This is a genomic window from Vampirovibrio chlorellavorus, from assembly GCF_003149375.1.
Classification (GTDB): Bacteria; Cyanobacteriota; Vampirovibrionia; order Vampirovibrionales; family Vampirovibrionaceae; genus Vampirovibrio; species Vampirovibrio chlorellavorus_B.
The window spans coordinates 57,672-173,014 of sequence record NZ_QFWH01000006.1; the positions used below are offsets into that span (position 1 = coordinate 57,672).

Consider the following 115,343-nt stretch of genomic DNA (forward strand, 5'->3'; position numbering starts at 1 on the left):
GAAAAGGATGGGACTGCGATGATGAAAAGTCACTGGGCTGTGTATGTCGTGGTTTGGGCGGTGCTGATGACTGCCGCCCCTCTGGGTTGGGCTGAGTCGGGGCTGCGTGAGACGATGGGCAGGAATCGGATGGAAACCCGGGTGGGAAACCGTGAAGCCCTTAGAGCCACCCAAAGGGACGCTCATCTCCATCGCCGGCAAACCCGTCAGGTCAACCGCAAACTGATAAAGAACACGCTGGAAGCTAACCGCAGCCCGGACTTATCCCGAACTGAAAAACGGGCTAATATGGAAGCCGCCAGAAAAGAGGCTCAGGCCAACCGACTGGGCACTTTGGCTGAAAATAAAACCCAGCTGGAAAGCACCCGCCAAACCAACAAAGCCAACAGGGAGTCCACTCGCTCGGAGAATAAGGCTTTGCTTCAGTCGGCCAGGAAAAACCGGAAAAAAGCAGAGTAAACCAACCACAACGGTCATCACTCCGGCAGGCTTGGTCATTCGTTTGGCCGAGCCTGCCTTGTGTGTCTGACCACGCCGCTCTCGGACGAAATGCCGTTCCCAGCGGAAAGTTGCCTGCTTTCTTCCTGCAAGCTCAGCATGCGATTTTGTTGTGCGCTTTGAAGAGAGATACGCTTTAAAGTTTTAATGTTGTTTTTATATTTTAAATATGGAATAATACAGGCATTCGAATGCTAAAGCGTGGAAAGTGAGTGAATGAAGTTCTGGACGGCCTACTTCGGGCTCTGCCTGTCGTCCCTGATTGTCTTGGGTGGCTTTGGTCTGCGAACGGCAGCATTGGCCCAGCAGGGAACATCCTATATGACCCAAGCCTCCACCGGGCAGGAGTATGACCTGCACTTTGGGGAAAGCTGGCAATCGGTGCGCACTTTTCGGTTGCTGGCCCCCCTGGAAACCCCATTGAAAGTGTACGTGGAGACCCGCCCCCGCAAGCTCTCCCTGTATCAGGCGGATTTCAAGGATTACATTGAAGACAGCCTGCAACTGTGGCAGAAGGCCCTGCAGGGCCGCATGCAGTACCAGTACACCTCCAACCGGGCCGAGGCTGACATCACCATCGATTGGGTGGGGGCCTTCAGTGAGGACAGCATCGCGGGACTGACCACTTACCGGGTGGGACACGCAGATATAGAAATCAGGACGGTGGGCATCCCCCCCGCCGATATCAAGGGCAACATTCTGCACGAGATAGGCCATGCCCTTGGCATTTCCGGGCACAGCGACAACCCGGCGGATATGATGGTGGGCGTTCGCAAGTGGCACCGCGAAGGGAGTCACTATCAACCGAAGCTGTCCAGTCGCGATGTTCGGGCCATCCAGCGCCTCTACAGCCTTCAGTGGAAAAAAGGCGAGGACTTATATGCCGCTTCCGCACAGGCCAGCGATCCCATTATGGGTGAGACCCTGGCCAGACGCCCACCACTGGACAAGCCACTGGTTACCGAAAAGTAATCTTACCCTTCAGCATATTCATGCCGCAGCGGAACTCCATCTGGCCGGGGTTTTGCGGTTTGATTTCCACAATCTGGCTTTCCCGGGAGGGAAGGGGTAATTTGACCCGCTCTGCCGGAATTTCCAGAACCTCGCCACAACTGTGCTGGCCAGGCTCTTCGTCCCGGTAAAATTCGATTTTAAGGGGCTGGCCCGCCTTGGCTTCAATGTGGCTGGGTTGATAGCCGTTGCTGACCACCACGCGAACCTGTTGAACCCCATCGGCTTGCTGGGTCGCCTTGACGGGTTTGGAAGCACAGCCAATCAGCAGGGCGGGGCCGCCCAGTCCCAGGCATAGCGACACCATCAGGGGGAACAAGCGACTTCCGCGTAGCTGAAGTAACTGTTTTTTCGCGTTCGGGCGTTTGGCGTTCATCGCTCGATCCTCTTTACCGTTTTGCAGTACAGGCACATATAGTTGGGCTGTCCCCAGGAGTCTTCACCCTGATAGCTCATGGCCTCTCCGCAGCGGCAAAAGACCCCTTCCCGGACTTCTTCCAGCGTACTGCCCTTGCATTGGGCATTCATGCACTTGTAGCGGTCATCCACCATCAGGGTGCGACCATTGCAAACCGGACAACGCTGCATAGGAGTCTCCTTTTACTGCTGTGTGACCTGAGAATTCGGGACAGAGGCACGGGCCTGAAAAAAGAAAGGCTTTCCCCAAAACGGGAAAATACCGGAATGGCCTCGGGCTGACTAGTCAGAGCCTGCCTGGGCGTCTATTTTGCTGGCCCCCATGATGTTGCCCATCAGCAAATTGACAGCCACCCGATCACCGGGTTGAGGGTCGGCGTAAAACGCCTCCGGATTCACCCGCAGCGTTTGCACCCGAGACTCCCCCGCCACGTGATAGGCAATGTCAAAATATCGGCTCTCGTGAATGCTAACGGCCTGAACGTCCACCAGGACAATTTCCAGATTCTGCTGTAAACCGGGCATGCTGAACAAACTCTCCAGAAGGGCTGCTTTTCAAGGCTCTATTTCGGAATTGCCTGAAATGTACCTGAAACGATTCAGCCGGGGCATGGTATGGACACTCTTTTCAACATACTACGCCCAAGGCTTTTTCTCAAGAATGGCGCAAACCGGGAAAGCGGAGTAGACTTATCGATTAATTAAACCGCTCTGCCCCCGCAAAACCAAAGGAGTGTCTGCCCATGTCGCCCAGCGCTAATCTGGAAGCCCTGATCCACCAAATGCCCAAGGCGGAATTGCATCTGCACATTGAAGGTTCTCTGGAGCCGGAGCTGATGTTCGCCATTGCCCAGCGCAACCGGATTCCCCTGCGCTTTTCCACCGTGGACGCCGTGCGGGAGGCCTATAACTTCCACAATCTGCAATCCTTTCTGGACATTTACTACGAGGGCGCTCAGGTATTGCTGCATGAGCGGGATTTTTACGATTTAACCCGGGCCTATCTGGATAAAATGGCCCAACAGAACGTTCGTCACGTGGAGATCTTCTTCGATCCGCAAACCCACACCGATCGGGGGGTGCCTTTTGAGACGGTCATTCGCGGAATCCACCGGGCCCTGAACGATGCCCAGAGCGCCTATGGCATCAGTTTCCGATTGATCCTGTGCTTCCTGCGCCACCTGAGCGAGGCGGCCGCCATGCAAACGCTGGAGCAGGCCCTGCCCTTCAAGCAGTGGATTCATGCCGTGGGACTGGATTCCTCCGAGTTGGGCCATCCCCCGGAAAAGTTCAAGACGGTTTTTGATCGGGCCCGCAACGAGGGCTTGCTGACTGTGGCCCACGCCGGTGAGGAAGGGCCGCCGGAGTACATCTGGCAAGCGCTGGATTTGCTGAAGGTCAGTCGCATTGATCATGGGGTGCGCTGTCTGGAAGATCCTCAACTGGTGGCGCGTTTGCGTGAGGAGCGCATGCCCCTGACCGTTTGCCCCTTGTCCAATATCAAGTTGTGCGTTTTCCCGGAAATGAGCCAGCACAACCTGAAAACCCTGCTGGAGCAAGGCTTGTGCGTTACCGTCAATTCCGATGATCCGGCCTATTTCGGGGGCTACCTCACGGAAAACTATCTGGCCGTCCAGCAGGCCCTTAATTTGTCGCTGGCCCAGATGATTCAGCTGGCCAAAAACAGTTTTGAGGCGAGTTTCTTGCCTATGGATGTCAAACAGGCCCACATTCGGGAACTGGACGCCCTGTTGCAGGATAGTTTGAGCAAGGCGGTCTGAGTAGGGTCGTCTGAATAAGCGAGTCTGAGCAAGTTTTGATTTCATTTTAGGTGAGGCTGCCCTCCCAACCCGCTTGTAACTGTTTGAGTAAAGCGAGTTCAAAAAGAATGCCTAGCACATTGGCCCTAAGCGTTCTCTATTTATTTGTTGGAGCTGCACGCAGTTTTATAAACGGGTTGGGAGGTTAGCTTCACTGGATTTCAAGGGTGGCTGGATACCGCTCCCTTGGCGTAGGCCTGCTTTTTGCCGGGCAATTTGTCTCGCAGGGCCTGCCACTCCACGGACAGGACACCGCCGGAAAGATGGTACTGATGTTCCAGACTTTCCAGAGCCTCCAGGCAGGAATAATCAAAATAGTTCAACTCATCAATGTAAATGGTCAATTTTCGACCTTGAGGCTGTTGCTCCAGTATGGTCACCAGCTTGGGCAGGCTCAGGAAGGTGGCGCTTCCTTTCAGGTACACATTCACACTGCCGTCGGCGTTCTCCACGGATTTCCCGGTCAGATCCGACAAGGTGTAAAGCAGCTTGAGAATGGCCACCAGAGAGCCCGCGATGACCCCTTCCAGCAGATTGGTGCCCACCACCATCACCAGGGTGACCGCGTAAATGAGAACTTCTGTTTTGCCAATGCCCCACAGCCGACGAATGGCGCTGATGCTGACCAGCCGGAGGCCGGTGTAAACCAGAATGGCGGCCAGGCTGGCGGTCGGAATTAATTGCAGCAGATGGGGGAAAAAGCTGACCAGGCCCAGTAGCCAGACGCCGTGCAAAATGGCGGACAAGCGGGTTTGGGCGCCAGCATGCACGTTGGCGGAACTGCGCACGATGACCCCGGTCATGGGCAAGGCTCCCACCAGGCCACACAGGGTATTGCCCACCCCCTGGGCTATCATTTCCTTATCGTAATGGGCCCGGGGACCGTCCTGCATGTGATCCACGGCGGTCACGCTGAGCATGGTCTCGGCGCTGGCCACAATGGCGATGGTCAGCACCCACACCCACACTTGCGGGTCTGTCAGCAGAGCGACACTGTGAAGGGTGGGCAGGGTAAGGGCGCTCAGAATACTGCCCGGCAGCTCCACATAGCGAATGGGTAAATTCACCCACTGGGCGATGACCACACCCGCCATGACCGCCATCAGGCTGGCCGGGATCAATTTTACCTTGGCGGGCAGTAGATTCCACAGGGTAATGACCGCAAAAGAAATGAACCCAATCAGGGCCGCCCAGTGGTGGGTGGCGTTTTCCTGAGGAAACAGTCCTTTGGTTACGGTTTGTGGAATGGACAAAATGTTGGTTAGCCCGTTGCTTTCTGGTGTTACGTCCAGCATGACGTGAATCTGGCTGCCCACGATTAAGACCCCGATGCCAGCCAGCATGCCCTGAATGACCGCAGGCGATATGGCTCGAAACCATTGACCCAATTTCAGGAATCCGGCCAGTGATTGCAAAAGCCCTGCCAGTATGAGGATCAGGCCCAGCCCCTGCATTTGATAGTCGGTGATAATTTCGGCCACCAGGGCCACCAGTCCAGCCGCCGGGCCACTGACTTGCAGGGGAGAACCGGCCAGCCAGCCCACCACGATCCCCCCGATGATACCGGTAATCAGCCCGGTCATGGGTGGGGCGCCCGAGGCAATGGCAATCCCCAGACACAAGGGCAGGGCCACCAAAAACACCACAACCGAGGCCAGAAGATCTTTAGGCCAGGTGGAAGACAAGTAGGGTGAGCCGGACAGTTTTTTGAGTACAATGCTCACTTTGACCCCTTCTTCTTTTAAAACGCTGTTCCGGGATGTTTTTTAAAAAAAGTATAACATTTTCTGATTTTTGAAAGTTTCAACTGGGCCGTGATTTTGCTATGATGCCGCCATGGGCATTCTTGATAATCCAACCACTGCTTTTCTATCCCAGCGGGATTTATACTTGCGCATTCGGCGGCAATTGCCCATTCTGGACAATTTAGCGGTGGCCCCCACTGCGGATGGGGAGGTTTCCGGCAACTTTGAAAAAGCCGTTCCCACCAAGACCGGCGATGCCCTGACCGATGATGTGCGCCTGCTGGGCGCTTTGCTGGGTCTGATTATTTGCGAGCATGAGGGCGAGGATTTTTACCGTTTCATTGAAACCCTGCGCCAGTCCTCCAAGGAGGCCCGCCGTCAGTCCGGTCAAATCGGGGTAGAGCGCATTCACCGAATTATTGAGGACGAGTTGCTGGGCAAGGACGATCTTTCCCAGCGGGCCCAGTTGCACAAGGCGGTGGCTGCTTTTCGACTCTTCCTGCTGCTGGCCGGTATCGCCGAGGAATACCACCAGAGCGAAAAGTTTAATACGGCCAATCAGGAGCCCTCTCAGGGCATTCTGGCTGCTATTCGTAAGGCCAAAGACGCCCAGCTGCCTTTATCTCACCTGCAAGACACCATAGCCAGGCTGGACGCCCGTCTGGTGATCACGGCCCATCCCACTAAAATTCTGCGACAAACCATCCTGCATCACCAGAAGGATATTTTCTACATTTTGCAGGCCATGCACGCCCCCAGTGTTTCCCCGTTTCAGCAGCAACAGCTCCTGATGCAGCTCAGTGAAAAAATAGAGGTCTTGTGGGCTACCCAGTTCAGCCGCTGGACCAAGCCGGAGCCTAGCGAGGAAATCAGCCGGGTGCTGAGCTACTTGACCCATACCTTATATAAGACCTTGCCCAGTGTGCATCAGAAACTGCATCAGGCCATCCACTTCTACTATCCGGAATCCGACAGTCTTTCCGCCGAACCGGTGATGACACTGGGCAGCTGGGTGGGTGGGGACATGGACGGAAATCCCTTTGTGAATCCGGAGGTGTTTTCAGACGCCTTATTACGCCAGCATCGGGCCATATTGGGCCGTTACGTGGATGACTTGAGAGGCACCCTGAATCAGATCAGCCACGCCTGGCACCGGGTGGGCGTCAATGAGGCCTTGAGAACCTCTATTTTGAATGATCTGGAGGGGCTGCGGCTGGCCCGGCTGGAAGTGCGCAATTACCCCGAGCAAATGGAGCGGGAACCCTACCGGCTGAAGCTGAATTTAATGGCCCTGCGTCTGGAGCGCACCCTGAACCGCAACGTGTTCTTGTCCTCGGATCAGGATTTGAGCGCGCCATTTATTTATCCCAGCAGTCAGGCCCTGCTGGCCGATTTTGATCTGGTGTGCCAAAGTCTGACCGAAAAGGGCTATCACCGCTCGGTGCAGGTGCGACTGGATAAACTGCGCCAGACCGTGCGCATTTTTGGTTTCCACTTTGCCTCGATTGATTTGCGGGAAGAGAGCAGCCATATCAACCGCACGGCCCAGGCCATCCTGACCGCGGCCAGAGTCGATCCGGCGCTTCCTATGGAAACCGCTTTGACCGCAGAAATTCTCTCCCCCAAAGTGGTGAATACCCAGCACTGGGAAAGCGAGGCCCTTCCTTATTCCCCTCAGGAGCGCCAGTACATCCAGCGCCTGCTGGGCATGCTGAATACCGCCAATAAGGCCCGTCGCTTTATCAGCCCCAACGCCTGCCAGAATCTGGTGCTGACCATGGCCTCTTCCCCGCTGGACTTGTATTCGGCCCTGCTGGTGATGAAAACCCAGGGCTTGTTCTACCCGGTGCTAACGGCTCCCGGTGAGGCGGAGCGCTACGAAAGCCATATGGACATTGTGCCCTTGTTTGAGACCATTCCCGACTTGCAGAACGCCGTGGGCATTATGCGGGCGGTGTTCGCCAATCCCGCTTACCGGGCGCATCTGGCCTGCCGGGGCAATCGGCAGATGATCATGGTTGGGTACTCCGACAGCAACAAGGACGGCGGATACTTCACCAGCAACTGGAGTATCTACAAGGCCCAGCAAGCCCTGTGGGCCGTGGCCGAAGAGGCCGGGGTGGAATTGCGATTTTTCCATGGCCGGGGCGGTAATCTGGGCCGGGGCGGCGGACCTGCCCAGCGGGCCATTCAGGCCTTGCCGCCTCACACGGTGCGCTACGGGCAGGATCTGACCGAGCAGGGCGAAGTACTGTCCCGGTTTTACAACGTGCCGGAAACCGCCCAGGCCCGCTGCGAAAGTTTGCTGAACGCCATTATCCAGAAAAATATCGACACTGAGGACAGGGCTGCGGCAGGGAACGCCAGTACTCAGGCGTCCCGCTGGGAAGCTCTGGCTGAGCAGTTATCGGGTTACGCGCGCAGTAAGTACAACAGTCTGGTTCACGAAAATCCCCATTTTATTGAATACTTTGAGCAGGTGACCCCCAAGGAAGTGGAGCTGGTTAAAATCGGTTCCCGGCCCAGTCACCGGCGCAATATACAGAGTGTCAGCGATTTACGGGCCATTCCCTGGGTGTTCCGCTGGTTCCAGTCCCGACAGATTATTCCGGGCTGGTATGGTCTGGGTACGGCATTGTCCCGCTTTGTGGCCGAGAACCCCGCCGAAAATACCGCCGTGCTGCAACAAACCTATCAGCAGTGGCATTTCCTGAAAAGTATTCTGGAAAACAGTGAAATCATTCTGCGGCAAACCGATCTCAGCATTGCCCGCTATTATTGCAGTCTGGCTCAGGATCAACCCAACACGCTAGCCATACTGGCGGATATTGAAGCCGAATACGACCTTACCCTGCGCATGATTCGGGAAATTAGCGGGCGACCCCTCTTGAGTGAGCCGGAATCCCAGTTTTTGAAGCGTTCCATCGAGCTGAAAGAACCGTATCTGGATCCGCTGAATTACATTCAGGTGCGCTTGTTGTCCAAGTATCGCCAATTGGGTGTGGATGAGCCCAATAGCCCCATGCTGGAAGCCTATCACCGGGTGATTGTTTCCAGCATTGAAGGCGTGGCCACCGGCCTGGGCACCAGCGGATAATCTGTCTATGGTGGTGTTGGGGTACTTGAGGCTGTATTCTTTCCCGCAAGGATAGTCTGGCTTCCTGTGGTTTTAGGCGTGGAAAACTTGCTTCTTGCATACGGAACAATCATATTCTCAGGGCGTTCAAAAAGGCCTAGAATAAAAGCTGAGGCCGATTAAAAAATCCCCGAGAGCGAGTTTGAGCATGGCAAGTTTCAGCGTGGAAAATTTGGACGGTGCGGCCAGTTTTCCCAACCCCGGCAGTACGCCTTTAGTGATCCTGTCCGAAGGTTGCTTTGGGCAATCTCAGTCCAAGCTGGCCTTGGGCGTTATTCGCTACGGACAATGGCCCATTACTTCGGTCCTCGATAGCACTCAGGCCGGTCACACCGTGCGAGACATCACCCGCCTGCCCTGCGACGCCCCCATTGTGGCCACCCTGGAGGAGGCGCTGGCCCTTGGCCCCAAAGCCCTGTTGATTGGCACGGCCCCACCGGGCGGGCAACTGCCCCCGGCCTGGAAAGCGATTTTAAAAGCAGCCATTGAAAACGGCTTACACATTATTAATGGCTTGCATTTTTTCCTGAAAGAAGAGCCCGATCTGGTGAGTCTGGCCCAGCAGCATGGCATTACGCTGTGGGATGTGCGGGACCCGGCGGCTTATGGTCGGCATCGCTTTCAGGAGATCAACCACCAGCACCCTCGGCCGGAGCATTTAAAAGTAATCACCATGGTGGGCGCCGATTGCGCCGTGGGTAAAATGCACACCGCCCTCGAATTGTGCCATCAGGCCCGTCAGCAGGGGGCCTCCAGTGGATTTGTGGCCACTGGGCAAACCGGCATCCTCATTGCCGGACGCGGGGTCCCGCTGGATCGGGTCATTGGGGATTTTATGGCCGGTGGCATAGAACGCTGTATTCAGGATGAAATTGCCAGCCTGACCCCCACCGGCAAGCAAAACTCTTCGCATTACCTGTTTGTGGAAGGGCAAGGCTCTTTGCTGCATCCGGCCTATTCCGGGGTGACCCTGTCCCTGCTGCATGGGTCTAATCCGGATGCCATGATTTTATGTACGCAGGCTGGACAAACCCACATTCGCAACTACCCGCAGGTGGCTATGCCCCCGGCCCGGGAACTGATTCAGCTCTATGAAACAGCGGCAAGCTGGGTGCGTCCCGCTGGACAGCCCAAAGCCCGGGTGGCAGGCATTGCCGTGAATACTTCCGCCCTGTCTGAGGAGGAAGCCGAGCGTCATCTGCATCAACTTCGACTGGAAACGGGCCTACCGGCCACCGACCCGGTGCGCTACGGCGTACAACACCTGTTGGAGGCGCTGGCCGTGATTCCGGTACAAAACACCGCCGATTCGCTGGCCTGACCCATTCACTTTTCTGATCTGGCACACAACCACAAGGATGTAATCTCGTGCAAATTCACTATCAAAGGCTCACCCTGCCCTATGAGTTTACCTTTACCATTTCCCGGCAATCCAACGCCGAAAGCACCACGGTGATTGTGACGCTCCATGCCGACCACGAGGGGAAAACCTATCAGGGGCAGGGGGAAGCGGTTCCTTCCAGCTTCTACGGGGAAGATGCCGAGTCCGTGTGCCGCTTTTATGACCAGCTGAATGGCGACGGTGTTTTGAGCGATTTAAGCCCGTTTGAAATTCAAAAACTACAGGCCCGCTTTGAGAAAATTCCCGGGAATTTAGCCGCCAAATCGGCCATTGATCAGGCTTTTTACGATCTGCAAGGCAAAATTCTAAACCTGCCGGTGTGGAAGCTGTGGGGACTGGATGCGACCCAAGCTCCCAAAAGCTCCTACACCATTGGCATTGCCGATCTGGATACCGTCAAACGGAAAACCGAAATCGCCCTGTCCCGGGGCTACGATGTGTTAAAGGTCAAGCTGGGTTCGCCTCAGGATGCCCCGCTGTTTGAGGCCATTCGGGCCCTGGCCCCCCATCCTCAGGTCACGTTGCGGGTGGATGCCAACGCCGCCTGGGAGGTCCAGGATTTTCTCAACATCGCCCCCCTGCTGAGTGAAAACCATGTGGAGTTTGTAGAAGAGCCCCTCAAGCTGACCTGCACCGATGCGGATTATGAGCGCCTGAAGGCGGAAAGCCCCTTGCCCCTGATGGCCGATGAAAGCTGCCACACTCTGAAAGATATTCCCCGCTGCGCCCGGTATTTTCATGCCATTAACTTAAAGCACACCAAAACCGGGGGACTGACGGAGGCCCTGCGCATGATCCATGCGGCCCGGGCCCACAATTTGCGCATTATGCTGGGCGGCTTCGGGGAAAGTTCCCTGTCGGTGACTGCCTTTGCCCAACTCAGCCCCTTGGTGGATTACTGCGATTTGGACGGGGCCCTGCTGATGGGCGAAGATCCCTATGAAGGGATTGTGTTTGAAGGCAGCCGGTTTTACCTGCCCCATCGCCCCGGGCTGGGCGTGATTCCCCGCATTCCGGTGACCGGCTGATGTGGCCGATTGTGTTGCTGACCCTGTCCAACGTGTTTATGACCTTTGCCTGGTACGGACACCTCAAGTTTCGTAGTTCGCCCCTGTGGATCGTCATTCTGGTGAGCTGGGGCATCGCCTTTTTTGAGTATTGCCTGCAAGTGCCCGCCAACCGCATGGGGTACGGGCAGTTCAGCGGGGCCCAGTTGAAAGTGATGCAGGAAGTGATCACGCTGGTGGTGTTCGCCCTGTTTTCGGTGTTTTACCTGAAGGAAGCCTTCAAGTGGAACTACGTGGTGGGCTTTGTCCTGATTGTGCTGGCCGTGTTCGTGGTATTTCGGGAATAATTCCGCAGTAAGCGGCAATAAGCATTGACAAAGCTGCCTGAGGGCAATAAAAAAGCCCTTCCATCAGAAGGGCTACGAGTGGTAAAGCGTGGAAAGTACGTTTGAGCTATCGGTTTAATTAATGGTGATATCAACATCATAATGAGGACCCCGGGGATGCGAATATCACCCGGGCGGCTAGAGATACCACCCCACCTGGCTAGGGCGATTTTTTTAAAAAGAAAAACCCTTTACAGAAGACCTGCAAAGGGTACGAGTGGTAAAGCGTGGAAAGTACGTTTGAGCTATAGGGTTTAAACTTGTTTCAATAAATATATATTATGTTTTTTTAACCATTTGTTATATTGCCCGTGTGTGTACATTTTTTGCTTCAGTCCGGTTAGCCACACGGGCAGTCCCGACTGCTCCGGGTAGTAACTGATCGGGAAGGGGCGTTCCTCGGGACGCCGGCCCTATCCGCTTGTCCGGTGTGTTTGCGCTACACTGTTGACCTACAGTGTTGCAGTCTGCTAATCGTTGGCTTATAAGGATTCATCGGTATGTTTACGGTTCGCGTTCCCGCCACCATCGCCAATTTGGGGCCGGGCTTTGACAGTTTTGGCATGGCTGTTTCCCTGTACAATGGCTTCGAGTTTCAGCAAGCCCAGCGGGATGGGCTGACCTTTTCTCCGGATGGGGCCGCCGATGTGTCCGCCTTGCAGCGGGCCAGCGATTCGGCTGCTGGGGCGGTGGGTCAAAACCTGCTGTTTGTGGCCATGGATCGGCTGTTTGAAAAAGCGGGGCAATCCCGTCCCCCATTGCAGGTGCGGATTACTGCCGATATCCCGGTGGCCCGTGGCTTGGGGAGTAGTTCCACGGCGGTGGTGGCCGGACTCATCGCTGCCAATCACCTGTTGAATCAACGCTTTGAAATGCCCGAGCTGCTGGCTGTGGCCGTGTCCCTTGAAGGGCATCCCGATAACGTGGCCCCGGCCCTGCTGGGTGGGGTGGTACTGTATGATGAACGGCCCTATCCCCTGCCTTGGCCCTTGGAGTGGCGGGTGCTGACCGTCAGCCCCGATTATGAGGTTCTCACCGAGGAAGCCCGTCGCATTTTACCGTCTTCCGTGGCCATGGCGGATGCCATTTTCAACTTGCGCAAGGCCAGTACGCTGACCTATGCCCTGTTGCGGGAAGACCCCGATGCCTTCCGGGCCAGTTTGCAAGACCGCTTGCACCAGCCCTATCGTCGGCAGTTAATCGCCGAGTACGATGCCATTGAGCGTTTGGTGATGGCCGATGGGGCCTTGGGGATGATTATCAGTGGTTCTGGGTCGACCATGGCCATTTTTTACCCCACCGTCATCCACGCGTTTCTGCTGGAGAAGCTGCAAGGGCTGATTCAGGCTGAAGGTTGGTCGATGACGATCAACGATTTGACCGTGGACACCGAAGGCGCCCAGTTGATGGCTCCGGCTCTCTAGATTTCGCCGAAATTAATTTGAGGTGAGGGGGGCTTTTCCATTCCTTTTTGTAAGACGGCGTGCGCAGCGCAAGCCGATAGGAAGCGCTTGGGGCCATCGTGCCCAGCTTTCTTTGGGGACGCCGGGGCGTGAGAGGGATTCTCTGGGTTTTAGAGTCCGAAGAAGGCGGCCACTTGCTCGGAATCGGCAGGCAGTTGGGCCCGTTGGGGGTGGCCGTACTCAATGGCCGAGTCGGGGTCTTTCAGGCCGTTGCCGGTCAACACGCATACAATGGTGCTGTGGGCCTGCACTTGGGATAACGTTGCGGCCTTTAACAAGCCGGCCACGCTGGCCGCGCTGGAAGGTTCGCACAGAACGCCTTCCCGGCTGGCCAAAAACTGGTAAGCGGCCACAATTTGCGGATCGCTCACAGAATCAATGCGCCCCCCGGAGTCATCCCGGGCCGCTTCGGCCAGTTGCCAGCTGGCCGGGTTGCCAATGCGGATGGCGGTGGCCAGTGTTTCCGGTTTTTCGATTTTATGACCCAGCACAATGGGGGCAGCTCCGGCCGCCTGATACCCGCACATGCGGGGGCGCTTGGAGGAAAGGCCCTTATCAGCGTATTCCTTAAAGCCCATCCAGTAGGCGGAAATATTTCCGGCGTTGCCCACCGGGATGTACAAATCGTCGGGCGCGTCGCCCAGCGTGTCGCATAACTCAAAAGCGCCCGATTTTTGGCCTTGCAACCGGTAGGGGTTGATGGAGTTTACCACGCACACTTTGCCGGTTTCGCCCAGAGCCCGCACGATGTCCAGGGCCTGATCGAAGTTGCCGTCAATTTCCACAATGGCCGCCCCGTACATAATGGCCTGAGACAACTTGCCCAAAGCCACTTTGCCACCGGGCAGGATGATCAGGGTTTTCAGTCCTGCCCGAGCCCCGTAGGCAGCCGCGGCAGCGCTGGTATTGCCGGTGCTGGCGCAGATGATGTGAGTATGGCCATCGGCCACCGCCTGGGATACGGCATAGGTCATGCCCCGGTCCTTAAAGCTGCCGGTGGGATTCAGTCCTTCAAACTTTAAAAAAACCTGCACGCCCGGCTGACCGGATAAACGACTCACTTCCGCCGAGAGTTTGGGGGCGGGAATGAGCGGGGTGTTGCCTTCGTTCAGGCTGATGATGGGAAAATCGGCGGGGAAATCGTAAAAATTTCGGTAACGCTCTAATATGCCAGCCATTACAGAACCCTCAACAGGCAGCCGATATCCCGGGTGCTTTCCTGCGCCCGAATGGCGGAAAGGGCCTGATTCATCTGATCTTCCCGCACGGCTTGGGTGAGCAGCACAATGGATGCCGTCCCATCGGGATTGATACCCTTTTGCATGACCGATTCCAGAGAAACCCCGGCGTCGCCGCAGGCATTGCCCAAATGCCCGATGACTTTGGGCTTGTCCTTGGTGTTCAGGCGCAGATAGTACTTGTTCACCGTTTCTCCCACCGGTTGCAGCTGGGCCGGAATGGCCGGATCGATGACCATGGAGGGAATGGGCTCATTGCCTTTCAGCAAGCCGGTGGCAATGGCCAGAATATCGGCGGCCACGGCGCTGGCCGTGGGCATTTCTCCGGCGCCCCGACCGTAAAACATCACATCGCCCACGGCATCCCCTTTCACGAAGATGGCGTTGAACTCATTTTGCACGTTGGACAGGGGGTGATGGTTGGGAATGAGCATGGGGTGAACCCGAATGTCCAGACGGCCATCGTCGGTCATCTTGGCCAGACCAATCAGCTTGATGACATAGCCCAGTTCTCGGGCGTTTTCAATGTCTTCGGCGGTAATGTGGGTAATGCCCTCCCGATGGATGGCCAGTGGGTCCACCACTTGCTTGAAGGCAATGAGAGACAGCACCGAAATTTTGTAGCCCACATCAAAGCCTTCCACGTCATTGGTGGGGTCGGCTTCGGCAAAGCCTTTGGCCTGGGCTTCTTGCAGGGCCTGCTCAAAACTCCAGCCCTGCTGGGTCATTTTGGTCAGGATGTAGTTGGTGGTGCCATTCAAAATACCGGCGATTTCCTGGATGCGGTTGGCCCCCAGTGAGAGCTTCAGGGGCATGATGATGGGAATACCACCGGCCACGGCCCCTTCAAACAAAAGGCGCACGTTGTGCTGGCGGGCCAGCTCAAACAGTTCGGGGCCGTGCTTGGCGATGAGTTCCTTGTTGGCGGTGACCACGTGCTTGCCATTTCGGATGGCCGCCGTTACCAGATCCCTGGCCAATTCCGCCCCGCCCATCAGTTCCACAATGACCTGCGTTTCCGGATCATTGACCACCGCATGGGGGTCTTGAGACAAGAGATCCAAATCCAGATCATCAATGGTGCGGGTCTTGCTGGCGTCTTTCACCGCAATCTTCTGGAAAAAAATCTCGGGCTGATCCCGAAAAATTTTGAATACGCCTGAACCCACAGTACCGAGGCCAATCATGCCAATCACCACTTTGGGGGAAACGCTGGAGGAGAGGGGCAGGCCGCTTGCGTTCGGCACGGCTTGACTGGACGAGGGGGACATGGGTGGAAACTCCTTTGGGTAGAATCAACGGCAAAGCGAGAGGGCAAAGCGCGAATAAAAAAAGAGTGAATCATAAAACGAAAACGCCATTATCCTAGCACAAGGGCCGTGCCTGATCAGCACGACCCCCGGTATTTGGAAACAAACACACCCTTGCCACCGAAACCATCCCCATTGGCCGCTCCCCGCCGGAGTTCCTTTCCCGCTTTATTTCAGCAGAGACTGGGCCTGATAGCCTACCATCTGCACCAGATCGTGCAGGATGGCCGGGGTGGACCGGTTGCGATAGTTAATGGCGAATGAAGCATACGAAAGCGATTGCTTCGGTTTGGGCGGCGCTTTGGCCGCTACCCGCAAGTAGGGGTTTCCAGGAGCCTGATTTTGCCGTCCTCTCTGTTGAGTTTGTTGTTGCATCCGTCCACATCCTTCCCACAGCATCACACACGCAATGTACCCTGATGACTTCAATGAAATGGTCTTGGGGTTTGGTCCAGCCGTGCTTTTGAATCTCGTCTACGCCCTCAGCGAACGTTGAGATTCGACGCGATGGCTCGCATTGCTCTCACACACGGTATTCCTACCCAAGTACAGCCTACTTTTTAATAAAAACAATCAATCGCTCAAAATTGCCTGCCCGAGATCACTGCCCCGGATCAACTGTCCGCTATTGAAATGACCCAGCGCATTTTCAAGGGGAGGGCTTTCCGCTAAACTGACAACTATGTTAAGTTCCACTGAATTGGTTTACCTTGCCGCCCCTTTTGACACCCCCGAGCAACGCGCTTTTAATCAGCGGGTGGCAAAGCTGGTGCGCTCCTACAACTACCCGCTGTTCATGCCGGAGCAAATTCGTCCGGAGTTGGCTGAAAACGGGGCTCTGGAGCATTGGCAACCGGCGGCTGATCTGGTTTTGACCGGTAACGCCGCCGAAGATCTGGACATTTTGTACACGGAAGCCTGTCTGGACGCCATTAACCGGGCCAACCTGATGATTGCCATATACTACGGCGAGGAATTTGACCCCCTAACCGCCTTCGAGGTGGGCTACGCTCTGGGCCGTCGGGTGAACGTGGTGGCCGTGCAAAACATTCTGGTCCCGGAACTGGCCCGTTGCGGCACGCTGAATCGGCTGAGTTCCCCGCAGTTTTGTTCCCGCATTGTGGTGGCTCCGCACGATGACGAGCGCTTCCCGGATCGCCTGATCCCCATCCTGAATCGCTTTTTCACCCCGCACAAGCTGTAGGTTTAATATTGAGTGGCGTCATCTTTTGACGTGGGATTTGCCATTCTCACTTTGTTTGCAAAAATGCCTCTTATGACAACATTATTCTGGATTCCCGCCTCCGCGGGAATGACAGGTTGAAGCGGGAATAGTAAATTGCGGGATGATCCCGATAAGTTCAAATCAGCCGCTTGCCTAAAGCCCCAGTTGCCGGGCGATAAGCCAATCTCGCACCCGATCGGGAAGCATGCTCAGCAGTCGGCGAATTTGAACCGACAAGCCCAGCGGGTACCGTGTTTTGGCCCGAGGGGCGCTGAGGGCGTGATAGACCGCTTGGGCCACCACGTCGGCTTCGATGCTGTGGGCAGCCGCCTTTTGGGAGGCGGCTTTCACGTGGTCCATGACCTGCCCGTATAACTTGGTATAGTCGGGCGGGTAATGGCTTTCTGCGGTTTTGGCGGTTTGCAGCGATTTGGCCCAGATGGGGGTGTGGATGTTGCCGGGTTCAATCAGGGCTACCTGAATTCCCCAGGGTTTGAGTTCGACACGCAAGGCGTCTGAAAGGGCAGCCAGTCCCAACTTGGAGACCGAGTAGGGGCATAGAAAGGGCAGGGTCATAATCCCCGCCACGGAACCGATATTGACGATCCGCCCCTGACTTTGACGAAGCAACGGCAAACATTGCCGGGTTAAGGTCACCGGGCCGATTAAATTGACGTCCAGTTGGTGCCGCCAATCCGCTAGAGACACAAATTCCAGCGGGCCGCTGATAACCACCCCGGCGTTGTTCACCAGCCCGTTCAGACCAGCGCCGTTTAATGCTTCAGTGATGACGTTGACGGCCTTCTCAATACTGCTTTGGCTGGTTAATTCCAGCGGCACCGGGGTGATGCCCGGGTGCCTCGTTGCCAGTTTGTCGGCGTCCGGGGGGTGACGGTACCCCGCAAAGACCCGGTAGCCTTTTTCGGCCAGAAAGGCGGCGCAACGCAGGCCAATGCCGCTGCTGGCCCCGCTGATCAGTACCGAGGGTGTTGGGGCTTGCTCAGGCGGGGCGGACTGCGATAAGGACATGGGGCGGAGTTACTCCGGTTTGCGCTTGGCCATAGGGCTCCAGCCATTTCAGGGTCTTTCTGGAGGGTCGTGCTGGCACACGGATTATAGCGGTATTTTAAGCGAATTGGCTAATTTAGATGGCAACGTCTTTATGCTTAACTAACGCATACTGTCATTCGGGCGTTTTGTCTTTTTACAGACAACTTCCGCTGGCTTTAGGCCAATTGTATTTAAGCCATGCACGATCAATCAGATTCGGGATTTGAATTTTACTCAGAATCAGCTGGCCGCCCGGTTGAGCCGGATGGTGCTATTTCCCTGAAGGAGGACGTTTCCGCCTTGCGGCGTCAGGCGGAGCTTCAGGGGCGATTTCAGGCGGTTTATAGCCGCTTAAGTAGTGAAGTGGCACAAGCGTTGCCACTGGCCGTGCTGTTGGAGCAGGTAACGCACGATGTGTGCTGGGCCCTGAGCCTGCCGTGCGCGCGCATTCTGGAACTGGCCGACCAGCAGGGCTGGATCTTGCGGGCCAATCAGGGGTGGAACCATCATCCAGTGGATGAACTGCTTCCCTCCGGTTTTGGCCGATGGGCCAGTTATGCCATGTCGACACGCCCTGAGCAGCCTGTGGTTTTTCCGGAAGTTTTAAATGCGGAGCCCCCCGATTTTGGCCAGCCCGATTACCAGGACTTTGCCTGTGGTGTGGCGGTGCGGATAGCAGGGCCGGGCCGGGGCTTTGGCGTTCTGGAAGTGGCGGGCCATGAACCCCGGGTGTTCGATGGTGTTGAATTGGCCTGTTTGCAGACCCTTGGCAATTGGCTGGGCATTTTAATTGAACGAAAAACCCTGGCCACCGAGATGCTGGAGGTGGACGATCGGATGCGGCTGATGATGACGGCCAGCCGAGACGGGATTTGGGAATGGGATCTGCGAACCAGTGAAGTCTATTGGAACGATCGTCTGTATGACATGCTGGGTTTGGAAAAACAGCAAAAGGCCTTGCGCCTTGAGGATGTGGAGTCGTTGTATCATCCGGATGACGTGGCTTTTTTACGCGCCTTTGCCCAGGTGAGCCTGAGTGAGCAAAAGTTGTATGAGTTTGAAATGCGGATGCGGCACGCTAGTGGCGCTTACCGTCTGTTGTATGTCCGGGCCAGCGTGATTCCCAGACGGGATGGCGGCCTGCCCCGAGTGGTGGGTCTGGTTTCCGATATCACGGAATTAAAGGACGTGCGCCAGCAGGTGGTGGAAAGCGAGTCCCGTTTCGAGATTCTGGCCAACGCCACGCCTGCGTTCATTGTGCTGACCGATACCCATGGCAACGCCGTCTATTACAACCGCACCTGTCAGGAGTTCGCCAACGAGTCCAATCAGGAACTGGTGGAAAAGGGCTGGATGCGGTTTGTTTATCCTTCGGAGCTACCAACCGTCAAGGAAATTTACAGCGCCGCCATTCCCAGACAACAGCCGTTTACCTTCGAGTATCGGGCGGTTCGTCCCGATGGCGCCGTTCGTTTTCTCCGAAACAACGGGGTTCCCCGGTTTCAGCCGGATGGTCAGTTTGTGGGGTATATTTTACTGGCCATTGACGCCACCGAGGAGCGTCAATCCAGCTTGCGCATGCAGCGGGTGATGGACGCCAATTTAATTGGCATCCTTTACACGGAAATGGACGGCACCGTGGTGGATTTTAACCAGGCTTTCGAGCAGATGACCGGCTTTACTCGGGATGATCTTGCCAAAGGGTTGAATATGTGGCGTATCACACCGCCGGAGTACATTGATTTCAGCCATGATATGGTGACGGCGTTAAAGGCCACCGGGATATACCGGGCATTCGAGAAGCAGTATTTGCGTAAAGACGGCAGCCGGATGGATGCGCTGGTCACGGTGGCCACGCTGGGGGAGGGGGATAACGCTTCGGCTGTGGTGCTGATTATGGATATTTCTCAGCAAAAGCAGGCCCAGCGGGATTTGCAAAAGAATCTGGAACGGGAACGGCTGAACCGTAACATTCTGGAACTGGCGTCTCAGGCCCGGGATGTACATTGGGTCATCGATCAGGCCATCCGTTTGGTGGGGCAGCAAATGCAGGCCGATCGGGCCCTGATGGTTTACTACAAGCCTCATCCGGAAGGGGCTGGCACGGCGATGGAGGTGTCCTATCAGTATCGAACGTCGGATGATGTTGTGCCTTTCCTGGCTTCGGATTTTTCATCGGCATTGGCGGAATTGACCCGGCTTTATCTCACGGATTGTCTGAAAGCGCTTCCCACCCCCATTACCTCGGTAGACGGGTTCCTGGACTGCATCGCCCAGTGTTTGAAAGATGCCCCGGTCCCCGGGGAGCAGACCCAGGCCGCCTTGTCCGAGTTGAAATCGCTGTTGCTGGAACGGTATCACATTCGATCCTATTTTCGGTTGCCGGTGCGTTATTTGGGCAAGGTGTACGGCGCTTTGAACGTCCAGCATTGCTCCAGTGACCATTTCTGGTCAGAAGACGATCTGGCCGCCCTGCACGATGTGGCCAATTATCTGGGTCTGGTGTTTTACCAGCTGGACTTGCACCAGCAAGAGCAGAAAGTGCTGGAGGAGCTGGAAAAAAGCTACAAGCTCATACACATTATCAGCGACGCCCAAAGCCAGTTTATCGGGGCGCAGGATAACCGTCAGGTCTTTAAAAACCTGCTGAACCGATTGCTGGAGTATACCAACAGTGAGTATGGGTTTATCGGGGAGGTGTTTACGGACAGTGAGGGGCAGCCCTACCTGAAAACCGATTTCTTGACCGATATTTCCTGGAACGAGGAAACCAACCGTCTCTATCAGCAAAGTCTGGAGAACGGCATGGAATTCCATAACCTCAGGACCCTGTTTGGTGCGGTTATGGTGACTGGGCAAGTGGTGATTGCCAACGATCCCGCCCACGATGCTCGGCGAGGGGGCTTGCCTCACGGACACCCCCCCTTGAACGCATTTATGGGGCTGCCCATTTACAAGGGAGAGCAGTTGATTGGCATGGTGGGTCTGGCCAATCGCCCGCAGGGATACGCGGCGGATTTGGCCGATAACCTGGAACCCTACCTGGCGGCTTGCGCCAATCTGATTCTGGCGGTTCGCAGTGAAGCCCTGCGGGATCGCTTGACCCGGGAACTGAAATTGAGCGAGCAGGCCCTGAAAAATTACTCGGCCCGACTGGAATTTAGCAACAAGGAGCTGGAGCAGTTCGCCACGGTGGCCTCTCACGATTTGCAGGCCCCGTTGCGCAAGGTCATGCTCTTTGGGGATTATCTAAAACAGTCTCTGGCCGATCGGCTGGATGAGGAAAGCCTCGATTACCTGAATCGCATGCAGCGGGCCAGCGCCAAAATGCAAACCCTGATCAATGACTTGCTGGCCTTGTCCCGCATCAGTCGCAAGGGAAAGCCCTTTGTGCCGGTGAATTTAAAGCAGGTGGCTGAAGAGGTGGTTTCCGATCTGGAAGGGCTGATTCGGGAAAGCGACGGGAAAGTGATGCTGGGGCCAATGATGACCATTGACGCCGACGGGGTGCAGATGCAGCAGATTCTACAAAACCTGATGGGGAACGCGCTTAAGTTTCATCGACCGGGAGTGCCGCCGGTAATCGAGGTGTCCGCCGTGCCCATTAACGATCAGTTCTGTGAGATTCGGGTGCAGGATAACGGGATTGGCTTTGAGGAAAAGTATCTGGACCGTATTTTTACCCTGTTTGAGCGTTTGCACGGTGATCAGGATTATGGGGGCGGCTCCGGCCTGGGGTTGGCCATTGTCAAAAAAATCGTGGATCGCCACCATGGCCAGGTGACGGCGCACAGTCAGGTGGGCGTTGGCACCACGTTTATTGTGACTTTACCCATTCATCAAGATTAGGTCATCAAAATTAGGGCACCCAAATCAGGCGCTGCACAGCATCTGGCGATACGCGTGTTTCAGTGAAAGTCTGAAAGACGCAGGGGGGAGCCCCTTTATTTTGGGAGGGCCCGCACGTAGGGGTTGTGGCGCATTTCATCGCCCAGCACGGTGGAGGGGCCATGGCCGGTGATGACCTTGGCGCTTTCGTTCAGGGTGTACAGTTGCGACTGGATGGAACGCTCAATGGTGGGGTAATCGCCGCCCCATAAATCGGTTCGCCCAATGGCCCCTTTAAACAGGGTGTCCCCGGCAATCAGCAGGTTGTTGTCCTCAAACCAGAAACTCATGGAGCCGGGGGTGTGTCCCGGGGTGAACAGGGCTTGCCCGGTGACGCTGCCCGCCTGTAAGGGCTCCTCATGCTCCAGCCAGTGCTGCGGCTCGGGAACCGGTTCAAAGGGAACGCCAAAGCGGCTGCACTGCATTTCCAGATGTTGCCACAGGGGCTTGTCTGCCTGGTGCAGGCAAAGCGGGGCGCCGGTTTGCTCATGGATTTGCCCGGCGGCCAAAAAGTGATCGAAGTGGGCGTGGGTGTGGATAATGCGGGTCACCCGCAAGCTGGCCTCGTTTAAAACGCTCATAATGCGTTCCGGGCTGCCGCCTGGGTCCACTACAATGGCCTCCCCACTGACTGGATCGCCAATAATGGTACAGTTGCATTGCAAGGGGCCAACCGGAAAGGTTTTGATAAAGGCGGCGGGCGTGGCGCTGGGGGTCATGATCCTGAAGTTCCTTGGCTTACTAGGGATTACTGGGGAGGGGTTCTGGGGGGACTGGGTATCAGCTTGCCCTGACTTTTTCCTGAGATTGCTATTCAGTGGGATTGCTATTCAGGATAATGAAGGCTGATGCTTTTGGCAAATCGGATGTTCAGGAGTCGGGGCCTTGAAATGTGCGGTTCAGTCCGTATAGTGTTACTTGTCTGATAGGTTGAATGATGGGTAAGTCAAGTCAGGTTCGGGAATCTGGCGGGCGCGTTTTTTTATCGGAGTAGCCGAAATCAGGGGGCGCTACGGGGCTCGGAATGGCTTACAATAGAGGTACATCCAATGGATGCTTTGCTGAATGAGTGCGGGTTTAAGCGCAGCAGGCATTTTTGAATCGTTTCAGGAACCAGCCGCCTTTTGAGTTTGGGCGGACGTTATAGATTAAGGAGGCAGCATGGCCCTTACCGTAGACGTCAGTGAGGACAAATGGGGTTTAACCGAGCAACAACGCATGATTCGCGATATGGTTCGGGACTATGCCGTCAGCAGCGTGGAGCCACGTGCCGCAGAAATTGACAGGAACTGCCGGTTCCCGGTGGAAACTTTTCAGGAAATGGCTGAAATGGGTCTGCTGGGCCTGCCGGTGGAGGAGCAGTACGGCGGGGCCGGGGCGGATTATCTCAGTTACGCCATTGCCGTGGAAGAGCTGGCCCGGGTCTGTGCTTCCACAGCCTTGGGGGTGGCGGCGCATACCTCTCTGGTGGTGATGCCCATTTACCTGTTTGGGAATGAGGCCCAGAAGCACAAGTATTTACCCGATTTATGCTCGGGGAAGCGGCTGGGCGCTTACGGCCTGACCGAGCCCAACGCCGGGTCGGACTCCGGGGGAACGGAAACCACCGCCGTAAAGCAGGGCGATCATTATGTGCTAAACGGCACCAAAATTTTTATTACCAACGCCAACTACGCGGAAACCTTCATTGCCACCGCCGTGACTGAAAAAGGGGTTGGCACCAAAGGCATTAGCGCCTTTATCTTCGAGAAGGACACACCGGGATTTTCGCTGGGGGCCAAGGACGAGAAGCTGGGCATGCGGGGTTCCGACTGGGGGACGCTGCAATTTGATAACGCCCGGATTCCGGCGGAAAACTTGCTGGGCGAAGAGGGCAAAGGCTTCAAGTACTTTATGCAAACCCTGGACAATGGACGCATTTCCATTGGGGCCCTGGCCGTGGGCATTGCTCAAGGGGCGTTGGACAAAGCCCTGCGGTACGCCAGGGAACGCAAGCAATTTGGCAAGGCCATCGCCGAGTTTCAGGCCATACAGTTTATGCTGGCCAATATGGCCGTGGAAATTGAGGCGGCCCGCTTGCTGGTTTACAACGCCGGGCGCCTGAAACTGGCCGGATTACCCTTCACCAAGGAGGCCAGTATGGCCAAGCTGTACGCTTCCGAGGTGGCTTCCCGGGCGGCCAACGCGGCCATTCAGATTCACGGCGGCTATGGCTACACCAAGGACTTCCCTGTGGAGCGCTACTTGCGGGATGCCAAGCTGTGCGAAATCGGGGAGGGTACTTCCGAAATTCAGCGCATTGTGATTGCTCGCAACATCCTGAACGGCTAATCCAAAGAAGGACTGTGTCTGTTCCCTGAAAGTTTTGCAGGCAGATAGCGTGTTTTTATTTTCTTTTCCGTGTTCCGGTTGTAACTGCATCGAGGATCAAGGCTTGGTTCGCTTCTGTGTTTTAGAGGATCGGTTAGTCGCTGCTACCGGACTCTTATCGCCAACACCGGCCACGGAACCGGCAATGCCGTTATTGGGATAGGGATTCAGGCCTGTGGCATTGATGCCAAGATTACTCCCGGGCGCTGTGACAGGGGGACTGGCGGGCGGCTTGGGAATGCCCGGCGATGAAGGAGATGAGGAACGATTCCCCAAATTGCCGCTGACTTTGCCAATTTTGTTAGTGATAGACTGGAACTGCCCACTGAGTTGAGAGCCCAGGCTTTGCAGGGCGGCAAGACACACACAGACCACGCAGGCCAGTATCAGGCCATATTCGGTGAGGCTGACTCCGGATTTTGCGACAGAGCGTGACATGTGGGTTTCCTGCTTGTTTGGCTGGATGGGGGAGGACTCCGGGGAAGAGTATTGGATGACGATTCATTTGGGGAGGTTCATTTGAAGGGGCCGTACTTTGCTGTGTAAAGCCTTTAAGGCGGGACTTATGGAGAAGAACCGTTACTGGTTCCCGTTGGAGGCTTGCCATTTTTAATTTTTAGGGGGCCGGTCACGCCGCCAGCAGGGTTATTCTTGTCAGTACCGGCCACGGAACCGGCAATGCCGTTATTGGGATAGGGACTCAGGGCTTCGGCATTGATGCCAAGATTACCCCCGGGCGCTGTGACAGGGGGACTGGCGGGCGGATTGGGAATGCTTGGCGATGAAGGATTTCCCAAATTGCCGCTGACTTTCCCAATTTTGTCAGTGATAGACTGGAACTGCCCACTGAGTTGAGAGCCCAGGCTTTGCAGGGCGGCAAGACACACACAGACCACGCAGGCCAGTATCAGGCCATATTCGGTTAGACTGACACCAGGGTGTGCGGAGCGTTTTGGCATGAGTGGGCCTTTTGGTTGACCGTTTGGGTACTTACGGTGGTAAAGGTTTTGAGAAGGTGCGGTGTTTTCTCGGGTTGGTGCGGGTCTTGGGGAAGACCCGATCTGGGTTGACTAACCCTCGGGTGGTTGTCCTCCGGGGGCTGGGTCGGCAAAGCTGCCGCCTTGACCAGCTTCTTGGGGGGGCACTTCTCCAAAGTCTGAGTCATCTGCGATCTGGGTCTCTCGGAAGTCCGCTGTCGAGACGGGTACATTCAATTTTCCGGGGTTGGCGTTGTTCGGGGACGATGGGGTTGTGGGCGGGCGTGGACGGTCATCACTGACTACCTGGCCGTTGCCCACGGTACCCGCAACGATCGTAGTCGGTTGTCCATCGATTATGCCTATGGTTGTCGGCGGATCGGTCAATAGGGACGGAGAGGTCACAGCTGCAGGGGCGTTGCTGTCTGGCTGTCCACCGCCTTCCGCGGCCGATGAAGCGCTCCCGGCTTTGCCCAGAGGGGCCAGTAAACTCATGGTTCCCATGCTGTCCACCTTCTTGAGATTGCCACTCATGGCAGAGCCTAGCGACTGGATGCCATAGATGGAGACCCCGGCCACCAGGGTCAGCAGGATAGCGTATTCGGCGATGGTGCTGCCCTGTTGGGCGCTGGCATTTGACATCAGGCAATCCTTTTAGGGTTAGACTTGGGTCACACGGGCTGTTGACGGACTTGAACGGGTGGAGGTGCCATCTATTCTGGCGTTGAGTCCGGGGAGATCTTGGGTAGGCCTGAATCGGCGAATAACGCCATAAGTGGGCCTTTCCGTTTTCGACAAAAGGAAAGTTGGTCTTCTCCTCTGGGAATCGACGAATCCCGGGAGAACTGAAGGGTTTGTTGCGAAATGTGATGCTTTTTACTGGAGCGGGGGGCCCTGTTTTTTGGCGAGAAACATTTTTTTAAGGGCTGGATCGACCTTGATGTTCTGGGTGGCCAGATGAAATTTCCCCATGTGGCTTAAAATATCGTGCTGGCTTTGCAACACGGCAGGATTTTCCGGTGGGGGCGGGGGAATGAAATCGATTTTTTTACCATCCGCCTCGCTACGCCCTTCCAGATGATCCAGCACCTGATGCAGGGTAAAGGGTTCTTTTAGCTTGAATTTGCGACCCACAGCCAGGTAATCGAAAGCCGGGGGCAGTTTATACAGGGTCTTCAGGGTGTCAATGTCCCGCTGGGAAATATTAACCACCCCGTATTGATGCGGCACGTACATAATGTCATCGCCTGCGTCGCTGTGGCCAATGAGCCCCAGGGCGTGGGCAATTTCGTGCAGAATGGTGTGCTTGACCTCGTCCATGTCATTGTATTGGCCGTGTACCAGCCCGTCGGAGATGCCGATTTTAATTTCCGCCGAATAAAGCAGGGATTGCTGGTTGACCAGATATTGGCAATGCCCCAGGGACTTGCGATCCACCCGTCGCCAGCTCACATCAATCTGCGAACCATCCAGCTGGGCCACCTGCTGAAAGCGCACTCTCCCCTCTGAGACTTTACTCCACAGCTCAAAGGCGTCGAAAACCATTTGGTTGTAGGCGTAGGACTCGTTTTGCTTGGATTTTTCGTACCAGCGGAAAGGGGCCACATACACTTTCAGGGGCATGGCCGAATCCGGCCAACGCACCGTTAAGCCATCCTTCAGGCACTGATCCAGATACGTTCTTTCCATATACCCATTATAGGGCTGCGGGGTCTGGCTTGGTAGCCTTTTGCCACAGTTTTTGGAATTCTGGAAAATTCTGTCTAAAGTGGCATACCAGCCAATCGCCTTATGCCAGCCTCTGGCCCTTTCCCGGAAGATCCGGCAAAATAAAGTAATGAAAGTTTATTGCCTGATTCGATCCCAGACCTTGCCCATTCCCGTGGATGTGGCCTGGGCCTTTTTCGCCAATCCGTCCAGCGTGGGGCAAATCACCCCGGACTGGGTTCACTTGCGAGATGAGAGCTATGAGTTGCCCCGAACAATTTATCCCGGCCTGCTCAGGCTCTATCAGCTTCAGCCGTTTGGTTTGCTGAAGTTCCGGTGGCTGTCTGAAATTACGCACGTTGAAACGATGGCTTACTTTGTGGAATCGCAAAAGCTGGGGCCGTTCGCCTTTTGGCAGCACAAGCACTTTATAGAGGCTGTTCCCCAAGGCGTGGAAATCCGGGAGGTGATTCACTACGCCCTGCCCGGGGGGCTGGGTGCTGGCTTGCTGGCCTTGTTGGTGCGCTCTCAACTGGAGCGCCTGTGGGATTACCGAGAACAGATGCTGGACGAGTTTTTTGGCTAGTGTCTGGACTATCAGCTTTTTTAACACTGTTCTAGTGACAAGCGCAACCTCGTTTGGAAGTGCTATCCGGATGGAGCCGCCTTGGAAGCGTACCGAGTTTGTTGTTTGACCTTTGGCGCGGTCTTGTTTACCCAAAAGCCGAGCATTCGCTCTCGGCTCTTGGGTTGGTTTAAAGTTTGATCGCTATAAAGACCATTTTAAGGGAGGGTTTAGTCTTCATCCGGTTCAGGTTGTGCTTCAGAATCAGGTTTTGCTTCAGAATCAGGTTTTGGGAGATCCTCCGCTGATGATTCACTGGAAGAAGCCTCGGTTTCTGGAGATAGAAACTTTGCAAATTCCTTCTCGTCGACATAGCCATCATCAACGCCCAATACATCGATTTGTTCGAATTGATCGGCAAAGGCCTGGCCATCCTTAAAGCGGTTCTTGATTTCTTGTGGAATTTGGTCACCGGCTTGAGCCAACAGTGCATCGTATGCTTCTTGGGATTCGGCTTTGTTCACCTTTCCATCCTTGGTCCCTGAGAGCATATTTTCCAGTCGACCAATAAAACCAGCACTACCGTTTTTGACTCTTTGAATCTGATTATTGAGAATCCCAATATTGATATTGTTGGGCATTACCATATGATAATTCTCTCCTATATTGCGCAATGTAATGGTTATAAAGTTATAAAATAATAAAAACAGTTATATGTGAAACATTGCCAATGTTTACAAGGGAAGGACAAGGGGGAGATGTTATATAATTTGGATTGGTAATGGATAAGGCGTTTTCAAATCATTAAGCATGAGCTAAAATAAAACAATTATTGATACACGGTGCTTTGACGAGCGCAAGTATTTAATGGCGACCGCGAATTGTATCAGTTTTATTGAATTGAATTCTGCTATCCGTTTTGGCGAGGTGTTGAGCAAATGGTTGTTGACATCAATGATTTGGCGTTCAACAGTAACATCTTCGGTTCTGATGACCTTTTAGAGGCAAAGCGGCTTTTTGAGTGGGCGCTCTCGTACGAGCGCAAAGGTCTGGCCCCGGCTGCTGACGCCTTGCGGGATGAAGGTCGCAAGGCCTACGAACGGTATCTGGAAAGGCACCCGGAATAAGGAACCCCGGAATTGGGAATCAAGAGGCCCCGCCGATGTAGGTGCCGATCTTTTCCCCTTGCAAAATCTGGCTGATGGCCCCTTGCTGGTTGAAGTCAAAAACCAGAATGGGCAACCGGGTTTCCTTGCACAAGGTCACTGCGGTCTGGTCCATGACCTTCAGGTCTTTCATCAGCACGTCATCATAGGTTAGGGTGTCAAATTTAATGGCATCCGGGTTGGTTTTGGGGTCTTTATCGTAAACGCCGTCCACCCCGTTTTTAGCCATCATAATCACATCCGCGCCAATTTCGGCGGCCCGCAGGGCGGAAGTGGTATCGGTGGAGAAGAACGGGTTGCCGGTACCGCCCGCAAAAATGACCACGCGGCCTTTTTCCAGGTGACGAACGGCTTTGAGGCGAATGTAAGGCTCCGCGATGCGATCCATGCCGATAGCGCTCATGACCCGAACCTGCATGCCCTTGGATTTCACCGTTTCCTGCAAGATCAGCGAGTTCATAATCGTGGCCAGCATGCCCACGTAGTCGGCTGCGGCCCGGTCCATGCCCAGCTTGGTGGAGTTTTGCACGCCCCGGAAAATATTACCGCCGCCCACCACCACGGCCACATCACACCCGAGGGACGCCGCTTCCACGATCTCGTCCGCCACCAGGCTGATGACTTCCGGCTTAATGCCAAAGCCCTGATCGCCCATCAGCGCTTCGCCACTGATTTTTAAGAGAATACGCTTGTATTTGATGCTGTGGGCGGGTGGGGTTGGTTGGGTCATGGTCAAGGTCTCAATATCGGTCAGGGTCATGGGCTGTCACACTCGTTGGTCTTAAAGTTACAAAAAAATGAAGCTTATTTTCTGAAAAAAACCCCTCCCTGGAATGGGAGGGGTTTTTTAAAAGGAGCTTTACACGCGGGCGGCGGCTGCCACTTCCTCGGCAAAGTTGGTTTCTTTTTTCTCAATGCCTTCGCCCAGCGCATAGCGGGTAAAGCGAACCACCGAGACTTCCGGATCGCCCAGCTCAGTGGCGCGGGCCTTGATCACATCATCCACGGACTGGGAAGGATCCTTGACGAACGGTTGTTCAATCAGGCAGCGTTGACCCAGAATTTTGGAAACACGGCCTTCCACAATCTTGCGGCGGATCTCTTCGGGTTTGTTGGCCAAGTCTTCCTTGCCCATTTCCACCCGGGTTTCTTCCTCCACCACAGCCGGATCAATGTCGGCACGGGTCACAAACTCCGGTGCGGCGCTGGCGATTTGCATGGCCACATCTTTCAGCAGTTGCTTGAAGGCTTCATTTCCGGCGGTTTCCGGCTTGCTGGCCTGAATTTCTACCAGAACACCCACCCGACCACCGGTGTGAATATAGGAGTGAACGGCCCCGTGGCCTTCGCGCTGGTAACGCACAAAGCGACGAATGCTCAGGTTTTCCCGAATGGCGGCGATTTTCTCGGTTACGTACTGTTGTACGGTGCTGCCAGCCAGGGCTTTGCTGGGTTGGGTCAACAGGGCTTCCACCGATGCGGGGGCCTCTTCCAGCACTTGCTGGTTGACTTCCCCGACCATGGCCAAAAAGGCTTCACCCTTGGCCACAAAATCGGTCTCACAGTTGACTTCAACCATGGCGCCGGCTTTTCCGTCCGCGGAGATCAAAGAAGCCACTTGGCCTTCAGCGGCGGTACGGCCACTTTTCTTTTCAGCGGTGGCAATACCCTTTTGCCGCAGGAGTTCCGCGGCCTTGTCCATATCGCCGCCTGCTTCCACCAGCGCCTTTTTGGCATCCATCATGCCGGCTCCGGTTTTTTCACGCAGTTCTTTTACTTGCGATGCTGTAATTTCCATTTGGGATTGATTCCTTTTTTAAAATCAATATTTAAAATCAATGTTTAAATGAATGATTTGAATATGACGGTGGTTGCCTCAGACGCCATCAAGCGCCGAGCCTGCCTTAACCTTCCTGGTTTGCGGCAGCGACCACTTCACGTTCTTCGGCCTTCACGGTATCAGCAGACTGTTCACCAGACATTTCCTCAACGCTGACCGCAGTACCGGCCTGACCGCTGCGCATTCTGTTCACGTGATCTTCACGGCTGGCGTTGCCTTCGATGATGGCATCGGCCATCTTCTTGCAGATCAGGCGGATGGAGCGGGTGGCGTCATCGTTGCTGGGAATCACGTATTTAATATTGTCGGGGCTGCAGTTGGTGTCCACCATGCTGACAATGGGGATGCCGATTTTGGTGGCTTCCTGCACAGCAATGGACTCACGGCGCTGATCAACCACGAACAGAACGTCGGGCATGCCACGCATTTCTTTAATACCGCCCAAGGAGCGTTCCAGTTTGCTGAGCTGACGGGTCAGTACAGCCACTTCTTTTTTGCCAAGGCGCTCGAAGTGACCGTTATCCCGCATTTCTTCCAGTTCACGCAACTTGTTGATTCGGGTGCGGATGGTTTCAAAGTTGGTCAAGGTACCGCCCAACCAGCGTTTGTTGATAAAGTAGGCGCCGCAACGGGTGGATTCTTCTTCCACGATGTCGGAAGCCTGACGCTTGGTGCCCACGAACACGATTTTCTTGCCCTGGGCGGCGGATTTCTTCATGAACTCATAGGCCTGATCCAGAAGTTGGCTGGTTTTGGTTAAATCGATGATGTAAATACCGTTGCGCTCGCCCCAGATGTAGGGTTTCATTTTGGGGTTCCAGCGGTGAACCTGGTGGCCGAAGTGGACGCCGGCTTCCAGCAACTCTTGTAGGGATGCGACTGGCATATGTAGTTCTTTCTCCTTTAATAATGGTTTCACGTGGGTGATACAGACAATACCAAACTAAGCGGCAATATTTGCAGCGCTCTGCTCTCTTCAGTGAATAAAAAATCAGTGAGGGACGAGTTTGCAAAAGATGCTCAAATAATCTTACACACTGAAACATTTTCTACAAGCAACGGGTTCCACAAACAACAGGGAACGGTGCCGGTAGTGCCGAGTGTGTCCGACGTCACTCTATCTTACAGAAGCCTGCGGCTTGCCTTCAACCTTTAATTATTGGTGGCTTGCACAGCTTTCTTGCCGCGTCCGCTTTTTTTATCGGTCACCATGGCGTCGGTCAGGGCGATTTTGGCCAGCGGCTCCCGGCTATACTGCTTAAAGAAGACCAGTTTGTGGGCGGTCTTGATGTTGTCCACATTGAAAGTAATGTTGCTGGTGACATGCGTATTGGGCGTGATTTTACTGAACCACATGCCGGTATCGCCAAACGGGGAGGGGTAGAACAGGTTGCCGTATTCGTCCTCCAGCCCGATTTCAAAGGTGGAGAAGGTGTTTTCGGTGTGATTGGTCACATCCAGGGTCAAATTGATCTCGGTGGGCTCCCCAAAGGGGTCCTTGTCAAAGCGAAGGCCCAGCACTTTGACTTTCAGGCCTTCCAGGGCGTAGTTTTCAGCGGAGGCGTCCGGCATATTCATGGTGGGCAAGTGTAAATCTTCGGCCAGCTTCACCCGGATTTCAGCACCGGGCTGAATCATGGCGCTTTTGCCTTTGGTCAGCATGGCGGCAGTCAACCCGATGGTGCCACCGACAGCAGCACCCCCGGCCAGGGCATAGCCATTGGAGGCCGCCACGGCCGCCAGACCGCCGTATTTGAGTACCATGACCGCACCGGCAATGCCCCCTACGGCGGTAAAGCCGGAGGCCCGACCTACCACCTTGGCGGCGGCCTTTAATTTGGGGTCTCGGGTGGTGTTTTTGCCCTCAATGGAAATCTCCCGGCCATCCGGGGTAATCATGTAATCAAACTTGGTGCTGATGTAGCCGTTGCGGCCCGCCCGCTTGGGGCCTTCCATTTCTTCAACCAGCCCATGCACGATGGTGCCCTTGGGAATGACCACCTTGCCGTCCACGGTGTAGTCCTTGCTGACTTTCCCGAAAAACTCGTCCCCTTCCACGCTGACCCCGGTGGTCACGGCGGTGGAAATCACCATATCCAGCGTGCTGCCGAGAGGGATGTCCTTGATGTCGTCTTCATTTACGGTGGGGGTGTTGTTTCGCTTGTTGGTCTGAATGACATTTCCCTTCAGTACGGTGGAACCGGCCTGCTGGGCGAAGGACAGTCCAGTCACCGGCGTCTGTCCAAGCAGCAGGGTACCCAGCAGCAGGCTTGCGGCGATTTGCTTGATTGCAGGACAGGGCTGATGATGATGGGTCATTCGACTAAACTCCGAATTTCAGGCTGGTGCAATATAGATGAGGAAAATGCAATCCGGTTCCTTTTTTCGTCATTCGCACCGCTGGGTTTTAGCGATAAAAATCATAAAACCAAACGCTCTTTTCAGTTTACCTGACCGCAAGGGCCTCGGCTATCCCCTGAATGCCTGAGGCGTAGTGTTTACGCTTGAGCTTGCAAGAAATGCCCGAGGGTCTGTTGGGGCTTAGAGGGGCTGTACACCCCTTCTCAGGGAGGGACGCCTTGCAAGTGGCGGTTTGATTCTGGATTGCTTGTGTAAAAAACTTTACCAATGCCTTTTTGTCGTAGATGATTTTTCTGGTAAGATGCGATGGCTTTGTGTGGCAAGTACCCTTGAGATGTGTCCTTTTATGAACGGGGCTGACAGGATGAGTGGTACAGATCTGGCTGAACGCAAGGCACCGCGTGGCATTGAACGTGAATGAAGGATGACCATCCCCTTATGCAACTTTTTGTGGATACCGCTGATCTGAAAGAAATTCGGGAAGCCGCCTCATTGGGCGTCATTTCCGGGGTGACCACCAACCCTAGCCTGCTGGCCAAAAATGGCAGCGGCGATGTCAAAAGCGTCATCCGGGAAATTTGCGAGCTGGTGCCGGATGGCCCGGTGAGCATGGAAGTGATCGGGGAGTCCGCTGAGCAGATGATTAAAGAGGGCAAGGAGTTTGCCACCTGGGCTTCCAATGTCTATGTAAAGGTTCCCTTTTGCGTGGAAGGCATGAAGGCCGTGAAGTGGTTCTCCCAGGAAGGCATTCACACCAACGTGACCCTGGTGTTTTCCACCAATCAGGTGTTATTGGCGGCCAATGCCGGCGCCACCCTGATCAGCACCTTCGTGGGCCGTCTGGATGACATTGGCTTTGATGGCACCCAAATCATTGCGGAATCGGTGGATCTGATGCGCCAGCACGGGTTTTCCAGCAAGATATTGGCGGCCAGCATTCGTCACCCATTGCATGTGACTCAGGCTGCCGCCGCCGGTGCCGATATCGCCACCATCCCCTTTAAAGTGATCAAGCAAATGTATGAACACCCGCTGACCGAGAAGGGCATGAGCCTGTTCAAGGCGGATTGGGAAAAGTTGAACGCGAAATTGGCTGTTTAATGGCTGACTAGAAGGTTTAGATGGGAACTGCGTAAGCGGTTCCTGGATGATTTCCCCGGATTGGCGGGAATGTTTTTATCGAAGGAGCGTATACGTCAGAGAGTTCGAGATCAGTTGCAGACGGTTAGCCGGTTAAGGCGAAGTTCAAGCTGTCAAGTCATCCAAAACTGAATAGATACATACACTTTGGGTGAGTACAAAGTTATGTAAAATTGCGTTTAATTTTGTTACAGGATAAACGCAAAAAATCCTCTATCCGTATAATGGAGATGAGAGGAATGTACTGGTATGTTTAAAGTAGTCATCATCCATTAACCGCTGCCATTCCTGTTTTACGTAAGAAAGTACTGCAACCTCTGTTCCTTCTATAACAATAGGTGTGTGTCGGATGGAAACAACGACCCAAGAACTATTGGTGACGGAAAATTTGCGCGTCACCCACAAAATTGGCCTTTTAAACAAGTACGTGCAAAAGGCCAAAAAAGTGGCCATCAACGCCATTGATCCCATTTATGCCGACAACAACGAAATCCGGGGTTTTAATGTCCGCCTGGAAGGCCCACCCCGGCACATGAGCTACCTGAACCGCCTGTTGTCGGACGCCAACCTGAAGGTTAGCTGAGCCCGCGACTGCCGGGTAAGCGGCTGTCAGCGACCAGCGGGTGATTCCGGCTTGGCCTGCCATTGTTCCTGTGGCGGCTCTGAGGGGGATTCCCACTATCGGTTTATTTTATAATGAGAGCAAGCTACCGATTGAAGGCCTCTCATGCATATCCCGTCTGGCGTTGAGTCCCTGGACATACTGAAAACGCAACACGCACGTCTGGGCGTTGAGGTTGTCGCGGAGACCAAACCCGCTTTGCCGGTGACGGCCCCCTTGTCAGAGGTACTGCGATGTCTGGCGGTCAGTGGTTTTGTGGTGCTGCTGGGTGCCAGGCGTCAGGTGGTGGGGGGTATCGCCAGCGGGCAAATTCTGGATGCGCAAAGTTTACCGAAAGATTGGCTGAGTCAGGCCTACCGACAGGAGCCGGAGGCTTTTGCGGTTTCTTGCCTGCTACTCGACGCCAGCATTGGGGGGGTGGCCGACTTGATAGAACAGACCGGGTTGCCGTTTGTTCCGCTTGTAGACGCCAAAGGTCGTTACACGGGTCAGTGCGCCAGTGCCGATCGGCTGTCCCGACTGGCCCGTAAGACCTTGCGACCCGCTCGGGTGGGGGGACTGGCCACCCCGTTGGGGGTGTACATGACCAGTGGCTATTACAACGTGGGGGCTGGTTGGCCCGGGTTGTTGGCCACAGGGGCTTTGTTCGGGGGGCTGGCCCGCCTGATGGACGGGGTGGGCCTGATTGTCTACAGCGCCCTTGTGGCCCTGTTCCCTCAAGTGTTGGGGTTGCCCGGTCAGGAGCAGGCCCTGTTGCAAATGGGATTGTTGCTGACCACCTTGCTGGTTCTACTGCGGTTAAGCCCGTTGGCCGGTTTGCATGCCGCCGAGCATATGACCATCAACGCTTTGGAGCGTGATTTATCCCTGACCGATGCGGTGGTTCGCCAGCAGCCCCGGGAGCATCGCCGTTGCGGAACGAATTTGTTGATGCTGCTGGGGGGGATGCAATTGCTGGGTCTGGCTGTTTACATGGGAGCGACCCGGCTGAACCCGGTGGGGCTGCTTTTGTATACGGCACTCTGGGCTTGGCTGGTGTTTTCCTATTGGCGTCCGGCGGGCTTGTGGTTGCAACGGCACTTTACCACCAAACCGCCCAGTGAGGCCCAGTTGCGCAGCGGCTTGAAGGCCGGGCAGGAATTGCTGACCCGGTTTTCCGAACGACCCCATGGGGACCCGGGCTTCTGGCGACGGTTGTGGGGGGCGGGCTTTTTCCAGATGTTGATGGCCTTTGTCGTGGCCTTTTGGTTGGTGGATTTCTTGATGGGCCAGTGGCGCTGGTTTTAGGAAGAGGAACCCTGATATCATCCGCCTTTTGGCCTTGCCTGCATTGGATGGGCAGGGCGCACGGAATTTAAAGGGGATTTCAGCGCTTGAATTTGGTAGAATAAATCCAGTCCGTCAATCCTGCCTGCCTGATTTCCGGAGCGTTCTGAGGCAGGGATTGCCTCCTGAGGCCTTGTGTTTCCCCGCGGCTCAGGAGTGACGGGACTCCGGCTTGAATATCCGGCGTGAATAAAGGTTCTGATTTGAAAAGAAGAGGCCCCCGCAGTCCATGTACGAATTAATGGCTATTCCGGATCTGTCCAAGATCGGCTCCATCCTGACCATGTTGATTTTCATCAGCGTGCTGATCATCGCCCATGAGATGGGGCATTTTTTCGTGGCCCGCAAGTGCGGCATCAAGGTGGAACGCTTCGGGTTCGGCTTGCCCTTTGGGCCCACCCTGTGGTCTAAAAAAATCGGAGAGGTTGAGTACTGTATTCACGCCTGCCTGTTTGGCGGCTATGTCTCTTTTCCCGATGATGACCCGGAGAATCCGTTGCCTCCCGACTCTCCCCAGCGTTTTGAGAACCAACCCCTGCTGTCCCGCTTTGCGGTGATGGTGGCCGGTGTGACGGTGAACGCCATTTTGGGCTGGGCGCTGATGTTTTTTGTGTTTATGAACTGGGGCTATCCCAGCGGGGAAGCCGAGCGTAAAGTGATGGTGGCTGGGGTGACCAGCGAAAGCGCTCCGGCGGCCCAGGCCGGTTTTCGCAAGGGCGATGAGCTGAAAAAGATTCAGGATGCGCCCATTCAGGGTAAAGACTATCGCGCCATGACCTACAATGTGCAAGCCATGTTCAAAAAACAGGCCAGTCAAACCATCCCGGTGGAGGTGCTGCGGAATGGCCAGCCGGTGGTTTTGTCCGTGACTCCCAGCGCCAAGGGCACCATTGGCATTCAGTTGGCCGCGGTGCAGCGTTACGATGCCATTCACAACCCGGTCGATGGCGCCATTCGGACCACGGGTTTTCTGGGTAATGTCATTGGTAAGCAGTTTGAGGCCTTTGGCAAGTTGTTTACCGGCCAAATGCCGTTAAAAGAACTGGCGGGTCCCATCCGCATCGTGAAAGAAGGCGCCAGCATGATTGATCAGAACGGGGTGCAAACCGGCCTGATGCTGACCGCCATTATCAGCACCATTTTGGCGGTGATGAACCTGTTGCCGATTCCGGCGTTGGATGGCGGGCACATCTTTTTCCTGCTGATTGAGGCCCTGAAGGGCTCTCCGGTCAAACAGGAACTGCGGGAGCGGTTTACCCAGGCTGGCTTTATGGGCTTGCTGGCCCTTATTGTGTTTATTTTGGGGAATGATATTTACAATACATTCATCAATCCAAATACATAATGAACCCAGCACCGGCCCTGCCGAACACAGGCCTGTCAAATTCCGACTCGGGCTCAGGACTCCTTCACCCAGAGGATATGACAAGTGTAATATTTACAGGCTGAGCAGCTCCGAGATACAATAGGGGCTGTGGGATGCCATCAAGATATAGGGGACACCAGATTGTACACCGTTGATACCGCTTTAGAGTCGTTGCGAAAATACGATATACAAGAGGGTGATCTGTTGACCTGGGAACGGGAACTGAGTCTTGAAATTCCGGTGGATGAGTACGGTCGCAAGCAGTACAGTCCCCATCACGTCAACCTGTTCAAGAACATCAAAAAGCACATTGCCCTGGGTAGAACCATTGAAGAGATTCGGCAGCTGATTAGCCTGCCCCCGCTGGAAAATTCCAGGCCCCGGGCGGTGCGCCCCACGGCTGCAGGACAAACGGGATCGCAAGCCACGCTGCCCGCCGGTGCTTCACCGCCTGAATCCGCTGCGACCAGCAGTAACCCTGTGACCTCCGCGGCCAAGGTGATTCAGAAATCGCCATACGCCGCCGTGCCCAAGCGACCCAATGTCGGGGGAGCCTCCGCCGCCGGGGGGGCTGCCAACGTGGTTAATCTGGTTCACAAGCTGAACAAGGAAAAAGACCAGCTCTACAAAAAGCTGCTGGAAACCGAGAAGCTCAATTCGCACCTGTACAGCGCCAACAGCCTGTTCCACAAGAAAGTGCGGGATTTGACCCTGCAAATTCAGAAGCAGCGTGAGAACTTTAACGAGAACGAGAAATTCAAGTTACTGGATGATAAAGCCCGCCTGCAGAAGCAGTTGATTGACGCTGAAAAGCTCAGCCAGTACAAGCAGGAAGAGATTTTGCGCCAGAAAATGCGCAACGATGATTTGCAGTTGCAAATCCGGCAGCGGGACGAAAAAATTCAGGCCATGCAGACGGCCTTTGATGCCGATAAATTTTGCGGGGACTGGATGGAATCCGGTACGCTGGCGGAAGTGGTTTACGATAATTTTGGCATCAACATCGAGCCGGAACGGGTGCGTCTGTTCCGCATTTCCGAGCGACCTTCCCGGATTTATGGCCCCATGGCGGTGATCAACACCAGCTACCAGTACGAAACCAACAATTTGTGGAAGCGGGAAGAGACCCTGATGGTTTCCTACATGGATGAGCAGACCCTGGAAGGGGAGCTGGTGGCCGAATACATTCTGGACGGGGTGCCGGTGGCCAAGGCCCTGTACCGGGTGACTTGCCGACGCAGCCAGTAGGGCGGCACGCCGGGACAGGCCTTCAGGCAATCCGAAAATTGGATTGGCAAGGTTGCCCGCAGGATTTACAGGGCCGCCAGCCTGATTTTTACCACGGAGCCGCCGGGGGTGGTCGTTCCGCCATTGTTGCTGTTACCGGTGGTGCAGCCGGTTTTGCAGGTGTACCGGTCAAAACGACCTTCGATGTAACGGCTGGCGGCGGACCCATTGGCTTTGTATCCGGTGATTTTAAAGCCCACAAATCCACTGACATTCACGGACGTGTTGGAGCCGCCCCCCGACCAGCTGTCATACAGTGGCAAGGGAAAAAGGGTGCCGTTGCTGATGAGTTTGTCCAATTCGTTGCTGGCACTGGAAATAAAGTTACCGGGGCTGCTGCTGTAGCACTCGCCCACGTTGACGCTTCCTGGAAAGCCAGTGGCTAGCCAGTCCCGAATGGTGCTGCTGCCGACGGCATCCGGGCTACAGTTACGCAGGTCGGCAAAGCCCCAGTTCCCGGAGCCCATGGCGGGACATCCCGCCTGATTTTGCACGCCATCCACTTCCACGTGATCCCCGTAAATGCGCACCACGTTATTGCTGGGGATGCCATCCTGCATGGCCCGGTTGAATTGTGCCTCGCACACGTACATGGGGCGTAATCCGCCATTGGTGATGCCGTTGACGGTTTGGTCAATGAGGGCCACCGAACTGGCTTCGGTGTCCATGTGGTTGACCCCGAACATGTTGGCGAAAAAGGTGGGCAGCGGATCGTTCACGCTTCCCTGTCGGCGTTTTACGGTGACCCGAACCGCGTTGTATCCGCCGGTGGCACTGTAGTCAGGATTGGTGCTGGGCGTGCCAAAGGTGGCAGCCTTGTACTGCTTGCTAACCGGATCGATGAAGCCAAAGGCCACGTCCTCGCTGGCTAGTGTCAGGGCCGCGTTGTTGGCCTGAACCAGATCAACCGCCACGGCTTCGGCGTCGTCTCGCTTGGCGGTCGGATCGACTTCAATGCTCCGGTACAGTTCGGTGGTGGCAGCCAGTGCGGCGCTATCGGCGCTGGTTTGCAGCTGGTTTTGGGCCGCGAAGTAGTAGGCCATGTCCACACCCAGGGCGGCGAACATCAGGGAGATGATAATCAGCCCCACCAATTGAATGGTGAAATTACCGCTTAAACTTGCACGCATTCGCTTCACTTCCATTGATGTCTTCACTAACTGCTGTCTTCAATAACCAAACTTGCTCACTGAACTCAAACATAGACGCTATGTATCAAGTACCTCAGAACGGCGGTTTTAAAACGAGCGCTTTCGGATTCCGTGGCAATTGTTTACGAAATAAATCGTAAGGCTTGGTTTCCGATTAGGCGAATGTGGGTACTGTTTTTCTAAGTGCTGTTAGCTTTTGGAAAAAAGTCGTAAAGGAATGAGCTGAATGTCTTCGATTCTCGATCAGTATCAGGTCGCCATGGACAATGCCGCCGCCAGGCAGGCCCAGCCACCGGTAAACCGCTTTGTGCCCGCGGTACCCAAAACGCTGTCGGAAACCGGTCTGGTGCAGGTGGTGGTGGAAGAGCTAATCTTGAAAATCATGCTGGCCAAAGGGGCCATGACCGGTCGAGAGCTGGCGACGGATCTTTGCCTGCATTTTTCGCTGGTGGAAAGCATTCTGGCCGACTTGAAAAGCCGTCTGCTGGTCATGCACAAGAACAGTTCCAACATGGGAGACTTCCTCTATATCCTGAGCGAAGTGGGGCAGGAAAAGGCCATTATGGCCCGGGAGATTTCCGCCTACGCCGGGGCCGCCCCGGTGCCGTTTCAGGATTATCTGGCTTCAGTCAGTGCCCAGGCCATTCGCCATGAAAAGCCGGATTACGCCGTTCTGGCCGAGGCCTTTAAAGACCTGATTTTTGATGAGACCCTGTTTGATACCATTGGCCCGGCCATCAACTCCGGGCGAGGGTTGTTTTTGTATGGCGAACCCGGAAACGGGAAAACCACCATCGCCGAAAAACTGGCCCTGTGCTTTAACCACGACATTTTTATTCCCAAGGCCCTGTTTGTGGAAGGGCAGATTCTGCAGTTGTTCGATCCCCAAAACCACGATCCGGTGCCCGGAGACAACGCCCTCATCGCCAAGTACGACCAGCGCTGGATTGAGATTAAGCGTCCGGCGGTCATGGTGGGCGGGGAACTGATGATGGACGCCCTGGAGATTAAGTACAACCCTGTATTGAGGGTTTCGGAAGCGCCTCTGCAAATGAAGGCCAATGGCGGGGTGTTCCTCATTGATGACTTTGGGCGGCAGCGGATCAGCCACATTGACCTGTTAAACCGGTGGATCGTTCCCCTGGAAAAGCGGGTGGACTTTCTGGTGTTGCCCAACGGCCAGAAAATTGAAGTGCCCTTTGATGAGTTGATCATCTTCTCCACCAACCTGGACCCCAGGTCTCTGGTGGATGACGCATTCTTGCGGCGGATTCCCTATAAAATTCATGTGAAAGACCCGGATGAAACCCAGTTCAAGCAGATTTTCCAGATGCTGTGCCACAAGTACCAGATTGCCTATGATGAAGCCCAGGTCGATCGGCTGATTGAGAAGCATTACCGGGGCAAGCGTCCGTTTCGGGGGTGCCAGCCCCGGGATTTGCTGGAGCAGGTTTTGAATGCCGCCTCCTACCAAAAAACGCCTCCGGTGCTGACGGAGGCCATGCTGGATATGGCCTGCCGGAACTATTTCGCGGCCATGGGCAACGAGTAGTCATACCCCTGGGATTGCATTTTTTCTAGACCGCTGGCTAATGGCCCGGGGAAATTTGCGGTGTTATTTTTGTATGAATTGGGTATAAATGCCATTGTTTTTTAGCAATGGCGATCAATAAGTCCGGGCCCGATGGGTTCTGGTTCAGCCTTGTGGTCGGGTCTTGGTCTTTCTCCCCTGATTCAACAACACCCCCCTTTTTCAAAGGTCCCGCATCCCCTTATGGAGGAGCCGTTATGGTTAGCATATACGCGAAGGTCGTTGGTGCCTTGTTGTTTATCGTCGGGATATTGGGCGGCATTCCGGCCTTTGCCCCCGATGGCATGTTATTTGGCGTTTTTATGGTGGATACCGTTCACAACCTGTTTCACCTGATTTCCGGGCTGGTGCTGCTGGCTGCCGGGTTTGGGGTGCAATGGGAGGTTTCACGGCGTTTGGTGCTGGGGTTTGCCATCGTCTATGGCCTGCTGACCCTGGCTGGCTTCTTGAGCCCCACGGGCCGGGTGCTGGGCATGCAGTTTAATATGGCCGACAATGTGCTGCACCTGACCTTAACCGCCACCGCCCTGATGTTTGCCTTGCCGGTGCAACGGTACCCGACCCGGTTGTAGGCGATCCTCCGTAAACTTGAGAGGGCGCTTCGCCCACTGAGCCCGTCTGTGCCAAGCCGCTGATGCTGTGCTACAGTATGCCTTGCAACCCGGTTTGTTTTATAAAAGCACAAGAGAGCGGGCAGACGGCATGAATCCACACAACCACGCGCAAGGCAGTTCGCCAGACAATTCACCGGAAAAGAGACCCGGCCCGGAAAATAAACCCGAAAAACTCCCTTCCGGGGTGAATCCGGTGCATGGGGTGCCTTATAAAAGTCCCCGGGGCCTGTACCAAATGGTGGTGGAAATCCCGGCCGGAACCACCGAGAAATGGCAAACTGACCCGGAAACCGGTCTGTTTTATCACGATGCCATTGAGGGGGTGCCCCGTCGCATTAACTTTTTGCCTTATCCCATGAACTACGGTTTTATTCCGCAAACGCTGTTGCCCAAGGACAAGGGGGGAGACGGCGACCCTATGGATGTGATCACTCTGGCCCCGGCCCGGGAACGGGGCACTTTGGATGAAGTTCGCCTGATTGGGGCCTTGCAACTCTCGGATCGGGGGGAGCAGGACACCAAGATGATCGGCCTGCTGAATGGCGGCCCCTTTGAGGCCGTGCAGGATATTCAGGATTTACTGATGCGCTATCCCGGGGCCGTGGAGATCATTCGCCTGTGGTTTGAAGGCTACAAAGGGCCGGGCTCCTTCCTGTTTCAGGGCTACCTGAACCATTATCAGGCCAGCGATCTGGTGGAACTGGCCCATCGGGAATGGCAACGCCTGTATCCCTCGCCCTGAGTTTAACGAACTCGGGATAATAATGGCCGTTAGTCATTGGCTCCTGTGGGAGCTTGCCGTGGGATACCGCAGGCTTGACCCGGTACGGACTGGCCTAATTGGGTTGGCTACTCGGGGCGTTTCCCGGTTCAGCCGAAAGTTCTGTTGACTCACTGCCCTGCCTGGATTGGGTGAGTTGTAACGGCTGAAGCAACTGATTTTTGGGAGCCGGTTGGGCGGCCACGTGATCGTAAATCAGTCGGGAGGCCCGATGGAAGAGATCCCGCACGCTGTAATCGTTGTAAGGGCGCTCTACCTGAATGGACAGGTAGTACCGGCGGCCATCCGGCAGGTACACGGTGCCTGAATCTCCCAGAGAAGTGGCCACATCGCCGGTTTTATGGGCCACCCGGGCTTCCCGGGGCAGCGACCAGACCATGAGGTGTCGGTTATGGGTGCTTTCCAGAATGGCCGTGCCGTTGATGCGGGATAGTTCCGAGATGAGCGGGCCGGAATCGATGTTGTAGAGAATATTGACCATCTCGTAAGGGGAAATGGTGTTGGTGCCGCTGAGATCGGGCAACCAGTTGCGGATGCGGGTATGCACCAGCCCCAGATTGGCCAGCTTTTGGTTCACCGCTTCCGTACCGCCCAGGTAATGAATCATCATGTTGGTGCAGGTGTTATCGCTGATGCGAATCATCTGCCCGGCCACGTCGTTGGCGGTCAGCTCCTTGCCCGAGTCCTTGAATTGCAGGTCGCCTGACCCTCCCGCCCGGTGATACTCTGCGTAGAGGAGCGGGGTGTCGATGGTCATAACGTTGCGATCCACGCTCATCAGGTATTGCAGCAGCAAGGGCAGTTTGATCACGCTGGCCGCGGCCACCGGCTCGAAGCCGTTGATATCCACATAGCTGCGATCCTGGGGATTATAGAAGTATAGGTGGGTTTTAAAGCGATCCGAGGGGTAGGCGGCCACAATGCTTTCCAATTGGGCCTTCAGGGCCGTATCCTCAGCCACGGGCATGACCGGTAACAGTTGCTCTTGCAGGGAGCCCACCGAGGGATGGCTGAGCAGGGTGTAATCCAGGTTGTGGTAGTACAACAGGCTGGGTGTTTTGAGCAGCCCAAAATCCCGGTTCATGTAGGCATCAAAGGCGCTGGTATCGCTCGATTTTTGAGAAAAACCGGATAGCTTGGGCATCTCGGGCAAGGCTTCCAGGCTTTGCGCCATTACATTGGGGATGATCTGGGGAATGATTTGCAGAGCGCCCCAGATGCCGCCCCCGATTAAGGCCAGCAACATCAGGGCTGCCAGTACCAGAATGGCCAGACGCTGTTGCTTTTGTTTTTGGTAGTGGTACCTGCGGGCCGCAAGTGATCGGGGGGGATGATTTTTTCGTGACATAGAATGACCCTTTACGGGATGACTCAGGTTTGGCGCTCTCACTCTGCACTCTCTGACAAAATACGCTGACAAAATCACTCGGTAACACGTCATTTTTTGGGGCGTTCACCCAGCTGGAACTCAGTCGGAACTGGTTCTGGGCGGGAAGCAGACCCAAGAGGGCTTACTTCGGGGTGGCTGGAGCCCCAACGACGCGTGAGCCTATTGTAACGTTTTTTGAGCCGGAGGAACAACCCATGACTTTGTACAGCAGGGGGGGGGTACCGAAAAGGGTGACTGGCAAAGGCGGTACGGGGTTTGTGGACTTGTTTCTGGATTGCTTCAATTAACATATAAAAATATTAGAATTTACTAATAAAATGATGTATACTGTTAATGACACTCGGCAATCGGTATCATTGCCGGATTGCTGTTCGGTTTAGTGTTTTAGTGTCATCAAGCCAATGGGGATAGCGTCTATGAACCCAGCGCCCGCCTCCTCGGAGAAAGTGTGTCGACGGCTCAAAGCCCTTAGTCACCCCATCCGCCTGGGGATACTGAATGTGCTGCGCTCCGGCGAAAAAAATGTCTATCAACTGGAGGCCCTGATGGGCACCACCCAGTCCAATATTTCCCAACACCTGGCCCAACTGAGAGACAAGGACATTTTGACCACCCGCAAGCAAGCCAATCAGGTCTTTTATTCCGTAGCCGATCCCCGCACCCTGAATCTGCTGGATTTATTGCAAGAGTTGTATGGCAGGCTTTAAGGTTTTTCACCGGGTGATTTGGAAATTCAGACTTCCGTAAGAAAGCCGTGGGCAGTGGTTAGACCGTAGGATTTGCTGCCCATCAGATCAATTGAAATTAGATGAATAGAAATCAAAAAGGCGACACCCGTAGAGAAGGTGCCGCCCTTTTTTTAGAGACTGACCGCCTTCAATGGATGGACTCTTTACGGACAGTCTCCGGGATCATTCCCTATCCGGGAGGGGAAGGCCGCGGGTGGGGGGGGCTCCGGGCGTTCCCCGGGGGAAGTATCGGCCCCGTTCGGCGTAGTGTAGTTCCCAGTGGTTCACCTCAAAGGCCTTCAATACAAACTGAACCGCCGCATCCACCGCAAAGGGCTTGCAACTGAACAGGTCGAAAAAGAAGTAATCTTTTTCTGTGAAGGAGTGAAAGGACAGGTGGGATTCGGCGATGACCACCATGCCGGTGACCCCCCGATCTTCGGGTACCAGCCCGGCGTAGGGGAACACATAGGGCTGGGTGATGGCGGTCATGCCCACCTGGGCCGGTAAGGTCTTGAGGACCTCGAACACGTAGGCCACATCCCCGATTTTACCGGGATGGCACTGCCTGCAATCCAGCATCAGGTGGGGGCCAAACCCGACAGAACCGGTCGCTGCCGGATGCCACCCTTCGGCCATGGCGGGAGATGTTTGAGAGACGGAAATGATTGGGGTCATGCGAAAGTCCCTCCTTTCAGGATGGCCGTATCGAGGTCTGGGTTCTGGGGCGTATGCTTCAGGGCCAGCGACCGAATAGATGCCAGATTGCCCCGCAGAATCTGCTGAACCTCCGTTTGCCGGGCGTCCAGCATCAGCCGCAGATGCTCATAGGCCACCAGCGGTTCAATATGGGCCCCACAGGTGTACAGATCCACCGAGGCGTAGCCATGTTCCGGCCAGGTGTGAATGGCCAGATGTGATTCGGCGATGACCACCACCCCGCTGACACCCCAGGGTTGAAAGCGATGGAAGGTGGATTGCACGATGGTGGCCCCGCAGGCCAGGGCGGCGGCGTTCATGTGGGTTTCAATGGCGGTAACGGAATCCAGCGTTTCCGGCTGACAACCGTAAAATTCCACCAGCAGATGACGACCCAGAATATCAGTCATGGGCAAATTCCTTTTTGATTCAAAGGCATACACAGCAATGAGCTTCCCTGACGCCATGAACCATGCAGGGTCTGTGGCATTGGCCTGTCAGACGTCTGAGTCTGAGGTCAGGGCCGTGGCTCAGCAGGCCACGGGCAGGCCTCGTGTGGCCGACTCGTCTGCCGCAGTTTTGCCAGAATCAAACAGAAAGCGCAGCAAGAATGTTTTGAAAAAACGATTGGCCCCTTCTTGGGCGAATACGGCGCTTAAAAATTCCAGTTGATGGAGCTGGGCCCGGCTTTTGCGCTTGGCCTTGTCCTGTGGCACGTAAAAACGATAGGCGGGCTCGGGGGGCTGGCCATGGCGGATAGCGCTCGCTGAAGCGGGGATGTTGAAAACAGCAAAGTGTCTAGCCATCGCCTGAAAACCCTCACGAGATTGCACAGTGCCAAAACGCCATTCCACATCATGACGTGCGGTGAACTTTATGTTCCATTAAGAAACGGCTCAAATGAACGAGCCAACTTTAAGAACTTTGTATGGGGTTAAAATTAGGCAAGGCTGCCTTCACAAGACGTTTGTAAAACTACGCTCAGCTCAAACAAACTGTGGAACTGCTTTTGGCAAGGTGGCCCAGCATCTATCCGCTGTACTCAAACAGTACAAACCTGTTGTGAAGGCAGCCTTACCTAAAATTAAGTGGCCTGTGTGCTGGTCAGACCGGGCCGAATCATGCGCTCGATGTATTCAAACACCTCATGATTCAGGGCAATGGTCAGGTGATCAATATCCGGGTTGTCCAGAATCAGGTTGTTGATTTGGCAGGGCATGTCGGAGGCCGCTTCGAGTAGGCCTTTGCGGAAATGCACCATGAAGTCCCACACCGTAATCAGGCTGTGGTAAGCCACCTCGGTGGAGGTGCGCACCATGTTCAGATTCCAGTGAATCAACTCGTCAAACACTTTGGGCACTGGTTTGCCGGGATTGCGGGGAATCCACAGGTTTTTCAGCTCCTGCACCCCTTCGGCGCCCAAAAAGCCCGTGCCTAACGAAACCAGATTGGCCACGGAACCTGCCTGCATGGCCTGAGTCTGCAGCCAGTAATGGGCAATCACCCCGCCCAGACAATGACCCACCACGTTCACCTTGGTGGCGTCGCACTTTTTCTTCAGCAGATTTAATTCTTCTTCCAGCTTGGCCGCCGCTGTGGCCACGTCCGCCAACCCGTTTTCGGGCAGGGACATGACTTCCACCGGGTAGCCCTTGGCTGAAAAATAGGCGTGCATTTCCCGGAAAAATACGGGCGGGGTATTCAGGCCCGGTACAATCAGCAAGGGTGTTTTCTGACTGGTGAATCCCGCTTCCGGAACCCGGGGCAGCTCATTCAGGGCAAAGCAGCCTTGTCGGTTCAGGGCGTAGTAATCCTGTCGGGCCAGTTTGCCCAGTTTGCCCAGGCGTTTTATGGCGTGGTAATAGCTCATCATAAAGGCCATCAGGTTATTGATGTGCCGCCGCTGACTGGGGCTGATGAAGTCGCTGTTGAAGTAATCCTGAATGTTGCGGATTTCCATCTCGGACAGACGCCGGTGGATGGGATTGAGCTTCATGATGGCCGCGGCCACCATGGCTCCGGCGGTGGAGTACATCCAGGGGATGGGTTTATGTTTGAAAGCGCTACTTTTAGACAAGAGACTCACCTGAACTGTTTTTGAGAATACACATAAGGCTAATCATACCACCCGACCGGCCATAATAAATCCATTGCTTCGCAATTCCCGAATCAAATACAGAGAATATTGGATTTTCAGAGATTGGTTTGCTTGCTGAAGATAAACCAGTCATGGGTTTGAACCTGATGGGGGTACATGGATTTTAAGTAGTCTTTGGCGGTTTGCAAGCCCCGTTCGTTGTTGGCCCGGTGCCGAAACAGCCACACCCGCTGGTAGGGTTTGAACAGCTCAGGGGCTGGCAAGGGCACCGGCTGTCCCTGATACCGGCTGATCCAGTAGACCATGGGCTGTTGCGGACGGGTCGGCTGAAGGTAAAAGGCGGCCAAATTTGGAGCCCCTAGCGGGCCGTTCACAAAAATCAAATCGGCGGGTTTTGCCTGAGACAGAAAATACCCCATTTTTTCCCGGATATGATCATCCTTGTTATGCTCATCCCGAAAGGGGGAGGGAGAAGCCACGCTGGCTAGGGCCACCAGTGCCATGCCGCCCAGAAGGGTCATCGCCAGAAAGCGTCCCCGGTTGGTGGGAGGCGTTGTATTGGCGTGGCGGGGCGTGATCCAGAGTCGAGCCAGCGCCAGGCCCACTATCAGGCCCATGGCCGGGGAAATCAGCATGGCGTAGCGATCGATGATGGCAATGTGGGTGTGCTTCCAAAAATCGTAAGCGATTTGCAGGAGCAACGGAATCCACAGCCAGCTCAGCAGGTATCCGCTTGCGCTAAAACTGAAGCGGGCCTTCTCTGCCTTGTGGGATCGATAGGCCAGCACTAACAGTAGCAGGGTGATGGGAATGTAAATGAGGCGACTCAACCGGTTATCCCCGGCCACCACCACCAGCGGCTGCCAGAAGGGCACGCTGAGATAGCGAGTCCAGCCCACCAACCCCTTGGCGAAGTGATACTCCTCGTTCACCCCTTGTTGTTGCAACTGGTAGACCGGGGCCCACCACAGGGCAATGGCCCCCAAAGCCACCACAGCGGGCAGGGCACCCATCAAGCGCTTCCACTGTTGTGTCCGCCAGCCGAACATAAGGGCAAACAGGGCCTGAAAGCCCAGAAAAAAGACGAACATGTAATGGCTCAGCATGCCCCCGCTGACGGCCAGCGCATAGAGCCAGCCCCACAGGGCGGGGCGTTTCCCAAAGAGAATTTGCCAAAAGGCCAGACCGGCCCAACCGGCCCAGAACAGGCTGAGGGCGTACATGCGGCCCTCTTGCCCGTAGTAAATCTGGAAGGGTAGCAGGGCGGTGACCAAAGCACACAGGTATCCGGCCTGACGCCCCCCCAGGGCTTTACCCAGTCCAAACACGGGCAGGATGAGCAAGGCGGACCACACGGCGGAAAAACTGCGCAAGCCCACCGCGTTGTTGCCGAACCAGTCCAGCCACGGGTTGAGCAACAGGTAATAAAGCGGCATATGCACATTAATTTTCAGCAGGGCCAGCAGACGATCCACATTCATGGGCTGCCAGCTGAGGAAGTGCTGGTAAAACTCGTTGGCGCTGTGGATGGCTGGATGGAGCTGGGTGGGATACAGGTGGGTGTTGGTCACCATCAGGGAGTAAATTTCATCAATCCACAGGCTGGTGGCATCCAGATTGAAGAGCCGAAGCCCCAGGGCCAGCAGGCAAATGAGGCTGACGGTCAGGGGTTCACTCTGATAAAATTTTTCCAAGAGCGGGGGGCGGGCCATAATCGGTTCCTTTAACACTGTTGCGGTTATACCAGAAATAACCGTGGCAAGCCTAGGGGTAAGCCCGTTCCGCCGGGTCAAGGAAAAGGCCCCATACTAGCGCATGGAGCCGGAAATCAAGATATTGGGATTATTGGGTTATGGTGAAATCCAGAGAATCTTGTCTTTGGGGTTTTTAACGGAGACCTTGACCCGTTGAATACCCGAAAATTGCTTCAGGGTGCGCCGAAGCTGCTCATCCAGCCGGGCGGGCACGCTGCTGTTGCTGAACTGAAAATCCCCCGGGGCGTAGAGCTGCACAGTGGCCAGCCCACTTTCATTCAGGCTGAATTTATCCAGCCGCAAGCGTTTCAGGTCGGCATCCATGAAATACCCATCTCGCTTTTCCGCATCGATAGGCCCACCCAGAATGGCCTCAATCGCCTGACGGGGAGTCCTGCCGGTCAGTCCCTCCCGGGCCACCGCCTCGCCCAGCATCAGGCTGGGATCGCTGACCAGATTGGCCAGATTGGGGAAGTATAACTTCAATTCAGCAGGTGTTTTTGCGGCTTCAGCGGTTGTATCTGATGCTGCTTCGGTGTCAGGGATAGCATTCGCTGTTGTGTCTGATTTCACTTTGGCTTCAGGGAGCGCATTCCCGGTCGCTTCGGCAGCCGGGGACGCCTCGGCAGGATGCTTGGCCTCGGGGTGGATTTCTAACACCGGGGAGGCCGTTTTATCCGGGGTGAAAACCGCCACCGGATGACAGGTCTGCACCACCAGAATGGGATCCTCCGCCGTTCCACGCACGGCGTCCAGATTTCCGGTGACTCGTACGGCTTGCCCGATTTGCCAGTTTGCTTGCTCCGCCCGGCTTAGCCCTTGAATGTCCAGACGAAACCGCTTGCCATCGGCCCGAACCAGTTGCCAGGCATTAGCCTCCCCTCCGGCGGCCAATTGGCCCACCACGTTGGCGGCTGGCAGGGCTTCTTCCATAGGGATTTGCTGGGTCAGGGCTGTCGGGGCGCTGACTGAAGCAGGCGTATGCGGCGCTGATAAGGCCGCCGTGTTCGGCGGGGTGGTTTGGATCGGTCGATCGGCTTGTAAGGCTTTGGCCACACAGGCGGCCACACTGGCTCGGGTGGCCGGGATGTTGGGAGACAGCCGGGTTTTGGAACGCTCGCTCAGGGTGAGCCCACTGGCGATGGCTTGGGCCACGGGTACTCTGGCCCACTCGGGCAACTGATCCTGATCCTGGTAGGCCGCCAGAATCTGGTTGGCCTGCTCGCTCTCCACGGTGGCGGGCTGGAGTTTACCCAGACTGGCGTACAGCTCTCCCATGGTTAGAATCTGGTTGGGCTGGAATTGTTGCTGGGTGACGCCGCTCAGCCAACCCTGACTGACCACGGTTTGGATGGCCTGGGCCGCCCAGTGATGTTTGGGAACATCGGAAAAACGCTGAGCCGTTGTGGGCATCGTTTTTTGAGGCAATGCCCTGGCTAAAATACTGGCGAATTCAGCGCGGGTGATGGCCCGATAGGGATAAAAGCGCTGTTCCTTGCCTTCGCTGAATATGTCCCGTTCACTCAGGAGCTGAATGGCCGATTTGGCCCAGAAATCATCCGGAATATCCCGCCACTGGGATTCGGCCCGCAAGGGTTGTGCACCGGAACACACGATGGCAAAGGTCAATAACCCACACAAGGCCAGTTTTCGGTATTCAGGGCGGGGGCTTTGGAAGGCTGGATAGCTGCCGTTCATGATGCCTGTTGCGATTGCGCTTGATAGTAATGGGCCTAGTATTGGCTAAAGTTGAGCCAGTCACAATTAGCCAACCAGCTAATTGCTGGGTTTAAGTGATGAGGAACGTATTTTGGATAGTCTCTTAATTCACGTGGCGGGTGATTTTTTTGATGGCCATTTCCGCGCGCTTGTTAATCGTGGGGTCCTGGCTGGCCCGTTGCTGCTGAAGCAATTCCAGCACCTCCGGCGGACCAAAGCCGATTTCTCCCAAAGCCCAGATGGCCAGGGCGATCACTTCGGGGTTGCTATCGGTGCGAATGACTTCCACCAGGGTGGGTACCGCTTCCGTGTAGCGCAGGGTTCCCAGTTGCCAGGCGGCGATGCAGCGGGCGTCTTCCGCATGGCTGGTTTTCAGCAGGTTGATGAGATGAGGCACCACAGGCTTGCCGATTTGTCCCAAGGCTTCCGCCGCGGAGGCAAAGACGGCGTTGTCCTGATCCTTCAGGGCATTCAGCAGAATGGGAATGGTTTCCTCACGACCCGTCATGCCCAGCGCCTGGACGGCGTAGTTTTTAACCGTATTGTCTTCATTGTGGGCCATTTGCTTGAGTACGTCGAAAGCCCGGTCACCGCCCACTTTCCCCAGTGCCAGCGCGGCTGCGCTCCGGACATCCGGTTCCTCTTCCGAATCGTTTAAAATTTCCTCCAGCACGGGGAGGCATTTGGGCTCGAATTTTTCCAACATATAAAGGATGGCATTCATTCGGCTGGATGGCGGATATGATTTTTGCTTTAAAATACTTATAGCAGTTTCAATGGGCGAGATATCATCCGGCATGTGAGCAAACCTTCTGGAAATCGATTTCAAACTCTTGGGGCACCGTGGTTTCGGCAACGCATTGTTTTTGTCTGGCGCAGGTTGAAGAGAAAGTGAAGCATCCTTTGAACATAACGCAAGCATCTGGTTGGCGCAATCGCCAGAGTCAAGGCCGTTCTTTTATTCTAGTACTCTTGATGCTGGCATTTCAACTGAGCGGATGGGGGCAGTTAGAAGCATGGGCCGCGCAGCGGCTTCCGGTGTACGATGCGGAACCCTCTTCGGCAGGGGGCGGGCAGGGCAGGGTCTTGAAATCACTGGAGGATATCGGCTACCAGCCCCATCGGGTGAAGGGCGACGATTTCCTGTTTTCCATCAGTCCAGGAAGCGCCCCTTATGTGTTGGTTCCCCTGAGCGGGCAGTTGGATGCTTCTGCCCTGGCCATGCTGAACCGTTACTTACAGGCCGGGGGGCATCTGGTGCTGTTTCCGGGGCAGTTGCCGTTGTCCCCGTCCGCACAGCGACTGGTGGAGATGGTGGGACTGACCTTGACAGGCTCGGAAGCGATTGCGGATGAGCAGCCTCTGTTCTGGAGTGGGACCTCTCAGTCCAGTGACGATGTGCTGCGAGCGGGCAGTCGTTTGCTGCGTTTGCAACCCAGCGTAGGGCAGTCGGTTCTGGCCACCTGGGGAGAGCGGTATCCGGCGCTCATTACCACCGCAAAAGGGGCCTTGCTCAACTGGCCATCCGGGCAGCGATTGTCCCGGCCTTCCCTGATGATGGCCCTGGCCAAGGCCATGCCCCTGGCCCCGCCGGATTCGGTGGTACTCAAGACCGGTAAAAAGGGAGTTCCGGGACGAGCGGCCTATCCGCTTCAGCCAGCGGCCTTTATCAATGGCCCTTTGTCCCCTCAGGAAAAAGAACAGCCTATGGCCGCCAGTCAGCTTGCCGATCCCAAGGGCGCTGCCTCTGATCCTGCATCCAGAGCGATATTGACCCTGAGTCCGCCGCCCGCCGGGTCAACCGCCTCAAACACCCTAAACACCCCGTTGTCGGCCCAGTCGCAAACCACTGCTGCCGTTCCTCCCCAGGCCGCTCTTGCCGTGGCCGAGTCTCTGGCGGTGGCGGAAGAAACCCCGGAGCGGTTTATGGCCACGCTGCCCAGCGCCCTGCGAGACAGTTTATTTCACAGCCAGGCACCATCCGGAAAAGCCCTTGAAATCGCCCAGGCGGAAGCCAAATCCACTACCAAGGCCGGTGCTGCCGCTCAAACCCCGGACGCCGAAGCTGAGGTGCTGGACAACATTCTGGGACGGCCTGAACAAGGCGCTCCCCCGGCTGCCACGGGCACCCCGGCGGGGAGCGGGGCAAAAGCGGGCGAGCCGGGCCAGCCTCAAAAGCGTTTCAGTTTTTTGGACCCGGAAGCCGCTTCCGTTATTGCGCCGGAATTTGATTACGGAACCTACTCCTACAATCTGCGGGTGCTGGATGATTATCGCCGGCGCATTCACGAGGCCACCGAGACGGCCAAGCAACTGTCCATGGAGATCCCGGATGAGAAAATCCGCAAGCTGCTGTGGGAGGCCCATCAGAACAAACGCAAATTCGAGTCGCTGTATCTGAACGGGCAGACCCAGGCGGGTCTGGACGCCTACGCCGAAGCTCGTCGTCTGACCCTGAAAGCGCTGGCCCTGACCAGTGATTCCCCTCGGGTGGAAGGGCGGGCCATTTGGCTGGATCGGGGCACCATTGTCAATGCCCAAAACCCGGAGGGTCTGAAAAAAGTCATTCAGAAACTGCATCAGGCGGGCATTAATATCGTTTACTTCGAGACCGTGAACGCCGGTTTTCCCATTTACCCCAGCGCCATTTTAAAGAGTAACCCGCTCATTCAGGATTGGGACCCTCTGAAAGTCGCTGTGGAAGAGGGGCATCGCCTGGGCATGGAAGTACATGCCTGGGTGTGGGCCTTTGCCGTGGGTAACCGTCGGCACAACCCTCTCATTAACCAGCCGGTCACTTACCCGGGGCCCATGCTGTCGGAAGCCGGCCTGATGAGTGAGGCCCTGCGCAATAGTGGCGGTGGGCTGGAGGTGGATGGTCGTCAGCATGAATTCTGGCTGGACCCGGCCAGCGAGAAGGGCCGTGCTTTCCTGTTGAGCGTCTACCGGGAGATCGTCAGCCGTTACGAGGTGGATGGCCTGCAACTGGATTACATTCGCTACCCCTTCCAGACCGCTGGCACCCGCATGGGCTATGATGCCGTCGGTCGGGACCGCTTCTACCGGGCCACCGGGCAAACGCTGGACAATCTGGATGACTACACCGCCAAGCTCTGGATCGCCTGGAAGACCTATCAGGTCAGTTCCTTTGTGCAGCAGGTCTCCAGCACCCTGCGCGGGCTCAGGCCCGCTATCAAGATTTCGGCGGCGGTGTTCCCCATGCGCCGGGAAAGCCGCATTGTGACCATTCAGCAAGACTGGGAAACCTGGATTGAAAATGGCTGGGTAGACACCTTGAGTCCCATGTCCTACACCACGGATCCGGAGCGCTTGCAGGGTATGTTCGACTATGTGCAGTCCTCCCCCCAGAAGCGCTCCCTGATTTATCCAGGGATTGCCCTGCACCGTCTGGATGGTGGGCAGTTGGTGCAGCATGTGGAAGCCTTGCGGGAGCGCGGGGGATTGGGCGTGACCCTATTTGCTGGCGCCCATCTGGACTCGGAGAAAATCGAAGTGCTGGGCAATGGCCCCTTTAAGGCCGCCAACAGCCTGCCGCCCCATCGGGATGTGATTAAATCCCTGCAGTTGATTCTGGACGATTATCATCAAAAATTCAGCATGCTCCAGTCCAGGGGAGCGCTGGCCAATCTGCCTGTCCCACAAGTCCAGACTATTGAAAGCGGCCTTTCGCAGTTGGCAATGCAGTTGCGGACTCTGGCTCCCTTTAAAAATCCGGCCACCATGCCGCCCGATCATCTGATGGCAGCCCAGCAGGCCCTGAGTGGGCTGCAAACGGCCACTGATGCCTGGGTGCAGGCGGAAACGGAGAATCGCTACCGGGCCCGTTACTTCAATCACAAGGTTCAATTGCTGAGCGAGTTATTGGGTTACGTGGTTGATAAAAGCACCCCGACGGCCAAGGCTTTTCGTCCTGCCTCCCGGGATGGTCTGAGTCAGGCCCCATCGGCCACCGCCCCCAAAGACTAGCCGACTCATTCCTTGCAAGCAGATACCCAACCTATGAAAGCGGGAGATCTAACAAGGCCTCCCGCTTTCGGTATGGATTCTGGAAAAAATGGTTAGGCCAGTGCGGGAGCGCCCAGCTTCTTGGCGATGGTTTCGCCCATTTCAGCGGGGCTGACCACCACGGTGATGCCAGCGGCTTCCAGCGCCTTCATTTTTTCGGCGGCGGTGCCTTTGCCCCCGGAGATGATGGCGCCAGCGTGGCCCATACGCTTTCCGGTGGGGGCGGTTTGCCCGGCGATGAAGCACACGATGGGTTTGGTGACATGCTTCTTGGCGAATTCAGCCGCTTCTTCCTCAGCGGTGCCGCCAATTTCACCAATCATCATGATGGCCTTGGTTTCAGGATCCGCTTCAAACAAAGTCAGGGCATCAATGAAGTTGGTGCCGTTGATGGGGTCCCCACCAATGCCAATGCAGGTGGATTGCCCGATGCCACGCTGGGTCAGCTGGTCCACGGCCTCATACGTCAGGGTGCCGGAGCGGGAGACCACGCCCACTGGGCCTTTTTTGTGAATGGGGCCGGGCATAATGCCAATTTTAGCCAGCTCCGGAGAAATGACGCCGGGGCAGTTGGGGCCAATCAGGCGGGTGTTGGGGTAATCGCGCATGAACTGCTTGACCTTCATCATGTCGTTCACCGGAATGCCCTCGGTGATGCAGATGACCAGCTCGATACCAGCGGCGGTGGCTTCCATGACCGCATCAGCAGCGAATGGCGGGGGCACGAAAATCATGGTGGCGTTGGCTCCGGTGGCTTCACGGGCTTCACGCACGGTGTTGAACACGGGGATTTGCTTGCCGTCCAGTTCCACGCTGGTGCCGCCCTTGCCGGGGGTGACGCCGCCCACTAAGTTGGTGCCGTATTTCATGCAGCCTTCCGCGTGGAAAGAGCCTTCTTTTCCGGTAATGCCCTGTACGAGTAATTTGGTATTTTTATCAACTAAAACTGCCATCGATTTGCTTTCCTTCTGGTTCAAAAGTCATGGGCTTATAGATTGGATTGTTGTTCTGGAGTCATTGAGCATGGCGTTGTTGAGCAACTCGGGCTTTCGGTTTGTGTCTGTCCTGTCATTCTCATCATTTTCGTCATTTCCGTCATTCCCGCGAAGGCGGGAATCCAGAGTTTCAGGCTGTCCAGAAAGCGTCATATAGAGATCGTCCCACTGTGGGTTAAGGGACTCAATCAATTTTAGTTTCCACCGGCGATTCCATTTTTTTATACGCTTTTCTCGTAGGAGCGCATTTTCAATGGAATCGTGGGTTTCAAACCATACCAGTTGCTGCACTTCATAGTCACTGGAAAACCCCGGCATTATTTTTGCCTTGTGTTCATAGACACGACGCAAAAGGTCAGAAGTCACACCAGTGTAGAGGGTGCCATTTCTGGTACTCGCTAGAATATAGCAATAGTATTGGTTTACTTGACGCATTTTTCCTGGATTCCCGCCTTCGCGGGAATGACAGACCGGAGAAGGACAGACCGTTTTGGGTCCGAAAGTGTGCAGTCGGCCATTCAACACCATCACCGCTTGCGCTAGGCCACGGGTTGCTTCAGGAAGCTGGCGACTTTGCTGGCGGCGGCTTCCAGGGTTTCCTCCACGGCGTACTGAATGCCGGAATCCGCCAGGATCTGTTTGCCCAAGTCCACGTTGGTGCCTTTCATCCGGATGACCAACGGCAAGCGCATTTCCAGCTTGCGAGCGGCTTTCACCACCCCTTCGGCCAGTTTGTCGCACCGCAGAATGCCGCCGAAGATGTTGATAAAAACCACTTCCACGGTTTCATCGGACAACAGAATGCGGAAGGCGTTTTCCAGCGCTTCATCGGTGGCGCTGCCGCCCACATCCAGGAAGTTGGCCGGTGCGGCGCCATACTGCTTGATGATGTCCATGGTGGCCATCGCCAGACCGGCCCCGTTGACCAGACAGCCCACGTTGCCTTCCAGCTTAATGTAGTTCAGGTTGTAGCGAGAGGCTTCCACTTCCAGCGGATCTTCCTCGTCCAAATCCCGGTAGGACACGATGTCCGGGTGGCGGAACAGGGCGTTGGAATCGAAGTCCACTTTGGCATCCAGAGCAAACACCCGGTTGTCGGTGGTGACTACCAGCGGGTTGATTTCCACCATGGCGCAATCGGCTTCGATAAAGACTTTGTACAGGTTGGTGATCAGCTTCAGAGCGTCTTTCATGCCTTCTGCCGGAATATTCAGGGCGTAGGCGATTTTGCGGGCCTGATAGGGCTGCAAGCCAATAACCGGGTGAATGAATTCCTTAATAATGCGCTCGGGGTTTTTTTCAGCGACTTCCTCAATGTCCATACCGCCGTCCTGAGAGGCCATAATCACCGGGCGAGCGGTGGCCCGATCCAGCACGATGCTGATGTAGAGTTCACGGGCAATAGAGGAGGCTTCTTCCACCAGCACGGATTTGACTTTTTTGCCTTCCGGGCCGGTCTGGTGGGTGACCAGCTGCATGCCGATGATTTGCTTGGCCGCTTCCCGCACGCCATCCAAAGAATCCACCACTTTCACGCCGCCGCCTTTGCCCCGGCCACCGGCGTGGATTTGGGCCTTCACTACGTAGCGGTTGTCCTTGGTTTTCAAAATCTGGGCCACTTGCACGGCTTCATCGGGGGTAAAGGCTACTTGCCCTTCCGGAACCGGAATGTTGTACTTACGGAACAGCTCTTTGGCTTGGTACTCGTGGATTTTCATCGGTCGACCTCTATCTATACGGAAAAATAAAAACACGCTGGGGAAAATCAGGTGAAAACGGGTAAGCCGGAAAGGCTTACCCGTAATGATGCTTAGTTCTCGTTGTTTTCGGTGAAGTCGGTGACATCTATCTCCACGTCACCTTCTTCATCATCCATGTTGTCAATGAAGGCCACCACTTTTTCAAATTCGGCCTCGTCCTCAATGGCTTCATACACTTCCTGGCCATCTTCGTAGCTAATGCGCATGACCACCACTTCTTCCTCGTACCCCTCTTCGGACTCAGCGCCTTCTTCGGCCTCTTCGTCCAGCTCATCGGGCTGGTTGCCCTTGTAAATCAGCAGGGCGTACTCCTGGCCGTCCACTTCCAGTTCGCTGACTTTTTCAAACACGTGAACCTGTCCGTCCTCATCGGTGGTTTCGATGATGTCGGTTTCGATGTAGCTGCTGTTTTCCGTGTGACGTCCGTTTTCGATCATGCCAAGAGTCCTTTTTACTTGATGGGGTTGGAGGGGGCTGGCTTTTGGGCTTGAGTCGCTTGTCTCTGAGCCGGGGCCAAATAAAACTCCCTGAATGAGCCAGAGTTTACCACAAAGACGCCTGATTCGCCGGAGAGGCCAAGCTGTTTTTTTGACCCCTGTGATGCGTCAGGGACGGGGCTGTTCTGGGCCGGGGGGATACTTGCTAGAACAGGATGGCGTCATCGGCGCTCAGGGCCAGGGGATCGCCAGAGGGCTCCAAAACGCCCGAGGCGCCAAACAGCCAATCGGGCACATCGGCCAGCCGGGAAACGGTTTGCACGGAAGGCAAACTGCGCTGAATGATTTTGCCGTAGCCCTTTTGCCGAATGCGAGGATCCAGAATGGCCACCAGTCCTTTGTCCGTGCCGGTGCGAATCAGTCGGCCAAACCCCTGCTTGAGCTTAATGACCGCCTGCGGCAGCACGTACTGTCCAAACCAGTCATCGCCCCTGGCCTTAATGTAATCCACCACCGCTTGGTTGACCGGATCTCCGGGGGGAGAGAAGGGGATCTTGTCCATAATCACGCAACTCAGGGATTCTCCCGGCACGTCAATGCCCTCCCAAAAGGTAGAAGTGGCGAAAATGACGCTGTTGGGCGTTTCTTTAAACCAGTCAATCAGGCGGTTTCTGGGCATTTCCCCTTGCACCTTGCAGGGAAAGGGCAGTCGCGGAATCAGGGCCTCGCTGATGCGGCGCATGGCCTGATTGCTGGTGAACAGCACAAAGGCCCGCCCTTGAGAAAGGGCCAGAATATCAGCGATTTCCTCGGTGATGCCGATGTTGAATAAATCGCTGTTGGGATCGGGCAAATGCGACGGCAGGTACAGGACGCACTGATCCTCATAGCGGAAGGGGCTGGGAAGCACCAGATCCTCGGATTTGGCGATGCCCAGATCCTTTTGAATGAACTGCAGGTTGTTGTTCACCGCCAGGGTGGCGCTGGTGAGGATGCCGATTTTTTCCTGCCATAGCTGGGTGCCCATAATGTCGGCGATGTTCAGAGGGGTGGATTTCAGCTCGTAATACAGTCGTTCCTTGTCCACTTCCACCCAGTTGACTCGTTGCTTGGCGAAGGGATCTTCTTCTAGAAAGAACTCCCAACGGGCAATGAGGCCTTGCAATTGCTTGATCAGCTTTTCCCGCTGGGCTTTGGCCTTATCCATATCCAGCTCGGATTCAAACAAATCGGGGCGAATGATGGAGAGCTGCTTGACGTCCATGCCCACCAGCCACTGCTCCAGATCCTGCAGGATTTGAATGTGTTTTTTAACGATGTAGAGAAATAGTTCATCCGGGTACAGGCGAAAAACGCTGTTTTCGGCTCGAAACAGCCACTCAAAAATGGCCGCTTCCGATTCCATAATCAGGTGGTGAAAATGCTCTGGCAGGGGTTGCAAACGGCGATGAATTTTCTGCAGCAGCTTTTGGGTGGCGAACTTACCGATACGCACGGTAAAGGCCCCCAGCGCGTAGTGCTTGATCTGGTGGGCCTCATCGAAAATGACCACCTGATGCGGGGGAAGCAGGCTCTGGGCCGCTGATAAATCCTGTAGGTACAAGGCGTGGTTGACGATCAGCACATCGGCCTGATCCAGATCCTCCCGGGCTTGCCGGTAGGGGTTCTGATCGTAGAAGCGGCAGCGCCGTCCCAGGCAGTCTTCGGAATCCGAGCGGATTTCCTTCCACAGTTCCTGCGGGATGGAAAATTCCAGTTCGGCGATGTCCCCGCTCCAGCCCCGTAGTAATTCTGCTTTCAGGTAGTTCAGGTGCAGAAATTCCGAGGAGTTGGTCTTGACCTGCCGTTCCACTTCCGTCAGTTTCTGGATGCACAGGTAATTGCCCCGCCCTTTGACCAGCTTGACCTTGAGTTGATCCAGCCCGGCCGCTTTGGCCAAAAAGGGAATGTCCTTTTGCAGCAGTTGCTCCTGTAGGGCGATGGTTGCCGTGGAAATGGCCACCGGTACTTTTTTGCCCTCCCCATCCAGTTTTTCCTGAAACAGGGCCGGGATCAGATAGCCAAACGATTTGCCGGAGCCGGTACCCGCTTCCACCACCAGGGTTTGTTTCAGTTCAATACTCTGAGCCACCCGGGACACCATCATTTCCTGGGCCTTGCGGGGCTCGTAGTTATCAAACTGCCTTAAAATCTCAAAATATTTTTCCAGAATGTTCATGGAGCGGGTGGGGCAAGTTTCTCATGAGTCAATGGCGCTGCAAATCGGGATCTTGCAGTCTCGAAAAAACATTCGTATTGCTAACCATAGCACTTTTGACCGCCCTTGTCTTGCCTTTTTCAGAGCGTCCTCCAGTTCAGATGATCGTCCATCCGGTGGGCATCCACCCGGCAAGTGGCAGGCCGGGAGAGGCCACTGCGGCCTTCTGGGGCCGGATGTTCCGCCAATCAGGCCGGTCGGTTCTTCCTCCCGCTGGCAAAAAGGGCTACAATGACAGAGAACAGTCATCCGCCGGGAAGCGGGCGGAGACTGCCCCGTGAGTTGAGGTTGGGACTTTGCCCAGTATTCGCCCAGAAGAGCCCCCCAAATAGCCATGATTCAGGCCCATCCTATTACGATAGAGACTGTGGATGCCTTGCGGGGCCTTTACCAGCGCTTTTGCCAAAAGGCCATTTCGGAGTACCGGTGGGCCCATGAGCCCATTGCCTTTGAGGCGCTGGCGCAAGCGTTGTCCCATAACCTTCTGCAGGGCTACTGGGTAGAGGATACGGCCAATCCTGAACCCATTGCCCTGATGCTGTATCGGCTGGAAGAACACCGGGCCATTGAGATCAACCTGATTTATGTGGAAGTGGATGACCTGAAAACGGTCACCGACCGGCTGATTCGCCGCTTTATCGCCGATCACCGGGAAACCGAGGGCTGGGACGTGGTTAGCTACGCCATGTTGGGCCCCCAGGGCGCTTTGGTTAGGACGCTGCCCTGGTATGGATTCAAACCCATCGGGCAGGCCCAGTTCTGTCTGGATTTGACCGACAGCATCAGCTTGCAGATTTTTCAGCAGCAGGGCTTTGAACCGCTGGAGGCTGGCTACCGGCTGGATTGCTGGCAGCCGCAGTATGCAGGCGCCGTGGCCGAGTGCATTCATGAGGCCTTTCAGAATGCCGTGGACAGCCTGTGGGACCCACGCTTCCGCACACTGGCCGGGGCCCGCAAGGTGGTGGGCCTGATGAGCGCCGGAATGATGGGCCCGCTTCTGTCCCGTTGCACCAGTATTCTGCTGCGGGATGAACAGCCAGTGGGCTTCTGTTTTTTACTGCAGGACAGCCTGATGGAGGCCCATATTCCGCTGATTGGCATTAAGCCCGCCGAACGTCGGAAAAAGCTGGGCAGCCTGTTGCTGAAAGATTGTATCGTGCGTACCGTGCAGGACATGGTGTCCGAGCAAAACAGTATTTTGAGAATCAAGGCCACCACGGACACGGACAATATCCGGGCCATTAAAATGTATCGGCGCATGGGTTTTCGAGAAGAGTACAACTATCCGCATGTGTATTTGACACGGGAAAAACTGCGGGCGTTTCAACCCGGAAAGTGGTGTTAGAGAGGCGAATCATGGGTCAATTTCAGGATTTAACAACCAGGGTCAAACTGAACCCGGAAACCTACTTCAAGTACGATGGCGGCGAGCATATTCTGCTGAAAAACATTCACTCCGACGATGGGTTGAGCATCAAGTACGACATCATGCTCATTTTGTATGAGTTAATCCACTGGAAGAGCGTGGGGGAGCTGATTGCCCCCTGGCCGCCGGATGATCAGGAGAAGATCAAGACCCATCTGGAAACCCTGTACGCCAGCCGCATTGTCATCACCGATGAAGCGGAGGCCGCCGTGGCCTCGGAAAGCGGATTGTCCGAGACGCTGGGCAAAAACATTCACATCAACGTGGAAAATCACCATGTCATGCTGCGGGACTTTGTGCGCATGGCCGCTTATCGTCGGGCCATTGAACGGGCAGTGACCCCGGAGACGGTGGCCCTGGACCTGGGCTGTGGCTCGGGGGTGCTGTCCTTTTTTGCGGCCAAAGCGGGCGCTCGTAAAATTTTCGCCATTGAGCGCCGCTCTGACATTATTTATCTGGCCGAGCAACTGGCCAACGCCAACGGGCTGGCCTCCCAAATCGAGTTTGTGGAAGGCGCATCCAGTCATATCAGCGAGGAGCGCTTGCAGCCCAAGCCCAACCTGCTGGTGGCCGAAATTCTGGCCAATGGCATTCTGGAAGAGAACGTGCTGGAGTTCACCATTGATGCCCGGCGTCGTTTTCTAGCGCCGGGGGCCCGCATGATTCCTTGCGGGCTGGATATTTACTTCTTTGGCTTTGATTGCGGCTTGCATCAAAGCCGCTGGGAGGAAGTAGAGGAGTTCAAGGACCTTTACGGCATCGACTTTACCCTGCTGGGGCATGTGCTTTGCGGCAAGGCCACCATGCGTCTGGATCGCTTCAATACGGCCCTGCACAAGGCGGTGACTGATCCGGTACTGGTGCAGGCCATCGACTTTATGACGCTTGAAAACCCGGCCTTTGTCAGCCGGTTTAAGCTGGTGGCCAAAGAGGACGGTCAGATCACCAGTTTCTGCGGTTATTTCAAAGCGCATCTGGACGCGGAGACGGTGCTAACCAATTCTCCGTGGGCCCCGCCCACCCACTGGACGCATCTCATTTATACCCTGCCCGCTGCTCGTTCCGTGAAACGAGGCGATGTGCTTCAGTTGGAGCTGATTTACGACGGGGCTATGCGGCTGCAATTACTGGATTGAGCATAGGGGTGGACTTGCGCTGCCCCGCTGGTCTGATTTGGGTGTCTCTGTCTGGGTCTCTCTCTCTTCTGCCCCTGACGTAAACAGGGGAAAAAGACTGGTATTTTGGGCGGTGTTTGCCTACAATAGCCATAGTGAATCAGAATTAAACAGTCTGATTTCCGGCTGATTTCCGGGAGACATGGCCTTAGGGGCTTCCGATCCGCAGGCCGAGGGGCTTGAGCCAAAATTGCTCAAATGGGATTAGCGCAAGCGAAAATTGCTTATTAAGGGAAATAGCTCGAGGGAGGAAGATCGTGGCGGTACTACAACCCCGATCCGGGAAGGGTTTTCACAAAGTGGTGGCCTCTTATGAGGAAGCGCTGGCTGGATTTCAGGACGGTTTAACCGTGATGGTGGGGGGCTTTGGCCTCTGTGGCATCCCGGAAGGCCTGATTCAGGCTGTTTATCAATCCGGGGTGAAAGGGCTGACCTGTATTTCCAACAACGCCGGGGTGGATGGCTTTGGCTTGGGCCTGTGGCTGCAAAAGCGCCAGATTGCCACCATGATCGCCTCCTATGTCGGCGAGAATGCCCTGTTTGAGGAGTTGTTTCTGTCGGGCGAGATGAAGGTGGTTTTAACCCCGCAGGGCACCCTGGCGGAAAAAATCCGGGCCGGTGGGGCGGGCATTCCCGCTTTTTACACGGCCACCGGGGTGGGAACGCTGGTGGCGGAAGGCAAGGAAACCCGAACTTTTGAGGGGCGCCAGTACGTGCTGGAACCGTCCCTGACCGCGGATTTTTCACTGGTGAAAGCCTGGCGGGCCGACACCATGGGCAATCTGGTGTATCGCAAAACGGCCATGAACTTCAATCCCATGATGGCTACCGCCGGGAAAATCACGGTGGCGGAAGTCGAGGAGATTGTGCCAGCAGGCACCCTGGACCCCGAGCATATTCATACCCCCGGCATCTACGTGGATCGGGTCATTCAGGGGCGCTTTGAGAAGCGCATTGAGCAGCGCACCGTCCGGCATTAGTATTGCTGCATCGTCCATCAGCGGCGCATGTCGCTCCGATCCAACGGTTTTTATCAGATTCATGAATGAATGAGGGCTTGAAACGCATGTCTATTACCGGGGCCTTAACCCGCGATCAAATTGCCCAGCGCATTGCCCAGGAGCTGCGGGATGGGTATTACGTCAATTTGGGCATTGGCATTCCCACGCTGGTGGCCAATTACATTCCACATGATATTGAAGTCCTGTTTCAGTCGGAAAACGGCCTGCTGGGCATGGGGCCTTTCCCCACGGAGGCCGAAGTCGACGCGGATCTGATCAACGCGGGCAAGCAGACCGTCACCGCGGTGACCGGGGCCTGCTATTTCTCGTCCGCCGATAGTTTTGCCATGATTCGCGGAGGGCATGTGGATTTAACCGTGCTGGGGGCCTTCGAGGTGGATGAAGCGGGCAGTATGGCGTCCTGGATGATCCCCGGCAAGCTGGTGAAAGGCATGGGTGGGGCCATGGATCTGGTGGCTGGCGCCGATAATATCATCGTGGCAATGGCCCACGCCAATAAGGCCGGAGAATCCAAGATTCTGAAGCGCTGTAACCTGCCTTTAACCGGGGTACACTGCGTAAAAAAAGTGGTGACCGACCTGGCGGTGCTGGAGTTGATTGAGGGGCGCTTTCATTTGCTGGAACGGGCCCCGGGAGTCAGTGTGGATGAAATTCAGCGCCTGACCGAGGCGGAGCTGGTCATTCCACAGCGTGTGCCGGAAATGGCACTCTAGGGGTTGGCCGCTTTGTCAAATGGCAAAAGGCTTTGCTGTAATGAAAAGTTACTAAATTGCCTGCACCAGGCCATTGATTTTTAGGCCTTCATTTCACTATACTAATTCAACGGCCTTACAAGCTCAGGCTTTTGAGGATATACTCGTCTCTCATAAAGCAGTGCCTTCATTCCAGTCGAAAGGCCATCTGGGTTTTTAAGTGACGTGAGGCTTTTAGAGGCGCTTTACCCGAGTCGCCCGAATTGGCGAGCATGGACTCGAGATTTTTGTGAGAGCAATGCAGTTATCAGTTCACCAGAGATATGGATGTTTCGGAGGAAGATTGAAGGGATGGACTTAAAACAGGGCGATCTGGAAAACATCATTCTCAACGCGCTCTGGGATTTAGAGAGCGATGGCAGTGAACGCATTTTCGTGGGTGATATTCAGGAAAAAATCAAATCTCCCAGCAAAAAGTGGGCCTACACTACCGTCAAAACGGTCCTGGATCGTCTGGTGGACAAGGATATTGCCGTCAGAGAGAAGGACGGTAAAAAATATTTGTACCGTTCCGTGGTGGATCGGGATGAGGCCGGTATTTTGGCCTTGAAAAAAGTGGTTCGGCAGTACTTTAAAAACGACGTGAATGAACTGGTCAGTTGCCTGAACAAGCTGGACAGTCTGGATGCTCAGGCGCTGGCGGAACGAAAGGTCGCTTCCGGGCAACTGGAAGATACCCGCAAGGGATTGGCGGCCCGCTAAGCACCGCTCTGGCTTGTTTTTTTCAGAAGGGTGCCCACATAATCCTGAATTGTATGCAGAGCCCTCTATCTGGGGCACGCTCACCGGGGCATTCTCTCCGAGGCACTTGATGGGGTGAACGCTGTTTTACGTTGGCGCCAAGGCCACGCTTCAAGGCTGACTGGGCGTCCAGAGGCCCTGTGGCAAGGTCCACTGTTGTTGATCCTGCCGGTTGGCTGTTTCTTGCCAGATGTTTTGCTTGGAGGCTCCCGGTGGGCAGTTCAGTGCCCCATCGCAATCATCCGGTGGTTTAATGTCCCGGAAATGCCTGATGACATCGCTGACCCCTGCCGGTGGGGAATCAGTGGGGGCAGGCCCCAGTTTCACATCGCCCACGGCGTCCAGCCAGGGAGGGGCGCTCAACACGTTGCGGCGGGCGTCGTAGGTGTACTTTTCTTTTCCGGTCAGCCGGGCTAACGTGCGTGGTTTGCCAAAAAAGGGCTTTAGCAGAATGCGTCCTTCTGCGTCGGGCTGCCAGTTGCCCACCCAGCGGCCGGTGGACGTTTCGTTATCAATCAGCAGGCCCTTGGGGTGCAGATAATATTGCCGGGCCCGGGTTGCTCCGCCGTTGCGGCTGGTGTCCACCCGAACATCCAGCCGTGCATTCCCGGTGGATTGCTTGAGCCGGGGTAGCAAGCGACGCAGGTAGTGGGCCTCCTGCTCCACGGGTTGCCGATTGGACACGTTGGTGGCCAAGCCGTCGGCCTGAGCAATGTTGGCCTCAATCAGGGCCTGAGCCATGCGCTGGATGTCCTCATCCCCGTAATCGAACCAGCCGCTGTGGCCGGCTTCCAGATACACTTTGGCCCCGGCCTGCTGATAGAGCGGAATCAGCTTGCGGAGGATGCGCACCCGATCCGCGTAAATAGCGGCTGCTTCTGCGCTGTTGTCCTGATCTCGCCGGTATTGAACGGCCAAGGGCAGGCTATCGGGCTCCAGATAAACAATGGGGGCAATGCCGGTGGCCTTGTGAAATTGGGCCATGAGGGCCGCGTTTTTCTGATTGTCCGCCCAGTAGTCCTCATAGCTGTCGAAGCCCCCTTCGGAGGCCTGCCCCAGATCCCGCAATGGGATGGCGTAAATGACCAGCTCCGGGATTTGTCGGGCTTTGGCTGCCGCTTGCAACGTTTTTTGCAGCAGGGGCAGGTTGGTGCCTACGGCATCGTAGCGATCCAGCCAGATGGCGTGGGCCCGCCCAAAGCGTTTATAGCTATTGCTCCAGTGGGGAACCAGTTGACCGTTGGGCCGCGGCCATTCCGACCAGGTCCAGCCCAGTACCAGAAAAAGAAAGGCCCCACTCAGAATGAACAGTACTGGCTTCATGGCCCGAACGCTCATGGCCCGCCCAGCTGCATGCGGTAAACATAGGCCACCAAAACCCCATACAGGGCCCCGGCGATGACTTCCACCGGGGTGTGACCCAGCAATTCCCGCAGCCGATCCGGCACCTGATCGGGGCGATGTACATATAGATCTTCGGTAATGCGGTTGAGGATACCGGCCATTTTTCCGGCGGCCCGGCGCAATCCGGCGGCATCGTACATCACAATGGCGGCCAGGGTAAAGGCCACCGCGAAAGTGGTCGAACGATACCCGTCAATCAGGCCCACGCTGGTGGCCACGCTGGCCACCAGGGCGCTGTGGGAGCTGGGCATGCCGCCGGTGTGAACCAGCAAGCGAAAATCCACCGGTTTGCGACACACAAAGTTGATCAGGCATTTGAGCAGTTGGGCGCTAATGGCTGCGGTGAGGCCCACCAAAATCACTTCCAGACTGGTACCGCCCATGCTCATGACTGACTTCCAATACGACACTGCATCATCAAATTACTTTTGTGGAACCTCTTTGTGACCAACGGCGTGGTGTTCTGAATCCTGGATAGTTAAGCTGGAGACTATAGCTGGAGATTTTACTTGAGATTTTAAATTAGCCAATTAGTGCAGCCGGTCGGCAATGAATGCCACCAGCGTTTTAAGATTGGTACTATCATACCCCGGCGGCATGCCTGCTGTCTCCTCCAGCAAGGTCAGGGCGTCCTGAGTGAGTTGGGCTGCCTGCTGACGAGAGGCCTCTATCCCGAAAAAGGCCGGGTACGTGGCTTTTTGTTGCAGCTGATCCTTTCCCGCCGTCTTGCCCAGGGTTTCGGAACTGGAAGCAATGTCCAGCAGATCGTCCACAATCTGGAAGGCCAGACCCAGTTTTTCACCCAATTGGGTAAAGCGCGCTACCACGGTGTCGTCGGCCCCGGCCAGTCTGGCTCCGGCCCGCAGACTGAAGCGGAACAGGGCCCCGGTCTTGAAGGTGTGAATGTACTCCAGAATTTCGGGGGTGAAGGGTTGGCCCTCGTACAGAATATCCACGAATTGCCCGTTGACCAGTCCCTGAACGCTGGTTACGTCGGAAAAATCGCCGATGACAGACAGGAGTTGCCGGGGTGTGGCTTTTTCATTCAGCCGCGTTTCCTTGGCAATCAGGCCAAAGGCAAGGGCAATCAGGGCATCCCCGGCCAGCACGGCGGTGGATTCCCCAAAGGCTTTATGCACACTGGGTTTCCCCCGGCGCATATCATCATTGTCCATGCAGGGCAAATCATCATGGATCAGGCTTTGGGCGTGAACCATCTCAATGGCGCATGCCGTGGGCAGAATACTTTCGACATCTCCGCCACAGGCCTTGCAGGCTTCCAAAGCCAGCACAGAGCGGATGCGTTTCCCTCCGTCCAAGGTGCCGTAGCGCATGGCGTCCCACAAACCGTTGGCCTGTGAGGAACGGTCGTAAGCCCGCTTATCCAGGGCCCGTTCAAGCGCCTGATTGATTCGTTCTATGCTGTCGCTGAACAGGCTTTCGTAGCTTTGGTTGGCTGGGGGCGTCATGGGCTGAGACGTTTGTGTGTTCATAGGCTCAACATTATACCGGGGGAGACGGGATTCTGTGAATGCTCATTCTATTCGGCGTCCACATCGGGGAATCTTAAATCCTCGGACAGGTCGCCTTCCAGTTGGCTGACCTGCTGACGCACCACCCGACGGGAAGCGTCCCGGTTTTTTTCCTTCAGGCGCAGAATACGCAGGGCGTCTTTGCCCTTGCGATCCAGTTGTTTGTAGCCGAACTCGGCTTTTTGGCTGGTGCTATTCACCGCTTCCTTGTGCTGGCGGGCTTCGGCCAGCATGTTCAGGTAGCTCTGATACCGACTCTCGGCGATGTCCGCCCGGTGGGCCAGCACGGCGCAGCCTTCCTCATCCACATGCAAGCAGTCGGAGAAGGCACAGGCGCTTTGATAGGGCGCGAATTCCCGAAAAGCGTCCCGCAAGCGATCCGGTAGTACGTAATTGAGCTTTAAATTGCTAAAGCCCGGCGTGTCAGCGATTAATGTGTCCGGCTGATCCGCAAACAGGGTTAATAACTCCACGTGGCGGGTGGTGTGCTGCCCCCGGGCGATTTTCTCGGAGACTTCTCCCACCCGCAATTGCAGCGCCGGGTTTAAGGCGTTGAGCAGTGACGATTTTCCGCTACCGCTGGGCCCCGCCAGCACGCTGATTTTACCCTCTGCCAATTTAGAAAGGACCTGCAGGGTTTCTGGCTGTCGCACCGACGAAAACACCACGGTGTAGCCCAGTTGCTCGCCGTAAAGGGTTTGGATTCGGGACAGATCTGCTTGCGTGGCCGCTAAATCCGTTTTGCTGATGCATAAAATGGCCTTTAGGCCCGCCAGTTCAATGTGGGTAAGGTAGCGATCCATCTGGTTGGGGTCAAACTCGGGCTCTTTCAGGGAGTAGACCACAAAAACCTGATCCACGTTGGCCAGCTTGGGACGGCTAATGGTGTTTTTGCGGGGCAGTACCCGGTGAATGCGGGCCGTTTTGCTTTGGGGCTGTACGCTGTCCAGTTCCACAAAGTCGCCCACCAGCGGCTCGGTGCCCTCTTTCTTGATCAAGCCGCGCAAGGCACACTCATACTGCACCCCGTCCGCTTCCACGTAGTAGAAGTTGGAGTGGTACTTGCGCAAACGCCCGGTCATCTTGTCACGCTCAGCGCTCAATGGGCCTGACCTCCTGTGCGTCCAGCTGCTGCAAAATGCGGGAGAACGCCTGCAGGCTCTCTTCATGTGAATCATTGAGCCCATAGGTGAGGCAGTGCCGGTAATAGCGTTCCAAGGCAGCTCGGGGGAGCTGGCTGCGGCTTTGGGCCAAGGCGATTCCGCTTTCAAACAAGTCCTCGACCATGAAAAACTGCTCTCGGGCGCTGCGCAAGGCCTGGTTGATCCCGGCGAGGCGTTCTGCGTTCTGTTCGGCCCAGGCACGACGGGCCACCCACACGGCAAAGACAAAGGGCAGCCCGGTTTGCGCCTGCCACATGGAGGACAAATCGTGGCAGTGCAGGGGCGATTCACTCTGGGCCAGTTGCTCCTTCATCATCAGGGCATTGTCCCCAATGATGAGAGCGTTTCCGCCTGCTTGCAGGATGGTTTGATAATCGCTGGCCTCATAAATTTTAAACTTGGGGCGTAAATCCTGCCCGGTGGCCTGTTTCAACAAATGGGCCAGCAAGGCCACCGAAGTTTCCGAGTCGTTGGGCACCCAAAGGGCCGGAACGTCCAGTAATTCCGGGCCCAGCGGCACTTTGGATAAAAACAGCACGCTTTCCACGGCTCCGGGGGAACTAACGGAGAGATCCGCCAGTAGAACCAGCTCTTCCGGGTGGCGCAGGTAGCAAGCGCTGGACACCGGAGACACATCCAGCTCCCCAGCCAGAATGCGCTGATTCAGCCGTGCAGGCACGTCGTACATCAGTTGGACTTCCGGGGCGGGCTGATAGGCGTGATACACAGGGATGGTGTTGACGAAAGCAATCGCCCCGATTCGGATGGATGGGTGTTGGCTATGCGTTGACAGAGTCATAGACACGAATGATGTTGTATACGGTGTCTCGTTCCACCGGGATTTTGCCCGCTTTGTGAATCATGTTGATCAACTCGGCCTTGGTCAGGGCCTGGGAGGTGTCCGTTCCGGCGGCGTGGGCGATTTTCTCCTGCACCACGGTGCCGTCAATGTCATCCACCCCAAAGCTCAGACTGACCTGAGAGAGTTTTTCCCCGATGTGAATCCAGAAGGATTTGATGTGGGGCACGTTGTCCAGCAAAATGCGGCTGATGGCGAAGTTCTTCAGGTTTTCCACACCGGTCAGGGCGTTGGAGGCATCCACGGCATTGTTGTCGTAGTAGCAGTTCAGGGGGATGAAGGTCATAAAGCCGCCGGTTTTGTCCTGCTGCTCCCGAATGGCCAGAATGTGATCGATGCGCTCCTCGGGCGTTTCGCCCAGACCGGCCAGCAAGGTGGCGTTGCTTTGCATGCCCATTTGATGGGCCAATCCGTGGATGCGCAGCCACTCGGCAGCCGGAATTTTATCCACACAGACCAGTTGGCGCACCCGCTCGGCAAAGACTTCCGCCCCGCCGCCGGGCAAGGAGCCCAGACCGGCCTCTTTGAGGATGGTTAGCACTTCTTCCACCGGAATGCCTTCCAGCTTGGCGATGTAATCCAGTTCCACGGCGGTCAGGCCCTTGATGTGGACGTGTGGGAAGTTTTTCTTGAGGGCCACAAACAAATCCCGGTAGTAGGCCAGTCCCTGCTGATCGTAAAGGCCGGAGACCACGTGGAACTCGCTTAACTCGTCCTTCATGGGGTACTTGTTGACCATTTCCACCACGTCATCCACGCTCATGACATAAGCGAAGGGGGACTTGGGGCCTTTTTTAAAGGAACAGAAGCGGCAGTTGGCCTCGCAAATGTTGGTGGGGTTGATGTGAAAGTTGTGAACCCAGTACACGTGATTCCGCACGGCTTCCGGGGTGCGCACGATGCGGGCCGTGTCCGCCAGAATGCCGATGGAAAGCAGGTCATAGGACTGATAAATCTCAACCGCCTCTTCGCGGCTGATGCGTTCCCCTTCCACGATCTTTCGGTAAAAGCGGCTCAGGGGGTTGGAAGGACGGGTAATATAATCTTCAACCAATGCTGTTGCCATGGAAAATTCCTTTACTGTGCGGTGAGAGAAGGGGCCTAGGCCTGACCTTATCTTCCAATAAATCCGGAATTCTCGCAAGGTGAGGGAGAGGCCTTGTGGGGCGCTTTTAAACGGGCGCGGCCTCCATGGTCAGGGCTTGCTGGCGGTACTCATCAAACAGGGCCGAAGAGAGATAGCGCTCCCCAAAGCTGGGAATGACCACCACGATTAACTTGCCCTCGTTTTCCGGACGCTTGGCGATTTCCACGGCGGCAAACACAGCGGCCCCCGCCGAGATGCCGGTGAGCAGTCCTTCTTCCTGGGCCAGGCGGCGGGCCATTTCCATGGATTGTTCGCTGCTGACCTGAAAAATTTCATCCAGCAAATCGGTTTGCAGAATGGAGGGCACAAAACCGGCCCCGATGCCCTGGATTTTGTGCGGGCCGGGCTGTCCACCCGAGAGGACCGGGCTTTCGGTGGGCTCCACGGCCACCATTTTAAGGGTCGGTTTGTGTTGCTTGAGGTAGCTGCCGCACCCGGTGATGGTGCCCCCGGTGCCCACACCAGCCACCAGAATATCAATCTGTCCATCGGTGTCGTCCCACAGTTCCGGGCCGGTGCTTTCGAAATGCACCTGTGGGTTGTCCGGGTTATCGAATTGCTGCAACATGACGGCGTGGGGCGTTTTTTCCAACAGCTCGTTGGCCTTGGCGATGGCCCCCTTCATCCCTTGGGCGCCCGGGGTTAGCACCACTTCCGCCCCAAAGGCTTTCAGCAGTACCCGCCGTTCCAGACTCATGGTGTCCGGCATGGTTAAAATCAGTTTGTAGCCTTTTACGGCGGCCACAAAGGCCAAAGCAATACCGGTATTGCCGCTGGTGGGTTCAATGAGGACGGTTTGGCCGGGTGTAATGTCCCCGCGCTGCTCGGCCCCTTCAATCATGCTTTTGCCAATGCGATCTTTCACACTACTGCAAGGTTCCATGCTTTCCAGCTTGCAGACCACCCGGCCCAGACATCCCTTGGTCACCCGGTTCAGTTGAACCAGCGGGGTTTTTCCAATCAGCTCGGTAACGTCCTTGGCGATTTTCATAGGGACTCCTTGTCCGCAAGCGCGCTCAATAAATGACTTTATAGTTATAAACTTGCGGCAAGCCGGGGTCAATGGTTGGTTAAGCCGGATTACGGGTAAATTTCACCAACCGGATTAAGCCAGCAATCGGATGCGGATAATGATGAGAAGTGTGTATGATGCCAACAGTCTGCGATCTGGACTGAGCCTGAGTCGCCCGGTTTCGACGCTGGCCGACGTTCACGAACGCGCCTGGTTGACAGGATTGGCTTTTATTACGATGGAGGGCCTGACACGGTGAGTATGGAAATGGCAAACGCGCCCAACCTGACGGAGTCCTCCGGTTTTTACGCACTGCCGGATCGGGAGCGGATTGAGGATACCGGGCTGATTTTGGTACAGACCAACCCCGATAACCAGAATATGGTTGATCTCTACGAGCGGGAGTTGGGCAGTTTGATTATTGACTCCCTGCGGACGCTGGTGAAGGGGCTGGGCAACGTGCGGGTGGCCCATGTCAACGCCACGGCTTATGGAGGTGGGGTGGCGGAGCTGTTGCATCGCCAGATTCCGCTGATGAACCAGTTGGGGGAGGATGTGGGTTTTCATACCGACTGGTTTATTCTCAACGTGGAAAATCCGGCCTTTTACGATATGACCAAGAAATGTCACAATACCCTGCAAGGGGATACCGGGCGGCTCCATCAGGCCGAAAAAGAGCAGTATTACCGCACCCTGCTCTCCAACTACAGCCGGGGAAAATTGAACGAGTACGATGTGGTGATTATCCACGATCCCCAACCCGCCGGGCTGATTGAACTGTACGCCAACCGCACCAACCAGTGGGTGTGGCGCTGCCACATCGACACCACGGCTCCCAACCCGGAGGTGTGGGATTTTATCGGCAAGTTCGCCAAGCAGCACGACGTGGCCGTGTGGACCCGGGAGTCCTTTGTGCATGACCGCACAGACTTCCGGGAGGTTCGGATTATGCCACCCTCTATTGACCCCATCAGTCCTAAAAACAGTGGTCTGGAGCAGGATGTCATCGACGGGATGCTGGTGAAATACGGCATTGATCCCCGTCGTCCCCTGATGGTGCAGGTGTCCCGGTTTGACCCCTGGAAGCAGCCGTTGGAGGTCATTCAGGTTTACAAGGATCTCAAGGCTGAATTCCCGGATTTACAGCTCCTTTTGGCCGGATCGATGGCCACCGATGACCCGGAGGGCATGCTATTCTGGGAGCGTTCTCTGCGTAAGGCCGGGGAAGACCCTGATATTCACATTCTGAACAACTACCACGGGGTTGGGAATCTGGAGATTAACGCCTTTCAACGGGCCGCCAGTGTGGTGCTTCAGTATTCCAGCAAGGAGGGGTTCGGTTTGACCGTCTCGGAAGCCATGTGGAAGTTCCAGCCGGTTATTGGGGGCCGGGTGGGCGGCATTCAGGATCAGATTGTGGATCAGGAAAGCGGATTTCTGGTGCAGACCCTGGATGAGGTGAAGCAGGCCATCCGTGGGTTACTGAATGACCCGGACAAACGGCGGGAACTGGGAGAGAATGCTCATCATCGCGTGGCCGAGCATTTCCTGATCACTCGGGAAGTGGCGGATTACCTGCGGCTGATTCGGGATCTGCGTTCCCCGGGCTGATGTTGTGAGGACTTTCGCTCCTTGAACACGTGAGCTTCAGGCCTGAGGGGATTCACGCTGCTTGCGGGCTGAACGCTTTGGGAACGCCTTTGGGGCTTTGGTTAACATGTGTAACTAATTGGGCAAGAACCTGTGATTTTCCACTTTTGTTCAAACAGCTTTAGTATGATATCGTGCAGTACTGAATCCCCTTTTGTAGGTCATTTTGAATGAGCACAACGCACACTGAGATTCCCCCGGTTTCTTCCCTTGGCGTTACCCCGTCTCTCAAAGAGACTGTTGAACATCCAGCCTTCAGTCAGGGTACCCTGTTTTGCGATAACATGGCCCCCCTGCCCCTACAGGCATTTCAGGTCGCCGATCGCCTCCTGGTCGATATGATGGCTGCCCTGAGCAGCGAGTCCGTGGAGGCATTCAACGACAGCAAGCGTCAGCTGATGGCCCTTTTAAAGAAGCACGGAATGCCCATTACCCAGTGGAATCCATTGCGTCTGGAATTTACCCATGCCCATTCCCTGCAAGGGAAGCAATTGCCCAACATCAACCTGGCCATGGTGCGCTTACATTCCACGGAAGGCCCCCTGTCTCTGGCGGGTGCCTGCCTGCAAGGCGCCTCCCTGCTTTGCGCCAATCTGGAGCATGTGAACTTATCGGAGGCCGAGCTGAGCAGCGCCGATCTGCGGTTCGCTAACCTGAGCGAAGCCAATCTGGACAAAGCCACTCTTATTGAGGCCAATTTAAGTTACGCGAACCTGCGGGGTGCGCGTTTATCGGAAGCCAACCTGTACCGGGCCCGCCTGAACGGGGCCGTTGCCAAGGAAGCGCTCTTTCAATCCGCCAACTTGCGGAAGGCCGATTTGCGCAACGCCGATTGCTATCAGGCCGACTTTCGGGAAACTCGCCTTCAAAACGCTGATTTGCGTGAGGCCAACCTGTTTATGGCCAATCTGGAGTCGGCCCGCTTGCGTCACTCGGACTTGCGCTATGCCAATCTGGGTTTCTCCCGCCTGTCGGATGCCCGGTTGCAACACGCCCGCCTGTGCGATGCCAATATGAGCAGCGCGGATTTAAGCCGCGCGGACTTGAGCAACTGTCGGTTGAATGGGGTTGACCTGAGCCGGGCCCTGGTGCAGGATACCAACCTGGCTGCCACCCAGCTGGCCGAAAGTGATTTAGCCCAGTGTCGGGCCCTGGAAAGTGCCAATTTTCAGAATGCGGTTTTTGATGTGTCCACCCATTTCCCGGATAATTTTGAACCCAAAAACCACGGCCTGAACCATTTGCAATTTTTAGCATTCCGTCGCTTAAGCCGCCTGATATCCGCCATTTTGAAGTAGATCGCCTTCTGGCATCTGGCGGGAGAATGGCCCACGGCCTTTTGATGAAGGCGTATTAAGGTTTGTAACAAAGCCTTCAGTTTGAACTACCGCTTCCGATACTTTCTGCACAGAGCAAGGCAAGAGCGCTGCTGGATGCTGAAGGATTGTTTCATAACCCGGTGGGTGGATAACGCCCGTATTCACAGGATGGGTTTCAGTAAACGGGCTGCCGGTTTGGGCTCCACGGCCACCGAAATGGGGCTGATTGGCGCGGTGGTGCTGGTGGCCAGCCTTGCGTTCCTGTTTTTCCTGGGGGAGGCCTTGCAGTACGCCTTTAGTTTTGTACGGAAGGATATGGTGACTCAGGTGGCCACTGCCAATGGGTTGTCCCCCGAGGCGTTTGTGGCGCAATGGAAAGGCGGTCAGCCGGGACAAAGCGAGGGTATTCTGAATCCTGTGCAGCCCACGGCCCCCGTGGTCACTGCGGGGAGTAACGGCAACGAGGCCCACGCGGAGATTTACAAGGCCTTGCAAGAATTAATTGATCGCTCCCTGCAAAAAGGCACCATGACGGAAGCGCAGGCGGATTTGCTGAGCAAGCTGGTTAAAGAGTTAATAATTAGCTATGGACTGGAATTTGCGAATGACAAGGCTTATGATGCTTATGGAGAAGCCTGCATGGAGGTTTATGGGGAGGATTATATGAAGAGGTGGGATGCAGAAGAGGCTTATTGGGAGGCTTATGAGCGCTCAGATGGCTCTTTTGAGAGTGCGGAAGCGGCTTATCGAAGTGTGCTGTCTATGGGTAATGATCCTTCTGATGCTGGTTTGGACGAACTGTATGCAACGACCGCTAGTAATTATACAGAGTACATAAAGAGCGAGATGGCTATTTATGATCATCCAGATATCATATTGACAGAGCTGCTGTGGGCCGCTGATGAAATGGGACTTCTGAACAAACCAGACGTGAATGATTTACTTAATAAAGTTTCGCTAGAGGCCTACAAAGATAATAATACAGTGGGATGATACTGCCCCCGGTTGTTGATGCGTGATTCCGGTTGCGTTGGCTATTTGCCACATTGAAGCAGGCGTTCTGTCTCACTCAGTCTGAGCGCCGGTTTAAAGGTGTGGTGAAGCGGCTTATTAATTTTTTTTAACAGTCGCTTCAGTTTTACGGTCCCGCTTCCGATAGGGGTTTTGTTGAGTTCTCCAGTTGCGCTGGCTGAATGCGGACGGATTTTTATAAATTGATGGGTGGGTATAGTTTGACAGACCAGACAGTTTTCAGGAGACGAATTCCGGGCTCTACCACCACTGAAATGGGTCTAATTGCCTCGGTGGTGCTGGTGACCACCATTGGGTTGTGGTTTTTGCTGGGCAACGGATTGAAACAGGCAATGGGCATGGTCAAGTCGGATATGTTGGCGCAAGTCTCAAACGCCAATGGCACGACCGCGGCGGTGTACGAGCCACCCCCGCCGCTGCCTCCACCCGTTCTGGATGATCCCCTCCCTGAGCCCGTTGAACCGACCCCAACCGTGGTCACTGTCGGGAGTAACGGGAACGAATGGCACCCGGAGACTTATAAAGCCCTGGAGGCCTTGATTAATCGTGCCCTGCAGAAGGGAACCATGAAGGAAGCGCAAGCGGATTTACTGCGTCAGCTCATCGCTCAGATTCTACTTTTTAACGATTTGCATAATGTTTTCGTTGATTCCTATGTTGAATGTGACTATGTGGTCTGTGATTTCGATGTACTTTCCACAAAGCAAGTTGAGTTCAGAGGGGAAACCTTTATGCTCACGGATTTGATGAAACGACTGGGTAAAACCCTCACCCCATCGGAATATCCGGAATTGGAGGGGCCATATGGCTTTTATGATTCCGATGCTTTATATGAAAAGTCTGAGGGGACGATCGCAGAAAAATTATTTAGTGAAGCAGAGACCAAGGGGGTTTTGGACGATCCAGAGATTTTTGACTTTGTTATGACCGTAAAGTCGCAATAAATGCAGGTCACGCATGACTGACAGGTTAGGCATTACTGAATGGAATACTGGCGGATTGTTTCCAAGTCACCAGCAATCAATGAATGGGTGGGTACAGTGTGATACAAAAGACGGATTTCAGGAAACGAGTACCGGGCTCCACAGCCACTGAAATGGGGCTGATTGGGGCGGTGGTGCTGGTGGCTACCATTGGGTTGTGGTTTTTGCTGGGCAGCGGGCTGAAACAGGCATTGGTGATGGTCAAGTCGGACATGTTGGCGCAGGTCTCCAAGACCAACGCTACACCTTTGGGGCAGCAAGAACCGCCCAGTGTATTGCCCCCACCAGCCCTGGATGCCTCCGTCCCTGAGCCCGTTGAACCGACGCCAACCGTTATTACAGCCGGGAGTAACGGGAACGAGACCTATGCTAAGACTGATAAGGCCTTGCAGGCCTTGATTGAGCGCGCTCTGAAAAATGGTACCATGACGGAAGCGCAGGCGGACTTGCTCAAGGCCTTTGTCAAGCAACATACCCGAATGATGATCATGGAAAAACTCATTCATGATGCAGTGATCGAGGCTCAAGAGGATTTTGAGGTAATTTCCAGAATGGAAGTTCAGTTTGAGGGGAAAAATTATCTGGTCCCTGAATTGGCGGCGAAAGCAGGTCTGGAATGGGATACGGAGTTTTCTATATTTTTTATGGTGACAGATGACTATGAACAATCGGAGGGGGGTGTTTACGATGCTTTATGGGATCAACTCGATGAAAGTGGACTTTTGGATGATCCGGAAGTAGGCGAATTCCTGACGGAATTTTATCAATCTTTTCGGTAGTTTCAGGTGAATTGGCGCCACAGGGTTGCTGATTTTCTGAACGCGTTCTGACGGTCTACCGGGCTTTGCCATCTGTCTCCGGATTTTCCCGGCATTGATGGCTGAATGAGTGATAATAGGATGTTAATTTTACGTAATGGTTACTTCAGTCTGGCCTGTCCCTTCCGATAACTTTTGCATGAGGCAAGGCAAGAGCGCAGCCTGAATGCTAAAGGATTGTTTCACAACCCGGTGGGTGGGTAATGCCCGGATTCACAGGGCGGTTTTTAGGAAACGAGGTGCCGGTTTGGGCTCTACGGCCACTGAAATGGGGCTGATTGGGGCGGTGGTGCTGGTGGCCACCATTGGGTTGTGGTTTTTGCTGGGCAACGGGTTGAAACAGGCATTGGTGATGGTCAAGTCGGACATGTTGGCGCAGGTCTCCAAGACCAACGCTACACCTGTGGGGCAGCAAGAACCGCCCAGTGTGCTGCCCCCAGCAGCCCTGGATGCTCCCGTCCCTGAGCCCGTTGAACCGACGCCAACCGTTATTACAGCCGGGAGTAACGGGAACGAGACCTATGCTAAGACTGATAAGGCCTTGCAGGCCTTGATTGAGCGCTCTTTGCAAGAAGGCACCATGACGGAAGCCCAGGCGGATTTGTTCAAGGCCTATGTCAAACAAGTAACCCGAGTGATGAATATAGAAAAACTCCTCGATGATACAGCGACCAAGGCTCAAAAGGATTTTGAGGTAATTTCCAGAATGGAAGTTCAGTTTGAGGGGAAAAATTATCTGGTTCCTGAATTGGCGGCGAAAGCCGGTTTGGAATGGGATACTGAGTATTCTGGTTTTTATGCTGCTACATATGACGATGAACAATCGGAGTGGGCTGTTTGCAATGCTATGTTCGAACAGCTCGAGGAAAGTGGGATCCTGGATGAGCCGAAAGTAGACGAATTCATGATGACATTTTGGAGATCTCTTTGGTAGTTTCAGGTGAATTGGCGCTACAGGGTTGCTGATTTTCTGAATGCGTTCTGACGGCCTACCGGGCTTTGCCATCTGTCTCCGGATTTTCCCGGCATTGATGGCTGAATGAGTGATAATAGGATGTTAATTTTACGTAATGGTTACTTCAGTCTGGCCTGTTCCTTCCGATAACTTTTGCATGAGGCAAGGCAAGAGCGCAGCCTGAATGCTAAAGGATTGTTTCACAACCCGGTGGGTGGGTAATGCCTGGATTCACAGGGCGGTTTTTAGGAAACGAGGTGCCGGTTTGGGCTCTACGGCCACTGAAATGGGGCTGATTGGAGCGGTGGTGCTGGTGGCCAGTCTTACGTTCCTGTTTTTCCTGGGGGAGGCCTTGCAGTATGCCTTTAGTTTTGTACGGAAGGATATGGTGACTCAGGTGGCCACTGCCAATGGGCTATCCCCCGATGCGTTTGTAGCGCAATGGAAAGGCGGTCAGCCGGGACAGAGCGAGGGTATTCTAAATCCTGTACAGCCCACGGCCCCCGTGGTCACTGCGGGGAGTAACGGCAACGAGGCCCATGCGGAAATTTACAAAGCCTTGCAGGAATTAATCGATCGCTCTCTGAAAAAAGGCACCATGACGGAAGCGCAGGCGGATTTGCTGAGCAAGTATATTAAGGCAGCTCAGCATTACTTCGAATCACTAAGTGCCTGGGATAAAGCATACTCTGTTTATTTTTTTCCTTTTTATTTTGAAGGGTCTATTGAAACAGAGGGGTTTACGGCCATTTACGAAGCCGAATCTGCTTATGAGGAAGTTTACCAAAAAACAGGGTCTTATGAGGAAGCTGAAGCGGCATATCGGAACGTATTGGACGATTATTCTGCTGTTTTTGATGAATCGCCTGAATCTCTTTCTAAAAAATATACAACTCTTCAAGAAGCCCTGCAGCGTACACATGAAACCTTGATAATTTTTAGTGGATTGGAGGCAGCGGCTGTGGAAAACGGACTTTTAGATGATCCCGAGGTGGTTTATTTTATTGATACACTCTGGTTTGAATCTTACGAGAAAATCGATCTTTGGGGTGCTGATACTACAGAGGGATGAGACTGCCCTGTGTAGTGATGCGTGATTTCGGTAGCGCTGGCTGGCTTGGTCCAGAGAATTGAAGGCTGCCGTATTTGCAAGTGAAAAAAACGGGTGGCGACAGAGTGCTACTTTTGACAGGCGTTCTGTCTCACTCAGCCTGAGCGCCGGTTTGAAGGCATTGTGAAGCGGCTTATTAATTTTTTTAACATTTGCTTCAGTTTTAGGGTGCCGCTTCCGATAACTTTTGCATAATGCAAGGCAAGAGCGCAGCCTGAATGCTAAAGGATTGTTTCACAACCCGGTGGGTGGGTAATGCCCGGATTCACAGGGTGGGTTTCAGTAAACGGGCTGCCGGTTTGGGCTCTACGGCCACTGAAATGGGGCTGATTGGGGCGGTGGTGCTGGTGGCTACCATTGGGTTGTGGTTTTTGCTGGGCAACGGGTTGAAACAGGCATTGGTGATGGTCAAGTCGGACATGTTGGCGCAGGTCTCCATGGCCAACGCTTCACCTTTGGGGCAGCAAGAACCGCCCAGTGTGCTGCCCCCAGCAGCCCTGGATGTTCTCGTCCCTGAGCCCGTTGAACCGACGCCAACCGTGATGACTGCGGGGGGAAACGGCAACGAGGCCCATGCGGAAATTTACAAAGCCTTGCAGGAATTAATCGATCGCTCTCTGAAAAAAGGCACCATGACGGAAGCACAGGCTGATTTGTTGCGTCAACTGGTCAAGCAGATGCTTTATTCCGCAGAATGCGCTTTTGCTGCTAAGGAGGCATTTGATGCTTATATGAAGTCTTATGGGGAACTTTATGAATTGAATTTTTACAGCGGCCCTGGTGGGGGGATTGACCAATATAAGTTAGAGCAGGTTTATGGGGAGGCTTATAAAGACTCGAATGGTTCTTATGAGAGTGCGGAAGCGGCTTACGCAAGCTTATTGTTAAACACCTACAAGCCTTATAAACCGGATACAGGTAAACTGTACGCGGATCTGGCTAAAAAATATACCAATACCCTTAAAAGTCAGGCCGTCTCGGATAAAAACGCCAATATTAACAAAGAACTGGATGCGGCCGTCCAGGAAAGCGGCATTCTGAACGATCCTGAGGTGTCTGACTTTATCGCTCAAGTGGGGCAGCAAGCATTCGAGATTTTTATGATGGGCCGCTGATGCTGTGTGTGACCATGATGATTGAGTCTGGGGGCGCTGGCTGGGAAGGCCTGACAATTTGAGATTGCCAGAGTTTGAGCGGAATAAAAACAGATTCAGGACAGGTTGTTAACACACTTTAGTTGCCTGCTCTCCTGTTTTGTCTGAGTCTTTTTTGCAGGCTGATTGTATAAAATTTGTAACGAAGCACTCAAGAGAATGTTTAAAGGGGCCGATACCATTCAGAGTCGGTAAGAAACGAGTGAACGCCTTGATGATAGCGCCCGATCCCAGGAAACCGCATGGCTCGGCTCAACCCGTGACCGTTCACCGGGCGACGGCCCGGCGGGGGAACACATCCATGGAGTACACGCTGGTGGGTGCTTCCGTTCTGGTGGCCACGGTTGGTCTGTGGTTCTTACTGGGTGGGTATTTAAAAGATATTTTTTTGGTTATCAAAGCCGACATGGGCGTCCGGGGAGTGGTTTCCAGCTTATCAGGCATGGTCCAAGGGCTTGACCAACTTATGGATGTGAAAAGCACGGATGGGCGAACCATTGACACCGGATTGGAATTCGGGGCGCCCACTACGCAAACGGTTGGCACCAGCGGCAACACCGCCGAGGCCTACAAGAATTTGAGAAAACTATCGGAAAAGGCCGTGGGGGAAGGTAAAATGACCCAGGAAGAAGCGGCCAATCTGGATGCTTTGGCCCAGCAGGCGCTGAAGTTGGCAGGCATCCAAAAGGCCATAGAGACCGCTATGGCTCAAGTCGGTCTTGATAATAAGGCGCTACTGGCCATGCAGGTGCAACTGGAAGGTGAAAGTTACACGGTGGCTGAGTTGGCGGAAATGATTGGCTGGAAGGAGAACACCAGCGGGGATGGAAACCCATTGGTTCCGGATGCGAACGCCAACGGGGCCGAGTTGAATATCCTGAAAGAATTGTATCAGGAGGCTTTGGCCAGTGGGGCCCTCAAAGACGCCGGAGTGAAGGATCTGGTGAGCCAACTGACCGGACAGGTAGCCAATTTCAGCGATGTTTCCCAAAACGCCAGTGACGGGGTTGTTATCGAGGCCCCCCAAGCGGCTCAGGAGCAATACGAAGAAGGGGTGGCTGACCAGTTGGGCGATGGTACCACCAGTACGTCCGGTCCTTCACAGCAGGCTGGTTCTGGCATTGCAGGCGCAAATTCAGGTCGCGGACAGTAAGGGGTTCTCCTTTGCCTGCGGATGGGGCTGCTGTTGCAGCAATTTCAGAATGCCTTGGGCCACGTTCCGGGGCGTACCGCCGGTACTCAGGGATTGGCGGATGTGGGCAAAGCCTGCCAGTTGCCGCTGCACTTGCTCCGACTGCGGATCAAACAAGGGTAAGGCGGCCTGACTGATGCGGTCTGGATTGGCCTGATCCTGCCAAAGCTCCGGCACCATGGGGCGTTCCATATCGGTGAGGATATTGGGCAATCCCATACAGGGCAACTGCATTAACCGGATGGCGATTTGATAAATCAGGGGGTGCAGCTTGTACATCAAAATCATGGGGGTGTTGTATAAAGCCCCTTCCAGGGTGACCGTGCCGGAGGCGGCAATCATCAGGTCGGCTACCCCCAGCAGGGCGTGATTCTGGTTTTTCAGCAGGGTGACCGGGGGAAGGCCCTGGCCGCCCGCTTTGCGCCAGGCGGCTTCCAGGCGGGGGATAAAAAAGTCGTCACTCAGGGAACCCGCCTGAGCCATTACAAATTGCGCCTTGGGCTGTTCCCGCCGCAGACGAGGCAGACTGCCGATGATGGCGGGCAGCAGGTAGTCGATTTCCAGTTTGCGAGAGCCGGGCATGAGGGCCACAATGGGGTCTTCCGGCCTCAGTCCCTGAGTCTGGCAAAAAGCGGTTCTGTCCGGCGGAGGGGGCAGTTCGCCTATTAACGGGTGACCCACATAGGTGACCGGAATGTCGTGCGACTCGTACAGGTCTTTCTCAAAGGGAAAAATGCAGAACACGTGGTCGACAGACGCCTTGATTTTTTTGATGCGTCCCGGGCGGGTGGCCCACACTTGCGGGGGGATGAAGTAAAACACCCGGTATCCCCGTTTTTTGAGCCTGGCGGCCATGTACAGGTTGAAGCCCCCGTAATCAATCAGCAGAACGGCGTCCGGTTGAAAGTCCTGCAAGCGCCCAAGAATTTTTTGCCCCAGCCAGAAATGATAGGGCGCCCCCAGCACCGCTCCAAACCCCACCCGGCCCATTTTGGATTGATCGCTGAGAAGGGGAACGCCCAGCGCTTTCAGGTGCGGCCCTCCTACGGCTTCGATGACCACATCCGGCTGTTCGGCCTGCAAGGCCTGGACCACCTTGGCGGCGTGAATATCGCCGGAATAGTCCCCGGCAATCAGGAAGAGGCGATTACCTGTCATGGCGTGGATCTTGCGTGGAAAGGATGATCATGTTGTGGCGATTGGCGTAGGTTTCCATCTCCTCAGGCTCCAGATAGAGGGTCTGGTTGGCTTCGGTGACCAGCATGTGCAGGCCCGCCTTGCGCATGGTCTTCAGGGTGCGCAGCCCCACGGTGGGTATGTCAAAGCGTTGATCCTGATCGGGCTTGGCCACTTTAATGACCACCCCGCCTTTTTTGCCGGAGAGCTTACCGGCCCGTTTCAGGCACTCGTCAGTCCCTTCAATGGCCTCCACGGCCAGAATCATGCCCGAGTGGACCACGATGCTTTGCCCGATGTCCAGACGCCCCATTTCCTTGGCCATTTCAAAGCCGTAACGGGCGTCTCTCAAATCGGCTTCGGTGGGTTGCCGTTCGGTCAGGATTTTTTCCGGCAGGAACAGTTCCCTTAAAAAATCGGCCTGGGGTAGAACCTGTATGCCGCGCTGTTCCAACTGTTCGATAATCCACAGCATCACGGCGTCATCGTTCAGCCGGGCGTACTGGCGGATGGCTTCCACTGCAATGTCATCAATCCGGGGATCCTTGAGCAGCACCCACTTGTCCACTTTTCCGGCAAATACCAGGTGGGTAATGCGTTCCTGGGTAATTAAATCGAGGGTTCGCCTGACCAGACCGGGCACAATGCGGTGCCCCTTGTGCTTGCAGAGATCCCGGAGTTTGGGATTGTCCTTGCCCACAATAAAGGGAACCACCTCGATGCCCTGAATGCGGGCATTTTTAGCGACGTAACGAGGCAGCAGGCCCTCACCGGCAATCAGGCCGATGCGGGTGACGTTGCCGAATTCAACTGATTTTCGGGTTTCCATAATGTTGCGAGACGCGCCGATCATGCCTGGACTCGATATTCTGTCAGGGGGGAGAACTCTCGGGAGCCGGTGACGGTGACACAGGAGTCGAAAGTGGTTTTATTATACCCCATCCGCTCTCAGGGCCAAGGGCGGAATCTGCCTGAAGGGGGTATAAATCCGGTGTGGCAACGGGCTGCGGATGGCTGAGGGCAGGCGATGCGTTTTGAAAGGCCTGTTCTGCAACTTGTGCTGGCACTTGTTCTAGTAGGGGATTTGCAATTACTATTAGAGGGTGGAAATTCGCGAGCGCGTTTTTTGTGCAAACGCCAGGTCGAATTGCGTGTGGCGCAGGTCAGGCTTTTTCAACCTCACTGGTCTTTGGCTTGGCTTCGTCAACCGTTTCCCTGTATTAACCCTGAGATCAGCCCGATATCAGTAAGATGAAATTTGAAAAGGATCTTACCTTGACCGAAGCCATGCTGGAAGCCGTAAAGCCGGATGACACCATTATTATTCTGGATACCGAGACCACCGGTCTGGATCACAAGTGCGAAAAGCTGATTGAGATTGCCGCCGTCAAAATGCAGGGTACGGAAATCGTTGAAACCTTTTCCAGTCTGGTCAATCCGCAGAAGCCCATTCGGCATTCCAGCTTCCTCATTCACAATATTTCCGAGGAAATGGTGCAGGACGCCCCCAACATTGAGGAGGTGTTGCCCCGGTTTCTGGAATTTGTGGGGGATCACGCCTTTGTGGCCCACAACGCCATTTTTGACTACAGCTTTATCAACGAGGCCATGAAGGCCACTTACGGCAAGCGCTTCGTCAATCACCGGATTGATACTTTTGAAATGTACCGCTCCGTCTTCCCCGATGAACAGTCTCATGGCCTGAACGCCTTGCTGCGCCGCTTTGGCTACAACGAAGATGTGGTACACCGGGCCCTGGATGATGCCATGTGCCTGGCCAAGGTCTACCCCAGATTGCGGGCCCTGTACGAGCAGAAGTTCAGTTGGCAGTTGTCCCAACTGAAAAACGTGCCCTACCTGATGGAGCGTTACATCCGCATGCAAAAGGCCAGCCAGTCCCTGCAGGCGGAAATGAGCGATTTGAAAGACATTTTCAAGATGTACTTCCAGAACGGCGGGGCCCCCGTGGAAGCCTCCACCGGTGAGGTGATGGTGTTCAACTACCGGCGTTCCTACAGTTACAACGAGAAACAGATTTGGGAAATCGCCACCGAAGCGGGTGTATGCGAGCGCATTTTCAAGCTGAACCCCCGGGCCCTGGACAAGTTGGTGGAACGCTCCGACATCGATGAGCGCTTCAAGGAAGCCTTTCGGGAGGCTCGTTTATCCATGCACGAGGCCCGCAATATCAACTTCCTGAAGCCCCAGATTGTTACAGAGAGCCCTGAAGATTCTGAAGAATCATAGAGCGGGCGGCGTCCTGATAGCCAAATTTGTAGGCTTTGCCGTTATAAATTAACGAGGCACGCCCTTTGTTCACCAGAAACACCTGAGGCGGCTCATCGTGCGGCATGCTGAGGCCCAACCCCTCGGCTTGCTTGGGCGCGGTGGCGGAATCGACGTCAATTTCAGTGATGGACAGATTGTTTTGGGAGGCAATATCCCGGGTGATGGGAACCACTTCCCGGCAGCTGGCGCACCAGTTGGCGGTAAACACAACCAGAGTCGGTTTACTGGCGGCCCAGGCGCTTAAAAAGCCTTTACTCACGCTAAGCCCGACAACCGTGAGGACGAGGAGGGCGATACCCAGTTTCTTTTGCATTTTCATGGTCCTGTTACTTCCCGCACAATTCATTCCATAAAACAGTAGAGACGAGCCCCCATCATAAAAGTTTCTCTGGCGTTTTGTCGAGCCTTAGGGCGCTGGCTTTCCCGAGCGCAGGCTTTTCAGGGGCTGGGCCGAGCCTGCCCCGGGCCGTCTTTGCAAGGAACCCTTGAGTGGCGGCGGGCTTGCGCTAAAATAAAAGCATTCAGCGAGGCCCCATCTCCCGTGTTGTTTTCTAACTGGTTCAATCAGGAGTTTTACTTGTGTCCAATTCGCCCAAAACCCTGTACCAAAAAATCTGGGACACCCATGTGGTTCATCAGGCCGAAGGCTTTCCCACCCTGTTGTACATCGATCGTCACCTGATTCATGAGGTGACCTCCCCTCAGGCGTTTCAGGGCCTCCGGGATCGCAATCTGAAACTGCGCAGGCCCGATAAAACCTTTGGCACCGTGGATCACAGCATTCCCACCACCGATCGCAAACTACCCATTGCCGATCCTGAAGCCGCCGGGCAAATCGCCACCTTTGAGCAAAACTGCCGGGAACAGGGCATTACCTTCTTTGGGCTGGACAGCGATCAGCAGGGCATTATCCACGTGATTGGCCCGGAACAGGGCTTGACCCTTCCGGGCATGACCATTGTCTGCGGGGATAGCCATACCTCTACTCACGGGGCCTTTGGAGCCTTGGCCTTTGGCATTGGCACCAGTGAGATTGAACAAGTTTTTGCCACCCAATGTTTGCTGCAACAACCTTCTAAAACCATGGAAATCCGGGTAGAGGGCACGCTGGCGTCGCACATTACGGCCAAGGATATTATTCTGGCCATTATCGCCAAAATCGGGGTGGGTGGTGGAACCGGCTATGTGCTGGAGTACACCGGCAGCGCCATTCGCAACCTTTCGATGGAAGGCCGTATGACCCTGTGCAATATGTCCATTGAAGCGGGAGCCCGGGCTGGGCTGGTGGCGCCGGATGAGGTGACTTTTGAGTACCTCAAAGGGCGGCCTTACGCCCCGCAAGGCGCCGAGTTTGATGCGGCGGTATCCCGCTGGCAGTCCTTGCGTACGGATGAAGGCGCTTCCTATGACGCTGTGGTCACTCTGCGGGCCGAAGACATTGAGCCCATGGTCACTTACGGCACCAATCCGGGGATGGCCTTAGGGATTTCCCAGTCGGTACCGGAACTTTCCCAGTGTGCCAGCGAGGAAGACAAACTGGAACTTGAAGAAAGCCTGGCATACATGGCCCTGCAGGCGGGGCAACCCATTGCCGGAACGCCCATTGATGTGGTGTTCATCGGCAGCTGTACCAATTCCCGTATCGAGGACCTGCGGGATGCCGCCAAAACTGCTCAGGGGCGCAAGGTGGCCGCGGGGGTTCGTGCTTTGGTGGTCCCTGGCTCTTACCCGGTCAAGCGACAGGCCGAAGCGGAAGGACTGCACCGCATATTTCTGGAGGCGGGGTTTGAGTGGCGAGAACCCGGTTGCAGCATGTGCATTGCCATGAACGGGGATCAGATTGAAGCCGGTCAGGCCTGCGCCAGCACCAGTAACCGCAACTTCAAGGGGCGTCAGGGCAAAGGCGGACGAACCTTTCTGCTCAGTCCCCCCATGGCCGCCGCCGCCGCCATTACGGGCAAACTGACGGATGTTCGTCAACTGAGTCAAAATTAACGCAGAGACAGGATTGAACCCCATGAGCAAGCAACTGACTCGTATTGAAAGCACTTGTGTGCCCCTGAACCAGAACAATGTAGACACTGATCAGGTCATTCCGGCCCGATTTTTGAAAGGCACCACCAAGGTGGGCTTGGGCGAAAAACTCTTCTATGACTTGCGTTACCTTTCCAACGGCCAACCCAACCCGGATTTTGTGCTGAACAACCCCAAATTTGGCGGACAGATTCTGGTGGCGGCCCACAACTTTGGCTGTGGCAGTTCCCGGGAGCATGCGCCCTGGGCCCTGAAAGACTATGGTTTTCAGGCCATTCTGGCGGTTTCCTTTGCCGATATCTTCCGCAATAACAGCCTCAAAAACCAGTTGTTGGCCATTGCCTTGCCCGAGCCCGTCATCTTGTCTCTGCTGGCTGCCGTGGAAGCCAACCCTGCTTTGGCGGTTTCCATTGATTTGCCCCGCCAGGTGGTGGCTATTCCGGGACAGCCGGATCAGCCGTTTGAGATTGACCCCTATCGCAAGCAGTGCCTAATGGAGGGGCTGGATGACATTGGCTACGCCCTGTCCCATTTAAGTTGGATTGAACAGTTTGAAGCGGCCCACGCCTAGGAGATGATGACCATGATTACCCCGCAAGAGATTACTACGCTGATTCAGGCGGAATATCCCAACGCCAAAGTGGATCTGTTGGATAAGACCGGGATGAGCGATCACTTTATCATTCGGGTGGTTACCCCGGCCTTTGACGGGGTGGGCATTATGGATCGCCATCGGGCGGTCATGAAGTGCCTGGAACCAGCCATGCAGGACGGTCGTTTGCACGCCGTGGAGCTTCAGACGGCTACTGCCTAATTTTTCACTCTGCTTTGATCGGTCATTCCCGCGCAGGCGGGAATCCAGAAAAACCTTGCCTTGAGGGCGTTTGATAGCAAATGTCAGTTCTGCAAGCTGGATTCCTACCTGCGCGGGAATGACAAATGACCTCGTTTGAGATCATTCCGAAGAGGGATGGCAAAGCTGCCCTCACAACACACTTCTGATGGTTTGAATAAAACTTTTAGCAGGCGCCATAGTTTGTCAGCCAAAACCAGACTTAACCCTTAGTCTTAGCCTGTTATGCTTTGAATAGTTGGGCCAAACTGTCTTGAAAAGGGGGTCGGGCTATGCCTTTTTCCGTGATAATGCCCGCAATGTAGGATGCGGGGGTGACATCGAAGGAGGGGTTGTAAAAATTCACACCTTTGGCGCAAATCAGTTCGTTGTTGATGGTAGAAATTTCGCTGGCGTCCCGTTCTTCAATGGGAATTTCCTGGCCGGTGGCAAGGCTGAGATCAATGGTGGAAAGCGGCGCTGCCACATAGAATGGTACCTGATGGGCCTGAGCGATAATGGCCAGATTGTAGGTGCCAATTTTGTTGGCCGTATCGCCGTTGGCGGTAATGCGATCGGCGCCAACCACCACAAACTGAATTTTTCCATCCCGCATCAGGCTGCCGGACATGTTGTCTGAAATCAGGGTGACCGGGATGCCATCTTCCACCAGTTCCCAAGTGGTCAGGCGGGCCCCTTGCAGGCGTGGACGGGTTTCATCGGCATAGACCCGGATGGTGGGATCGTTGGCATAGGCGGAACGAATAACCCCCAAGGCGGTGCCATAGCCCCCGGTAGCCAATGCCCCCGCGTTGCAGTGGGTGAGAATGCCCGCTCCTTTGGGCACCAGGGCGGCCCCATATTGGCCCATGGCCTGACAGGCTTGCCAATCCTCCTGATGAATTTGCAGCGCTTTGGCCGTTAACCGCTCCAGCACTTCAGTGGCAATGTCGGCGGGTTCGTCAATCACCGCCTGCATAGCGTTTAAGGCCCAAAACAAATTGACCGCCGTGGGTCGGGTTTTGGACAAACGATCCACATCGACCAGCAATTGACGCTTGAAGTCACTGAAAGATAAACTCTTCTGAATCGATTCCCGAGCGCTGAGTACCACCCCGTAAGCCCCGGCGATGCCGATGGCAGGGGCCCCTCGCACCAGCATGGTGACAATGGCGTCTGCCATGTCTCCGGCGGTACGAATGGTGAGATAGCGCACTTCGTTGGGCAGGGCCGTTTGATCCAGCAGCCGAACGCCGTCAGGCATCAGCTCCAGGGCCTGAACCCTGGAGCTGAGATTTTTCAATGCGGGGGAAAGTGTATCCACGTTTAACCTATTTCTTAGGACGCAGGAAATCCGGCAAATCCAGCAAGCGACGAGCTGCTTCCGTCATGGAGCTACTGGGCTTGGGGGCACTGCTTTTCCAGCCGGGCGTTTCTTCCAGCTTAGGAGGCATTAACGAGCCGGGTGCCTGAGCGCCAGGCACGCTGGGTGCCACTGCTTTAGAGGCACTGGCGGGCTGTCCAACGTTTAAACCGGGAGACATGGTCCGGCTCAGGCTTTCCAGCGGGTTTTTAATGGCGCTGTCGCCGTATTGTTGGCCCAATTGGTGCGCTTTCAGTTCAAAGCCGGTGGCGATCACCGTGATCTGGATTTCACCCTGAATGCGCTCATCAATCACCGAACCGAAGATGATGTTGGCATCTTTGTCCACGGCCTGATAAATAATCTCGGCGGCTTCATTGACTTCATGCAGGGTCATGTCCGGCCCCCCGGTGACGTTGAAGATAACCCCGCTGGCCCCTTCGATGGAGGTTTCCAGCAGTGGGGAGTTGACGGCCATGCGGGCGGCTTCCAGAGCCCGACCTTCGCCGGAGCCTTTGCCGATACCCATAATGGCGGAACCAGAGAGGCTCATAATGGCTTTGACATCGGCAAAGTCCACGTTGATCAAGCCGGGTACGGTAATGATGTCGGAAATACCCTGCACGCCTCGCAGCAGGACTTCATCGGCAATGCGGAAGGCTTCCTGCATGGAGGTGCGGCGCTCCACCACTTCCAGCAACTTGTCGTTGGGGATGACAATCAGGGTGTCCACGTTTTCCCGCAGGCTTTCCAATCCCTGAATGGCCTGCTGCTGACGACGACGTCCCTCAAAGGTAAACGGACGGGTGACCACGGCCACGGTCAGGGCGCCAATTTCCCGGGCAATACCCGCCACCACGGCAGCGGCGCCGGTTCCGGTTCCACCGCCCATACCAGCGGTAATGAAGACCATGTCAGCGCCTTCCAGCGCGGAAATAATATCGTCACGGCTTTCTTCAGCCGCTTTCATACCGATGGCAGGGTTACCACCTGCACCCAGTCCACGGGTGATTTTTTGGCCCAACTGCAGGCGTTTGTCGGTGCCGGCCATTTCCACGACCTGGGCGTCCGTGTTCATCACCCAGAATTCAACGCCGCTCATGCCGCTTTGAATCATACGGTTGACCGCGTTGCTACCGCCGCCGCCAACCCCGATGACCTTGATAGAGGCCTTCAACCTGGGCGGGGGGGTGTGGGCGGAGAACAGGCTGGGTTCCCCTTGTTGATGATGATGTCCGTGATCCATAAATTCCATAAACCTGTCCCCTAAGTAAAAAACTAAAATCTAACTCGGTTGAGAGCTACCTCTAAACACGTGGGCGTCGACTTGCTGGTGGCGTCGGGATGGGGGGCGTACCACAAGTTCGCTGCTACCTATTATTTATGAACCGGTCGGATTTGGAAAGAAACTTATAGAAGTATTACGAGATCAGTAGATAAAAGGGTTCTCAGGCTTACCGCGCAAGCGACAGAAAACTTTGACCGGCTCAAACACAGGACTGGGCAGGCTTTTTATTATATCGGGTTTGGGATTGTTTGTATACTGTATGGCAACGGACGGTGGTTCACCCAGTGGGGTGATTTTTTATAGCCCTCTACCCCACAAAGTTTAAATTCAGCGATACACTATTTATTAACAGATACAAAAGTTTAATCCCCAAGTGAGGTATCCAAAAGGCTACCCATGCCCAAAGTCTCTTTGCAAGAAATCATCGGCAAGGTAGAGCAGCTTCCGCAGTTACCCCAGGTGGCCTTGCGGGTGAGTCGGATGATGGAGGAAAGCGCGACCAACGCGGAGAAACTTTCCGATGTGATTCGTCTCGATCCCAGCTTTACCAGCCAGGTTTTAAGGCTCTGCAATTCGGCGGCCTACGGGTTTTCCCGTCGTATTTCCACGGTCAAGGAAGCAGTGGCCATTCTGGGCCATTCCACCCTGAAGAGCATGGTCTACACCATTATCGCCAAGGTGGCTCTGGATCGCCCGGTGCCGGGTTACTCCCTTTCTGAAGGGGACTTGTGGTTCAACTCCCTGACCTGTGCGGTGTACGCCAAACATATTGGCCAGCGGGAGCGCCTGCCCGACCCGGAAGTGGCCTTTACCGGCGGGCTGTTGCGTGATATCGGGAAAATTGTGCTGGGCGATTTTGTGGGAGCCAATTACGCCGAAATCGAAGCCCTGACCACCCGGGAGCGGATCGATTTTCTGGATGCCGAGGAGCGGGTGATTGGTTTTAACCACAGTATCGTGGGCACTCGGGTGGCCGAGAAGTGGAATTTGCCGCCGGTTTTGGTCAATGTCATCCGCCATCACCACAAACCGGTCAAGTTGCCGCCCACTTTGCAACCCGCTGAGGCCAAGATGATCACCATCGTGCATCTGGCGGACGCCTTGACCAGTATGGTGGGCAAGGGCGCGGGCAATGACGGCCTGATGTATTGCCTGGACGCCGATGCCCTGATGCGGGTGGGAATCAATGTTCAGGGGGATTATCTGGAAAAGCTGATCGGTGAACTGGTTGATTTGAATCCCATTATCAAGGATTTGGCAGAGTCGATGAGTATTGCAGGGGACAACTAGGCGACGATGTCTATGCAACGTACAGAACAGGTCGAGCTGGGCGAAATTAAAGCCAGTAGCGAGAAGAGTTTGATCTTTGTGTTGCCCGGCATTGGGACGGGTATTGTGGTCGCTGTTTACGATGTGCAGAATAAAGTGGGCGCGGTGGCCCATGTGGTGCTGCCGGAGAGTTCTTTGGCCGGGCCCGGAAACGACTTGCTGCCAGCCAAGTATGCCAATCTGGCCGTACCTGCCCTGTTAAACGCCTTTTCAGAGGCCGGGGGGGACAAGCAGTCCAGTGTGGTCCGCATGGTGGGCGGGGCGCAGTTGTTCAACTTCGGGGGCGGGGGCGGCAATATGCTGAATATTGGGGCCCGCAACGCCACGGCCATTCGGGCGGCCATGTCCAAGCAGGGATTTGCCATTGAGAAAGCGGATACCGGTGGAAACAAAGGGAAAGCGGTCCGCTTTGTGCTGGCCACGGGGCAAATGGTGATCTGCCCCATTGGTGGTACTGAGTATAGTATTTAAAAACAATCAATAGCTGTGAAGCTGTTATAATAGCTGGGAGTGGTCAGAACAATCTGTGGTGGTGGCGACGGGTGAGGCAAGGAAGGTTGGAAATGCGGATTTTGGAGAGCGGATTAATGAATGAGATGAGTCCATTGTTGGGTGTTGAGCTTACACAGGAAAAACGGACTTTTACGCCGTGGTCGGTTTGTTACCTGGTGACTGTCTTGGGCCTGGTGCTGGGGGGGCTTCAGCCATCGTTCGCTGAGCCTGCTCCGACCGCCGTCAATCCGTCGGCTTTTCCGGTGGAAAGTAAAGCAGTTGCCGTAAACAGTGCTTTGTCCGAGGGGAGCGAGTCCACGGGCACTGCGGACTCTGGCGAGCGAAATCTCAAAAACGCTCCCTTGACCATCCCCGGCATTCAGTCGGCCATTTTAACCGTGAGCAAGGAAATCAGAACCACCGCTCCCATTGCCAATCTGTCGGCCCGACCGGCCAATGCAACGTCGAACAGCAAGTCAGCCAGCGATAACTCTGCCCTCAAGTCCGCTGTGACAGCGGCGTCCACCACCGGCAAAGGGAAAGAGGGCTACTACCTGGAACTCCCCACTTCTCGCACTTCCCCGGAGGGTGCCATGGAGGGGGCGAACGTCAGGGAACTCAGCGGAGCCGGTGGTCCGCAACCCGCGGCCAGCGTGCCCGTATCGCCTGTCCCTGCCGGTTGGCTGAATGCCGATTCGCAGCAATCGGGCTCCGTACCGGCTGACTCCCGGGCTGAGGCGTTGACGCTGGATCCTGAATCCCAGCCGCTGGATTTCTCATCGACCCCCGCCTTGTCCGGGGCGGCAACAGAGGCGCTGGTGCGGGTCACTGTGGGCCTGTTGGCGGTTTTGGGCTTGTTGCTGGGCTTTTCAAGGGTTGTTTTGCCCCGCCTGATGGCTCGGTATCCGGCCTTTTTCGAGAATTTAAAACGCAAGGACGCCAAAATCCAGAATCCATTCCCCGCCTCTTCTCTGTCGGAGCTTTCGGAGCCCGCAGCCGAGTTCCCTCCCGATTTGTATGCCGAGTTGGGCGGAACGGTGACACTTCCCGGGGGATCACTGCCGCAAGTGGCAGAGACTGTCCAGCGTACCGGCGCTAAAGCCCGTCTGAACAGCCGGCGGGCCATCCCGTCCGGTTCCTGGTTGCGGAATTTGCGCCGCCAGCAAAAAGAGGCGGTTTTACCGGCCCTTGAGGAGACGCCGCCGTTTAACGTGCTGTTTACCTCCTCGCTGGGGAAAGACAAAGAGCTTCATCTGGTGGAAATTCGGGGTCGGCAGATGGTTCTGGCCAGTACGCCCTACCACATTACCCTGATTGGTGACGTGAGCGATTCGGTGCAGTCCCAGCCCGCTACAGCGCTTGCTGCCAATGGATTGTCGGCCAGTGAGGCCGGAGACCATGCCGACTTGAGCCGCCCGGCTGAGCAGGATACACATGAGCCGGACACGCACGAGCCAGAATCGGTTGAGCCAAAGACGTATGAGCCCTACACGCAACTGGCGGAAACGGAGTCAGAGGTGGTCATTGTGCCGGAGGGTCTGACGCTTCGCCGGTTAACGGGAATCGAACTTTTCCCGGCGCTGGTATCTGAGGTCGAAGACCTGTCATCGGAGTCGGACGAATCATCCGAATCGGACGAATCATCTGAATCGGGCGAATCATTCGAGTCGACTGTTCTGGCCCAGGAGTTTGAGTTCCTGGTCGATCCGCAGGCGGATGAGGTGGCGGGGGACGTGCCGGTCTTTATGAGTCCCAAAAGCAACGCTTACGCCACTCGCCCACAGCGGTTGATTCCCCTGACTGAAGCGGATCGCCTGTATCAGCGCTATCTGGAAATTGTGACGCCCAACGCCGAACTGGAGGCCGAGGAGACCGTATTGCCCTCGCCCTCTCTGCAAAGTGTGGTCATTCTCAATGAATATGACGACACTTACGGCTATTAAAGCGGTCATGGGCGCAACGCTTCGTTCCGGCGCTGTTCGATTCTGACCACCCTAGCCTTCGCTCGGCCATTTTACACCGAGTGGTTCCTGTAATGGGTCGGCCCGTATTACAATAGGGAGCATGGCCAAGAACAAGACCAGTTATCTGTGTAACGAGTGCGGGGCTTCGGCGCCTTCCTATCTGGGGCGTTGCCCGGAGTGTCAGGCATGGGGCTCCTTTCAGGAGCAGGTCAGCCTGGTGAAACCGAAGACTGATACCCTGCGTACCCGCACCCTGGTGGGTGGCGGCGCTGAAACAGCCACGCCCCGCATTGTGCGTTTGGCCGATGTGGCGCTGGAAAACGCCGAGGTCTATTCCTCCGGCTTCCCGGAGCTGGATCGGGTGCTGGGCGGCGGCATTATGCCCGGCGGTTATGTGCTGGTGGGTGGCGACCCGGGTATTGGTAAATCCACGTTGATGCTGCAAATGGCCTCTCACGTGGGGCTGCAGGGCAAGTTTGTGCTGTACGTGGCCGGTGAGGAATCGCCTTACCAGATTAAAACCCGGGCGGAACGGCTGGCCGTGGCGACTGAGGCCATTTCCATTCTGGCCCTCACCAACATTCAGCAGGTGCTGGAATCCATTCGTCAGGCCCGCCCGGACTTGGTGATCATCGACAGCATTCAGTCCATGTACTGCGCCGATGTCAGTGGTACGCCGGGCAGCGTGAGTCAGATCAAGGAATGCGCGGCCATCCTCATGGAAGCGGCCAAGTCGCTGAACATTCCCATCTTCCTGATTGGGCATGTGACCAAGGAAGGCACGGTGTCCGGCCCCAAGTTGCTGGAGCATACCGTGGATGCCGTTTTGTATTTTGAGGGCGATAAATATCAGAACCTGCGCATTTTACGCACGGTGAAAAACCGCTTTGGCAGCACCCAGGAAATCGGGGTGTTTGAAATGGCCGAGCAGGGCTTGCGGGAAATCGCCAACCCCAGCGAATTGTTCTTGTCCCAGAGTATGCTGGGTGCTGCCGGTAATCAGCCGGGCAGCGTGGTAGCCGCTACCATTGAAGGCAGTCGCCCCATTCTGGTGGAGATTCAGGCGCTGGTAGGGCAATCCGCTTACGCTACGCCAAGGCGGGTGGGCAATGGCATTGAATATAACCGGCTGCACCAGATTGTGGCCGTGCTGGAGCGTCGGCTGGGACTGGATTTTTCCCGGCAGGATGTGTACGTGAACGTGGTGGGCGGCATGCGTATTGATGAACCGGCGGCGGATTTGGCCGTGGCCGTAGCCATTATCAGCAGCGCCCGTAATTTATCCGTGATTGGGGGGACGGTGGTCACCGGGGAAATCGGCCTGACCGGGGAGATTCGCCCGGTGCGCCAGTGCCAGAACCGCTTGCAGGAAGTGGCCCGCATTGGCTTTGAGCGCATGTTAATTCCCCGTATGGAATTGCCCCCCACCGGCATTCCCCAGGATCTGCAAATTCTGCCGGTGGCCACTCTGGCCGATGCGGTCAAGGCCTGTTTCGCCCCGCGCGGCGCTGGCGCCTCTGGCTCCCGGTCGCCGTCTGGCCATCATATTGATGAGAGTACCGGCGAAGTCTGGATGGATAGTTTGATGGAGGAAGTTTCCCCGTGAGCCCCAAAGCGCCCATAACCGACAGTATGAGTATCCCCGAGATTCTGGCCCAGTACCCTCAAACCCAGTCCGTGTTTGCCAAGTACGGCTTGCACGTGGCAGGCTACAAGGCCCTGGAGCATGAGAACCTGTTTGCCACCAGCCGGGTGCATCAGATTGATTTGCAGGCCATTTTGAGCGATTTAAACCAGGCCGTGAATTAGCCCCATGCCCAGCCATCCTCCGGTTTACATTCTGCTGTTGAATTATCGGGGAACCGATGACACGCTGGCCTGTCTGGATTCGCTTCAGAGGTTGGAGTACCCCCATTACCGCATTATCGTGGTGGATAACGCCTCGCCCGATGATTCCGTGATTCGCCTGAAGGCCCGCTTGTCGGCGATGCCGGGGAGTTTTCACTTGATCGAATCACCCCAGAACGGCGGCTTCAGCGCGGGCAACAATCTGGGGATTCAGGCCGCCTTGGCGGAAGTGGGGGAGGGGCAGCCGGGTTTTGTGTGGCTGCTGAACAACGATACCACCGTGGCTCCAGACGCCTTGACCACGCTGGTGGAAGAGGCCCAAACAACCGGCGGCATTGCCGGTTCGCTGTTGCTGTATCCCGATGGGCGGTATCAACAGGCTGGAACCCGTTTTCAGTGGTGGACCGGTAGCACCCGGGGGTATGCGGAAAGTGTGGTTTCCGATGGCATGCGGGTGGAGACCCTGAGCGGGGCCAGCATGTTGATTCCGCTCGAAGCCTTTCGGGTGGCCGGTTTGCTGGATGAATCCTACTTCTTGTACTTTGAGGACGGAGAGGCTTCTCTGCGCTTTGCCCGGCGGGGTTTTCCGCTGACGCTTTGCACCCGCTCCCGGGTCTATCACAAGGAAGGGGCCACCACCGGGCGTAAAAGCCTGATGACCCAGTATTATTTTCACCGCAACCGCTTGTGGGTGCTGTTTCAGTTCGCCTCGCCTCTGCAAAAAATTTCCATTGGATGGTACACCGCTTTCCGCTTGCTGCGTTCTGTTGTAAAATCCGCCCTAAGTCGTAATCCCGAGCGAACAATTTCCACCCGTGTCGAATGGCTGGCGGTCTCGGATTTTTGGAAAGGAATCAGTGGCCCATGTCCGCACAACCTCAACCCGCTTCGTCCATGAAGGCCCTGATTCTGGCCGGGGGCAAGGGCACCCGGCTGCGTCCCCTGACTTACGCTATGGCCAAGCAGTTGGTACCGGTGGCCAACAAGCCCATTCTGCACTACGCCATGGATGGCTTGTATCAGGCGGGTATTCGGGATTTTGGGGTGATCATCAGCCCGGAAACCGGCGCGGATATTCAAGCCTCCCTGCAAGGCTGGCTGAAGCCGGACGCCCGTACTACCTATATTTTGCAGGATGAACCGGCGGGGCTGGCCCATGCGGTCAAAATCGCCCAACCCTATCTGGGGAACGATGATTTTATTATGTACCTGGGCGACAACCTGATTAACGCCGATCTGGGCAGTCACATCGCCGAGTTTAAGCAGGCTGGCTATCACGCCTCCATCTTACTGAAGCAGGTGCCCAACCCTTCCGCTTTTGGGGTGGCCGAACTGGATGCGGATGGGCAGGTGCTTCGGCTGGTGGAAAAGCCGAAAGCGCCCCAATCGGATCTGGCGCTGGTGGGGGTTTATCTGTTTACGGCCTCCATTTTTGAGGCCATCGCCAAGATTCAGCCCAGTTGGCGGGGGGAGCTGGAAATTACCGATGCCATCCAGCAGCTCATTGACGATCGGCGCACGGTGCATTCCCGGGTGCATGCGGGCTGGTGGCTGGACACCGGCAAGAAAGACGATTTATTGGCGGCCAACACCGTGGTGCTGGGCGAATACGCCCAAGCCGCTATTCAGGGCATTACCGACGCCGCTTGTCGGTTCTCCGGTGCGGTGCAGGTGGGGGCGGGAGCGGTGCTGAAGAACGTGCAAGTGACCGGGCCCGCCATCATTGGGGAAAATTGCGCGCTGGAGAATGTGACCATTGGCCCTTATACCAGTGTGGGGGCTGGGTGTCGGTTGAGCGATTGTCATCTGGAAAACAGCGTGGTGCTGGAGGAATGCGTGATCCAGGGGGTCCCCGGGAAGATTGAGCAGAGCCTGCTAGGCAAGGGGTGCCGCATCCTCAAGTCCGCTCAACCGCAGCAAAGCCATAAATACATGCTGGCCGATCACTCCGAAGTGGAAGTATTTTAAGGTCAGAGTTCGAGTGTTCTTTCAACGGGTTTTGTAAAGAGTTATTTATATTTTCAAATAAAAAGCTTTTTGATTGTTTTTAAGCAATCAGAACAGTAGGGATTGTCAAATGGGGATGGTATTAGGGCTGGCGTCAGTCAATCTTCGGGCTTTGGAAGTTTCGGATAGACGGACATCACAATAGTGGGATATCGATGAATTTAATGACAGATGGGGGAAATGTATATGCTGGGAGCTATTGGACGACTTTTCGGTGGTGCCGCAAAAACGGCTGGCAAAGTGGCAGATCCTGTCAACAAAGCGGCTGGCGCTGCCACTAAAGGTGGATTTTTTTCCAAAGCCAAGAAATTAATGGGGTCAGAGTTTGGACAGGCCGTGTTGTGGTCGGTGGGCCCTACGTTGGTCACCGGGCTGTTCGATGGGTTTTCCAAAAAGGCTTAAACCAATACGCCAAGGTGATTTAAGACATTGGGTAATTAAGATTTATTCGAAATGGGGGTATTTTTTTATGGCATTTGCTGCAATCAAAGGGTTTGGTCGAGGACTTTTCAGTAAAGCGGGCGCTGATGGCGTCGCCAAAGCTGCCGGTAAAAGTGGCGGGGTTTTATCAGGCCTCAAAGGACTAGGGTCTTCGGTCAAAAGTGGTTTTTTAGGGCTATGGGGTAAAGGCAAAAATACAGGAATCACTACAGGAAGCTCTATTAAGCCCCAGAGTCACTTAAAGGCCGAGCTTGTACGTGAGGATAAGGCGCTCTTGGATCAAATTTCTACCAAGCAGGATTTATCCCGGTTAGGTAAGTCTCAAAGGAAAGTGGCTTCCAATACTGAACCAATCGTAAAGCCCGTTGATATGCCTCAAGCTGCAAAGCCTAAATCACAATTATCCAGACAAGATGCCATGCGGCCCCAACGGGCCAGCCAAACACCAGTGGGATCTGCTACCGCAAAGCCGAAGGCTGAATTGAAACCTGAAGATAAAGCCCTATTGGATAAAATGGACCATAAACAGGATTTGTCCAAGCTGGGTAAAGCCAAGGATGATATTACGGTCGGCACCAAGGCGTCCGCAGTGGCTGATACTGCCCCGGAAGCGGCAGAACCCAAAAAGGGCGGATTTTTCTCGAATGGGTTGGTGCAAACCATTGGCGGCACCCTGGTGGGCACCCTGGGCCTCAATGCGCTCACCAGCATGTTCTCCGGGGGTGGTGGTTCCGCGGAAGCGGCACCCGCGCCAGCACCGGCCCCTGCGCCGGCGGCCAGCCCATACGATCCCTACGCCGCCTCCGGCAGTTTCGGGGTGCCCGGCTCCCTCCCCAACTATATCTAACGGCATAGCCAACGGATAAATCGCTTGGGATAACGCTCTTGCCCAAAAGCCTCTCGACCCTTACATTGAGCGGCTTTTGGGAGCGGCTTTTGGGTCTCGCGAAAAGTGGGTACTGTCTGCAGACCGTTGTCCAACTCGCCCGGGTGCTTTACCCAGAGACGGAGCGGGGACACGCTGAATTCCTCAGTCAATATTGAATCAGTCGAAAGGGTTAAATCAAGTCAGGTCAGGTTGAACGGGGATTGATAAAATGCTATCGCTGAATGTATCCGGCTTATTGAGAAAAGCTGGGGAAGGACTGAAAAAGAAGGCCAGTGGCGGATGGGCAGCCACCAGTGAAGCCCTGAAAAAAGCCAGCGCCCGAACCAAGGAGGCCTTCACCAGCTCCCCGGCGGTGACCGGGGCGGCCCTGACCATTGGGCTCGCCGGGATTGGCGGTGTGGCCTACGCCGGGTATCAGTGGACCAAACCTGAGGGACAGTGGGGCCTGGATGCTACACTCCCTAAGGGGGCTTCTCCCACCATGGGCTCTGGAGGAAGCTATTGGAGTCCTCAGGGCTTTAGGCCGCCGTACTATTAAAGAGAGAATACCGACTCTGCGGCTTTCCGGTACGGGGCTTGGGAAGCCACTCGCTTCAGGCCTCGATATTTGTTCCGGTGAGGCTGCCCTCCCAACCCGTTTGTAAAACTCCGTGCAGCTCAAACAAAATACAGAGCGCTGACGGCCAGTGTGCCCGGCATTCTTTTTGAACTCGCTGTACTCAAACAGTTACAAACGGGTTGGGAGGGCTGCCTCACCGAATGTTTTCACAGCGCTGAGGGGTGCGGGTTCAGGCGTTTTTTTCCACGCCGGGGAAGTAGTTTTTACCGGTCATCCGGTAGGTCATGTAGTGCTGGGCCTTGGGAATAATGTAAGACAAGAGCAGGGTGCAAACGGCGTTGGAGGCCAACCAGGCACCGGCCCGACCCCGAATGGATTTCTGCAGGACTTTTTCCAGTTTTTGGGGCGCTTGTTCCAGCCCTTCGGAGACAAAGGCCTTCTCCATGCTCTGAATAAATCCGAACATGGCCTCTGAGTTGATTTTCTTGGTCAAGTCCAGAAATTTTCCGGCTTGGGGGGCGTATTGCTCCGGTGCTTTGCTGAATACGGTTTTGACATTCTGGCCCGCGTCTTGCACCCATTTTTTAACGGCGTTTTGCCTTCTGGCGCTGCTGGAAGCCTGACCGTCAAAGGTGGGAATCCAGTGGCATTCCTTGGCCAAATCCAAAAATAAATTGGGGGTCGGTTTTTTCTGCTCGAAGTGCTTCAACACGGCTTCGGTGAACTGTTGATCCAGTTGGTATTGCGCCTGCGGATTGCTGGCGTTCTTCAGGGTATTCAGTAATGTTTTATGGTCGCCCAGATCCATGGCCTTGGCCAGGTCATCCAGATGATTGCGGTATTGATCCGCAAAGTGCTGAGCGGTCAATGGGCCGTTGGGCAGCAAAAACTTGTCCCGCAGGTGCTTGGTGACGTCAAAACTCAGTTGGCTGTGGCTGTTTTTACCCAGCTTGTTGATAAAGAAACTTTGCAAGGCCTGCTGTCCCCAGTACAGGCAAGCAATGATACTCACTTCCCGGAAGGCGATTTCGAGCCGCTCCTGCCAATTCCGGGCCTTAATCACCCGTCCGCCGCTGATGGTTTGATCCACCAGCAAGGTGTTGGCCCGTTCGTTTTGCAAGAGGGCGGCGGCCAGATTGCCAGGCGCATCCAGCAGTCCGCCAAAGCGAACCGCCGTGGGGGCAGTGCCAGATAGACCCGGACGGGCAGGGGGCAGCTGGCCAAAGGCCGTAGTGGCGGAAGCCGTGGCTAGACCAAAGGGGTTGTTTACGGGGGCTGGGCCATTGAAGGCTGCCCCACTTGGCCCGTTGGCGCTCAGTGGGGCGCTAAAGGTTCCGGCGGCCATAGGGTAGGGGGCAGCGACGGCGGCTGGCTGAACCGGACTACGGTTGAAGCCAGGAGCTGCGTTTTTATGCGTGTTCCAGCCCTGGAGTGGCTGAGGGGTCTGCTGAGGGGTTTGTTGTGGCCTGGCCTGCCCCGTTTTTTCCAGTTTTTTCCGGGTAAGCCACTGGTTAAAGGTGGGAATGCCCACGGCGATACCCACCACCGGAATCAGGGTGGCAAAGCCAAACTTCAGCAGGTTGGAGCGGTTGTAGCGGGCTTTTTTGCTCTGGTTGCCAATAACATCCAGCAAGTTGTCGTAAATCCGTTGGCCGGAGTGCTTGTGAACGGCCTCGGTAAACTTGCCGATCCGGTCGCTGAGGTGGCCTTTGGTATTGACCAGACTTTGGGCCGAAGGCGGGTTGAAGTGGGTTTTGAGCCATGATTGATTGGCCGGGGGCGCTTCGGTCTTTTTCAGCAAGGCGATGTCCATATCCGGCAGCGCAATAGCCTTCATGACATCTTTGGCCAGGTAGTCGTAAAACTTTTTCATCCAGTTGATGCCAAAGCCCCAGATGACCGTGGTGGCCACTTCTTCAATCAGCCGCTCCCGGCCGCCGTGCGGGTCCCGTTTGTACTCCATGTAAGTCCGGCCGCTGCTCTCCACGCTGTCCCGCAAGGCCAGGGACACCATGGAGGTGCTGTCGTCCATCTTGGTCAGGAAACCGTTGATCCGCTTGTCGAAGAGGTTGATCATGCCGCCACCTCTTCTGGCTCGATCCGTGCAGCCCGCATCCCCATTCCAAAAACAACTGGTGCCAAGCAACGCTCAGCACCAGTGTTTAACTGTTCAATTGTGGCAATCCCGAAGCTGATACCCCCTTGCAGGGAGATCGCACCGGAGAAAGAACCGGATTTCAGAGCGGCAGTGTATGCCACATCGTGCCGGTAGTTCCCCAGGGCTTGCTTTTGGCTTGACTTCAAGGCGGCAGTGTATGCCACGTCGTGCCGGTAGCTGCCCAAGGGCAGAACCTGACATGATTTCAAAGCGCCCGTGTAAGCCACATCATGCCGATAGGTTCCCAGGGGCAATGCCCGGGGCTCCTGCGGAATCGGTTGTGGGTACAGGGTGGGTGTCATTGGATGACGGGTGTCCTTGATGGCGTGTGTGCTTATTAAGTCAAAAGACGCTGATTTTGTGCGTTATTTTGCGATTGTTTTTCGGGTTGATACAAGAAATCCCCGTTACGGGCTTTGGCAAGTGGGTGACGGGGATTCAATCTGAAGACTGGTTATTTTTTATGTTTCCAACTCAGCTTGAGCGCTCGCCACGCACTGATGATCGGCGCTGGCGTCGGGTGTGATTCAAAGCGTTCAGCTGGATAAATAACATGCTGTAAATCCTGGTAACTGTTTGAACTAAACAGACTGGCTCAGTGTACATCGAGCTTGAATTGATGTCGTACTAGTAGACAAAAAGCATCCCCTTTTGTCAATCGCCAAATCTTGGCATAATAGAGTCTAGCGCACGCAAGCGGACTTCAGGGGTTTTATGGTTCTATCCGACTTGATGATGAAAGGCCCTATGTTTATTCTTGAAGACATTGAGACGGTTTTGCAGCGAGATCCGGCGGCTCGCACCCGTCTGGAAGTGTTTCTGTGCTATCCGGGCTTGCATGCCATCTGGCTGCACCGCTTGAATCATGGCTTATGGGGCTGGGGCCTGACCACGCTGGCACGGTTGGGGTCTCATGTGGCCCGTTTTCTGACCGGTATTGAGATACACCCCGCCGCCCGCATCGGAAGGCGCTTTTTTATTGATCACGGGCTGGGGGTGGTCATTGGGGAAACCACCGTGATTGGCGATGATGTGACCCTGTATCAGCAGGTGACCCTGGGGGGCACCGGTAGGGAGCGGGGCAAACGCCATCCGACTCTGGAAAATGGCGTGGTGATCGGGGCGGGAGCAAAAGTGCTGGGCAATATCACCGTGGGCCAGGGGGCCCAGGTCGGTTCTGGTTCGGTGGTGATTAAAGACGTTCCCGCTGAGGCCACTGTGGTTGGGATTCCCGCTCGGGTCATTGCCCTGAACGGTAAACGGGTCACGGCATCTGTCCATGAGGCGGCTTTGGCCGGGGAAGGGCGTTCAGCCGAAGGGTTGGATCCCTGAGGAATTCTCAATATAGCTTTTGGGTAGGGGCTTTTTTGGAAAACCGAAGATAGTACGGTTTACTGAAGGGGGCAATTTGGATAAAGTCAATTGATGAAATTAATCGTCGTTTTCTAAGATAAATTGGGTCAGTTAGAAATTTGATTGCGTGGAAACCTGTGACCTTGAATCGTTCTCGTTTGGTATTAATGGCGTTGCTCTACCTTTGGGGTTGGCTATGTGCGTGGGCTTGTCCCGGGGCTTGGGCCGAAGGGGAGGAAGATCCCTTATGGAATCGGCCCTCGTTTGAGAAAAAGGTGTTTCGGGTCGGTCAGCGCATTTTAAGCGCCAACGGCATTCCCGATCGCATTGAATTCCTGGCCAGTCGGCTGGATATCCGAAACGCCTCTGCCAGCCGGTTCGGCGGCCCCAATACAGTGATTATTTACAAGGACATGCTGGATGTCATGGAGAGCGATGATGAACTGGCCGCCGTGCTGTCTCATGAGATCGCCCATATCACCAAGCGGCATACCGGTAAAATCGTGCCTAAGCGATGGGCGGCCAAAACGGCTTTATGGACGGCCTATACGGTGGGCGGAACGGCAGCTTCCGTTGCCACGGCGGGGCTGGCCGCGCCGGTGTTCATCGTGGGCGCTGCGGGGATTAAAAAAATGCATCGAAATGGCATTGCCTTGACCGATCCCATCTCCCGGCCCTATGAGAAAGAGGCGGATTTGGTGGGCCTGGAGTATATGACCAAAGCCGGGTACAACCCCCTGGCTATGGAGTCTCTACTTCTGAAAGGGGCCGCCGATTCTGGGCCCGTGGCCAATTTCTTTTCCAGCCATCCCGGCGGCAGTGAGCGACTGGCTTATATCCATGAAGCCATTCAGAGCCACTACCCTCAATATCTAGCGGATGCCAATGAATCGGCTGCCGATGCGAAAAATGCCGCCTTGCCCAAGGCAGGGGCAGTGTCTCCGGCTGACCCTGTGAAGATGGCTGCTCAGTTCTCGGCATTGGCAGAGGGGAAAGACAATCCGAATCACCAGCACGAGGGTTCAGTGCCCTCGTCGCAGGCTGCCCTGAACCCGTCTTCTCTGCCCGCCCGATCAAAGGCCCCTAGGCAGCAATCGGCATCTGCTCCGCAATCGGTGCCCGCTTCGCAATCGGTATCCACGGGGGGAAGCCAGTCGGGGCCGGAAAAGTCTGTTCAATCCCCAGCGAAGAGTCCCGCAGCGCAACCGGTCGCTGCCTCCACAGCCTCTGCCTCTGTGGCTTCTTCTTCCCCCTCTAACGCCAAGGCCTTGTTTGCCAAGCCAGCCGCCCCGTCTGCTGGGCCCGGCCCCCATGAGCGTTCCGTGGCACAGGTTTTATTGGGCTTGCAGCCGGATCAGCTTCGCATTTTGCGCATGCTGAGTCAGCACGGCTACCTGTCCCGGCAAGAGTTGGTAAACCAGATGGAATACGTGCCAGCCGATAGTTTGACCCAGCAGATCAATGCGCTGATTCAAAAGCGTCTGGTTCGTCTGCTGGGGGCGGAACCGGACGAGGTGATTGTGCTGACCGATTGGGCTGCCGAGGCCTTTCAACCCGCTTCAGCCCGATAAGGGACAGGCAGATGGTTTTGATGGGGGCGTTTGGGGCCTCTGTTATAAATCTTAACTTTTAGCAGGGTAAGTGCTGGCTAGATAGTCGCTTCATGATTTAAAATAGCTTTACTTAAGTTCAGGTTCTGAATGGAAGGGGTGACCTTTGGGACTCTCGGTTTGTCATCAATCGCTTTGGGCCCGGCCAGTGCCGCATGCCGCCGCGCAATCACCGGGTCAGCAATCCCCAGGGAAGGATAGTGCCCAGTCGATCCAGCCCAAGGGAAAGGATTCTGCTGCCTTTGAGCAATTCAAGGCCCAGCGCTACGCGGAGATTCTCTCCCATGAACAAGCGCATCAGTCCGCCGCAGGGAGCTTGGGCGGTGGTATTCACATCGATTTTGACAGCAATGGGGTGGCTGTGGGTGGCCATGTGCCCATAAAAATTCCACCCCTGGATCCCAGCAATCCGGAAGCCTCTTACCAAAGCTATTGTCAGGTGCGGAACGCCGCCCTGGCTCCGGGGGATCCGTCCGGACAAGATTGCGCGGTGGCCTCCAAAGCACAGGCGCTGATGGGGCAGGCGCAGGTCCTGATGGCCCGCAAAAAGCAGAAGGCTCAAAAAATCGCCGAAGCCGGAACGCAGGATTGATTTGCCAGAGCTGCTTTAACCCAATCTCAAAAAGCCCACCGGTAAGTCCTTAAAGACGTCCGACAGATTGAGGGCCTTTTGAGCATCATGGTTCACCGGTGCCAATGGCTCCAGGGTCAGCAGGTTGGTAACGGGTCGGTTCTGCAGAAAGTCCGGCAACAAGAGCTGAGTATTCTTCCAGACCCGCTTTCCGCAGGGCTGTCCGCTTTTGCGCAGGCCCAGCCAGGTATTTAATCTAGGCACAGCCACAATGACGGCCTCCCCTTCCAGCCAGCGTACGAATGCCACCACGTGATCGCTGTAAATGCCACTGACCTCCAGAGGCAGGTAATGACCTTGCTGAAATAAGGCTGGATGGGCCTGACGGTACCCCAGGACCTTGGCGATGAGATACTGTTTAATGCGCCCATCGCTCATGTCCCGGACGATTTCATCCAGCGGCTTTTGCAGGGTATGGGCATCCGGGGCCTCCAGAAGTGGGCGGAGCTGTGCCAGTTGGGCCTGACGCACGGCATAATCCACCGGGCGGCGATTGTCCGGGTCCACCAGACTTAAATCCCACAGTTCGCAACCCTGATACAGATCTGGCACGCCGGGGCAGGTCAGTTTCAGTAGGGTTTGAGAGAGGGCGTTAAATTGCCCCAGCCGGGCGATTTGCCGCTGAAAAGGCAGAAAGCTGCGCATAAACAGCGGTGAGGGTTTTAATACCACGCCCCGAATAAAGGCTTGTAGCCCCGTTTCATAGGTATGGTTTGGGTTGATCCAGCTGGTATGGCGCTTGGCTTCGCGGGCCGCTTTTAACATGTATTGCTCCAGGCGTTCCGCCAACTGGGCCCTTTCCTCTTCTTTGGGGTTTTCAAAAGGCCAAATGCCAAGCAGGGTTTGGTAAAACAGATACTCATCGTTGGGACAGGGGGCCACCACATCATCTCCCGGCCTTTGCAGTAAATGCCGATGGATGCGACGCCAGGAGGTGAGATGCTTTTGCCACTCTTCCGGCATTTCCGACAACACGCTGATGCGGGCCCGCACATCTTCTGAGCGCTTGGTATCGTGCGTGGTGGTGCTTAGCAGGGTATGCGGCGTGCGTTGCAATCGCTGCTGATTGCGATAGTGGAAAGTAGCTGCCGAAATGCCAAAAACCGTGGGCTCCCCACCCACCTCATTGAGAGAAACGAGGCGATTGTAGCGGTAAAACGAGGTATCCTCAAGCCCCTTGGCCATTACCGGGCCGCTGTACTGCTGAAATTTCATGGCGAAATGGCAAACCGCAGCCCGAAATCGGGAGGCCTCGGTGACTTCCGGGGTAGTGGTGGACGAGACCCTGCGCGCATCTGCTGCACCTGGGGGCTGCGTCTCCGTGAGATGCTCCAGTTGGGCTTCCAGCAGCAGGATGGAGTGCAGAAAATCGTAAATGCTGGAGTCTATGGCCGTACTGTGGCGTTTGGCCAGATTGATGGCCCAGTCAATGTATTCGCCGTCCTTCTTGCTGAGAGTCTCGTGGGTTACATAGGTTCGGTAGACCGGGAAGCAGGCCACCACTTCCATCAAGGCGCTGCGCAGGTTGTGCAGGGTAAAGTCTCGGGAACGCCAGTTCTGTTTACACAGCCGGTACAACTGCTGGGTCAGCACCCCCAGTTCACTGTTCAGGGTGGTGCGCATAATCAGTTTCTTGCACTCGTGGACCAGTGATTCAAAGTGGATGGGATGCCCCAGCGTTTTTTCATAAATGCGGGTCATTTCCTTTTCATGCTCTTGTTGTACGAACAAGCCATTGACGGTGTTGGCAAACTCGTATCCGGTGGTACCCTGTACCAGCCAGTTTTGAGGCAATCGCTCATAGGGGGCCAGAATTTTCTCAATGGCTACGTACAAGGGCAACCGTGGATCGCCCAGTTGCAAATCCGGTTCCAGGGACACATTCAGACGTTTGGCGGCCTCTATTTGCAATTGGTGAAAATAGGCGGCCGGGTCATACAGTCCATCGGGATGATCAATGCGCAGGCCGCTGATCCAGCCTTCTTCAATCAGTCGCAGGATGAGAGCGTGGGTTTCCGCAAACACCCGGGGATCTTCCACCCGCAGGGCGACCAGGTCATTGATATCAAAAAAACGCCGATAATTGATTTCATCGCTGGCCACCCGCCAGTTGGAGAGGCGGTAAACCTGCATTTCCAGCAGACGGTGCAATCGGTTCTGGTTGGTGATGTCTGGCAGGCGGGTTTGAAAGTCCTGCAAGGTTTCCTGAATGAAATTGAATATGTCAGGCGTGCTGTTGCCCAGGGCCAGCAAACGCCCCAGGCTGATATTCTTTTCCCGGATGCGCTCTTCTTTCTTTTCCCAGCAGCCTTCGGTTTCTATGGGCAAGCGCTCAAAGGCGGTCATAATGCTCTGATATTCCAGAAAGGCAGGGTTAGATTGCCCCAGTCGGGCCTCCAGCACCTCCAGGCGTTGCCCCAGAATGAGAGGATATGACACCGGGTTTACCGGAATGGTGTGTTCGTAATAGTCCAGCCAGAAGCGGGCGGTAGAGGGGTCAAACCGCAGCTGCAGCTCGCCGTTCTTCAGGACCTGACCATAGGAATCTCCCAGAATGGGCAGCAAAATCTTGTGTTTCAGGTCTTCCGTAAGCGGATGCCAGTCGATGTCAAAATAATCGGCGTACAGGGAGGAAGTGCCGTTTTCCAGCAAATCCATCCACCACGGATTGTTTTGGGCAGCCCCCATGTGGTTGGGCACAATGTCCAGAATCAGGGACATCCCCTCCGCCTTCAGCGTTGAAGCCAGCTGGATAAATTCCTCGTAGCTTCCGATCTCCGAGCTAAGTTGCTGGTGATTGCTGATATCGTAGCCGTGAGGACTGTTCTCCCGGGCTTGCAGCAGCGGAGAGGCATAGCAATGGCTGATGCCCAGTTGCTTGAGATAGGGAATGAGGGCAATGGCGTCCTGAAACCGGAACTCCCGGTTAAACTGGAACCGGTAAGTCGCCGTGGGAATACTTACGGCAGAGCTTCCTAGGCTTTTTTTTTGCGCTCCGCCTCAGGAATATCGCCCTTCCAGGTTTTGGGTCGTTCGGTGGCAATGGCCTGACAGACGCTTAAAATCCGGTGGTCCGTTCCATACTCTTCCAGCGGAAGCGTAATTTTACGCTTCCAGCAAGGATAGACCGGATCGGTGGTGCCGGGCAGGTTGATTTGATCAATCTGCTGCAACATGTCCTCAAACTGCACCATAAACAGCTTGGAATTGGTCTGGGAAACCAGCCGGTGGATGGCCGCCGACAGCTCCGGGGTCATCATGGGGGCGGACAGGGGGCCCGCATTAATGCCTTCCGGCAGCAAGCCGCGCTGTTCCAGCAAATTCAGAATGGCCATGCGTTCCATGACCCGGTCTTTAATTTGCCGCTCCCGCAATTCCGGGTTGGGGTATAAATCCAGCGCCGTGCGAACGGTAATGTCCTGACCTTGCCAAAAACCACTCAGAGTGGGCAAGTCGTGGGTGCTGACGGCCACAGCGGCGTTGGACTGGTACTCTTCCGGCGCTTTGTAGTGATCATGATTCTTTTCAAAGTAAAACACCTTGTAGGAGAACACACCCCAGCGATCCATGCGATCCCGCACCACTTCCGGCACGGTGCCCATGTCTTCGCCAATGACCATGCAGCGATTGCGTTGGCTTTCCAGGGCCAGAATGCCGAACAGTTCATCCACCGGGTAATGAATGTAAGCCCCTTGGGATGGTGGCAGGCCCGGCGGAATCAGGAACAGGCGCATCAGGCCCATCACGTGATCGATGCGCAGCGCCCCGGCGTGTTTCATGTTCTGGCGCAGCATGCCAATGAACGATTCGTAGGCTTCTTCCCGCATTTTCTCGGGGATCATGGGGGGCAGGCCCCAGTCCTGACCCTTCTGGTTGTACTCATCCGGCGGAGCGCCCACGGCACTGGATTGGGCGAATAGGTGCTGGTTGGCCCACACATCCGCGCCACCGCGATCCACGCCCACGGCCATGTCCATATACAAGCCTACGCCCAGTTGCTTTTCCAGGCAACGCTGACCCGCCTGCTGCAGTTGGAGATCAATTTGCCATTGCAGATACTGGTAAAAAGCGACCTGCTCGCCGTTGGATTTCAGGTATTCCTGAACTGCGGGGCTTTCCGGGCTGCGGTAGGCTTCCGGCCAGACCGGCCATCCCCAGATGCTGGCGTCTTCCTTGTGGAAGCGCTCTTGCAGGGCGTGGAAGAGCGCGAAACGCTCCAGCAGTTTTCCCTGCGCCTGAATATACTGAGCAAAGGCCTTGGCCCGTTCGGTATTTTGGGCCCAATGATTTTCCCGGAAGTTCTGGTAAAGCAGTTTCAGGACATCCAGCTTGCGCTGTCCCACTTCGGCGTAAGGCACCATGGATTCTTCACGCAGACGCTCCAAGGCGGCCTGAAAATCCGGGCTGAGAACCAGTTGCCGTGCCGGGGCGGATTCCTCAAAATCGGCAATACCGGTTACATCCAGCAGGGTCACATTGAAAAACAGTCGGCTGGAAGGGGAGTAGGGGCTGGCATGAGACGGGTTGTGAGGGTACAGGGCATGCAGCGGGTTCAGGCCCACAATGGCCGCCCCTTGTTCGGCGCACCAGTCTACAATCCGGGTTAAGTCCCCAAAGTCTCCCACGCCCCAGTTGCGTTTGGAGTGAATGGCGTACAGCTGCACAGCCGGGCCCCAGATTTTTTTCAGCGGTTGATTGGGTTCGTCCTGCAGGATGGGCGGCAGGTAGCAACGGCTGGGAGTGACCACCAGCAGCATTTCCACGGCGGGTTCACCCGAGGCTTTGCTTAAACCGAAGCGGTGATAGCCCATGGGCAGATCGCCGGTCAGCATGAACTTGTAACGCACCACCTTGTCGTGTTGCACGGCCAATTCTACATCGCCCAGGTGGGGCAGATGAATGGGCACCACCTCACCTTGCTGCACCTGACCATCTTCCCGGGTCAGGGTCCAGTGGAAGGTGTGTTCCGTCTGGGTGTGGGGAATGTTCAATACAATGGCAATGGCCGCCTCTGTTTCGGAAACCACCTGCACGGGCTCCAGCCAGCGGGCCACGGTGGCGTATTGCAGGCGTTCAAAAGCGGCGTCAATATTTTCCTGGGTGTTGGTATGGACTTCCATGGCCGAAAGGATGGCCTTGCACATATCGTCCGTGACCGGATGGGTGTTGCCCCAGATGTCCTGCCACTCCAACTGGATGCCGTAGGCTTGCGCCAGGCTGCGGACGTTGTTTTGATGAATCATGGTTTCCATTACTGCCTATCCTGTTTGCCAAATCACGAACCACGCCGGCATCTGGCCAGTTTCTAAAACGCTTGCGGCATTGGCCTCGGAGTGATAAACGCAGTCAAGCCCTGCCGTTACTAGATTATGGAAAATGTTTGGCGGGACTGTCAACGTCCGGCTTCCCAGATTGGCCGTTAACTGCCAGCATTGACCGCCGGAAAGCGCCCAGCGCACCTGAAGGCCGCATGTTTCAAAAACTTCATAGCCATGGGGTGTCGGTGCCCCCTTCCGAAAATCCGGCAGGCGGGGAACCAGTCTCTCCTGCCGCAGCGTGAGCAACCGGGTATAGTGTTTCAGCCAAAACAGGTGCGGCTCTTGCTCCGTCTCGGACCAGTTCAGGCAAGAATTCTGAAAGGTTTGCAGATCGTTGGGATCGGGAATGCCCTCTCGCAGGGCTGGATCGGCAAAAGCCGGGAAGCGGGCAAACTCCTGACGGCGTCCTTCCCGCACCTGTTGGGCCAGATCGCCCTCAAAGTCGCAAAAATAGAGGAAGGGCTGCTCGGTTCCCCATTCCTCTCCCATAAAGAGCAAGGGAGGGGCGGGGGCCAGCAGCAGGCATTCCAGAAGGGCTAACCGGGCTGCGGGGGGAGCCAATTGGGCGAGGCGTTCCCCAAAGGCCCGATTGCCGATTTGATCGTGGTTCTGTAAAAAATTGACAAACGCGGTGGGCGGCAGATGGCTGCTGTTCTCTCCCCGTGTCTCATGACGGCGATAGGCAGAGGGTTCCCCCTGATAGGCAAAGCCTTCCGCCAAACAACGACCCAGGTGGGCAATGGCGGAGCGTCCGCTACCGGCAGTGTCATAATCCTGGTAGTAGCCGCCGGTTTCACCAGTGGCAATCACGTGGGCGGCATGGTGGAAATCATCGTTCCATTGGGCCTGATACCCGGTTTCCAGCAGACGGGAACGGTTATCATCATTTTCCAGAATCAGGTGAATGGGTCGGGGTAGGGTCTCTTGAACGCTATCGCTCAGCGCTTCCAGAAAGGGGTGGGGGGAGCTGTCCTGAATGGCATGCACCGCGTCCAGTCGCAGGCCATCAAAGCCGTATTCCTTCAGCCAGAACAGGGCGTTTTCAATAAAAAATTGCCGGACTTCGGGGGGGCCTTCAAAGTGGATGGCCGCTCCCCACGGCGTTTGGTATTTGTCGGTAAAAAACGGTTGGGCATAAGTGTGCAAGTAATTGCCATCCGGCCCAAAGTGATTGTAAACCACGTCCAGAATGATCATCAGTCCCCGGCAATGAGCCTCGTTGATTAGCGCTTTTAAGTCAGAGGGCGTTCCATACGCGCTATCCGGGGCATAGGGTAATACCCCGTCATACCCCCAGTTTCGTTGTCCCGGAAATTCGGCGATGGGCATCAGTTCAATCGCCGTGATGCCCAGATTTTTGAGGTAATCCAGTTTTTCTATGACTCCCTGAAATGTGCCCTTGGGGGTAAATGTGCCCACGTGCAGCTCATAGACAACGGCCTCTTCCCAGGGACGATTTTTCCATTCCGAATGCAAGCGCGGCAGATTGGTGAAATCAATCACCTGACTGGGCCCATGCACGTCGGCAGGTTGATAGCGAGAGGCCGGGTCCGGCACCAGCCAGTGATCGTCAATCTGGAACTGGTACAAGGTACCGTGGCCGGTATTGGGGACTTCCAGCGTGTACCAGCCGCCTGATTGGCGTTGCATGGGCAAGCGGGGGGAGTCGTTTTGTGAGGCGGGCAATTCCCGGGATGTGGGCAGTACCAGCGCGACGCTTTGGGCCGAGGGCGCCCACAATTTAAACTCAACGCAATTGCGACTTGCATGGACCCTGGGGCCAAAGGCATACCTGGACGGGGCGGCTTTGTTTGTTAAACGGGCGTGAAGCGCCGGTTTTGCCGAAGCCTGCAGGGAGGAGGGGAGATTTTGAAATCGCATGCCGTGTTCCATTTGGTGACAGTGTTGTTTATTATAAAAAAATTCCTGGCTGGGCCCTATTACTCTACTGACTGATTGTTCAGGTTTGACTTGCATGCGGCAGGGGCGGTTTTGCTTAAAATGCGCCTGGAGTGCGTATCGTCAACACAGGCCAAAAAAAAGAGCCGGAAACCGGCTCGATAAGATCCCCAAAAGAAATCTGTGGCCAAGCATCACGGGGTTGATGGATTTCGCCTCAGGTCAACGGGATTGCGAAAGTCCTCATCATGGCCGTTGCTTGCCAATTCAATTTTGTTTGTTTGACCAGAATGGTGTTTGAATCAAACGGTCAAAATGGCCCTGGATAATTGCGTGTAGTCACTGTTAACCGGGTCACTGTTAACTGGCGCGTTCGCTGCCTGTCATTCCTGATACATCCCCCAAACCATCTTTGGTTTTCGATTGGTATGTTTCTATTGAAAAATTTTTGGCCCTGAATTTCAATTAGTCGAGTGTCTAGCGATGGGTTACCCGTCGGGCTGTGTTTGACAACGGGGTGGATTAGCATAAGGACGGTGAGCCGGAAAAAAGAGGGGTGTCCGCTGACGGATCAGTAGATGGTCATGCCCGAAGAGGACACAGACTCGTGCGTCATCTGGTTTTTAAGGTGGCTGGTAATGTAATACTGATCCTCTTCCGTGAGGTATTCCCGAATCCAGGCGAAAACGCTCTCACCATCCACACGCTCAACCTTTTCCAGTAAATCGCGCAAGGTGATCATGTTGTGATAATATTCCCCGCTGGGTTCATCCACGTGCATCATAATGGACAGCTCGATAATGCGATTAATATCCTGATCCACCGCTGCGGAGCGGGCAATTAAATCGTTGTACAGTCCTTTTTCCTGGATAAAGGGGAACAGTAAATTTTCCTTGATTTGCACATAGCTGTAAATTTCATCCATGATGGTATTGGATTTCTCCATGCGCTGGGTGTCATCCAGCCTGGAATAATCCTGAATCAGTTCACTCAAAACCCGATGGGCAATGTTCAGTTTTGAATTCAAGACGCTGGTAATTTCCATGATACCCTCCCCCTGTGGCCGGTTCCTCAATTCTAGCCTTGGGCAGCC

The 115,343-nt window shown here is 55.3% G+C and carries 102 protein-coding genes and 1 pseudogene; 53 read left to right on the forward strand and 50 right to left on the reverse strand.

Going from position 1 to position 115,343, the window contains the following annotated elements:
* Positions 1-18 precede the first annotated feature (18 nt).
* The gene (locus DF283_RS08860) at positions 19-459 is read left to right on the forward strand and encodes a hypothetical protein (protein ID WP_303674410.1); all 441 of its coding nucleotides are present in this window, start codon (positions 19-21) and stop codon (positions 457-459) included.
* Positions 460-714: 255 nt separating this feature from the next.
* A complete protein-coding gene (locus DF283_RS08865) occupies positions 715-1,470 on the forward strand; it encodes a matrixin family metalloprotease (protein WP_303674411.1) in 756 nt (251 codons plus the stop codon).
* Here DF283_RS08865 and DF283_RS08870 read toward each other — a convergent pair.
* From DF283_RS08870 to DF283_RS08880, 3 genes are all read right to left on the reverse strand, one after another.
* Positions 1,457-1,885 carry a cupredoxin domain-containing protein gene (locus DF283_RS08870; RefSeq protein ID WP_303674412.1) on the reverse strand — a complete coding sequence of 143 codons (429 nt, stop codon included), beginning with the start codon at positions 1,883-1,885 and terminating at the stop codon, positions 1,457-1,459. The two genes, DF283_RS08865 and DF283_RS08870, sit on opposite strands and share 14 nt — an antisense overlap.
* A complete protein-coding gene (locus DF283_RS08875) occupies positions 1,882-2,097 on the reverse strand; it encodes a hypothetical protein (protein WP_303674413.1) in 216 nt (71 codons plus the stop codon). The genes DF283_RS08870 and DF283_RS08875 overlap by 4 nt, the downstream gene beginning before the upstream one ends.
* A 111-nt stretch (positions 2,098-2,208) precedes the next feature.
* Positions 2,209-2,451, reverse strand: a complete 243-nt coding sequence (locus DF283_RS08880) for a hypothetical protein (RefSeq protein WP_303674414.1) — start codon at positions 2,449-2,451, stop codon at positions 2,209-2,211.
* 218 nt (positions 2,452-2,669) lie between these two features.
* Here DF283_RS08880 and DF283_RS08885 point away from each other — a divergent pair, with 218 nt between their 5' ends.
* Complete coding sequence (locus DF283_RS08885) at positions 2,670-3,707, forward strand: adenosine deaminase (RefSeq protein ID WP_303674415.1); 1,038 nt, start codon at positions 2,670-2,672, stop codon at positions 3,705-3,707.
* Positions 3,708-3,907: 200 nt separating this feature from the next.
* Here DF283_RS08885 and DF283_RS08890 read toward each other — a convergent pair whose 3' ends face one another.
* Positions 3,908-5,470 carry a SulP family inorganic anion transporter gene (locus DF283_RS08890; protein ID WP_303674416.1) on the reverse strand — a complete coding sequence of 521 codons (1,563 nt, stop codon included), beginning with the start codon at positions 5,468-5,470 and terminating at the stop codon, positions 3,908-3,910.
* Between the two features lie 112 nt (positions 5,471-5,582).
* Here DF283_RS08890 and DF283_RS08895 point away from each other — a divergent pair, with 112 nt between their 5' ends.
* The 5 genes from DF283_RS08895 to thrB all read left to right on the forward strand — a co-directional run bounded on the left by DF283_RS08895 (position 5,583) and on the right by thrB (position 12,846).
* Positions 5,583-8,588, forward strand: a complete 3,006-nt coding sequence (locus DF283_RS08895; protein WP_303674417.1) for a phosphoenolpyruvate carboxylase — start codon at positions 5,583-5,585, stop codon at positions 8,586-8,588.
* A 187-nt stretch (positions 8,589-8,775) separates the two neighbouring features.
* Positions 8,776-9,948: an N-acetyltransferase DgcN family protein gene (locus tag DF283_RS08900; RefSeq protein WP_303674418.1), complete on the forward strand. Its 1,173-nt coding sequence runs from the start codon at positions 8,776-8,778 to the stop codon at positions 9,946-9,948.
* A gap of 47 nt (positions 9,949-9,995) precedes the next feature.
* Positions 9,996-11,057 carry a dipeptide epimerase gene (locus DF283_RS08905; protein WP_303674419.1) on the forward strand — a complete coding sequence of 354 codons (1,062 nt, stop codon included), beginning with the start codon at positions 9,996-9,998 and terminating at the stop codon, positions 11,055-11,057.
* A complete protein-coding gene (locus tag DF283_RS08910) occupies positions 11,057-11,383 on the forward strand; it encodes a DMT family protein (RefSeq protein WP_303674420.1) in 327 nt (108 codons plus the stop codon). The genes DF283_RS08905 and DF283_RS08910 overlap by 1 nt, the downstream gene beginning before the upstream one ends.
* A gap of 539 nt (positions 11,384-11,922) precedes the next feature.
* On the forward strand, positions 11,923-12,846 hold the full coding sequence (gene thrB / locus DF283_RS08915; protein ID WP_303674422.1) for a homoserine kinase: 924 nt from the start codon (positions 11,923-11,925) through the stop codon (positions 12,844-12,846).
* Between the two features lie 149 nt (positions 12,847-12,995).
* On the opposite strand, the gene thrC is transcribed toward thrB, so the two are convergent.
* The 3 genes from thrC to DF283_RS08930 form a co-directional block, all read right to left on the reverse strand.
* Positions 12,996-14,063, reverse strand: a complete 1,068-nt coding sequence (gene thrC / locus DF283_RS08920) for a threonine synthase (RefSeq protein WP_303674423.1) — start codon at positions 14,061-14,063, stop codon at positions 12,996-12,998.
* Positions 14,063-15,394 (reverse strand): homoserine dehydrogenase, encoded by a 1,332-nt coding sequence (locus tag DF283_RS08925; protein WP_303674424.1) that lies wholly within the window; start codon positions 15,392-15,394, stop codon positions 14,063-14,065. The genes thrC and DF283_RS08925 overlap by 1 nt, the downstream gene beginning before the upstream one ends.
* Positions 15,395-15,601: 207 nt before the next feature.
* Positions 15,602-15,808, reverse strand: a complete 207-nt coding sequence (locus DF283_RS08930) for a hypothetical protein (RefSeq protein ID WP_303674425.1) — start codon at positions 15,806-15,808, stop codon at positions 15,602-15,604.
* Between the two features lie 307 nt (positions 15,809-16,115).
* Here DF283_RS08930 and DF283_RS08935 point away from each other — a divergent pair, with 307 nt between their 5' ends.
* Positions 16,116-16,637: a nucleoside 2-deoxyribosyltransferase gene (locus DF283_RS08935; RefSeq protein WP_303674426.1), complete on the forward strand. Its 522-nt coding sequence runs from the start codon at positions 16,116-16,118 to the stop codon at positions 16,635-16,637.
* Positions 16,638-16,811: 174 nt separating this feature from the next.
* Here the strand turns inward: DF283_RS08935 and DF283_RS08940 are convergent, their stop codons facing one another.
* Positions 16,812-17,687, reverse strand: a complete 876-nt coding sequence (locus DF283_RS08940) for an SDR family oxidoreductase (RefSeq protein WP_303674427.1) — start codon at positions 17,685-17,687, stop codon at positions 16,812-16,814.
* Positions 17,688-17,906: 219 nt separating this feature from the next.
* On the opposite strand from DF283_RS08940, the gene DF283_RS08945 reads away from it, so the two are divergent.
* Entirely contained in the window at positions 17,907-21,557 is a 3,651-nt protein-coding gene (locus DF283_RS08945) for a PAS domain S-box protein (RefSeq protein ID WP_303674429.1), read from the forward strand.
* A gap of 95 nt (positions 21,558-21,652) precedes the next feature.
* Here DF283_RS08945 and DF283_RS08950 read toward each other — a convergent pair whose 3' ends face one another.
* Positions 21,653-22,315, reverse strand: coding sequence for an MBL fold metallo-hydrolase (locus DF283_RS08950; protein WP_303674430.1), 663 nt, complete (start codon positions 22,313-22,315; stop codon positions 21,653-21,655).
* A 442-nt stretch (positions 22,316-22,757) separates the two neighbouring features.
* Here DF283_RS08950 and DF283_RS08955 point away from each other — a divergent pair, with 442 nt between their 5' ends.
* Positions 22,758-23,927, forward strand: a complete 1,170-nt coding sequence (locus DF283_RS08955; protein ID WP_303674431.1) for an acyl-CoA dehydrogenase — start codon at positions 22,758-22,760, stop codon at positions 23,925-23,927.
* Between the two features lie 96 nt (positions 23,928-24,023).
* Here DF283_RS08955 and DF283_RS08960 read toward each other — a convergent pair whose 3' ends face one another.
* The 4 genes from DF283_RS08960 to DF283_RS08975 form a co-directional block, all read right to left on the reverse strand.
* On the reverse strand, positions 24,024-24,404 hold the full coding sequence (locus DF283_RS08960) for a Flp family type IVb pilin (RefSeq protein WP_303674432.1): 381 nt from the start codon (positions 24,402-24,404) through the stop codon (positions 24,024-24,026).
* Between the two features lie 125 nt (positions 24,405-24,529).
* Positions 24,530-24,925, reverse strand: a complete 396-nt coding sequence (locus DF283_RS08965; RefSeq protein WP_303674434.1) for a Flp family type IVb pilin — start codon at positions 24,923-24,925, stop codon at positions 24,530-24,532.
* A 111-nt stretch (positions 24,926-25,036) separates the two neighbouring features.
* On the reverse strand, positions 25,037-25,585 hold the full coding sequence (locus DF283_RS08970) for a hypothetical protein (RefSeq protein ID WP_303674435.1): 549 nt from the start codon (positions 25,583-25,585) through the stop codon (positions 25,037-25,039).
* Positions 25,586-25,819: 234 nt separating this feature from the next.
* Entirely contained in the window at positions 25,820-26,632 is an 813-nt protein-coding gene (locus DF283_RS08975) for a matrixin family metalloprotease (RefSeq protein ID WP_303674437.1), read from the reverse strand.
* Positions 26,633-26,780: 148 nt separating this feature from the next.
* Between DF283_RS08975 and DF283_RS08980 the strand changes: the two genes are divergently transcribed.
* A complete protein-coding gene (locus DF283_RS08980; RefSeq protein ID WP_303674438.1) occupies positions 26,781-27,236 on the forward strand; it encodes an SRPBCC family protein in 456 nt (151 codons plus the stop codon).
* Between the two features lie 209 nt (positions 27,237-27,445).
* Here the strand turns inward: DF283_RS08980 and DF283_RS08985 are convergent, their stop codons facing one another.
* On the reverse strand, positions 27,446-27,856 hold the full coding sequence (locus DF283_RS08985) for a hypothetical protein (RefSeq protein WP_303674439.1): 411 nt from the start codon (positions 27,854-27,856) through the stop codon (positions 27,446-27,448).
* A gap of 297 nt (positions 27,857-28,153) precedes the next feature.
* On the opposite strand from DF283_RS08985, the gene DF283_RS08990 reads away from it, so the two are divergent.
* Positions 28,154-28,342, forward strand: coding sequence for a hypothetical protein (locus tag DF283_RS08990; protein ID WP_303674440.1), 189 nt, complete (start codon positions 28,154-28,156; stop codon positions 28,340-28,342).
* Between the two features lie 19 nt (positions 28,343-28,361).
* Here DF283_RS08990 and pyrH read toward each other — a convergent pair whose 3' ends face one another.
* The 4 genes from pyrH to DF283_RS09010 all read right to left on the reverse strand — a co-directional run bounded on the left by pyrH (position 28,362) and on the right by DF283_RS09010 (position 32,540).
* Positions 28,362-29,111, reverse strand: coding sequence for a UMP kinase (gene pyrH / locus DF283_RS08995; RefSeq protein WP_443083011.1), 750 nt, complete (start codon positions 29,109-29,111; stop codon positions 28,362-28,364).
* Positions 29,112-29,240: 129 nt separating this feature from the next.
* Positions 29,241-30,179 carry a translation elongation factor Ts gene (gene tsf / locus DF283_RS09000; protein WP_303674442.1) on the reverse strand — a complete coding sequence of 313 codons (939 nt, stop codon included), beginning with the start codon at positions 30,177-30,179 and terminating at the stop codon, positions 29,241-29,243.
* A 106-nt stretch (positions 30,180-30,285) separates the two neighbouring features.
* Positions 30,286-31,107 carry a 30S ribosomal protein S2 gene (gene rpsB, locus DF283_RS09005; protein WP_303674443.1) on the reverse strand — a complete coding sequence of 274 codons (822 nt, stop codon included), beginning with the start codon at positions 31,105-31,107 and terminating at the stop codon, positions 30,286-30,288.
* Positions 31,108-31,373: 266 nt separating this feature from the next.
* Positions 31,374-32,540 carry a TraB/TrbI/VirB10 family type IV secretion system protein gene (locus DF283_RS09010; RefSeq protein WP_303674444.1) on the reverse strand — a complete coding sequence of 389 codons (1,167 nt, stop codon included), beginning with the start codon at positions 32,538-32,540 and terminating at the stop codon, positions 31,374-31,376.
* 480 nt (positions 32,541-33,020) lie between these two features.
* Here DF283_RS09010 and fsa point away from each other — a divergent pair, with 480 nt between their 5' ends.
* From fsa to DF283_RS09035, 5 genes are all read left to right on the forward strand, one after another.
* Positions 33,021-33,683 (forward strand): fructose-6-phosphate aldolase, encoded by a 663-nt coding sequence (gene fsa / locus DF283_RS09015; RefSeq protein WP_303674445.1) that lies wholly within the window; start codon positions 33,021-33,023, stop codon positions 33,681-33,683.
* A 388-nt stretch (positions 33,684-34,071) separates the two neighbouring features.
* Complete coding sequence (locus DF283_RS09020; protein ID WP_303674446.1) at positions 34,072-34,305, forward strand: hypothetical protein; 234 nt, start codon at positions 34,072-34,074, stop codon at positions 34,303-34,305.
* Positions 34,306-34,449: 144 nt separating this feature from the next.
* On the forward strand, positions 34,450-35,631 hold the full coding sequence (locus DF283_RS09025) for a DUF1385 domain-containing protein (RefSeq protein WP_303674447.1): 1,182 nt from the start codon (positions 34,450-34,452) through the stop codon (positions 35,629-35,631).
* Positions 35,632-35,899: 268 nt separating this feature from the next.
* On the forward strand, positions 35,900-37,015 hold the full coding sequence (locus DF283_RS09030; protein ID WP_303674449.1) for a M50 family metallopeptidase: 1,116 nt from the start codon (positions 35,900-35,902) through the stop codon (positions 37,013-37,015).
* 162 nt (positions 37,016-37,177) lie between these two features.
* A complete protein-coding gene (locus tag DF283_RS09035) occupies positions 37,178-38,284 on the forward strand; it encodes a MerR family transcriptional regulator (protein ID WP_303674450.1) in 1,107 nt (368 codons plus the stop codon).
* Positions 38,285-38,349: 65 nt separating this feature from the next.
* Here DF283_RS09035 and DF283_RS09040 read toward each other — a convergent pair whose 3' ends face one another.
* A complete protein-coding gene (locus tag DF283_RS09040; RefSeq protein WP_303674451.1) occupies positions 38,350-39,453 on the reverse strand; it encodes a pilus assembly protein TadG-related protein in 1,104 nt (367 codons plus the stop codon).
* Positions 39,454-39,700: 247 nt separating this feature from the next.
* Here DF283_RS09040 and DF283_RS09045 point away from each other — a divergent pair, with 247 nt between their 5' ends.
* The 3 genes from DF283_RS09045 (at position 39,701) to DF283_RS09055 (ending at position 42,421) form a co-directional block, all read left to right on the forward strand.
* Positions 39,701-41,026: an ATP-binding protein gene (locus DF283_RS09045; RefSeq protein WP_303674452.1), complete on the forward strand. Its 1,326-nt coding sequence runs from the start codon at positions 39,701-39,703 to the stop codon at positions 41,024-41,026.
* Positions 41,027-41,262: 236 nt separating this feature from the next.
* The gene (locus DF283_RS09050) at positions 41,263-41,637 is read left to right on the forward strand and encodes a DUF4383 domain-containing protein (RefSeq protein ID WP_303674454.1); all 375 of its coding nucleotides are present in this window, start codon (positions 41,263-41,265) and stop codon (positions 41,635-41,637) included.
* Positions 41,638-41,767: 130 nt separating this feature from the next.
* The gene (locus tag DF283_RS09055; RefSeq protein ID WP_303674456.1) at positions 41,768-42,421 is read left to right on the forward strand and encodes an inorganic diphosphatase; all 654 of its coding nucleotides are present in this window, start codon (positions 41,768-41,770) and stop codon (positions 42,419-42,421) included.
* Between the two features lie 94 nt (positions 42,422-42,515).
* Here DF283_RS09055 and DF283_RS09060 read toward each other — a convergent pair whose 3' ends face one another.
* Positions 42,516-43,808: a serine hydrolase gene (locus DF283_RS09060; RefSeq protein WP_303674457.1), complete on the reverse strand. Its 1,293-nt coding sequence runs from the start codon at positions 43,806-43,808 to the stop codon at positions 42,516-42,518.
* A gap of 458 nt (positions 43,809-44,266) precedes the next feature.
* Between DF283_RS09060 and DF283_RS09065 the strand changes: the two genes are divergently transcribed.
* Entirely contained in the window at positions 44,267-44,557 is a 291-nt protein-coding gene (locus DF283_RS09065) for an ArsR/SmtB family transcription factor (RefSeq protein ID WP_303674458.1), read from the forward strand.
* Between the two features lie 204 nt (positions 44,558-44,761).
* Here the strand turns inward: DF283_RS09065 and speD (DF283_RS09070) are convergent, their stop codons facing one another.
* From speD (DF283_RS09070) to DF283_RS09100, 7 genes are all read right to left on the reverse strand, one after another.
* Positions 44,762-45,256 carry an S-adenosylmethionine decarboxylase gene (gene speD, locus DF283_RS09070; RefSeq protein ID WP_303674459.1) on the reverse strand — a complete coding sequence of 165 codons (495 nt, stop codon included), beginning with the start codon at positions 45,254-45,256 and terminating at the stop codon, positions 44,762-44,764.
* The gene (gene speD / locus DF283_RS09075; RefSeq protein ID WP_303674461.1) at positions 45,253-45,687 is read right to left on the reverse strand and encodes an adenosylmethionine decarboxylase; all 435 of its coding nucleotides are present in this window, start codon (positions 45,685-45,687) and stop codon (positions 45,253-45,255) included. Before speD (DF283_RS09075) ends, speD (DF283_RS09070) begins: the two co-directional genes overlap by 4 nt.
* A 120-nt stretch (positions 45,688-45,807) precedes the next feature.
* Entirely contained in the window at positions 45,808-46,083 is a 276-nt protein-coding gene (locus DF283_RS09080) for a hypothetical protein (protein WP_303674462.1), read from the reverse strand.
* Positions 46,084-46,361: 278 nt separating this feature from the next.
* A complete protein-coding gene (locus DF283_RS09085; RefSeq protein ID WP_303674463.1) occupies positions 46,362-47,354 on the reverse strand; it encodes an esterase/lipase family protein in 993 nt (330 codons plus the stop codon).
* Positions 47,355-47,470: 116 nt separating this feature from the next.
* Positions 47,471-49,087 (reverse strand): glycosyltransferase family 39 protein, encoded by a 1,617-nt coding sequence (locus DF283_RS09090; RefSeq protein ID WP_303674465.1) that lies wholly within the window; start codon positions 49,085-49,087, stop codon positions 47,471-47,473.
* A gap of 138 nt (positions 49,088-49,225) precedes the next feature.
* A complete protein-coding gene (locus DF283_RS09095) occupies positions 49,226-50,827 on the reverse strand; it encodes an S-layer homology domain-containing protein (RefSeq protein WP_303674466.1) in 1,602 nt (533 codons plus the stop codon).
* Positions 50,828-50,951: 124 nt separating this feature from the next.
* Entirely contained in the window at positions 50,952-51,770 is an 819-nt protein-coding gene (locus DF283_RS09100; protein WP_333782281.1) for a HEAT repeat domain-containing protein, read from the reverse strand.
* Between the two features lie 53 nt (positions 51,771-51,823).
* Here DF283_RS09100 and DF283_RS09105 point away from each other — a divergent pair, with 53 nt between their 5' ends.
* On the forward strand, positions 51,824-54,835 hold the full coding sequence (locus DF283_RS09105) for a glycoside hydrolase family 10-like protein (RefSeq protein ID WP_303674468.1): 3,012 nt from the start codon (positions 51,824-51,826) through the stop codon (positions 54,833-54,835).
* A gap of 92 nt (positions 54,836-54,927) precedes the next feature.
* Here DF283_RS09105 and sucD read toward each other — a convergent pair whose 3' ends face one another.
* The 5 genes from sucD to DF283_RS09130 form a co-directional block, all read right to left on the reverse strand.
* Positions 54,928-55,827 carry a succinate--CoA ligase subunit alpha gene (gene sucD / locus DF283_RS09110; RefSeq protein WP_303674469.1) on the reverse strand — a complete coding sequence of 300 codons (900 nt, stop codon included), beginning with the start codon at positions 55,825-55,827 and terminating at the stop codon, positions 54,928-54,930.
* Between the two features lie 27 nt (positions 55,828-55,854).
* A complete protein-coding gene (locus tag DF283_RS09115) occupies positions 55,855-56,304 on the reverse strand; it encodes a GIY-YIG nuclease family protein (RefSeq protein ID WP_303674470.1) in 450 nt (149 codons plus the stop codon).
* A gap of 104 nt (positions 56,305-56,408) precedes the next feature.
* Complete coding sequence (sucC, locus tag DF283_RS09120; protein WP_303674471.1) at positions 56,409-57,587, reverse strand: ADP-forming succinate--CoA ligase subunit beta; 1,179 nt, start codon at positions 57,585-57,587, stop codon at positions 56,409-56,411.
* Between the two features lie 92 nt (positions 57,588-57,679).
* A complete protein-coding gene (locus DF283_RS09125; RefSeq protein ID WP_303674472.1) occupies positions 57,680-58,066 on the reverse strand; it encodes a DUF1292 domain-containing protein in 387 nt (128 codons plus the stop codon).
* A 205-nt stretch (positions 58,067-58,271) separates the two neighbouring features.
* A complete protein-coding gene (locus DF283_RS09130) occupies positions 58,272-60,284 on the reverse strand; it encodes an ATP-dependent DNA helicase (RefSeq protein ID WP_303674473.1) in 2,013 nt (670 codons plus the stop codon).
* A 373-nt stretch (positions 60,285-60,657) separates the two neighbouring features.
* On the opposite strand from DF283_RS09130, the gene DF283_RS09135 reads away from it, so the two are divergent.
* The 5 genes from DF283_RS09135 to DF283_RS09155 all read left to right on the forward strand — a co-directional run bounded on the left by DF283_RS09135 (position 60,658) and on the right by DF283_RS09155 (position 65,400).
* A complete protein-coding gene (locus tag DF283_RS09135; RefSeq protein WP_303674474.1) occupies positions 60,658-61,668 on the forward strand; it encodes a GNAT family N-acetyltransferase in 1,011 nt (336 codons plus the stop codon).
* Between the two features lie 11 nt (positions 61,669-61,679).
* On the forward strand, positions 61,680-62,885 hold the full coding sequence (locus tag DF283_RS09140; RefSeq protein ID WP_303674475.1) for a 50S ribosomal protein L11 methyltransferase: 1,206 nt from the start codon (positions 61,680-61,682) through the stop codon (positions 62,883-62,885).
* A 296-nt stretch (positions 62,886-63,181) separates the two neighbouring features.
* Entirely contained in the window at positions 63,182-63,904 is a 723-nt protein-coding gene (locus tag DF283_RS09145; RefSeq protein ID WP_303674476.1) for a CoA transferase subunit A, read from the forward strand.
* Between the two features lie 86 nt (positions 63,905-63,990).
* Complete coding sequence (locus DF283_RS09150; RefSeq protein WP_303674575.1) at positions 63,991-64,659, forward strand: CoA transferase subunit B; 669 nt, start codon at positions 63,991-63,993, stop codon at positions 64,657-64,659.
* 330 nt (positions 64,660-64,989) lie between these two features.
* Entirely contained in the window at positions 64,990-65,400 is a 411-nt protein-coding gene (locus DF283_RS09155) for a BlaI/MecI/CopY family transcriptional regulator (RefSeq protein ID WP_303674477.1), read from the forward strand.
* A gap of 150 nt (positions 65,401-65,550) precedes the next feature.
* Here the strand turns inward: DF283_RS09155 and DF283_RS09160 are convergent, their stop codons facing one another.
* From DF283_RS09160 to cysK, 7 genes are all read right to left on the reverse strand, one after another.
* The gene (locus DF283_RS09160; RefSeq protein WP_303674478.1) at positions 65,551-66,762 is read right to left on the reverse strand and encodes a glycoside hydrolase family 6 protein; all 1,212 of its coding nucleotides are present in this window, start codon (positions 66,760-66,762) and stop codon (positions 65,551-65,553) included.
* 11 nt (positions 66,763-66,773) lie between these two features.
* Positions 66,774-67,232 (reverse strand): divergent PAP2 family protein, encoded by a 459-nt coding sequence (locus DF283_RS09165; protein WP_303674479.1) that lies wholly within the window; start codon positions 67,230-67,232, stop codon positions 66,774-66,776.
* A gap of 141 nt (positions 67,233-67,373) precedes the next feature.
* Positions 67,374-68,336, reverse strand: a complete 963-nt coding sequence (locus DF283_RS09170; RefSeq protein ID WP_303674481.1) for a polyprenyl synthetase family protein — start codon at positions 68,334-68,336, stop codon at positions 67,374-67,376.
* A 47-nt stretch (positions 68,337-68,383) separates the two neighbouring features.
* Positions 68,384-69,478, reverse strand: a complete 1,095-nt coding sequence (gene rsgA / locus DF283_RS09175; protein ID WP_303674483.1) for a ribosome small subunit-dependent GTPase A — start codon at positions 69,476-69,478, stop codon at positions 68,384-68,386.
* Positions 69,468-70,337: a menaquinone biosynthesis protein gene (locus DF283_RS09180; protein WP_303674484.1), complete on the reverse strand. Its 870-nt coding sequence runs from the start codon at positions 70,335-70,337 to the stop codon at positions 69,468-69,470. Before DF283_RS09180 ends, rsgA begins: the two co-directional genes overlap by 11 nt.
* The gene (locus DF283_RS09185) at positions 70,318-71,463 is read right to left on the reverse strand and encodes a CofH family radical SAM protein (RefSeq protein WP_303674488.1); all 1,146 of its coding nucleotides are present in this window, start codon (positions 71,461-71,463) and stop codon (positions 70,318-70,320) included. Before DF283_RS09185 ends, DF283_RS09180 begins: the two co-directional genes overlap by 20 nt.
* Before the next feature lie 106 nt (positions 71,464-71,569).
* Entirely contained in the window at positions 71,570-72,535 is a 966-nt protein-coding gene (gene cysK / locus DF283_RS09190) for a cysteine synthase A (protein ID WP_303674490.1), read from the reverse strand.
* A gap of 288 nt (positions 72,536-72,823) precedes the next feature.
* On the opposite strand from cysK, the gene DF283_RS09195 reads away from it, so the two are divergent.
* From DF283_RS09195 to DF283_RS09235, 9 genes are all read left to right on the forward strand, one after another.
* On the forward strand, positions 72,824-74,167 hold the full coding sequence (locus tag DF283_RS09195) for a glycosyltransferase (protein WP_303674492.1): 1,344 nt from the start codon (positions 72,824-72,826) through the stop codon (positions 74,165-74,167).
* A 209-nt stretch (positions 74,168-74,376) separates the two neighbouring features.
* Complete coding sequence (locus DF283_RS09200) at positions 74,377-75,504, forward strand: pentapeptide repeat-containing protein (protein WP_303674494.1); 1,128 nt, start codon at positions 74,377-74,379, stop codon at positions 75,502-75,504.
* Positions 75,505-75,639: 135 nt separating this feature from the next.
* Positions 75,640-76,518, forward strand: coding sequence for a Flp family type IVb pilin (locus tag DF283_RS09205; protein WP_303674497.1), 879 nt, complete (start codon positions 75,640-75,642; stop codon positions 76,516-76,518).
* 200 nt (positions 76,519-76,718) lie between these two features.
* Positions 76,719-77,501, forward strand: a complete 783-nt coding sequence (locus DF283_RS09210; protein ID WP_303674498.1) for a hypothetical protein — start codon at positions 76,719-76,721, stop codon at positions 77,499-77,501.
* Between the two features lie 98 nt (positions 77,502-77,599).
* Positions 77,600-78,319, forward strand: a complete 720-nt coding sequence (locus tag DF283_RS09215) for a hypothetical protein (protein ID WP_303674499.1) — start codon at positions 77,600-77,602, stop codon at positions 78,317-78,319.
* A gap of 286 nt (positions 78,320-78,605) precedes the next feature.
* Entirely contained in the window at positions 78,606-79,292 is a 687-nt protein-coding gene (locus DF283_RS09220; protein ID WP_303674500.1) for a hypothetical protein, read from the forward strand.
* 286 nt (positions 79,293-79,578) lie between these two features.
* Positions 79,579-80,385: a Flp family type IVb pilin gene (locus DF283_RS09225; RefSeq protein WP_303674501.1), complete on the forward strand. Its 807-nt coding sequence runs from the start codon at positions 79,579-79,581 to the stop codon at positions 80,383-80,385.
* 257 nt (positions 80,386-80,642) lie between these two features.
* Entirely contained in the window at positions 80,643-81,539 is an 897-nt protein-coding gene (locus tag DF283_RS09230) for a hypothetical protein (RefSeq protein ID WP_303674502.1), read from the forward strand.
* Between the two features lie 250 nt (positions 81,540-81,789).
* Positions 81,790-82,731, forward strand: coding sequence for a hypothetical protein (locus DF283_RS09235; protein WP_303674503.1), 942 nt, complete (start codon positions 81,790-81,792; stop codon positions 82,729-82,731).
* Here the strand turns inward: DF283_RS09235 and lpxB are convergent.
* Together lpxB and DF283_RS09245 are read right to left on the reverse strand one after the other, a co-directional pair.
* Positions 82,714-83,928: a lipid-A-disaccharide synthase gene (gene lpxB, locus DF283_RS09240; RefSeq protein ID WP_303674504.1), complete on the reverse strand. Its 1,215-nt coding sequence runs from the start codon at positions 83,926-83,928 to the stop codon at positions 82,714-82,716. The genes DF283_RS09235 and lpxB overlap by 18 nt on opposite strands.
* Positions 83,918-84,799, reverse strand: a complete 882-nt coding sequence (locus tag DF283_RS09245; protein ID WP_303674505.1) for an LpxI family protein — start codon at positions 84,797-84,799, stop codon at positions 83,918-83,920. The genes lpxB and DF283_RS09245 overlap by 11 nt, the downstream gene beginning before the upstream one ends.
* Positions 84,800-85,221: 422 nt before the next feature.
* On the opposite strand from DF283_RS09245, the gene DF283_RS09250 reads away from it, so the two are divergent.
* The gene (locus DF283_RS09250) at positions 85,222-86,193 is read left to right on the forward strand and encodes a 3'-5' exonuclease (RefSeq protein ID WP_303674506.1); all 972 of its coding nucleotides are present in this window, start codon (positions 85,222-85,224) and stop codon (positions 86,191-86,193) included.
* Here the strand turns inward: DF283_RS09250 and DF283_RS09255 are convergent.
* Positions 86,159-86,548, reverse strand: a complete 390-nt coding sequence (locus DF283_RS09255) for a TlpA family protein disulfide reductase (RefSeq protein WP_303674507.1) — start codon at positions 86,546-86,548, stop codon at positions 86,159-86,161. The two genes, DF283_RS09250 and DF283_RS09255, sit on opposite strands and share 35 nt — an antisense overlap.
* 266 nt (positions 86,549-86,814) lie before the next feature.
* Here DF283_RS09255 and leuC point away from each other — a divergent pair, with 266 nt between their 5' ends.
* The 3 genes from leuC to DF283_RS09270 are packed head-to-tail and all read left to right on the forward strand — an operon-like array spanning position 86,815 to position 89,083.
* Complete coding sequence (gene leuC / locus DF283_RS09260; protein ID WP_303674508.1) at positions 86,815-88,230, forward strand: 3-isopropylmalate dehydratase large subunit; 1,416 nt, start codon at positions 86,815-86,817, stop codon at positions 88,228-88,230.
* 22 nt (positions 88,231-88,252) lie between these two features.
* Positions 88,253-88,840 (forward strand): 3-isopropylmalate dehydratase small subunit, encoded by a 588-nt coding sequence (gene leuD / locus DF283_RS09265; RefSeq protein WP_303674509.1) that lies wholly within the window; start codon positions 88,253-88,255, stop codon positions 88,838-88,840.
* Positions 88,841-88,852: 12 nt separating this feature from the next.
* The gene (locus DF283_RS09270) at positions 88,853-89,083 is read left to right on the forward strand and encodes a BolA/IbaG family iron-sulfur metabolism protein (protein ID WP_303674510.1); all 231 of its coding nucleotides are present in this window, start codon (positions 88,853-88,855) and stop codon (positions 89,081-89,083) included.
* A gap of 262 nt (positions 89,084-89,345) precedes the next feature.
* On the opposite strand, the gene mtnA is transcribed toward DF283_RS09270, so the two are convergent.
* Positions 89,346-90,425, reverse strand: coding sequence for an S-methyl-5-thioribose-1-phosphate isomerase (gene mtnA / locus DF283_RS09275; RefSeq protein ID WP_303674511.1), 1,080 nt, complete (start codon positions 90,423-90,425; stop codon positions 89,346-89,348).
* 7 nt (positions 90,426-90,432) lie between these two features.
* Positions 90,433-91,719: a cell division protein FtsZ gene (gene ftsZ / locus DF283_RS09280; RefSeq protein WP_303674512.1), complete on the reverse strand. Its 1,287-nt coding sequence runs from the start codon at positions 91,717-91,719 to the stop codon at positions 90,433-90,435.
* A 429-nt stretch (positions 91,720-92,148) separates the two neighbouring features.
* Here ftsZ and DF283_RS09285 point away from each other — a divergent pair, with 429 nt between their 5' ends.
* The 9 genes from DF283_RS09285 (at position 92,149) to DF283_RS09325 (ending at position 101,260) form a co-directional block, all read left to right on the forward strand.
* Positions 92,149-93,042, forward strand: a complete 894-nt coding sequence (locus tag DF283_RS09285; RefSeq protein ID WP_303674513.1) for an HDOD domain-containing protein — start codon at positions 92,149-92,151, stop codon at positions 93,040-93,042.
* A gap of 12 nt (positions 93,043-93,054) precedes the next feature.
* Complete coding sequence (locus DF283_RS09290; protein ID WP_303674514.1) at positions 93,055-93,552, forward strand: chemotaxis protein CheD; 498 nt, start codon at positions 93,055-93,057, stop codon at positions 93,550-93,552.
* Positions 93,553-93,644: 92 nt separating this feature from the next.
* Positions 93,645-95,516: a flagellar biosynthetic protein FliO gene (locus DF283_RS09295; RefSeq protein ID WP_303674515.1), complete on the forward strand. Its 1,872-nt coding sequence runs from the start codon at positions 93,645-93,647 to the stop codon at positions 95,514-95,516.
* A gap of 121 nt (positions 95,517-95,637) precedes the next feature.
* A complete protein-coding gene (gene radA / locus DF283_RS09300) occupies positions 95,638-97,143 on the forward strand; it encodes a DNA repair protein RadA (RefSeq protein ID WP_303674516.1) in 1,506 nt (501 codons plus the stop codon).
* Entirely contained in the window at positions 97,140-97,346 is a 207-nt protein-coding gene (locus DF283_RS09305) for a hypothetical protein (RefSeq protein ID WP_303674517.1), read from the forward strand. The genes radA and DF283_RS09305 overlap by 4 nt, the downstream gene beginning before the upstream one ends.
* 4 nt (positions 97,347-97,350) lie before the next feature.
* A complete protein-coding gene (locus tag DF283_RS09310) occupies positions 97,351-98,283 on the forward strand; it encodes a glycosyltransferase family 2 protein (protein ID WP_303674519.1) in 933 nt (310 codons plus the stop codon).
* Complete coding sequence (locus DF283_RS09315) at positions 98,280-99,353, forward strand: glucose-1-phosphate thymidylyltransferase (protein WP_443083012.1); 1,074 nt, start codon at positions 98,280-98,282, stop codon at positions 99,351-99,353. The genes DF283_RS09310 and DF283_RS09315 overlap by 4 nt, the downstream gene beginning before the upstream one ends.
* Positions 99,354-99,771: 418 nt before the next feature.
* On the forward strand, positions 99,772-100,680 hold the full coding sequence (locus DF283_RS09320; protein ID WP_303674521.1) for a hypothetical protein: 909 nt from the start codon (positions 99,772-99,774) through the stop codon (positions 100,678-100,680).
* Between the two features lie 250 nt (positions 100,681-100,930).
* Positions 100,931-101,260 (forward strand): hypothetical protein, encoded by a 330-nt coding sequence (locus DF283_RS09325; protein ID WP_303674522.1) that lies wholly within the window; start codon positions 100,931-100,933, stop codon positions 101,258-101,260.
* A 250-nt stretch (positions 101,261-101,510) separates the two neighbouring features.
* Here the strand turns inward: DF283_RS09325 and DF283_RS09330 are convergent, their stop codons facing one another.
* Together DF283_RS09330 and DF283_RS09335 are read right to left on the reverse strand one after the other, a co-directional pair.
* Positions 101,511-103,358: a hypothetical protein gene (locus tag DF283_RS09330; protein ID WP_303674523.1), complete on the reverse strand. Its 1,848-nt coding sequence runs from the start codon at positions 103,356-103,358 to the stop codon at positions 101,511-101,513.
* Positions 103,355-103,741 carry a hypothetical protein gene (locus tag DF283_RS09335; RefSeq protein WP_303674524.1) on the reverse strand — a complete coding sequence of 129 codons (387 nt, stop codon included), beginning with the start codon at positions 103,739-103,741 and terminating at the stop codon, positions 103,355-103,357. The genes DF283_RS09330 and DF283_RS09335 overlap by 4 nt, the downstream gene beginning before the upstream one ends.
* A 445-nt stretch (positions 103,742-104,186) precedes the next feature.
* Here DF283_RS09335 and cysE point away from each other — a divergent pair.
* From cysE to DF283_RS09350, 3 genes and pseudogenes are all read left to right on the forward strand, one after another.
* Positions 104,187-104,684 (forward strand): annotated as a pseudogene (cysE, locus tag DF283_RS09340) (serine O-acetyltransferase); the annotation flags it as partial.
* A 251-nt stretch (positions 104,685-104,935) separates the two neighbouring features.
* Complete coding sequence (locus tag DF283_RS09345) at positions 104,936-106,363, forward strand: M48 family metalloprotease (protein ID WP_303674526.1); 1,428 nt, start codon at positions 104,936-104,938, stop codon at positions 106,361-106,363.
* 145 nt (positions 106,364-106,508) lie between these two features.
* On the forward strand, positions 106,509-106,994 hold the full coding sequence (locus DF283_RS09350) for a putative metalloprotease CJM1_0395 family protein (protein ID WP_303674527.1): 486 nt from the start codon (positions 106,509-106,511) through the stop codon (positions 106,992-106,994).
* A gap of 15 nt (positions 106,995-107,009) precedes the next feature.
* On the opposite strand, the gene treY is transcribed toward DF283_RS09350, so the two are convergent.
* From treY to DF283_RS09370, 4 genes are all read right to left on the reverse strand, one after another.
* Entirely contained in the window at positions 107,010-109,991 is a 2,982-nt protein-coding gene (gene treY / locus DF283_RS09355; RefSeq protein ID WP_303674576.1) for a malto-oligosyltrehalose synthase, read from the reverse strand.
* 17 nt (positions 109,992-110,008) lie between these two features.
* Positions 110,009-112,285 (reverse strand): 4-alpha-glucanotransferase, encoded by a 2,277-nt coding sequence (gene malQ, locus DF283_RS09360; protein ID WP_303674528.1) that lies wholly within the window; start codon positions 112,283-112,285, stop codon positions 110,009-110,011.
* Positions 112,286-112,291: 6 nt separating this feature from the next.
* Positions 112,292-114,205 (reverse strand): malto-oligosyltrehalose trehalohydrolase, encoded by a 1,914-nt coding sequence (gene treZ / locus DF283_RS09365; protein ID WP_443083013.1) that lies wholly within the window; start codon positions 114,203-114,205, stop codon positions 112,292-112,294.
* 616 nt (positions 114,206-114,821) lie between these two features.
* Positions 114,822-115,295 (reverse strand): hypothetical protein, encoded by a 474-nt coding sequence (locus DF283_RS09370; protein WP_303674530.1) that lies wholly within the window; start codon positions 115,293-115,295, stop codon positions 114,822-114,824.
* Positions 115,296-115,343: the final 48 nt, after the last annotated feature.

What these genes read in the sequence shown, in the direction of transcription:
- tsf (WP_303674442.1), bottom strand. Translation starts at nt 30,179, where the DNA reads ATGGAAATTACAGCATCGCAAGTAAAAGAACTGCGTGAAAAAACCGGA.
- DF283_RS09295 (WP_303674515.1), top strand. Translation starts at nt 93,645, where the DNA reads ATGCGGATTTTGGAGAGCGGATTAATGAATGAGATGAGTCCATTGTTG.
- DF283_RS08860 (WP_303674410.1), top strand. Translation starts at nt 19, where the DNA reads ATGATGAAAAGTCACTGGGCTGTGTATGTCGTGGTTTGGGCGGTGCTG.
- DF283_RS09210 (WP_303674498.1), top strand. Translation starts at nt 76,719, where the DNA reads ATGCGGACGGATTTTTATAAATTGATGGGTGGGTATAGTTTGACAGAC.
- DF283_RS08910 (WP_303674420.1), top strand. Translation starts at nt 11,057, where the DNA reads ATGTGGCCGATTGTGTTGCTGACCCTGTCCAACGTGTTTATGACCTTT.
- DF283_RS08900 (WP_303674418.1), top strand. Translation starts at nt 8,776, where the DNA reads ATGGCAAGTTTCAGCGTGGAAAATTTGGACGGTGCGGCCAGTTTTCCC.
- DF283_RS08990 (WP_303674440.1), top strand. Translation starts at nt 28,154, where the DNA reads ATGGTTGTTGACATCAATGATTTGGCGTTCAACAGTAACATCTTCGGT.
- DF283_RS09150 (WP_303674575.1), top strand. Translation starts at nt 63,991, where the DNA reads ATGTCTATTACCGGGGCCTTAACCCGCGATCAAATTGCCCAGCGCATT.
- DF283_RS09370 (WP_303674530.1), bottom strand. Translation starts at nt 115,295, where the DNA reads ATGGAAATTACCAGCGTCTTGAATTCAAAACTGAACATTGCCCATCGG.
- DF283_RS09165 (WP_303674479.1), bottom strand. Translation starts at nt 67,232, where the DNA reads ATGAGCATGGGCGGTACCAGTCTGGAAGTGATTTTGGTGGGCCTCACC.
- DF283_RS09160 (WP_303674478.1), bottom strand. Translation starts at nt 66,762, where the DNA reads ATGAAGCCAGTACTGTTCATTCTGAGTGGGGCCTTTCTTTTTCTGGTA.
- DF283_RS09045 (WP_303674452.1), top strand. Translation starts at nt 39,701, where the DNA reads ATGTCTTCGATTCTCGATCAGTATCAGGTCGCCATGGACAATGCCGCC.
- DF283_RS08955 (WP_303674431.1), top strand. Translation starts at nt 22,758, where the DNA reads ATGGCCCTTACCGTAGACGTCAGTGAGGACAAATGGGGTTTAACCGAG.
- DF283_RS09320 (WP_303674521.1), top strand. Translation starts at nt 99,772, where the DNA reads ATGGGTTTTCCAAAAAGGCTTAAACCAATACGCCAAGGTGATTTAAGA.
- speD (WP_303674461.1), bottom strand. Translation starts at nt 45,687, where the DNA reads ATGACTGATATTCTGGGTCGTCATCTGCTGGTGGAATTTTACGGTTGT.
- DF283_RS09205 (WP_303674497.1), top strand. Translation starts at nt 75,640, where the DNA reads ATGCTGAAGGATTGTTTCATAACCCGGTGGGTGGATAACGCCCGTATT.
- DF283_RS09255 (WP_303674507.1), bottom strand. Translation starts at nt 86,548, where the DNA reads ATGCAAAAGAAACTGGGTATCGCCCTCCTCGTCCTCACGGTTGTCGGG.
- speD (WP_303674459.1), bottom strand. Translation starts at nt 45,256, where the DNA reads ATGACCCCAATCATTTCCGTCTCTCAAACATCTCCCGCCATGGCCGAA.
- DF283_RS09105 (WP_303674468.1), top strand. Translation starts at nt 51,824, where the DNA reads ATGCTGGCATTTCAACTGAGCGGATGGGGGCAGTTAGAAGCATGGGCC.
- rpsB (WP_303674443.1), bottom strand. Translation starts at nt 31,107, where the DNA reads ATGCCAGTCGCATCCCTACAAGAGTTGCTGGAAGCCGGCGTCCACTTC.
- DF283_RS09030 (WP_303674449.1), top strand. Translation starts at nt 35,900, where the DNA reads ATGTACGAATTAATGGCTATTCCGGATCTGTCCAAGATCGGCTCCATC.
- DF283_RS08875 (WP_303674413.1), bottom strand. Translation starts at nt 2,097, where the DNA reads ATGCAGCGTTGTCCGGTTTGCAATGGTCGCACCCTGATGGTGGATGAC.
- DF283_RS09130 (WP_303674473.1), bottom strand. Translation starts at nt 60,284, where the DNA reads ATGAACATTCTGGAAAAATATTTTGAGATTTTAAGGCAGTTTGATAAC.
- DF283_RS09335 (WP_303674524.1), bottom strand. Translation starts at nt 103,741, where the DNA reads ATGACACCCACCCTGTACCCACAACCGATTCCGCAGGAGCCCCGGGCA.
- DF283_RS09040 (WP_303674451.1), bottom strand. Translation starts at nt 39,453, where the DNA reads ATGCGTGCAAGTTTAAGCGGTAATTTCACCATTCAATTGGTGGGGCTG.
- DF283_RS09270 (WP_303674510.1), top strand. Translation starts at nt 88,853, where the DNA reads ATGATTACCCCGCAAGAGATTACTACGCTGATTCAGGCGGAATATCCC.
- DF283_RS08880 (WP_303674414.1), bottom strand. Translation starts at nt 2,451, where the DNA reads ATGCCCGGTTTACAGCAGAATCTGGAAATTGTCCTGGTGGACGTTCAG.
- DF283_RS09100 (WP_333782281.1), bottom strand. Translation starts at nt 51,770, where the DNA reads ATGCTTGCGTTATGTTCAAAGGATGCTTCACTTTCTCTTCAACCTGCG.
- DF283_RS09180 (WP_303674484.1), bottom strand. Translation starts at nt 70,337, where the DNA reads ATGACTCTGTCAACGCATAGCCAACACCCATCCATCCGAATCGGGGCG.
- DF283_RS08970 (WP_303674435.1), bottom strand. Translation starts at nt 25,585, where the DNA reads ATGTCAAATGCCAGCGCCCAACAGGGCAGCACCATCGCCGAATACGCT.
- cysK (WP_303674490.1), bottom strand. Translation starts at nt 72,535, where the DNA reads ATGAAAATCGCCAAGGACGTTACCGAGCTGATTGGAAAAACCCCGCTG.
- DF283_RS09185 (WP_303674488.1), bottom strand. Translation starts at nt 71,463, where the DNA reads ATGGCAACAGCATTGGTTGAAGATTATATTACCCGTCCTTCCAACCCC.
- DF283_RS09285 (WP_303674513.1), top strand. Translation starts at nt 92,149, where the DNA reads ATGCCCAAAGTCTCTTTGCAAGAAATCATCGGCAAGGTAGAGCAGCTT.
- DF283_RS09060 (WP_303674457.1), bottom strand. Translation starts at nt 43,808, where the DNA reads ATGTCACGAAAAAATCATCCCCCCCGATCACTTGCGGCCCGCAGGTAC.
- DF283_RS09050 (WP_303674454.1), top strand. Translation starts at nt 41,263, where the DNA reads ATGGTTAGCATATACGCGAAGGTCGTTGGTGCCTTGTTGTTTATCGTC.
- DF283_RS08925 (WP_303674424.1), bottom strand. Translation starts at nt 15,394, where the DNA reads ATGTCCCCCTCGTCCAGTCAAGCCGTGCCGAACGCAAGCGGCCTGCCC.
- sucD (WP_303674469.1), bottom strand. Translation starts at nt 55,827, where the DNA reads ATGGCAGTTTTAGTTGATAAAAATACCAAATTACTCGTACAGGGCATT.
- DF283_RS09055 (WP_303674456.1), top strand. Translation starts at nt 41,768, where the DNA reads ATGAATCCACACAACCACGCGCAAGGCAGTTCGCCAGACAATTCACCG.
- DF283_RS09245 (WP_303674505.1), bottom strand. Translation starts at nt 84,799, where the DNA reads ATGATCGGCGCGTCTCGCAACATTATGGAAACCCGAAAATCAGTTGAA.
- DF283_RS09325 (WP_303674522.1), top strand. Translation starts at nt 100,931, where the DNA reads ATGCTATCGCTGAATGTATCCGGCTTATTGAGAAAAGCTGGGGAAGGA.
- DF283_RS08985 (WP_303674439.1), bottom strand. Translation starts at nt 27,856, where the DNA reads ATGCCCAACAATATCAATATTGGGATTCTCAATAATCAGATTCAAAGA.
- DF283_RS08945 (WP_303674429.1), top strand. Translation starts at nt 17,907, where the DNA reads ATGCACGATCAATCAGATTCGGGATTTGAATTTTACTCAGAATCAGCT.
- DF283_RS09115 (WP_303674470.1), bottom strand. Translation starts at nt 56,304, where the DNA reads ATGCGTCAAGTAAACCAATACTATTGCTATATTCTAGCGAGTACCAGA.
- DF283_RS09310 (WP_303674519.1), top strand. Translation starts at nt 97,351, where the DNA reads ATGCCCAGCCATCCTCCGGTTTACATTCTGCTGTTGAATTATCGGGGA.
- DF283_RS09010 (WP_303674444.1), bottom strand. Translation starts at nt 32,540, where the DNA reads ATGACCCATCATCATCAGCCCTGTCCTGCAATCAAGCAAATCGCCGCA.
- DF283_RS09020 (WP_303674446.1), top strand. Translation starts at nt 34,072, where the DNA reads ATGGAAACAACGACCCAAGAACTATTGGTGACGGAAAATTTGCGCGTC.
- DF283_RS09090 (WP_303674465.1), bottom strand. Translation starts at nt 49,087, where the DNA reads ATGGCCCGCCCCCCGCTCTTGGAAAAATTTTATCAGAGTGAACCCCTG.
- DF283_RS08980 (WP_303674438.1), top strand. Translation starts at nt 26,781, where the DNA reads ATGAAAGTTTATTGCCTGATTCGATCCCAGACCTTGCCCATTCCCGTG.
- malQ (WP_303674528.1), bottom strand. Translation starts at nt 112,285, where the DNA reads ATGGAAACCATGATTCATCAAAACAACGTCCGCAGCCTGGCGCAAGCC.
- DF283_RS08865 (WP_303674411.1), top strand. Translation starts at nt 715, where the DNA reads ATGAAGTTCTGGACGGCCTACTTCGGGCTCTGCCTGTCGTCCCTGATT.
- DF283_RS09315 (WP_443083012.1), top strand. Translation starts at nt 98,280, where the DNA reads ATGAAGGCCCTGATTCTGGCCGGGGGCAAGGGCACCCGGCTGCGTCCC.
- DF283_RS09025 (WP_303674447.1), top strand. Translation starts at nt 34,450, where the DNA reads ATGCATATCCCGTCTGGCGTTGAGTCCCTGGACATACTGAAAACGCAA.
- fsa (WP_303674445.1), top strand. Translation starts at nt 33,021, where the DNA reads ATGCAACTTTTTGTGGATACCGCTGATCTGAAAGAAATTCGGGAAGCC.
- DF283_RS08930 (WP_303674425.1), bottom strand. Translation starts at nt 15,808, where the DNA reads ATGCAACAACAAACTCAACAGAGAGGACGGCAAAATCAGGCTCCTGGA.
- DF283_RS08965 (WP_303674434.1), bottom strand. Translation starts at nt 24,925, where the DNA reads ATGCCAAAACGCTCCGCACACCCTGGTGTCAGTCTAACCGAATATGGC.
- DF283_RS08870 (WP_303674412.1), bottom strand. Translation starts at nt 1,885, where the DNA reads ATGAACGCCAAACGCCCGAACGCGAAAAAACAGTTACTTCAGCTACGC.
- DF283_RS08885 (WP_303674415.1), top strand. Translation starts at nt 2,670, where the DNA reads ATGTCGCCCAGCGCTAATCTGGAAGCCCTGATCCACCAAATGCCCAAG.
- thrC (WP_303674423.1), bottom strand. Translation starts at nt 14,063, where the DNA reads ATGGCTGGCATATTAGAGCGTTACCGAAATTTTTACGATTTCCCCGCC.
- DF283_RS09330 (WP_303674523.1), bottom strand. Translation starts at nt 103,358, where the DNA reads ATGATCAACCTCTTCGACAAGCGGATCAACGGTTTCCTGACCAAGATG.
- DF283_RS09195 (WP_303674492.1), top strand. Translation starts at nt 72,824, where the DNA reads ATGGCAAACGCGCCCAACCTGACGGAGTCCTCCGGTTTTTACGCACTG.
- DF283_RS09290 (WP_303674514.1), top strand. Translation starts at nt 93,055, where the DNA reads ATGCAACGTACAGAACAGGTCGAGCTGGGCGAAATTAAAGCCAGTAGC.
- DF283_RS09155 (WP_303674477.1), top strand. Translation starts at nt 64,990, where the DNA reads ATGGACTTAAAACAGGGCGATCTGGAAAACATCATTCTCAACGCGCTC.
- ftsZ (WP_303674512.1), bottom strand. Translation starts at nt 91,719, where the DNA reads ATGGAATTTATGGATCACGGACATCATCATCAACAAGGGGAACCCAGC.
- DF283_RS09125 (WP_303674472.1), bottom strand. Translation starts at nt 58,066, where the DNA reads ATGATCGAAAACGGACGTCACACGGAAAACAGCAGCTACATCGAAACC.
- DF283_RS08960 (WP_303674432.1), bottom strand. Translation starts at nt 24,404, where the DNA reads ATGTCACGCTCTGTCGCAAAATCCGGAGTCAGCCTCACCGAATATGGC.
- thrB (WP_303674422.1), top strand. Translation starts at nt 11,923, where the DNA reads ATGTTTACGGTTCGCGTTCCCGCCACCATCGCCAATTTGGGGCCGGGC.
- sucC (WP_303674471.1), bottom strand. Translation starts at nt 57,587, where the DNA reads ATGAAAATCCACGAGTACCAAGCCAAAGAGCTGTTCCGTAAGTACAAC.
- DF283_RS09200 (WP_303674494.1), top strand. Translation starts at nt 74,377, where the DNA reads ATGAGCACAACGCACACTGAGATTCCCCCGGTTTCTTCCCTTGGCGTT.
- DF283_RS09065 (WP_303674458.1), top strand. Translation starts at nt 44,267, where the DNA reads ATGAACCCAGCGCCCGCCTCCTCGGAGAAAGTGTGTCGACGGCTCAAA.
- DF283_RS09140 (WP_303674475.1), top strand. Translation starts at nt 61,680, where the DNA reads ATGGGTCAATTTCAGGATTTAACAACCAGGGTCAAACTGAACCCGGAA.
- DF283_RS08975 (WP_303674437.1), bottom strand. Translation starts at nt 26,632, where the DNA reads ATGGAAAGAACGTATCTGGATCAGTGCCTGAAGGATGGCTTAACGGTG.
- DF283_RS09230 (WP_303674502.1), top strand. Translation starts at nt 80,643, where the DNA reads ATGCTAAAGGATTGTTTCACAACCCGGTGGGTGGGTAATGCCCGGATT.
- DF283_RS09135 (WP_303674474.1), top strand. Translation starts at nt 60,658, where the DNA reads ATGATTCAGGCCCATCCTATTACGATAGAGACTGTGGATGCCTTGCGG.
- DF283_RS09095 (WP_303674466.1), bottom strand. Translation starts at nt 50,827, where the DNA reads ATGAACGGCAGCTATCCAGCCTTCCAAAGCCCCCGCCCTGAATACCGA.
- DF283_RS08895 (WP_303674417.1), top strand. Translation starts at nt 5,583, where the DNA reads ATGGGCATTCTTGATAATCCAACCACTGCTTTTCTATCCCAGCGGGAT.
- lpxB (WP_303674504.1), bottom strand. Translation starts at nt 83,928, where the DNA reads ATGACAGGTAATCGCCTCTTCCTGATTGCCGGGGACTATTCCGGCGAT.
- DF283_RS08935 (WP_303674426.1), top strand. Translation starts at nt 16,116, where the DNA reads ATGTTAAGTTCCACTGAATTGGTTTACCTTGCCGCCCCTTTTGACACC.
- DF283_RS09170 (WP_303674481.1), bottom strand. Translation starts at nt 68,336, where the DNA reads ATGAACACACAAACGTCTCAGCCCATGACGCCCCCAGCCAACCAAAGC.
- DF283_RS08950 (WP_303674430.1), bottom strand. Translation starts at nt 22,315, where the DNA reads ATGACCCCCAGCGCCACGCCCGCCGCCTTTATCAAAACCTTTCCGGTT.
- radA (WP_303674516.1), top strand. Translation starts at nt 95,638, where the DNA reads ATGGCCAAGAACAAGACCAGTTATCTGTGTAACGAGTGCGGGGCTTCG.
- DF283_RS08940 (WP_303674427.1), bottom strand. Translation starts at nt 17,687, where the DNA reads ATGTCCTTATCGCAGTCCGCCCCGCCTGAGCAAGCCCCAACACCCTCG.
- DF283_RS09080 (WP_303674462.1), bottom strand. Translation starts at nt 46,083, where the DNA reads ATGGCTAGACACTTTGCTGTTTTCAACATCCCCGCTTCAGCGAGCGCT.
- leuD (WP_303674509.1), top strand. Translation starts at nt 88,253, where the DNA reads ATGAGCAAGCAACTGACTCGTATTGAAAGCACTTGTGTGCCCCTGAAC.
- pyrH (WP_443083011.1), bottom strand. Translation starts at nt 29,111, where the DNA reads ATGACCCAACCAACCCCACCCGCCCACAGCATCAAATACAAGCGTATT.